This window comes from Rhizobium leucaenae USDA 9039 (assembly GCF_000426285.1).
Taxonomy (GTDB): domain Bacteria; phylum Pseudomonadota; class Alphaproteobacteria; order Rhizobiales; family Rhizobiaceae; genus Rhizobium; species Rhizobium leucaenae.
The window spans coordinates 1-115343 of sequence record NZ_AUFB01000015.1 but is presented as its reverse complement, the minus strand read 5'-3'; the positions used below and the strand labels follow the sequence as shown (position 1 = coordinate 115343).

The 115343-nt window shown below is 59.7% G+C and carries 103 protein-coding genes, 1 tRNA gene and 3 pseudogenes; 44 read left to right on the top strand and 63 right to left on the bottom strand.

The genetic code is table 11. The features are described 5' to 3' along the window. Nucleotides 1–65: 65 nt before the first annotated feature. From K290_RS0121750 to trxA, 6 genes are all read left to right on the top strand, one after another. On the top strand, nucleotides 66–2654 hold the full coding sequence (locus K290_RS0121750; protein ID WP_028753825.1) for a sensor histidine kinase: 2589 nt from the start codon (nucleotides 66–68) through the stop codon (nucleotides 2652–2654). Further along, nucleotides 2651–4162, top strand: a complete 1512-nt coding sequence (gene tsaE, locus K290_RS0121745; RefSeq protein ID WP_028753824.1) for a tRNA (adenosine(37)-N6)-threonylcarbamoyltransferase complex ATPase subunit type 1 TsaE — start codon at nucleotides 2651–2653, stop codon at nucleotides 4160–4162. The genes K290_RS0121750 and tsaE overlap by 4 nt, the downstream gene beginning before the upstream one ends. A 76-nt stretch (nucleotides 4163–4238) precedes the next feature. Next, the gene (locus tag K290_RS0121740) at nucleotides 4239–4970 is read left to right on the top strand and encodes a nucleotidyltransferase family protein (protein ID WP_028753823.1); all 732 of its coding nucleotides are present in this window, start codon (nucleotides 4239–4241) and stop codon (nucleotides 4968–4970) included. 3 nt (nucleotides 4971–4973) lie between these two features. Continuing rightward, complete coding sequence (addB, locus tag K290_RS0121735) at nucleotides 4974–8162, top strand: double-strand break repair protein AddB (RefSeq protein WP_028753822.1); 3189 nt, start codon at nucleotides 4974–4976, stop codon at nucleotides 8160–8162. Beyond that, the gene (gene addA / locus K290_RS0121730) at nucleotides 8155–11721 is read left to right on the top strand and encodes a double-strand break repair helicase AddA (RefSeq protein WP_028753821.1); all 3567 of its coding nucleotides are present in this window, start codon (nucleotides 8155–8157) and stop codon (nucleotides 11719–11721) included. The genes addB and addA overlap by 8 nt, the downstream gene beginning before the upstream one ends. A gap of 75 nt (nucleotides 11722–11796) precedes the next feature. Continuing rightward, nucleotides 11797–12117, top strand: coding sequence for a thioredoxin (trxA, locus tag K290_RS0121725; RefSeq protein ID WP_028753820.1), 321 nt, complete (start codon nucleotides 11797–11799; stop codon nucleotides 12115–12117). Between the two features lie 63 nt (nucleotides 12118–12180). Here the strand turns inward: trxA and K290_RS0121720 are convergent, their stop codons facing one another. From K290_RS0121720 to K290_RS0121695, 6 genes are all read right to left on the bottom strand, one after another. Next, nucleotides 12181–13509: a bifunctional folylpolyglutamate synthase/dihydrofolate synthase gene (locus K290_RS0121720; protein WP_037135975.1), complete on the bottom strand. Its 1329-nt coding sequence runs from the start codon at nucleotides 13507–13509 to the stop codon at nucleotides 12181–12183. Nucleotides 13510–13567: 58 nt separating this feature from the next. Continuing rightward, entirely contained in the window at nucleotides 13568–14479 is a 912-nt protein-coding gene (gene accD / locus K290_RS0121715; protein WP_028753818.1) for an acetyl-CoA carboxylase, carboxyltransferase subunit beta, read from the bottom strand. Between the two features lie 90 nt (nucleotides 14480–14569). Further along, nucleotides 14570–15409, bottom strand: coding sequence for a tryptophan synthase subunit alpha (gene trpA / locus K290_RS0121710; protein WP_028753817.1), 840 nt, complete (start codon nucleotides 15407–15409; stop codon nucleotides 14570–14572). 10 nt (nucleotides 15410–15419) lie between these two features. Then, nucleotides 15420–16634 (bottom strand): tryptophan synthase subunit beta, encoded by a 1215-nt coding sequence (gene trpB, locus K290_RS0121705; protein WP_028753816.1) that lies wholly within the window; start codon nucleotides 16632–16634, stop codon nucleotides 15420–15422. Further along, nucleotides 16631–17305, bottom strand: coding sequence for a phosphoribosylanthranilate isomerase (locus K290_RS0121700; RefSeq protein WP_028753815.1), 675 nt, complete (start codon nucleotides 17303–17305; stop codon nucleotides 16631–16633). The genes trpB and K290_RS0121700 overlap by 4 nt, the downstream gene beginning before the upstream one ends. Before the next feature lie 195 nt (nucleotides 17306–17500). After that, nucleotides 17501–18316 (bottom strand): oxidoreductase, encoded by an 816-nt coding sequence (locus K290_RS0121695; RefSeq protein WP_028753814.1) that lies wholly within the window; start codon nucleotides 18314–18316, stop codon nucleotides 17501–17503. Nucleotides 18317–18405: 89 nt separating this feature from the next. Here K290_RS0121695 and K290_RS0121690 point away from each other — a divergent pair, with 89 nt between their 5' ends. Then, a complete protein-coding gene (locus K290_RS0121690) occupies nucleotides 18406–18837 on the top strand; it encodes a winged helix-turn-helix transcriptional regulator (protein WP_028753813.1) in 432 nt (143 codons plus the stop codon). 52 nt (nucleotides 18838–18889) lie between these two features. Here K290_RS0121690 and K290_RS0121685 read toward each other — a convergent pair whose 3' ends face one another. The 6 genes from K290_RS0121685 to K290_RS0121660 all read right to left on the bottom strand — a co-directional run bounded on the left by K290_RS0121685 (nucleotide 18890) and on the right by K290_RS0121660 (nucleotide 25220). After that, nucleotides 18890–19651 (bottom strand): M48 family metallopeptidase, encoded by a 762-nt coding sequence (locus K290_RS0121685; RefSeq protein WP_028753812.1) that lies wholly within the window; start codon nucleotides 19649–19651, stop codon nucleotides 18890–18892. Between the two features lie 89 nt (nucleotides 19652–19740). After that, a complete protein-coding gene (locus K290_RS0121680; RefSeq protein WP_028753811.1) occupies nucleotides 19741–20181 on the bottom strand; it encodes a DUF2852 domain-containing protein in 441 nt (146 codons plus the stop codon). Nucleotides 20182–20339: 158 nt separating this feature from the next. Then, nucleotides 20340–21614 carry a polyhydroxyalkanoate depolymerase gene (gene phaZ / locus K290_RS0121675; RefSeq protein ID WP_028753810.1) on the bottom strand — a complete coding sequence of 425 codons (1275 nt, stop codon included), beginning with the start codon at nucleotides 21612–21614 and terminating at the stop codon, nucleotides 20340–20342. 209 nt (nucleotides 21615–21823) lie between these two features. Then, complete coding sequence (locus K290_RS0121670) at nucleotides 21824–22666, bottom strand: fumarylacetoacetate hydrolase family protein (protein ID WP_028753809.1); 843 nt, start codon at nucleotides 22664–22666, stop codon at nucleotides 21824–21826. Between the two features lie 104 nt (nucleotides 22667–22770). After that, nucleotides 22771–24204, bottom strand: coding sequence for a pyridoxal phosphate-dependent decarboxylase family protein (locus K290_RS0121665; RefSeq protein WP_028753808.1), 1434 nt, complete (start codon nucleotides 24202–24204; stop codon nucleotides 22771–22773). A gap of 62 nt (nucleotides 24205–24266) precedes the next feature. Beyond that, the gene (locus K290_RS0121660) at nucleotides 24267–25220 is read right to left on the bottom strand and encodes a glutathione S-transferase family protein (RefSeq protein ID WP_028753807.1); all 954 of its coding nucleotides are present in this window, start codon (nucleotides 25218–25220) and stop codon (nucleotides 24267–24269) included. 154 nt (nucleotides 25221–25374) lie between these two features. Here K290_RS0121660 and K290_RS0121655 point away from each other — a divergent pair, with 154 nt between their 5' ends. After that, a complete protein-coding gene (locus K290_RS0121655; protein WP_028753806.1) occupies nucleotides 25375–25674 on the top strand; it encodes a DUF2218 domain-containing protein in 300 nt (99 codons plus the stop codon). An 81-nt stretch (nucleotides 25675–25755) separates the two neighbouring features. Beyond that, nucleotides 25756–26355: a nitroreductase family protein gene (locus K290_RS0121650; protein WP_028753805.1), complete on the top strand. Its 600-nt coding sequence runs from the start codon at nucleotides 25756–25758 to the stop codon at nucleotides 26353–26355. Between the two features lie 67 nt (nucleotides 26356–26422). On the opposite strand, the gene gyrB is transcribed toward K290_RS0121650, so the two are convergent. From gyrB to K290_RS0121625, 5 genes are all read right to left on the bottom strand, one after another. Then, complete coding sequence (gyrB, locus tag K290_RS0121645) at nucleotides 26423–28858, bottom strand: DNA topoisomerase (ATP-hydrolyzing) subunit B (RefSeq protein WP_028753804.1); 2436 nt, start codon at nucleotides 28856–28858, stop codon at nucleotides 26423–26425. 149 nt (nucleotides 28859–29007) lie between these two features. Next, a complete protein-coding gene (locus tag K290_RS0121640) occupies nucleotides 29008–29373 on the bottom strand; it encodes a helix-turn-helix domain-containing protein (RefSeq protein WP_028753803.1) in 366 nt (121 codons plus the stop codon). Next, entirely contained in the window at nucleotides 29370–29939 is a 570-nt protein-coding gene (locus K290_RS0121635) for a Smr/MutS family protein (protein ID WP_028753802.1), read from the bottom strand. Before K290_RS0121635 ends, K290_RS0121640 begins: the two co-directional genes overlap by 4 nt. Continuing rightward, nucleotides 29939–31057 (bottom strand): murein transglycosylase A, encoded by a 1119-nt coding sequence (gene mltA / locus K290_RS0121630; RefSeq protein ID WP_028753801.1) that lies wholly within the window; start codon nucleotides 31055–31057, stop codon nucleotides 29939–29941. Before mltA ends, K290_RS0121635 begins: the two co-directional genes overlap by 1 nt. Continuing rightward, nucleotides 31054–31755 (bottom strand): Tim44/TimA family putative adaptor protein, encoded by a 702-nt coding sequence (locus K290_RS0121625; protein WP_028753800.1) that lies wholly within the window; start codon nucleotides 31753–31755, stop codon nucleotides 31054–31056. The genes mltA and K290_RS0121625 overlap by 4 nt, the downstream gene beginning before the upstream one ends. Before the next feature lie 145 nt (nucleotides 31756–31900). Here K290_RS0121625 and K290_RS0121620 point away from each other — a divergent pair, with 145 nt between their 5' ends. Together K290_RS0121620 and secB are read left to right on the top strand one after the other, a co-directional pair. Then, entirely contained in the window at nucleotides 31901–32431 is a 531-nt protein-coding gene (locus tag K290_RS0121620) for an FxsA family protein (RefSeq protein WP_028753799.1), read from the top strand. Nucleotides 32432–32524: 93 nt separating this feature from the next. After that, nucleotides 32525–33007: a protein-export chaperone SecB gene (secB, locus tag K290_RS0121615; RefSeq protein ID WP_028753798.1), complete on the top strand. Its 483-nt coding sequence runs from the start codon at nucleotides 32525–32527 to the stop codon at nucleotides 33005–33007. A 96-nt stretch (nucleotides 33008–33103) separates the two neighbouring features. Here the strand turns inward: secB and dnaQ are convergent, their stop codons facing one another. The 5 genes from dnaQ to K290_RS0121590 are packed head-to-tail and all read right to left on the bottom strand — an operon-like array spanning nucleotide 33104 to nucleotide 36745. After that, entirely contained in the window at nucleotides 33104–33820 is a 717-nt protein-coding gene (gene dnaQ, locus K290_RS0121610) for a DNA polymerase III subunit epsilon (protein WP_028753797.1), read from the bottom strand. Nucleotide 33821: 1 nt separating this feature from the next. After that, nucleotides 33822–34439 carry a dephospho-CoA kinase gene (gene coaE, locus K290_RS0121605; RefSeq protein ID WP_028753796.1) on the bottom strand — a complete coding sequence of 206 codons (618 nt, stop codon included), beginning with the start codon at nucleotides 34437–34439 and terminating at the stop codon, nucleotides 33822–33824. Beyond that, the gene (locus tag K290_RS0121600) at nucleotides 34439–35296 is read right to left on the bottom strand and encodes a shikimate dehydrogenase (RefSeq protein WP_028753795.1); all 858 of its coding nucleotides are present in this window, start codon (nucleotides 35294–35296) and stop codon (nucleotides 34439–34441) included. The genes coaE and K290_RS0121600 overlap by 1 nt, the downstream gene beginning before the upstream one ends. Further along, nucleotides 35289–35888 carry a Maf-like protein gene (locus K290_RS0121595; protein ID WP_028753794.1) on the bottom strand — a complete coding sequence of 200 codons (600 nt, stop codon included), beginning with the start codon at nucleotides 35886–35888 and terminating at the stop codon, nucleotides 35289–35291. The genes K290_RS0121600 and K290_RS0121595 overlap by 8 nt, the downstream gene beginning before the upstream one ends. Nucleotides 35889–35923: 35 nt before the next feature. Further along, entirely contained in the window at nucleotides 35924–36745 is an 822-nt protein-coding gene (locus K290_RS0121590) for a pyruvate, water dikinase regulatory protein (RefSeq protein ID WP_028753793.1), read from the bottom strand. Nucleotides 36746–37145: 400 nt separating this feature from the next. Between K290_RS0121590 and hemE the strand changes: the two genes are divergently transcribed. From hemE to K290_RS0121550, 8 genes are all read left to right on the top strand, one after another. Then, on the top strand, nucleotides 37146–38180 hold the full coding sequence (hemE, locus tag K290_RS0121585; protein WP_028753792.1) for a uroporphyrinogen decarboxylase: 1035 nt from the start codon (nucleotides 37146–37148) through the stop codon (nucleotides 38178–38180). A gap of 4 nt (nucleotides 38181–38184) precedes the next feature. Beyond that, nucleotides 38185–38739, top strand: a complete 555-nt coding sequence (gene hemJ / locus K290_RS0121580; protein ID WP_028753791.1) for a protoporphyrinogen oxidase HemJ — start codon at nucleotides 38185–38187, stop codon at nucleotides 38737–38739. Nucleotides 38740–38939: 200 nt separating this feature from the next. Beyond that, nucleotides 38940–40205 (top strand): transcription termination factor Rho, encoded by a 1266-nt coding sequence (gene rho / locus K290_RS0121575; protein WP_028753790.1) that lies wholly within the window; start codon nucleotides 38940–38942, stop codon nucleotides 40203–40205. Nucleotides 40206–40421: 216 nt separating this feature from the next. Further along, entirely contained in the window at nucleotides 40422–41741 is a 1320-nt protein-coding gene (gene mnmE / locus K290_RS0121570; protein ID WP_028753789.1) for a tRNA uridine-5-carboxymethylaminomethyl(34) synthesis GTPase MnmE, read from the top strand. Between the two features lie 106 nt (nucleotides 41742–41847). Continuing rightward, nucleotides 41848–43728: a tRNA uridine-5-carboxymethylaminomethyl(34) synthesis enzyme MnmG gene (gene mnmG, locus K290_RS0121565; RefSeq protein WP_028753788.1), complete on the top strand. Its 1881-nt coding sequence runs from the start codon at nucleotides 41848–41850 to the stop codon at nucleotides 43726–43728. 25 nt (nucleotides 43729–43753) lie between these two features. Further along, the gene (rsmG, locus tag K290_RS0121560) at nucleotides 43754–44371 is read left to right on the top strand and encodes a 16S rRNA (guanine(527)-N(7))-methyltransferase RsmG (protein ID WP_028753787.1); all 618 of its coding nucleotides are present in this window, start codon (nucleotides 43754–43756) and stop codon (nucleotides 44369–44371) included. A 19-nt stretch (nucleotides 44372–44390) separates the two neighbouring features. After that, nucleotides 44391–45188, top strand: a complete 798-nt coding sequence (locus K290_RS0121555) for a ParA family protein (RefSeq protein WP_028753786.1) — start codon at nucleotides 44391–44393, stop codon at nucleotides 45186–45188. Nucleotides 45189–45218: 30 nt separating this feature from the next. Continuing rightward, nucleotides 45219–46103 carry a ParB/RepB/Spo0J family partition protein gene (locus K290_RS0121550; RefSeq protein WP_028753785.1) on the top strand — a complete coding sequence of 295 codons (885 nt, stop codon included), beginning with the start codon at nucleotides 45219–45221 and terminating at the stop codon, nucleotides 46101–46103. A gap of 119 nt (nucleotides 46104–46222) precedes the next feature. On the opposite strand, the gene holA is transcribed toward K290_RS0121550, so the two are convergent. From holA to leuS, 3 genes are read right to left on the bottom strand one after another with little or no spacing between them, the layout of a single operon-like run. Continuing rightward, complete coding sequence (holA, locus tag K290_RS0121545; protein ID WP_028753784.1) at nucleotides 46223–47260, bottom strand: DNA polymerase III subunit delta; 1038 nt, start codon at nucleotides 47258–47260, stop codon at nucleotides 46223–46225. Nucleotides 47261–47274: 14 nt separating this feature from the next. Continuing rightward, nucleotides 47275–47796, bottom strand: a complete 522-nt coding sequence (gene lptE, locus K290_RS0121540) for an LPS assembly lipoprotein LptE (protein ID WP_028753783.1) — start codon at nucleotides 47794–47796, stop codon at nucleotides 47275–47277. Then, nucleotides 47786–50416 (bottom strand): leucine--tRNA ligase, encoded by a 2631-nt coding sequence (gene leuS, locus K290_RS0121535; protein WP_028753782.1) that lies wholly within the window; start codon nucleotides 50414–50416, stop codon nucleotides 47786–47788. Before leuS ends, lptE begins: the two co-directional genes overlap by 11 nt. 200 nt (nucleotides 50417–50616) lie before the next feature. Between leuS and K290_RS0121530 the strand changes: the two genes are divergently transcribed. Continuing rightward, complete coding sequence (locus K290_RS0121530; RefSeq protein WP_028753781.1) at nucleotides 50617–51276, top strand: YggS family pyridoxal phosphate-dependent enzyme; 660 nt, start codon at nucleotides 50617–50619, stop codon at nucleotides 51274–51276. Between the two features lie 619 nt (nucleotides 51277–51895). On the opposite strand, the gene K290_RS0121520 is transcribed toward K290_RS0121530, so the two are convergent. Further along, nucleotides 51896–52603 carry a DUF1013 domain-containing protein gene (locus tag K290_RS0121520; RefSeq protein ID WP_028753780.1) on the bottom strand — a complete coding sequence of 236 codons (708 nt, stop codon included), beginning with the start codon at nucleotides 52601–52603 and terminating at the stop codon, nucleotides 51896–51898. A gap of 222 nt (nucleotides 52604–52825) precedes the next feature. Between K290_RS0121520 and acs the strand changes: the two genes are divergently transcribed. After that, complete coding sequence (gene acs, locus K290_RS0121515; protein WP_028753779.1) at nucleotides 52826–54784, top strand: acetate--CoA ligase; 1959 nt, start codon at nucleotides 52826–52828, stop codon at nucleotides 54782–54784. Between the two features lie 66 nt (nucleotides 54785–54850). Here acs and K290_RS0121510 read toward each other — a convergent pair whose 3' ends face one another. Continuing rightward, nucleotides 54851–55858 carry an alpha/beta hydrolase family protein gene (locus tag K290_RS0121510; RefSeq protein WP_028753778.1) on the bottom strand — a complete coding sequence of 336 codons (1008 nt, stop codon included), beginning with the start codon at nucleotides 55856–55858 and terminating at the stop codon, nucleotides 54851–54853. Between the two features lie 72 nt (nucleotides 55859–55930). Continuing rightward, on the bottom strand, nucleotides 55931–56149 hold the full coding sequence (locus K290_RS0121505; RefSeq protein ID WP_028753777.1) for a DUF1674 domain-containing protein: 219 nt from the start codon (nucleotides 56147–56149) through the stop codon (nucleotides 55931–55933). 108 nt (nucleotides 56150–56257) lie between these two features. Between K290_RS0121505 and htpX the strand changes: the two genes are divergently transcribed. The 4 genes from htpX to purH all read left to right on the top strand — a co-directional run bounded on the left by htpX (nucleotide 56258) and on the right by purH (nucleotide 62242). Then, entirely contained in the window at nucleotides 56258–57244 is a 987-nt protein-coding gene (gene htpX / locus K290_RS0121500) for a zinc metalloprotease HtpX (RefSeq protein WP_028753776.1), read from the top strand. After that, complete coding sequence (locus K290_RS0121495) at nucleotides 57235–58635, top strand: RsmB/NOP family class I SAM-dependent RNA methyltransferase (protein ID WP_028753775.1); 1401 nt, start codon at nucleotides 57235–57237, stop codon at nucleotides 58633–58635. The genes htpX and K290_RS0121495 overlap by 10 nt, the downstream gene beginning before the upstream one ends. A 254-nt stretch (nucleotides 58636–58889) precedes the next feature. Further along, nucleotides 58890–60536, top strand: a complete 1647-nt coding sequence (locus K290_RS0121490; protein ID WP_028753774.1) for a heparinase II/III family protein — start codon at nucleotides 58890–58892, stop codon at nucleotides 60534–60536. Nucleotides 60537–60625: 89 nt separating this feature from the next. Next, nucleotides 60626–62242 (top strand): bifunctional phosphoribosylaminoimidazolecarboxamide formyltransferase/IMP cyclohydrolase, encoded by a 1617-nt coding sequence (gene purH, locus K290_RS0121485; protein WP_028753773.1) that lies wholly within the window; start codon nucleotides 60626–60628, stop codon nucleotides 62240–62242. A gap of 203 nt (nucleotides 62243–62445) precedes the next feature. On the opposite strand, the gene K290_RS0121480 is transcribed toward purH, so the two are convergent. Both K290_RS0121480 and K290_RS0121475 read right to left on the bottom strand, forming a co-directional pair. After that, nucleotides 62446–63834, bottom strand: coding sequence for an MFS transporter (locus K290_RS0121480; RefSeq protein WP_051264175.1), 1389 nt, complete (start codon nucleotides 63832–63834; stop codon nucleotides 62446–62448). 146 nt (nucleotides 63835–63980) lie between these two features. After that, nucleotides 63981–68771 carry an NAD-glutamate dehydrogenase gene (locus tag K290_RS0121475; RefSeq protein WP_028753771.1) on the bottom strand — a complete coding sequence of 1597 codons (4791 nt, stop codon included), beginning with the start codon at nucleotides 68769–68771 and terminating at the stop codon, nucleotides 63981–63983. Nucleotides 68772–69065: 294 nt separating this feature from the next. Here K290_RS0121475 and pdxY point away from each other — a divergent pair, with 294 nt between their 5' ends. Both pdxY and K290_RS0121465 read left to right on the top strand, forming a co-directional pair. Next, complete coding sequence (pdxY, locus tag K290_RS0121470; RefSeq protein ID WP_028753770.1) at nucleotides 69066–69941, top strand: pyridoxal kinase PdxY; 876 nt, start codon at nucleotides 69066–69068, stop codon at nucleotides 69939–69941. Between the two features lie 73 nt (nucleotides 69942–70014). Then, nucleotides 70015–70656, top strand: a complete 642-nt coding sequence (locus K290_RS0121465; protein ID WP_028753769.1) for a carbonic anhydrase — start codon at nucleotides 70015–70017, stop codon at nucleotides 70654–70656. Between the two features lie 70 nt (nucleotides 70657–70726). On the opposite strand, the gene K290_RS0121460 is transcribed toward K290_RS0121465, so the two are convergent. The 11 genes and pseudogenes from K290_RS0121460 to K290_RS0121405 all read right to left on the bottom strand — a co-directional run bounded on the left by K290_RS0121460 (nucleotide 70727) and on the right by K290_RS0121405 (nucleotide 80948). After that, a complete protein-coding gene (locus tag K290_RS0121460) occupies nucleotides 70727–71548 on the bottom strand; it encodes a lytic murein transglycosylase (RefSeq protein ID WP_028753768.1) in 822 nt (273 codons plus the stop codon). Between the two features lie 287 nt (nucleotides 71549–71835). Further along, nucleotides 71836–72870: an aspartate-semialdehyde dehydrogenase gene (locus K290_RS0121455; protein WP_028753767.1), complete on the bottom strand. Its 1035-nt coding sequence runs from the start codon at nucleotides 72868–72870 to the stop codon at nucleotides 71836–71838. 327 nt (nucleotides 72871–73197) lie between these two features. Then, on the bottom strand, nucleotides 73198–73707 hold the full coding sequence (locus tag K290_RS0121445) for a Dps family protein (protein WP_028753766.1): 510 nt from the start codon (nucleotides 73705–73707) through the stop codon (nucleotides 73198–73200). Nucleotides 73708–74001: 294 nt separating this feature from the next. After that, nucleotides 74002–74751 (bottom strand): glucose 1-dehydrogenase, encoded by a 750-nt coding sequence (locus K290_RS0121440; protein ID WP_028753765.1) that lies wholly within the window; start codon nucleotides 74749–74751, stop codon nucleotides 74002–74004. Between the two features lie 158 nt (nucleotides 74752–74909). Next, entirely contained in the window at nucleotides 74910–75203 is a 294-nt protein-coding gene (locus K290_RS0121435; protein WP_028753764.1) for a winged helix-turn-helix domain-containing protein, read from the bottom strand. A gap of 310 nt (nucleotides 75204–75513) precedes the next feature. Beyond that, nucleotides 75514–76257, bottom strand: coding sequence for a lipid A 1-phosphatase LpxE (gene lpxE / locus K290_RS0121430; protein WP_028753763.1), 744 nt, complete (start codon nucleotides 76255–76257; stop codon nucleotides 75514–75516). Between the two features lie 98 nt (nucleotides 76258–76355). After that, nucleotides 76356–77135, bottom strand: coding sequence for a phosphatase PAP2 family protein (locus tag K290_RS0121425; RefSeq protein WP_028753762.1), 780 nt, complete (start codon nucleotides 77133–77135; stop codon nucleotides 76356–76358). A gap of 209 nt (nucleotides 77136–77344) precedes the next feature. After that, the gene (gene leuB, locus K290_RS0121420) at nucleotides 77345–78457 is read right to left on the bottom strand and encodes a 3-isopropylmalate dehydrogenase (RefSeq protein ID WP_028753761.1); all 1113 of its coding nucleotides are present in this window, start codon (nucleotides 78455–78457) and stop codon (nucleotides 77345–77347) included. 458 nt (nucleotides 78458–78915) lie between these two features. Continuing rightward, a pseudogene (locus K290_RS34755) lies at nucleotides 78916–79734 on the bottom strand (sugar phosphate isomerase/epimerase family protein). A 185-nt stretch (nucleotides 79735–79919) separates the two neighbouring features. Further along, nucleotides 79920–80528, bottom strand: coding sequence for a 3-isopropylmalate dehydratase small subunit (leuD, locus tag K290_RS0121410; RefSeq protein ID WP_028753760.1), 609 nt, complete (start codon nucleotides 80526–80528; stop codon nucleotides 79920–79922). 189 nt (nucleotides 80529–80717) lie between these two features. Next, the gene (locus tag K290_RS0121405) at nucleotides 80718–80948 is read right to left on the bottom strand and encodes a hypothetical protein (RefSeq protein ID WP_028753759.1); all 231 of its coding nucleotides are present in this window, start codon (nucleotides 80946–80948) and stop codon (nucleotides 80718–80720) included. Nucleotides 80949–81074: 126 nt separating this feature from the next. On the opposite strand from K290_RS0121405, the gene K290_RS0121400 reads away from it, so the two are divergent. Further along, a complete protein-coding gene (locus tag K290_RS0121400) occupies nucleotides 81075–82007 on the top strand; it encodes an HpcH/HpaI aldolase/citrate lyase family protein (RefSeq protein ID WP_028753758.1) in 933 nt (310 codons plus the stop codon). Nucleotides 82008–82035: 28 nt separating this feature from the next. Further along, complete coding sequence (locus K290_RS0121395; protein WP_028753757.1) at nucleotides 82036–82242, top strand: DUF1737 domain-containing protein; 207 nt, start codon at nucleotides 82036–82038, stop codon at nucleotides 82240–82242. Nucleotides 82243–82260: 18 nt separating this feature from the next. Here the strand turns inward: K290_RS0121395 and K290_RS0121390 are convergent, their stop codons facing one another. Next, nucleotides 82261–82698 carry a metallopeptidase family protein gene (locus K290_RS0121390; protein WP_028753756.1) on the bottom strand — a complete coding sequence of 146 codons (438 nt, stop codon included), beginning with the start codon at nucleotides 82696–82698 and terminating at the stop codon, nucleotides 82261–82263. A gap of 163 nt (nucleotides 82699–82861) precedes the next feature. Here K290_RS0121390 and K290_RS38440 point away from each other — a divergent pair, with 163 nt between their 5' ends. The 3 genes from K290_RS38440 to K290_RS0121375 are packed head-to-tail and all read left to right on the top strand — an operon-like array spanning nucleotide 82862 to nucleotide 88771. After that, nucleotides 82862–83830: an ImuA family protein gene (locus tag K290_RS38440; protein ID WP_028753755.1), complete on the top strand. Its 969-nt coding sequence runs from the start codon at nucleotides 82862–82864 to the stop codon at nucleotides 83828–83830. A 40-nt stretch (nucleotides 83831–83870) separates the two neighbouring features. Next, complete coding sequence (locus K290_RS0121380; RefSeq protein WP_028753754.1) at nucleotides 83871–85298, top strand: Y-family DNA polymerase; 1428 nt, start codon at nucleotides 83871–83873, stop codon at nucleotides 85296–85298. Beyond that, nucleotides 85295–88771 (top strand): error-prone DNA polymerase, encoded by a 3477-nt coding sequence (locus K290_RS0121375; protein WP_028753753.1) that lies wholly within the window; start codon nucleotides 85295–85297, stop codon nucleotides 88769–88771. Before K290_RS0121380 ends, K290_RS0121375 begins: the two co-directional genes overlap by 4 nt. Nucleotides 88772–88789: 18 nt before the next feature. Here the strand turns inward: K290_RS0121375 and K290_RS38435 are convergent, their stop codons facing one another. Then, the gene (locus K290_RS38435; RefSeq protein WP_245276612.1) at nucleotides 88790–89065 is read right to left on the bottom strand and encodes a hypothetical protein; all 276 of its coding nucleotides are present in this window, start codon (nucleotides 89063–89065) and stop codon (nucleotides 88790–88792) included. On the opposite strand from K290_RS38435, the gene K290_RS36435 reads away from it, so the two are divergent. Together K290_RS36435 and bfr are read left to right on the top strand one after the other, a co-directional pair. After that, a complete protein-coding gene (locus K290_RS36435; protein WP_245276610.1) occupies nucleotides 88952–89224 on the top strand; it encodes a (2Fe-2S)-binding protein in 273 nt (90 codons plus the stop codon). The two genes, K290_RS38435 and K290_RS36435, sit on opposite strands and share 114 nt — an antisense overlap. After that, the gene (gene bfr / locus K290_RS0121365; protein WP_028753752.1) at nucleotides 89190–89675 is read left to right on the top strand and encodes a bacterioferritin; all 486 of its coding nucleotides are present in this window, start codon (nucleotides 89190–89192) and stop codon (nucleotides 89673–89675) included. The genes K290_RS36435 and bfr overlap by 35 nt, the downstream gene beginning before the upstream one ends. 207 nt (nucleotides 89676–89882) lie before the next feature. On the opposite strand, the gene K290_RS0121360 is transcribed toward bfr, so the two are convergent. The 6 genes from K290_RS0121360 to rsfS form a co-directional block, all read right to left on the bottom strand. Beyond that, nucleotides 89883–90422, bottom strand: a complete 540-nt coding sequence (locus tag K290_RS0121360) for an RNA pyrophosphohydrolase (RefSeq protein WP_028753751.1) — start codon at nucleotides 90420–90422, stop codon at nucleotides 89883–89885. A gap of 16 nt (nucleotides 90423–90438) precedes the next feature. Then, complete coding sequence (locus K290_RS0121355; RefSeq protein WP_028753750.1) at nucleotides 90439–91629, bottom strand: divergent polysaccharide deacetylase family protein; 1191 nt, start codon at nucleotides 91627–91629, stop codon at nucleotides 90439–90441. Nucleotides 91630–91823: 194 nt separating this feature from the next. Then, on the bottom strand, nucleotides 91824–93152 hold the full coding sequence (locus K290_RS0121350) for a S41 family peptidase (protein WP_028753749.1): 1329 nt from the start codon (nucleotides 93150–93152) through the stop codon (nucleotides 91824–91826). Further along, complete coding sequence (locus K290_RS0121345; RefSeq protein WP_028753748.1) at nucleotides 93142–94623, bottom strand: murein hydrolase activator EnvC family protein; 1482 nt, start codon at nucleotides 94621–94623, stop codon at nucleotides 93142–93144. The genes K290_RS0121350 and K290_RS0121345 overlap by 11 nt, the downstream gene beginning before the upstream one ends. Nucleotides 94624–94804: 181 nt before the next feature. Beyond that, entirely contained in the window at nucleotides 94805–95287 is a 483-nt protein-coding gene (rlmH, locus tag K290_RS0121340) for a 23S rRNA (pseudouridine(1915)-N(3))-methyltransferase RlmH (RefSeq protein ID WP_028753747.1), read from the bottom strand. A 115-nt stretch (nucleotides 95288–95402) separates the two neighbouring features. Continuing rightward, entirely contained in the window at nucleotides 95403–95849 is a 447-nt protein-coding gene (rsfS, locus tag K290_RS0121335; protein ID WP_028753746.1) for a ribosome silencing factor, read from the bottom strand. A 278-nt stretch (nucleotides 95850–96127) separates the two neighbouring features. On the opposite strand from rsfS, the gene K290_RS0121330 reads away from it, so the two are divergent. After that, nucleotides 96128–96520: a winged helix-turn-helix domain-containing protein gene (locus tag K290_RS0121330; protein ID WP_028753745.1), complete on the top strand. Its 393-nt coding sequence runs from the start codon at nucleotides 96128–96130 to the stop codon at nucleotides 96518–96520. A 6-nt stretch (nucleotides 96521–96526) separates the two neighbouring features. On the opposite strand, the gene modC is transcribed toward K290_RS0121330, so the two are convergent. From modC to obgE, 8 genes are all read right to left on the bottom strand, one after another. After that, entirely contained in the window at nucleotides 96527–97600 is a 1074-nt protein-coding gene (modC, locus tag K290_RS0121325; RefSeq protein WP_028753744.1) for a molybdenum ABC transporter ATP-binding protein, read from the bottom strand. Beyond that, nucleotides 97597–98298, bottom strand: coding sequence for a molybdate ABC transporter permease subunit (gene modB, locus K290_RS0121320; protein ID WP_028753743.1), 702 nt, complete (start codon nucleotides 98296–98298; stop codon nucleotides 97597–97599). The genes modC and modB overlap by 4 nt, the downstream gene beginning before the upstream one ends. Before the next feature lie 87 nt (nucleotides 98299–98385). Next, entirely contained in the window at nucleotides 98386–99183 is a 798-nt protein-coding gene (gene modA, locus K290_RS0121315; RefSeq protein ID WP_028753742.1) for a molybdate ABC transporter substrate-binding protein, read from the bottom strand. Between the two features lie 395 nt (nucleotides 99184–99578). After that, nucleotides 99579–99710, bottom strand: a complete 132-nt coding sequence (locus K290_RS38760) for a hypothetical protein (protein ID WP_280750079.1) — start codon at nucleotides 99708–99710, stop codon at nucleotides 99579–99581. A gap of 45 nt (nucleotides 99711–99755) precedes the next feature. Next, a complete protein-coding gene (locus K290_RS0121305; RefSeq protein WP_245276608.1) occupies nucleotides 99756–100337 on the bottom strand; it encodes a nicotinate-nucleotide adenylyltransferase in 582 nt (193 codons plus the stop codon). A gap of 37 nt (nucleotides 100338–100374) precedes the next feature. Continuing rightward, nucleotides 100375–101658 (bottom strand): glutamate-5-semialdehyde dehydrogenase, encoded by a 1284-nt coding sequence (locus K290_RS0121300; RefSeq protein ID WP_028753740.1) that lies wholly within the window; start codon nucleotides 101656–101658, stop codon nucleotides 100375–100377. Beyond that, nucleotides 101651–102820: a glutamate 5-kinase gene (proB, locus tag K290_RS0121295; RefSeq protein ID WP_028753739.1), complete on the bottom strand. Its 1170-nt coding sequence runs from the start codon at nucleotides 102818–102820 to the stop codon at nucleotides 101651–101653. The genes K290_RS0121300 and proB overlap by 8 nt, the downstream gene beginning before the upstream one ends. Next, a complete protein-coding gene (gene obgE / locus K290_RS0121290; RefSeq protein ID WP_028753738.1) occupies nucleotides 102817–103908 on the bottom strand; it encodes a GTPase ObgE in 1092 nt (363 codons plus the stop codon). The genes proB and obgE overlap by 4 nt, the downstream gene beginning before the upstream one ends. Nucleotides 103909–104088: 180 nt before the next feature. On the opposite strand from obgE, the gene K290_RS0121285 reads away from it, so the two are divergent. Beyond that, a complete protein-coding gene (locus K290_RS0121285; RefSeq protein WP_028753737.1) occupies nucleotides 104089–104940 on the top strand; it encodes an endonuclease/exonuclease/phosphatase family protein in 852 nt (283 codons plus the stop codon). A gap of 147 nt (nucleotides 104941–105087) precedes the next feature. Here K290_RS0121285 and K290_RS0121280 read toward each other — a convergent pair whose 3' ends face one another. The 4 genes from K290_RS0121280 to rplU all read right to left on the bottom strand — a co-directional run bounded on the left by K290_RS0121280 (nucleotide 105088) and on the right by rplU (nucleotide 107056). Beyond that, a complete protein-coding gene (locus tag K290_RS0121280) occupies nucleotides 105088–105675 on the bottom strand; it encodes a GNAT family N-acetyltransferase (RefSeq protein ID WP_028753736.1) in 588 nt (195 codons plus the stop codon). After that, nucleotides 105672–106307 carry a GNAT family N-acetyltransferase gene (locus tag K290_RS0121275; RefSeq protein ID WP_028753735.1) on the bottom strand — a complete coding sequence of 212 codons (636 nt, stop codon included), beginning with the start codon at nucleotides 106305–106307 and terminating at the stop codon, nucleotides 105672–105674. The genes K290_RS0121280 and K290_RS0121275 overlap by 4 nt, the downstream gene beginning before the upstream one ends. Nucleotides 106308–106436: 129 nt before the next feature. Next, complete coding sequence (gene rpmA / locus K290_RS0121270; RefSeq protein WP_028753734.1) at nucleotides 106437–106706, bottom strand: 50S ribosomal protein L27; 270 nt, start codon at nucleotides 106704–106706, stop codon at nucleotides 106437–106439. 32 nt (nucleotides 106707–106738) lie between these two features. Continuing rightward, a complete protein-coding gene (gene rplU, locus K290_RS0121265) occupies nucleotides 106739–107056 on the bottom strand; it encodes a 50S ribosomal protein L21 (protein ID WP_028753733.1) in 318 nt (105 codons plus the stop codon). Between the two features lie 308 nt (nucleotides 107057–107364). On the opposite strand from rplU, the gene K290_RS0121260 reads away from it, so the two are divergent. From K290_RS0121260 to K290_RS34745, 3 genes are all read left to right on the top strand, one after another. Beyond that, nucleotides 107365–107454 (top strand) — tRNA-Ser (locus tag K290_RS0121260). Between the two features lie 222 nt (nucleotides 107455–107676). Further along, nucleotides 107677–108333 (top strand): hypothetical protein, encoded by a 657-nt coding sequence (locus tag K290_RS0121255; protein ID WP_028753732.1) that lies wholly within the window; start codon nucleotides 107677–107679, stop codon nucleotides 108331–108333. 285 nt (nucleotides 108334–108618) lie between these two features. Beyond that, nucleotides 108619–110280: a DUF6119 family protein gene (locus K290_RS34745; protein WP_051264174.1), complete on the top strand. Its 1662-nt coding sequence runs from the start codon at nucleotides 108619–108621 to the stop codon at nucleotides 110278–110280. Between the two features lie 451 nt (nucleotides 110281–110731). Here the strand turns inward: K290_RS34745 and K290_RS37425 are convergent, their stop codons facing one another. Then, nucleotides 110732–110905 (bottom strand): hypothetical protein, encoded by a 174-nt coding sequence (locus K290_RS37425; RefSeq protein ID WP_154668649.1) that lies wholly within the window; start codon nucleotides 110903–110905, stop codon nucleotides 110732–110734. A gap of 140 nt (nucleotides 110906–111045) precedes the next feature. Between K290_RS37425 and K290_RS0121240 the strand changes: the two genes are divergently transcribed. The 5 genes and pseudogenes from K290_RS0121240 to K290_RS38430 form a co-directional block, all read left to right on the top strand. Next, complete coding sequence (locus K290_RS0121240; RefSeq protein ID WP_028753730.1) at nucleotides 111046–112038, top strand: site-specific integrase; 993 nt, start codon at nucleotides 111046–111048, stop codon at nucleotides 112036–112038. 709 nt (nucleotides 112039–112747) lie between these two features. Beyond that, nucleotides 112748–113331, top strand: a pseudogene (locus K290_RS36430) (IS5 family transposase). Nucleotides 113332–113668: 337 nt separating this feature from the next. Further along, on the top strand, nucleotides 113669–114268 hold the full coding sequence (locus tag K290_RS0121225; protein WP_028753728.1) for a hypothetical protein: 600 nt from the start codon (nucleotides 113669–113671) through the stop codon (nucleotides 114266–114268). A 51-nt stretch (nucleotides 114269–114319) separates the two neighbouring features. Beyond that, complete coding sequence (locus K290_RS0121220; RefSeq protein WP_028753727.1) at nucleotides 114320–114724, top strand: hypothetical protein; 405 nt, start codon at nucleotides 114320–114322, stop codon at nucleotides 114722–114724. A 109-nt stretch (nucleotides 114725–114833) separates the two neighbouring features. Beyond that, nucleotides 114834–115025: pseudogene (locus K290_RS38430) on the top strand (tyrosine-type recombinase/integrase); the annotation flags it as partial. A 48-nt stretch (nucleotides 115026–115073) separates the two neighbouring features. On the opposite strand, the gene K290_RS34735 reads toward K290_RS38430, so the two are convergent. After that, on the bottom strand, nucleotides 115074–115343 hold a 270-nt coding region (locus tag K290_RS34735; protein WP_037135949.1), incomplete at its 5' end, for a transposase domain-containing protein.

Here is a 115343-nt window from a genome sequence, read left to right as displayed (position 1 = left end):
GATGTCGTCCGAAAACCGCTTACACTTTTCGGCATCATGCTCTGAAGGACGGAGACAGACCGCTTATGTCTGAAGGGAAAGACAGCCTGCCCGAGCCAGCGATACCCCCAGCGGCGATCGCGCGGCGGCGGCAGGGCGGCGCATGTATGCTTTTACCGCAAGCGAAGCGGCGGACGGATGCAGGCCGGTTGGCCTCATTGGCCCGCGTGCTGCGTTTCAGCGTTTTCGGCGGCATCGTCAGCGGCCTGGCGGGTCCCGTTCTGGCGCAGACGAGCGCTGGCACGCCGGCAGCAGTCCGCCTCTTCACCTCCTCTGAAATGGTTGTCTTTTCGGTCATCATCGGCGTGATTTCCGCGGCGCTTCTGTCGACCGTATGGATGGTCCGCCAACGCGGCAACATGGAAAATGAAAGCCGCGAGATCCGCACGGCGCTGTCGGACGCCAACCAGCGCATTTCGCAGTATCAGGCACTGATCGCCGACAAGAACCGGCGCATCGTCATCTGGGACGGCCAGAACGCGCGGCCGGAGCTGCTTGGCCAACTTCCTGTCGAGACCGGCGCGCCGCAGGACAACGAATTCCTCGCTTTCGGCCGCTGGCTGAAATCCTGGTCGGCCGGCGAGCTGGAAAAGGCGATCGACAAGCTGCGCGGCAGTGGCCAGAGCTTTGATATGGTGGTCGAGACGAACCGCGAGGAGATATTGGAGGCACAGGGGCGCATCTCCGGCGGCCGCGCCTTCGTCCGCTTCATCGCGCTCAACAATCTGCGCGCCGAACTGGCCGAGCTGAAGATTGAGCGCGACCGGCTGATGACCTCGATCTCCGCTTTCCAGAATCTGCTCGATGCCATCGACCTGCCCGTCTGGCGGCGCGATACCGACGGCAAGCTGACCTGGGTCAACCAAGCCTATGGCGAGGCGGTCGAGGCCGTATCGCCGGATGAGGCCATCCGCGAAGGCCGGGAATTCCTGACGACCGTGGCGCGCGAGCGCATCCGCGCCTCCACCACGCCGGAATCGCCCTTCCACGACAAGATTTCCACCGTCGTACACGGCAACCGTACCTTCTTCGATGTTATCGACGTCAAATCATCGGACGGTTCGGCAGGCATCGCCATCGACGTTTCGGAAGCCGAGGCGGTTCGCGCCGAGTTGGCGCGCACGTTGAAGAGCCATGCCGAGACGCTCGATCATCTGGCGACACCGGTCGCGATTTTCGACGGCGACCGGCGGCTGCAATTCTACAATCAGGCCTTCGTCCAGCTCTGGGAGCTCGACATCGCCTTCCTCGAGAAGAAGCCTGACAACAGCGAGCTGTTGGATCGGCTGCGCGGCGCCAAGAAGCTGCCGGAACAACTGAACTGGAAGACCTGGAAAGACGGGGTCCTCTCGGTCTATCGCGCGCTCGACACGCAATCCGATCTCTGGCACCTGCCGAACGGTCAGACCCTCAGGGTTTTCGCGACCGCTCATCCGCAAGGCGGCGCCACATGGGTGTTCGAGAACCTGACCGAGCAGGTCGATCTCGAAACGCGCTACAACACGCTGGTCAAGGTGCAGGGCGAGACCATCGACCATCTCTCCGAAGGCGTCGCCGTCTTTGGCCCCGATGGCCGCATCCGCCTCTCCAATCCGGCATTCCGCATTTTGTGGAACATCACCGAGGCCCAGGCGAAGCCCGGCACGCATATCCAGGCGCTCGCCGAGGCTTTCGCGCCTTCCTACGACCGGCCGGATGGCTGGAAGCGGTTTGCGGAGCAGATTACCAGCTTCGACGACGAGCGCCCGTCGTCGCAAGGCACGCTGGAGCTTTATTCCAACCTCGTACTCGACTATGCGGTCATTCCGCTGCCGAACGCGCAGACCATGCTGACCTTCGTCAACAAGACCGACAGTGTGCGGGCCGAGCGGGCGCTCACCGAGAAGAACGAGGCGCTGCTGAAGGCCGACGAGCTGAAGAACGATTTCGTCCAGCATGTTTCCTACGAGCTGCGCTCGCCGCTGACCAACATCATCGGCTTTACCGATCTTTTGAAGACGCCGGGCATCGGGCCGCTGAACGACCGGCAGGCGGAATATATCGATCATATCTCCACCTCCTCTTCTGTGCTGCTGACGCTGGTCAACGACATTCTCGATCTTGCGACCGTCGATGCCGGCATCATGCGGCTGAACTATTCCGAGATCGGATTGGACGACCTGCTCGACGAAGTGTCGATGCAGATCGCCGATCGGCTGCAGGAAAGCGGCGTGACGCTGGAAATCACCGTGCCTGCCCACCTCGGTTCCGTCGTGGCGGATCAGCAGCGGCTGAAGCAGATATTGCTCAAGCTTCTGACCAATGCTGCCAATTTCGCGCCGGAAGGCTCGACGATTGAGCTCAGATGCGCGCGCGAAGGCACGGATTTCGTCTTCTCGGTCGCCGATAAAGGTCCGGGCATTCCGGAAGAGATCATGCGCACGGTGTTCAACCGCTTTGCCTCCAGCGGCAAGGGCGGCAAGCGTAGCGGCGCCGGCCTCGGTCTCTCCATCGTCGAAAGCTTCGTCAGCCTGCATGACGGCCAGGTCTCGATCGAAAGCCAGCCGGGCAAGGGAACCACGGTCACCTGCCGGATTCCCTCCGCCGAATTGCCGCACTCCGTCGCAGCAGAATGACAGCAGCGAACACCAGCATCTCCCTTTTCCTTGCAGACGACGCAGCCACCACTCGCCTGGGCGAAGATCTGGCACTGGCGCTCAAGGCCGGCGACTGCTTGGCGTTGTCAGGCGATCTCGGCGCCGGCAAATCGTCACTTGCCCGCGCCCTCCTGCGCGCCATGGCCGACGATGCCGAGCTGGATGTGCCGAGCCCGACCTTCACGCTCGTCCAAACCTACGAGCTGCGCATCCCGGTTTCGCATTTCGATCTCTATCGCTTGGGCGATCCAAGCGAACTCGACGAGCTCGGCTTCGACGAGGCGCTGCAGACCGGCGTCTGCCTGGTCGAATGGCCTGAGATGGCCGGAGGCGAACTGCCGAGAGAGCGCATTGATCTCAAGCTCGAACATGAAGGCGAAGGCCGGCGCGCGACGATCACGGCGCCTGCCAAGCAATTCGCCCGCATACAGCGCGTACTGGCGATTCGCGCTTTCCTCGATGCGCATGGCTATGCCGGCGCGAAGCGCCGTTTCCTGACGGGCGATGCTTCGCTGCGCGCCTATGAATCCATCCATCCGTCAGGCGGCGGCAAGCGCGTGATCCTGATGGATTGGCCGCGGCTTCCCGAAGGACCGGCGGTGCTTGACGGAAAGCCCTATCCGAAGGTCGCGCATCTCGCCTGGGACGCCTATCCTTTCGTGGCAATCGCCAATGTGCTGCGCGAAAACGGCTTTGCAGCGCCCGAAATCTTCGCGGCCGACTACGATCAGGGCATTCTCTTGATCGAAGATCTCGGCACCGATGGCGTGCTCGACGCAGCAGGCAAGCCGATTGCCGATCGCTATCGGGCAAGCGTCGCCTGCCTGGCGCATCTGCATAGCCTTGATATCCCGCAGGATATCCCCGTCACGCCGGATCACGTCCATCATATTCCGGATTTCGACCGGACAGCCATGGCGATGGAAGCGCGGCTGCTCCTCGACTGGCATCTGCCCTGGAAACGCGGTGCGCCGGCGACCGATGAGGAGCGGGCGGACTATCTGGCGATCTGGAACGGCCTGATCGACGAGCTGGACGATGCGGAAAAGAACCTGCTGCTGCGCGATTTCCACTCGCCGAACATCATCTGGCGGGCCAAAGAAAAGGGCATCCAGCGAATCGGCCTCATCGATTTCCAGGATGCGATGATCGGGCCGACGGCTTATGACCTCGCCTCCATCGTCCAGGACGCGCGCGTTACCGTCGAGCGCGATCTGCAGGATCAATTGATGGCGGATTACCTATCATTCCGGCGTGTCGAGGGCGGTTTCGACGAAGCCAAGTTTCTGAAGAGCTGGGCGATTATGTCGGCGCAGCGCAATTGCAAGCTCGCCGGCCTCTGGGTGCGGCTGCTGCAGCGCGATGGCAAGCCCGGCTATATGAAGCATATGCCGCGCACCCTTGCCTATCTCGCCATTGCTTTCGAACACGAAACGCTCGCCCCGTTGCGTGAATGGTGTGCAAGAACTGGAATAGGCGGCGTTTAGCTGCCCAAGAGCGGCGACGGTTTTCCTGCAATGTGCTAAACAAGGAAAGCCGAGCGAATCACAAATTCGAGACAAAATGACCATCAGACAAGCCATGGTATTGGCCGCGGGCCTCGGAACCCGCATGCGACCGATCACCAACACCATCCCCAAGCCGCTGGTAAAGATCGCCGGTAAACCGATGATCGATTATGCGCTGGACGCGCTGGCCGAAGCCGGCGTCGAGCAAGCGGTGGTCAATGTTCATCACCACGCCGATCAGATGGAAGCGCATCTCCGGACCTATCGCGGATTGGAAATTCTGATCTCGGACGAGCGGGACGCGCTGATGAATAATGGCGGCGGCCTCGTCAAAGGCCTTACGCTGTTGGGCCGAGATCCGGTTTTCATCATGAATGCCGACCTGTTCTGGATCGGCGAGAAGCCTGGCCATCCGACAAATCTCGAGCGATTGGCCGGATTTTATGACGAGCAGCGCATGGATATGGCCATGCTGTGCGTCGAGCTGGAAAGAACCACGGGCCATAACGGCAAGAACGACTTCAGCATGGCTGATGACGGTCGCCTCACACGCTATCGCGACGCCCAGCACAACGGCGTCGTCTATGCCGGTGCCTTCGTCATGAATCCCTCGCTTCTTGATGATGCGCCTGATAATGCCTTCAACATTAATATCTATTTCGACAAGGGAATCGCCAAAGGGCGGCTTTACGGCACGATGCTTGAAGGCCATTGGCTGACTGTCGGCACGCCGGAGGCGATCGGCGAGGCGGAGGAAACGATCCGGACCTTCCGGGCGTTTGCGTGACGGATGACGGGCGGGCACCGGCAACGCATTCTGACGATCCCGGCAGGCCTGCCTTTTCTGAAGACCCTTGCCGGCGCGCTTTGCGACGGCCGGCTGACGGACCACTTTCGCCACGATCCCAGCGATCCGCTGTCGCTTGCCAAGGTCACCATCTTCCTGCCGACAAGACGCGCGGCGCGCGTGCTCCGTTCGGAATTCGTCGATCTGTTGGGCGGCCGCTCGGCGATCCTGCCGGTGATCCGCCCGCTCGGCGAGACGGACGATGATAGCGGCTATTTCGAAGAGACCTTGCCCGTCACCGCCGACCTGGCGCAGCCGCTTGCCAATACAGCGCGGCTCTTGGAACTGGCGCGGCTGATCCTTGCCTGGCGCAACAGGCTACCGCAGATCGTTCGCGACATTCATTCGGATTCGCCGCTCGTCGCCCCCGCAAGCCCGGCAGATGCCATCTGGCTGGCGCGCAATCTGGCCGAACTCATCGATTCCATCGAGACCGAGGATCGCGACTGGGCTGAGCTTGCCAATCTCAGTGCCGAGGACCATGCGCTCTGGTGGCAATTGACCACCGAATTCCTGCAGATCGCCAGCACCTTCTGGCCGGCGCGGCTGGAAGAACTCGGCAGATCTTCCGCAGCCCGCAACCGCAATGCCATTCTGCGCGCCGAAGCCAAGCGGCTTGCCACGATGCAGCATAGCGGGCCGATCATCATCGCCGGCTCGACCGGCTCCGTGCCTGCGACGGCCGAACTGATTGCCGCCGTCGCTTCGCTGCCGCAGGGGGTCATCGTGCTGCCTGGGCTCGATCTCACGATGCCGGAAGAGGACTGGCGACTCGTGGCTCCGGAGACGGGCATCAGTGGAACGGTCGATCCAACAACACGCAGCCATTCCCAATATGGCCTGTCGCTGCTGCTGAAGCGGCTGCGCGTGGAGCGAAGCGATGTGCAAACCGTTGCCGAAGCGCCGGAAAGCATGCAAATGCGCGCCGAGGTCCTGTCGCACGCGCTGGCGCCGGCGAAAGCGACCAGCGGCTGGGGCGCATGGCAAAAGACACTGGCACCGGACGCTGTTGCACGAGCCTTCGCCGAGGTCGCCCTGATCGAGGCAACGAACGAGCGTGAGGAGGCGACGGCGATCGCCATCGCCTTGCGGCTCGCGCTGGATAAGCCGGGGCGCAACGGCGGCGAAAGCCAAGCGGCGCTGATCACGACCGACCGTAACCTCGCGCGGCGCGTGACGGGGGAGCTCGCCCGCTTCGGCATCACCGCCGACGATTCGGCCGGCACACCCCTTGCCGCCACGCCCCAAGGAACGCTGCTGCAATTGCTGCTGGAGGCGACGCTTCGCCCTGGTGACCCCGTTGCCATCGTGTCGCTCATGAAGCACCCCCTCGCCCGTTTCGGCCTTGGGCCGGATGCGTTGCAGCTTGGCGTCGATGCGCTGGAAATCCTCGCCTTGAGGGGCGGCATCGCTGAGGTCGATATCGGCGCGCTGGAATCCCTACTCGACCGACAGCTCACCGAACAGGCGATGGACCGTCATCCGCCGCAGTGGCGCAAATCCCTGTCCCCGGAAGCCGTGGAGCATGCGCACGCGCTGGCCCGCAAGATCACAGCGGCATGCGAGCCGCTGACCTCGGCGCTGTCACCATCAACCGCCGGACTTCCTACCCTTTCCGAATGGGCCGACCGGACGGGGGGCGCCCTTGAAGCCGTTGCCGCCGATGAGCGCGGCAATCTGGCCGCGCTCTGGTCGGGCGAGGCCGGAGATACGCTCGCGAGCCTGCTGAAGGAGGTCATGGGCACCGACGGCCAGCTCGAAGCGAATGGGCCGCAGTGGATCGATATCATGGCTGCGCTCTCTGCCGGACAGGCGGTCAAGCCTCGGGCATTGAGCCACCCCCGCCTGTTTATCTTCGGCACGCTGGAAGCACGCCTGCAAAGCGTCGATACACTGATCCTCGGCGGGCTCAATGAAGGCTCCTGGCCGGGCCAGACCGCCAACAATCCCTTCATCTCCCGTACGATGAAGACCGAGATCGGCCTGGAACCGCCGGAGCGCCGCATCGGCCAGCTCGCCCACGATTTCGAGATGGCGAACGGGACGCGCGACCTGATCTATTCGCGCGCATTGCGACAGGGCTCGACCCCGACAGTGGCATCACGATGGCTGCAGCGTCTGATGGCACTGGGCGGCAAGACGTTTGCGGCAGAATTAAAAGCGCGCGGCGATCAATACCGCCATTGGGCCGGGATGATCGACGAAGGCGAAAACCAGGCCCCGGCGGCAAGGCCCTCTCCGAAACCGCCGGCCGAGCTGCAGCCGAAAAGCTATTCCTTCAGCGAGGTCGGCCGCCTTCGCCGCGATCCCTATGCGATCTATGCCCGACGTGTCCTGCGGCTCGATCCGATCGCTCCCTTCAACCGCGACCCGGGTCCGGCCGAGCGCGGCACGCTCTATCATAAGATCATCGATCGCTTCATCCGTGAAGGTCATATCGCGGGAACACCGGATGCATCGCTGGCTATGGATCGCATCGTCGCCGAGCTTTTCGACGCCGAACAATTGCCTGTTCATATCGACAGCGTCTGGCGACCACGTTTCCGCGAAGTGGCGCGTGCCTTCCTCGCCTGGGAAGCGGAGCGACGGCCGGAGATCCGCACGACGGTAACGGAAGTGCCGGCCGGCGTCGAGATCGAGCCGATCGGCATCCGCCTGACCGGCGTTGCCGACCGCATCGATTTCAAAGGCAGCAAAGCCGCTGATATCATCGACTACAAGACCGGCTACAATCCCTCGCCGGCGCAGGCCCGCGCGCTGCTCGATCCGCAATTGGCGCTGGAAGCCTATGCACTGAAGGCCGGTGCTTTCCGCACTGTCGGCCCGCTCGTTCCGGAAAACCTGCTCTATGTCCGGCTGAGGCCCGGCGATCGCTTCAAGGTCGATCAGGTCAACAATGAACTGTCCGGCCGCAGCGGCAAGACGGAAACAAAGTCGGCTATGGATCTGGCTGAAGAGTCGATGGACCAGCTCGTCAAATTCGTCGCCCTGCTGCAATCCGGCGAAAAGGGCTTCTCGTCACGGCTGATCCCTGCCCAGCAATTCGAATATGGCGGCGATTACGACCATCTCGCTCGCGTCTCCGAATGGTCGACGGCGGAGACCGAGCAGGAGGGAGGCGGCGATGAGTGAGCTTTCCAACGGCGAGCTGGCCGCCCTGCCTGACAGCGACGATCCCGGCGTCTGGATCGGCTGGACGACGGTGCAGCAATCCATTGCCTCCGATCCGGAACGATCCGCCTGGGTCTCGGCCAATGCCGGTTCCGGCAAGACGCATGTACTGACGCAGCGCGTCATCCGCCTGCTGCTTGCCGGCGCGCGGCCGTCGGCCATTCTCTGCCTCACTTATACTAAGGCCGCCGCCTCCGAAATGTCGAACCGCGTTTTCGATCGGCTCGCCGCCTGGGCAACATTGCCGGACGAGGAGCTGAAGGCGCGGATCGCCGAGATCGAAGGTGCGGAGCCGGGCCTCTTGAAACTTGCCGAGGCACGCCGCCTCTTTGCCAAGGCGCTGGAGACGCCGGGCGGGCTGAAGATCCAGACGATCCACGCCTTCTGCGAGGCGCTGCTGCATCAATTTCCGCTGGAAGCCAATGTCGCCGGCCATTTCTCGGTTCTCGACGATCGCGCCGCAGCGACCCTGCTGGATGACGCCCGTCGGTCGCTGCTGACGGCAACGCCGCAACATCCGAATGCCGAACTTGCCGAGGCCTTCGCCTATGTGCTCGATCTCGGCGACGAATCTGGCTTGGAGACACTGCTCAGCGAGATCGTCGCCAACCGCAACCCTATCCGCCGCTTCACGGCGGAAGCTGAACGCAACGGCGGCATCGAAGCTGCTCTACTCGTCCACCTCGGTCTTTCTCCCGATGACACGGAAGCGGGTATCGCGGAGCAATATTGGCCGCTGCCCGGTCTTTGCGGTTCGATGCTGGAGCTTTATCTGACCCTTGCCGATCTCAAGGGCGGAGCAAAGGCACTGGATATCGCCTACGGGCTGCGCGTTGCCAAACGCGAAACCAACCCGATCATCCGCGCGGAAATCCTCGAGAAGGTCATGCTGACCGGCAAGGGCGAGCCGAAGTCGGACAATCAGTTTCTCGTCAAGGCGATGCTGGCGGATGCTCCTGCGCTGGCCGACGCCGTTGCCGCCGCCCGCGCGCATGTCGTCACGTGTCGCGACCGGCTGAAGCTGATGCGAATGTATCGCGCCACACGCGCGGCGCTCACACTCGCCGACCGGCTGAACCGCGACTACGAAGACTTGAAGAAGCGGCGCAGCCAACTCGATTTCGAAGACCTGATCACCCGTACCGCCGATCTTCTGATCAAGAAGGATGTCGGCCCCTGGATCCACTACAAGTTGGACCAGGGCATAGACCATATCCTCGTCGATGAAGCGCAGGACACCAGTCCTATCCAATGGAGTGTCATCCAATCGCTGGCGGAGGATTTCTTCTCTGGCGAAAGCGCGCGCCCGACCCTCCGGACCATCTTTGCGGTCGGCGACGAAAAACAGTCGATCTATTCCTTCCAGGGAGCGCGGCCAGAGCGCTTCTCCGAGGAAAGCGATCGGACGCGGCGGCGCGTGGATAACAGCGGCCAGCAGTTTTCGTCGATCCGCCTGCCGCTCTCCTTCCGTTCGACCGCCGATGTGCTGGCGGCCGTCGATCATGTCTTCACGGCGCCCGAAAACGCCCGCGGCCTCAGCGCCGCCGCCGAGCCGGTCGTGCACCGCTCCAGCCGCATCGGTCATCCGGGCGCCGTCGATCTCTGGGAGATGATTGCGCCGGAGCCGCTGGCGAAGCAAGAGGACTGGACGGCACCCTTCGATTCGACGCCGGAAAGCGCGCCGGCGGCGATCCTGGCGCGGCGCATGGCACAGACGATCGGCAACATCATTGGCCGCGAGACGATCATCGAGAAGGGAAAGGCCCGCTTCATCGAGGCCGGCGATATCCTGGTGCTGGTGCGCAAGCGCGACAGCTTCGTCAATGCGCTGACCCGGGCCTTAAAGCGGCGCAACAATATCCCCGTCGCCGGTGCCGACCGCTTGGTACTGACCAGCCACATCGCCATCCAGGACCTTTTGGCGCTTGGCCGTTTCCTGCTGCTGCCGGAAGACGATCTTTCGCTGGCGGCACTTTTGAAAAGCCCGCTGTTCGATCTTAGTGAAAACGATGTTTTCGCGGTCGCAGCCTATCGCGGCGATGATGAAAGCGTCTGGAGCCATCTGCAGAGGTTCGCCGATGACGGCAATGAGCGCTTCCGCCATGCGGTCGACCGGCTGAAAACCTTCCTTGCGCTCTCTAAATGTCTGTCCGTGCATGACTTCTACGCGCGCGTTCTCGGCAGCTTCGGCGGTCGGCGGCAGTTCCTGGCGCGGCTCGGCACGGAGGTCAGCGACATCCTCGATGAGTTCCTGACCTTCACGCTGGACCACGAAACCTCCGGCCTGCCGGGCCTGCAATCCTTCATCTCGACGCTGGAGCTGGAAGCGCCGACCGTGAAGCGTGAACAGGACAAGGGCCGCAACGAGGTGCGGATCATGACAGTGCATGCTTCCAAGGGCTTGGAAGCGCCGATCGTTTTCCTCGTCGATGGCGGCGGCAAAGCCTTTACCCATACGCATTTGCCCAAGCTGCGGCTGATCGAGACCGGTAAAGGCGAAATTCCGCTGCCGGTCTGGGTGCCGGTCAGCGCGCTCGCCAATTCGCTGACACAGGCCGGCGTAGCGCGGCTGCAATCCCTCGCGGAAGAGGAATATCGCCGCCTGCTCTATGTCGGCATGACACGCGCCGCCGACCGGCTGATCGTCTGCGGCTATCGCGGCATTCGCGAAAACGCCGATACATGGCATGCCATGATTTGCAGGACACTGCGCCAGGATGGCGAGCGCTGCACCCCGGTCACTTTCTCCGGACCGGACGGCCAATGGCAGGGTCTGAGCTGGCGCGTTACCCAGGTCGAACGCAGATTCGAGCATACGGAACAGGTGGAAGCGGCCGTGGACCGAGGAGCGCTACCGGCGGGACTGAGCCGGCCGCTGCCGCCGCAGCGAAACCTGCCCCGGCCGCTCAGCCCGTCCGGCGCCGGCACTATTATCGACGACGAGGCCGACAATCTGCTTGTCGCCTCGCCGCTGTTCACCGAGAAGACCAAATCGGATCGCTCGCTGGAAAAGGGCCGCTTCATCCACCGCATGCTGCAGACATTGCCGGAGATCGCGCCGGCAGATCGCGCCGATGCCGCGCGGCGCTATGCCGAACGAGCCGCACGCTTCTGGCCGCAGGCCGAGCGCGAAGCGCTGATCGGATCGGTGATGGCGCTGTTGTCGCACACAGACCTGCAGGGGGTTTTCAGCGCCCATGCCCAAGCGGAAGTCTCGATCATGGGTACGCTGACGCTCGGCGATCAAAACTATGCCGTCTCCGGCCGTATCGACCGGCTGACCGTGCTCGACGACCGCGTGGTCGTCCTAGACTACAAGACGAATCGCGTGCCGCCGCGTGTCGCGGAAGAGATTCCCTTCGCCCACCGCGCACAGCTTGCCATCTATCGCGAGATCCTTTCGCCGCTTTATCCCGGCAAACGCATCGATTGCGTGCTCGTCTATACCGAGAACGCCTCGATCCACACGCTCTCCCAAGAAGCACTCGCATTGGCGCTTGCGGAGCTCAAAACAAAGTGAAATACCAAATATTGAAATTTGGGCACCGCACCATCACATATCTAGCAACCCGCAAATCCTGGTAAGGAGCAGCCTATGGCTACCGTGAAAGTCGATACCTCCAACTTCGCTGCCGAAGTCCTGCAGTCCGCAGAGCCTGTCGTCGTTGATTTCTGGGCCGAATGGTGCGGTCCGTGCAAGATGATTGCGCCTGCTCTCGAAGAGCTCGCTGTGCAGTTCGAAGGCAAGGTGAAGGTCGCCAAGCTCAACATCGATGAAAACCCGGAACTGGCTGCCCAGTTCGGCGTTCGCTCGATCCCGACGCTTGCCATGTTCAAGGCCGGCGAAGTTGCCGACATCAAGGTTGGCGCCGCTCCCAAGACCGCTCTGCAGAGCTGGATTTCCAGTGCCGCTTGATTGGTATCGACTGAATTGACTAAAAAGCCCGGTTCGACCGGGCTTTTTATTGGTTGGATTTTGTCACGTCGGCGGCGTGCCGTTATCGGCAAGGACATCGCCGACAAGATAAAGCGAGCCGCCGATCAGAATGCGCGGCGCCGGTAAATCCGGCACGGCCAGCTCTTTGATCGCGTCCAGCGCCTGGCCGACGGCGGACATCGGCTCGGCCACCAAGCCAGCGTCGTAGGCCGCGCCCGCCAGAACCACCGGATCGATCATCGAATCGCTGCCGCGGATCGGCACGCAATAGACCTTTTCCGCGAGGCCGGCGAACGCCTTGAAATAGCCGACGGGATCCTTGGTATTGATCATGCCGGTGATCAGGAACAGCGGCCGCGGCTGCCGCTCCTCGAAATTGGCCATGGCTTCGGCAATCACCTCTCCGGCGCCGGGATTGTGGCCGCCATCAACCCAGATTTCCGCGCCTTCAGGCGCGTGCGGCAACAAATTGCCCTCCGTCAGCCGCTGCAGGCGACCCGCCCATTCGACCGACGTCATCGCCTTTTCCATCATCGCCTCGGTCACGACAAAGCCGGCGGCCTTGACGGCGCGGATGGCGGCGGCGGCATTGGCATATTGATGCCGGCCCGGCAGGCGCGGCAGCGGCAGGTCGGCGAGGCCGAACTCGTCCTGATAGACCAGCCGGCCATACTCCTCATGGGCGGAAAAATCCTGGCCGAAAACCGCGGTTGGGCAGCGCAGCCGCTCGGCCGTCGATATCAGCACGTCCAATGCGGCATCATATTCCTGATGGCCGATGACGACCGGACGACCGGGTTTCATGATCCCCGCCTTCTCGGCGGCGATCAGCTCGACGCGGTCGCCAAGGTAGGGCTGGTGATCGAGCGAGATCGGCATGATCACCGAGACGGCCGGATCGGAAATGACGTTGGTGGCATCGAAACGGCCACCGAGGCCGACTTCGATAATCGCGACATCAGCCGGATGCTCGGCAAACAGCATGAAAGTGGCTGCGGTCAGGATTTCGAAGACCGTGATCTTCTGACCGTCATTGGCGTCGGCAATCCTGCGAAGCACATCGGCGAAGACTGCATCATCGACGAGCTTGCCGCGGCCGCCCTTGACGCCGATGCGATAACGCTCGTGCCAATTGACGAGATGCGGCGAGGTATGGACATGCACGCTCAGGCCGCCGGCCTCCAGAAGCGCACGGCAAAAGGCCGTCACCGAACCCTTGCCGTTGGTGCCGGCGACATGGATCACCGGCGGCAACTTCTTTTGCGGATTGCTGAGGATGTCGAGCAGCCGGGTGATTCTGTCCAGCGAGAGATCGAAGCCTTTGGGATGCAGTCCCATCAGCTTATCGATTTCGCGTGCCGCCTCGCTCATTGCGGATTGATCCATAGCCGTCATCCCGCACCCCCGCCTTTCGGCCTTCCGTTCTAAATCAGGCCCTCGCCACCATCGGCAGCGCCGCGCCGTTCATGTCCTTGGCAGACACGTCATTCGCCGGCTTCTTGGTCAGTATCCTCAGCAGCGTCGCCAGGGTGTCGGGGATGTCATGGCGCTTGACGACCATGTCGACCATACCGTGCTCAAGCAAATATTCCGAGGTCTGGAAACCTTCCGGCAGCTTTTCGCGGATCGTCTGTTCGATGACGCGCTTGCCGGCAAAGCAGATTTCCGCGCCCGGTTCCGCAAGATGGACATCGCCGAGCATGGCGTAGGACGCCGTGACGCCGCCGGTCGTCGGATTGGTCAGCACGACGATATAGGGCTGGCCAGCTTCCTTCAGCATGTCGACGGCGACCGTCGTGCGCGGCAACTGCATCAGCGACAGAATGCCTTCCTGCATGCGCGCCCCGCCCGATGCCGGGAACATCACCAGCGGGCACTTTTCGGCAATGGCGCGTTCGAACGCCTTGACGATCGCCTCGCCGGCGGCGATGCCGAGCGAACCGCCCATGAAATTGAATTCATGCACGACAGCGACGAGCTTCAGACCCTGAACCCTGCCGACACCAGCGAGAATCGTGTCTTCCTGCTCGGTCTTGACGCGACTGTCCTTCAGGCGGTCGGTATATTTCTTGGAATCGCGGAACTTCAGCGGATCCTGCGCGACCTTCGGCTGCGCCAGCGCTTCATATTCGCCATTGTCGAAGAGATCGGCAAGGCGAGCCTTGGCGGGCATCTTCATATGGAAACCGGAAGCGGGAATGACCCACTTATTGTCTTCCAGATCCTTGTGGAAGACCATCTCGCCGGTCTCCGGGCACTTGATCCAGAGATTTTCCGGCACTTCGCGGCGGCCCAGCATGGAATTGATCCGCGGGCGGACGTAATTCGTGATCCAGTTCAATTCGAAAACTCCTGATCGACTGAATTAACCGATATGGACAGGCCGTTTCTTCAACCTACTCCGGTCGAAGCTTCCGCCTATGTGGGAAAACTATTCGGCAGCAACAAGGCGCGCCGAACGCGTTCCCGTCGAGAGACCGCGCACCAGCGTCGCGACGGCCTGGATGGTGTCGGCGGTTGCCTTGCCGTCCTTGGTCAGGCTGGTGGCGATCTGGTTGACGATGGCCGTACCCACGACGACGCCATCGGCGGAGGCGCCGATCAGCTTGGCATGCTCGGCCGTCTTGACGCCGAAACCGACGCAGACCGGCAGGTCCGTATGCTGCTTGATGCGCTTGACGGCGCCGGAGACCAGTGACGGGTTCGGCAGCGCCGAACCGGTGATACCGTTCATCGACACATAATAGACAAAGCCGGAGGTGTTGTTGAGAACGGTCGGCAGGCGCTTGTCGTCGGTGGTCGGTGTCGCGAGCCGAATGAAATTGATGCCTTTGCGGATCGCCGGGATGCAGAGTTCATCATCCATTTCCGGTGGCAGATCGACGACGATAAGGCCGTCGATCCCAGCGGCAATTGCGTCGTCGAGAAACTTCTCGACGCCATAGATATAGATCGGATTGTAGTAGCCCATCATCACGATCGGCGTTTCGCTATCCGTCTTGCGGAAATCGGCGGCGAGCTGCAGCGTCTTCTTCAGCGTCTGTCCGGCCTTCAGGGCGCGCTGGCCGGCAAGCTGGATCGCCGGGCCGTCGGCCATCGGATCGGAAAAGGGCATGCCGAGTTCGATGACGTCGGCGCCGGCTTCCGGCAGTGCCTTCATGATGCCGAGCGAGGTCTCGTAATCGGGATCGCCACCCATGAAATAGGTGACGAGTGCCGGGCGGCCCTCAGCCTTCAGAGCGGCAAAGCGTTTGTCCATACGTGCGGTCATGGCGTCTAACTCACATTCCCAGAATCTTGCCGACGGTGAAGATGTCCTTGTCGCCGCGGCCGGAGAGGTTCATCAGGATGATCTCGTCCTTGCCCATTTTCGGCGCGCGCTTGATGACTTCGGCGAGCGCGTGGCTCGGTTCCAGCGCCGGGATGATGCCTTCGAGGCGGGTCAGCGTCTGGAAGGCTTCCAGCGCCTCATGGTCCATGATCGGCACATATTCGACGCGGCCGATATCGTTCAGCCACGAATGTTCCGGGCCGATGCCGGGATAGTCGAGGCCGGCCGAAATCGAATGGCCTTCCTTGATCTGGCCGTCGCCATCCTGCAGCAGATAGGTGCGGTTGCCATGCAGCACGCCGGGCGAACCGGCGGTGATGGAGGCGCAATGCTCGTCACCCTCAAGGCCCTTGCCGCCGGCTTCGACGCCGACGATCTTGACATCCTCATCATCGAGGAAGGGATGGAAGATGCCGATGGCATTCGAACCGCCGCCAACGGCAGCGATGACGAGATCCGGCAGGCGGCCTTCAGCCTCGAGCATCTGCTGCTTGGCTTCCGTGCCGATCACCGACTGGAAGTCGCGGACCATTTCCGGATAGGGATGCGGGCCGGCGGCCGTGCCGATCAGGTAATAGGTGTCATCGACATTGGTGACCCAATCGCGAAGGGCCTCATTCATGGCGTCCTTCAGTGTGCCGCTGCCGGCGGTGACCGGAACCACCTCGGCGCCGAGAAGCTTCATGCGGAAAACGTTCGGCGCCTGGCGCTCGACGTCGGTCGCGCCCATGTAGACGACGCAGGGAAAGCCAAAGCGGGCAGCGACGGTTGCGGATGCCACACCATGTTGGCCGGCGCCGGTCTCGGCGATGATGCGGGTCTTGCCCATGCGCTTGGCAAGCAGGATCTGGCCGATGCAATTGTTGATCTTGTGAGAGCCGGTATGGTTCAGCTCTTCGCGCTTGAAATAGATCTTCGCGCCGCCAAGCTCGGCCGTCAGGCGCTCAGCGAAATAAAGCGGGCTGGGGCGGCCGATATAATGGGTGCCGAGCGATTTCAGCTCCGCCTGGAAGGCTGGATCGTTCTTCGCCTTGTTCCATTCCTCCTGGAGATCCAGGATCAGCGGCATCAGCGTTTCGGCGACGAAACGGCCACCGTAAATGCCGAAACGGCCATCCTCATCAGGGCCGGCGCGGAAGGAATTAAGCTTTGGCGTCTGGTTCACTCTCTACTCCCTGCTGCCGGTTCCGGCAGGCATGCTTCTGCAAAAGCGTCGAAAAACTGGTCGATCTTGCTGAGATCCTTCACGCCCGGCGCACTTTCGAGGGCGGAGGAAAGATCGATGCCCGTGGCCTTGGTGGAGGCAAGCGCCTCAGCGACATTGTCCTTGTTGACGCCGCCGGACAGCATGTAGTCCACCCGATCGTCGAGCCAGCTCATCAGGCTCCAATCGAAGGACACGCCGTTTCCGCCCGGCAGTTCCGAACCGGCGGGCGGCTTGGCATCGAACAGGAAGCGGTCGGCGATGCCGATGTAGGATTCCACCCGCTTCAGATCGTCGGCAGTGCGCACCGCCATGGCCTTCATGACGGGCACATTATAGACCGCTTTGATGGTCAGCACACGCTCCGGGCTTTCATTGCCGTGAAGCTGCAGCAGATCCGGGCGTACCAGCGAGATAATCTCATCCAAATCGTCATTGCTGGGATTGACCGTCACGGCGACGATCTTTGCCTTGCCGCGCGCGCGTTCCGCCAACTGGCCGGCAACGTCCGGCTCGACATAGCGCGGGCTCTTTTCAAAGAAGATGAAGCCGATATGGGTGGCGCCGCGCTCAAGAGCGCGATCTACGGCTTCCGGCGTCTTCAGGCCACAAATTTTGATATCGGGGTTCATGGCAGCGGAGTGACATGAAATTGCAAAAGAGTCGAGCCTAAACGCGACGATCCGGGGAATTTTGCGCTGCTCGGCGGCAGCCGGCTGGGGAGACTTTTGGCTTGAGCGCACATGACGGTCTTCCCCAAAACAACGGCTCACATTTTACTCTATCGCGATTACGACGTGCCTTGGCGCGACCGGCGACGGAGGCTATCAGTCGGGGAGCCTGCTAAACTTGCGAAGATTCTTGTCGACGAAAGACTCCGGCAGGAAGCGGCGTATGAAACGGACTTGCCCCGCTGCCTTTCCAGCAGTGTAGCGTCTCTTCGGCGATGCGGCGTTGGCGGCTTTGACCACCATATCAGCGACCACCTCCGGCGCATCCCCCGTCCCAATTATCTCGCGCATCAGTTTCTCTGCATTGGTGCGAGCGGTATCGTATAGCGGAAGCGGATGATCCGGTCGCGTCAGGTTCTCCTCGAAGGACGTGCGGGTGACGCCGGGCTCCACAAGCACGACGCGGATACCCTGCGTGCGGACCTCGTGGTCAAGGGATTCGGAATAACCCTCAATGGCGTGCTTGGTCGATGCGTAGAGCGCATTGTAGGGAGCGGGGATCAGCCCCAGAATGGAACTCATATTGATGATCCTGCCCTTTCGCTGACGTCGCATCACTGGAAGTATTGCATTCGTCATGCGCAGGACGCCGAACAGGTTCACGTCGAACAGAGCTTTTCCTTGCGCAACGGAGGATTCCTCCGCCGCGCCAAGCAGTCCGATACCGGCATTGTTGACGAGAAGATCGATCCGTCCGGCGCGAGCCAATATCTCATCGATCGTCCTTTGCACCGATTCATCATCGGTGACGTCGCAGACCAGCATCGCAACGCCGTCCGGAGTATCCGGCGTAGGCTTGCGGCTGGTTCCAAACACCTGGTATCCCGCGCGCCGCAACGCTTGCGCAGTCACCAAACCGATACCTGAGGAAGCGCCGGTGACCAGGGCGACGCCGCGTTCTGTGTTGCTCATCGATTTCCGCCTTCATTTTGTCATGGAACATCAATGAACATTCTGTTACTATCAAAATAATAGTAAGTCACTATCAAAAAGATATCGACATGAAGAATCTTTCGAACCAGCCATGTCTGATCGCCCGCAGCCTTGCATTGGTGGGCGACGCGTGGACCATGCTGATCATGCGCGATGCCCATGCGGGCCTCACTCGCTTCGACGAGTTCCGTAAGAGCCTGGGTATCGCGCCGACGATGCTGACCAGTCGCCTGTCCGCGCTTACGGAAGATGGCCTGCTGGAGAAGCGGCGCTATTCGGAACGACCTCCGCGCGACGAGTATGTGCTGACCGCCGCAGGCCAGGACTTCCTGCCGGTCCTGTTTGCGATTGGAGCATGGGGACGCAAGCATCGCGCCGGCGGTGATGTGACACGGTTCTTTGACGCTGAGGCTGGTACCGAAATCGACCCCGTCACCATCGACCGCGCGACCGGCGCCCCGATCGGAACACGTCCCATCCGCATTGCCATGCCTGAATGAACCTCAGCGCGGCAGAGGGCCTGGGCGGCTTACGTCAACCCTAGCGGTCCGCTCAATCGAAGTCGATCGCATGCAACTGGCTGCCGTGACGCTTCAGCCAGGCCTTGGCTTCATCCATGTCGGGGCAGAGCTTGCGGCAGAGTGCCCAGAAGCGCGGGCCGTGGTTCATCTCGCGTAGGTGCGCGACCTCGTGGGCGGCGAGATAGTCGATGACGAGAGGCGGTGCCATAACGATGCGCCAGGAGAAGCTCAGATTTCCCCCCGAGGAGCAGGAACCCCAGCGGCTGCGGGTATCCTTCATGCTGATGGAGGAGACCGTTGCGCGGATTGCTTTGGTATGCACCGCCACCAGCCTTTCCAGATCGGTGCGCGCCTCCTTCTTGAGGAAGGTCGCGACGCGCCGGCCGGCATGTTCCGGTAGGCCGCTGACGCGCAGAATCGGCACGCCGTCAGCGATGACCGCCTCGGTCAGGCCGCGCAGGCTGCCGGTGTGCTCGATCCGATGGCGAATGCCGCGCAAGAGGATCTCGCTGCCGCTTTGAAGATTTTCCTGGGTGGAGAATTTTGCAAGCTTGGTCAGCAGCCAGCCCTGATGCCGGTCGAGGAAGGCGTTGACCTCGCGGGCGGCGAGGCCGCGTGGAATGGTCATCTTCAGCGCCCGTCCGCCGGGCTCTATCCTGAGCGTAATCCGTGTCGCCCGCTCGTGCTGGCGGATCGTCAGAGGCATCAGCCGGCCGGCCACGTCCAACGTGCGCGTTTCCGGCGCGGGCGGCTTGGGAACAGGTCGGCGGGATCTGGACGAAAGCGGAAACATGAAAAGCAGTTTTATACGATTCGCGCGGGTTTCTGGCAAAGAAAAACCGGCATCGCCGGATGCCGGTTCTGACTGGAAAGCTGTTGCAATTACGGCGTCTTAAATTCGGAAGCCGGGCCGCTATCATCATTGCGCTTGACGTTGTTACGGTCGCGCATGAAACGGTCGAACTCTTCCTGATCCTTGGCGCGGCGCAGTTCGCGGACATAGGTATCGAACTCGGCGCGCATTTCATCGAGCTTGCGGCGCTCCTCTTCGAGGCGCTCCAGCTCTGCCCGGCGCCAATCGTCGAAGGCGACATTGCCGGTAGAGAAATGCTGGCGATAACGGCCCCGGTGGCGGCCGCAGCCGGCAAACATGCCGTCGGCCTTCTGGTTTACATCCCGTTTGAAATCTCTCAGGCGTTCGCCGAAGAGAATATAGGCAAGCATGGCGAGACCCAGGGGCCAGAAGACCACGAAGCCAAGTATCATCAGGGCAATGGTAGCCGGAGTCCAATCCGGGCGAAGCAATGCTGACTGGTGGTTCATCGTGAGGTATCCTCGCAGTAACGCGGCCCGGCCACATGCCGAACCGCTGGAATCGAGATGGTAACCTCTTCGTGAGCCTTCAATGGCTTTTGCCCGGAAAATCGAACAAGCCTTTGAATCCGGCTCGATAATTCAACAAAAGCTAATTCTTTGCAATTTCAGGCGGATTTGCCGCCCTTGATAACGCGTTTGACGACCGGCTTTCCGGTGCGGCCATGTTCTCGGGTGAAAGCGACGATGCGCGGCGCGATTTCGCGCCGGAAACGCGAGCCGTTGAAGACGCCGTAGTGGCCGACATCCGGCTGCAGATAGTGCATCCGCATATCGTCAGGGATATTGGTGCAGATCGTCTGCGCCGCCTTGGTCTGCCCGACGCCGGAGATATCGTCGTTTTCACCTTCGACGGTCAGCAGGGCAACATTGCGGATCGCTGTCGGATCGACACGTTGGCCGCGATGCCTTAGCTCGCCCTTCGGCAGGGCGTGCTTGATGAACACCTGATCGACGGTCTGCAGATAGAATTCCGCCGTCAGATCCATGACCGCCAGATATTCGTCGTAGAAATCACGGTGCTTCTCCGGTTCGCCGTCATTCTTGACGAGGTGCATGAAGAAGTCCTTGTGCGCGATCATGTGCCGATCGAGGTTCATCGACATGAAGCCGGAGAGCTGCAGGAAGCCGGGATAGACAGGGCGCATGAAGCCGGGCTGCGGCCAGGGCACGTTCATGACGACATTGTCGGCGAACCATTCGAGCGGCCTGTGCTTGGCGAGCTGGTTCACGGCCGTCGGGTTGATGCGGGTGTCGATCGGGCCGCCCATCAGCGTCATCGACGAGGGCGACAGCGGATCGCCGGCCGCTTCCATCACCGCGGCTGCGGCCAGGACCGGCACGGAGGGCTGACAGACGGCGATGACATGGGTGTCCGGCCCGAGATGATGCAGCATCTCGATGACGTAATCGATGTAGTCTTCCAGATCGAAGGTGCCTTCGGTCATCGGCACCATGCGGGCATCGATCCAGTCGGTGATGTAGATATCCGCGCTCGGCAGGAGGGCTTCCACGGTGCCGCGCAGCAGCGTCGCATAGTGGCCCGACATCGGCGCGACGATCAGGATGCGCGGATCGCTGCCATGGCCGGCGGGCAGGCTGCGCTCTAAATGGATCAGATTGCAGAAGGGCTTGTTCCAGACGATCTTTTCGTGGACCGAAACCGACTTCCCGCCGATCGAGGTTTCATGCAGACCGAATTCGGGCTTGCCATAGCGCCGGGTGGTGCGCTCGAAAACTTCGAGACTGGCCGTCACCGTGCGGCCGAGCATCGTATGGGAGAGCGGATTAAGCGGATTGCCATAGGCCAGGCGCATCATATCGGCGGCGGCGCGAAAGGGTGCGAGGGCAGCATGATTAAGTTCATAGAGTTGATAAAACATAAAATCATTACCTTTCGAGGTGATCAGACGAAGAACGCTCCCCCAGCGCGACCCTCATCTATAAAAAACTCTTTTATAGAGACTAGCAGTTTTTATTGCAGGGCAACATTACCCATTCGGATTCTTACCCATGTAAAAATGCCGGAGAATTGCTTCTCCGGCATCAATAATGGTCTCAAAACGTTAAAGTTCCTGATCGTGCACGTTCATCAAGCATCGGCGAGGAAGGTTTGGCGCTGCGTGCCGAGGCCTTCCATGCCGAGTTCGACGATGTCGCCTGGCTTCAGATATTGCGGCGGCTTCATGCCCATGCCGACGCCCGGAGGCGTGCCGGTGGAGATGACGTCGCCCGGATGCAGCGACATGAACTGGCTGAGATAGGAGACGAGGTAGGCAACGCCATAGACCATGGTCTTGGTCGAGCCGTTCTGCATCATCTTGCCGTTGACCTTCAGCCACATGCCGAGATTCTGCGGATCGGCGACTTCGTCCTTGGTGACGAGCCAGGGGCCGATCGGGCCGAAGGTGTCGCAGGACTTGCCCTTGGTCCACTGTCCCGAACGCTCGGTCTGGAAGGCGCGTTCGGAGACATCATGGGAGACGCAGTAACCGGCGACATAGTCGAGTGCATCGGCCTCGCTGACATATTTCGCCGTCTTGCCGATGACGACGCCGAGTTCGACTTCCCAATCGGTCTTTTCCGAGCCGCGCGGGATCAGCACGTTGTCATTCGGGCCGACGATGGCGGAGGTGGCCTTCATGAAGATGATCGGCTCCGGCGGCACGGTAGCGCCGGTTTCGGCGGCATGGTCGGAGAAGTTCAGGCCGATGCAGATGAACTTGCCGGTGCCGGCGACGCAGGCGCCGATACGGCCTTCGGGCAGTTCCGGCAGGCTCTTCGGATCGAGAGCGGCGATCTTCGCCAGGCCGGCCGGCGAAATCGCCTCGCCACCGATATCGGCGACATGAGCGGAGAGATCGCGGATCTTGCCGTCGCTATCCAGAAGCGCCGGCTTTTCCTTGCCGGCATCGCCAACACGCAACAATTTCATAGGTCTTCCTTCCCTGCATCTTCAAAAACGAGATTGGTTTCACCACATATGAACGAATTATTCACCAGTGTCACCCATCGATTTGGGTGCGCCGCCATGGCTCTTTATAAAGCAGCGCCATAACTCTGGGGCAGCGATCTGGCGATTTCGACGATGACGTCAAAGGCCGTATCGATATCCTCGGCTGTCGCCTCAAACTGACCTGCCTGGAAACGAATGAGCAATCGACCCTCGACGCGGGTCTGCGTCAGGTAGATGCGGCCGTCATTGTTGATCGCCGCGATCAGCCGCTGCGTATGCTCTTCCTGATCCACGCCGACGGGCGCTTTGTGGTCGAAGGAGAAGAGCGACAGGAATGGCTGGGTGACGATCTCGAAATCGGGTTCGGCAGCCAGGCGCTTAGCCAGATTCTGCGACCAGGAGACATGGTTTCGGATCATCGTGCGCAAGCCCTCGAGGCCGTGATAGCGCAAGAGGAACCAGAGTTTCAGCGCGCGAAAACGGCGGCCCAGCGGCACGGACCATTCCGAATAATTGATGATGCCGTCATGACCATGCGTGCGCAGATATTCAGGTTGGATCGCGAGCGTGCGGACCAGCGCCTCTGGTTCGCGAACGAACTGGACCGAGCAGTCGAACTGAGCGCCAAGCCATTTATGCGGGTTGAAGACCACGGAATCTGCCTGTTCGACACCCTGCCACAACGTCCGAAATTCCGGGCAGATCATCGCCGAACCGGCCCAGGCGGCGTCGACATGCACATAAAGCCCTTGAGCGTGTGCAACTTCGACGACCGCTGCGATATCGTCGCAGCCACCGATGCTGGTGCCACCGACACAGGGAATGACGCCAGCCGGCAGCAGGCCTGCTGCCCGATCGCGCTCGATCGCAGCCGCCAATGCCTGCGTGTCCATCGCGCTGTTCGGGCCGCCGGAGGGAACGCGGACCAGGTTCTCCGATCCCACGCCGGATATCCAGATGGCGCGATCAATCGACGTGTGGACCTGATCGGTGCAGTAGATCCGCACCGCCTTGTTCGCCGCAAGGCCTTGGCTGTTGCCCCGCCAGCCGAGCGCCCTTTCGCGCATGACCAGCACCGCCGCCAGCGTTGCGGTGGAGGCGGAATCCTGAACGACGCCGGTAAAGCTGTCGGGAAGACCAAGGGCCTGACGCAGCCAGTCGACCACTTTGGTTTCCAACTCGGTGGCAGATGGCGAAGTCTGCCACAGCATGCATTGGGCTGCGATCGCGCTGACGAGATATTCGGCGATGACCGATACCGGGGCGGCATTGGCGGGGAAATAGGCGAAGAAGCGCGGATGCTGCCAATGCGTCATGCCGGGAACGAGGATATCCTCAAAATCCTCGAAGATATCCTCCATCGGCTCGCCGGATTCGGGCGGAGAATCGGCGATATGGGCCGCGATTTCGCCCGGCGCCGTTTGCGCCCGCACCGGCCGGTCGCGAAGCGACGCGCGATAGTCCGCACCCCAACCTGCGGCCTTCTCTGACCAGCGCCGAAACTCCTCCCAATCCATGCCCGCCTCCTCACTCGTCAATCAGGGCAGACCTTAGACCGGTTTTCCGAGACGGTCGAGTGTCAGAAAAGTTCGTCGAGCGCCGGGCCTGCCGGCACAATTCCAGTCGGATTGAGTGCCGCGATGGAATAATAACCACGCTTGATATGGTCGAAGCTGACGGTCTCGGCGACGCCCGGCCAGTCGAGCATGCGACGGCAAAAGGCCTGGAGATTGGCGTAGTCCGAGAGGCGGCGAAGATTGCATTTGAACAAGCCGTGATAGGCAAGATCGAAGCGGACGAGCGTGACGAAGAGCCTGATATCGCTTTCGGTCGGATGATCGGCAAAGAGGAAATCCTTGCCTTCGAGATCACCTTCAACCCGGTCGAGGCAATCGAACAGGTCGCGGAAGGCTTCTTCATAGGCGATCTGTGTCGTCGCGAAGCCGGTTCGATAGACGCCATTGTTGAGGACTGGATAGATGCGGGCATTGAAAGCATCGATGTCTTCGCGCCGGCCGGCCGGATAAAGATCGATCGCATGGCTGGCGAGATCGCCGAAACCATCATTCAACATGCGCAGGATATCGGCGGACTCATTGTTGACGATCGTGCCCTTCCGCTTGTCCCAAAGCACCGGCACGGTGGCCCGACCGGAAAAGGCCGGATCAGCCTTCGTATAGATTTCATGCATGTAGCGGGTCCCATTGACTGGATCGTCGGTAGCGCCGGGATAAGTTCCGAAGCGCCAGCCTTGCTTGCTCAAGGCCGGCTCGACCACCGACACGGAAATGACGTCTTCCAAGCCCTTCAGTTTGCGTCCGATGAGCGTGCGCGAGGCCCAGGGGCAGATGAGCGCGACATAGAGATGATAACGACCGGCTTCAGCGGCAAAACCACCCTCGCCCGTCGGGCCCGGCCGTCCGTCCAGCGTCACCCAATTGCGGAAGCTTGAGGTCTGGCGAACGAAGCCGCCCTTTTCATCCTTGGCCTGGACCGGCTGCCAGTCTTCCATCCATCTTCCGTTCACCAGCACGGTTTTGTCTCCAATTCGCGCGCGTTCTGTCGCCGGGGATCATAGCGAAATTGGATTTCACCGAAATAACGCAATATTGAAACAGACTGTCTACCGGGCAGAGCCGGATACGACTATAAACTTGCCTGACAAATTCCAGTTATCGGAGCTCCCTATGCCTACGTCCGTTTCTTCCGTGAAAACCGAGCATGCCAGCCGCTACCTGCAGCAGCTTTGCAAACACTGGAGCCACCGTTTCACCGTCGAATTCAATGAAACCGCAGGCAAAGTGCCGTTCAGCCCCGAAACCTTCGTAGAGTTCGCGGCCGATGCCTCGGCTTTGCGGATGACGCTGTACGTCGAAAATCCGCAGGACCTCGAACGCATGCAGAATGTGGTCGCCGATCACCTCAAGCGATTTGCCTTCCGCGAAGAGCTTGACGTGGTCTGGACTGCGGATGCGAGCCGGGTATAGGTTCGCGTCGTATCCTCCAAGGCCAGTCGCCTTTCCGCTCCCAACGGTCCGCGACTGCCTTCCTCAGATGGAAAGAATCGTATGACGTCCAGCAATTTCCGCGAATCGCAATATCCGATCGACAAGCTCTTTCTCGACCGTTGGTCGCCGCGTGCCTATTCCAACGAAACCATGCCCGAGGCCGATCTCCTCACCATTCTGGAAGCTGCCCATTGGGCGCCGTCCGCCTCCAATATGCAGCCCTGGCGCTTCGTCTACGCGCTGCGCGGCTCGGAGAGCTGGGAGAAATTCCTCGATCTGCTGATCGAGTTCAACCAGGGCTGGGCGAAATCCGCTGCCGCCCTGCTTTTCGTCATTTCGCGCACCCATAACGGCGAGCTCGGCTCTGCCGAGCAGAAGCCCAACTACAGCCACTCCTTCGACACCGGTACAGCATGGGGCTTCTTGGCGCTGCAGGCGCACCTAGCCGGCTACGCAGCTCACGGCATGGGCGGTTTCCATGTCGAGAAATCCTATGAAGTTCTCGGTATTCCCCAAGGCTTCCGCGTCGAGGCGGCCGTTGCGATCGGCAGGATCGGCAACAAGGACCAGCTTCCGGAGAAGCTGAGGGAGCGTGAAGTTCCGAACCACCGCAAGCCGCTTTCCGAAGTCGCCTTTAACGGTACCTTTATCGCCAAGTAATTGATCTCGAAATACAAAGGCCCGCCTGAAGCATCGGGCGGGCCTTTTTTGTTTCTGAAATTGGCGATCAGATATCGAGGTTGGCGACGCTCAGCGCGTTGTCCTGGATGAACTCGCGCCGGGGCTCGACCTCGTCGCCCATGAGCCGGGCAAACAAACCGTCGGCATCGGTTGCATCGGCGACTTTGACCTGCAGCAGCGAACGGACGTTCGGATCGAGTGTCGTTTCCCAAAGCTGCTCGGCATTCATCTCGCCGAGACCCTTGTAGCGCTGCATGGTGAGACCCTTGCGGCCGCTGGCGAAGATGGTTTCCAGCAGCATGCGCGGGCCGGAAATCTCGGTTTCGCCGTCGCGGCGAACGAGCTTCGGCGGCAGGTCATAGACCTCCTTGAGACGCGAGGCGAGCTGATCGATGAGACGCGCGTCCTGCGAGCCGATCAGCGCCATGTCGAGAACGACGACTTCCTTGACGCCCCGCACCATGCGCTCGAAACGCAAACCGCCCTCGCTGGTGAGGCCACCATTCCAACCGCGTTCGGTTTCCTCGGCAATGATGTCGAGCCGCTTGGCAACGTCATTCACCAGGCTTTCGGCCCGCGCCGGATTGCTGACGAGCTCGGCATTCAGAGCGCCGGCAATCGCCGCCTGTTCGACGACGGCGCGGTTATAGCGCGAATGCAGATTGTCGAGCAGCGTGCGCAGACGGAGTGCATCGGAAATGACCTCCCGCAGATCCTGGCCGGCGCGGACTTCACCCGTGCCGAGACGCAGGCTGGCATCATCGAGACCCTGGCCGATCAGATATTCTTCCAGCGCCTTTTCATCTTTCACATATTGCACCGATTTGCCACGCGTCACCTTATAGAGCGGCGGCTGGGCGATATAGAGATGACCGCGCTCGATGAGATCGGGCATCTGCCGGAAGAAGAAGGTGAGCAGCAGCGTGCGAATGTGGGCGCCGTCGACATCGGCGTCCGTCATGATGATGATCTTATGATAGCGCAGCTTGTCGGCGTTGAACTCGTCCTTGCCGATGCCGGTTCCGAGTGCGGTGATCAGCGTGCCGATTTCCTGACTCGACAGCATCTTGTCGAAACGGGCACGCTCGACGTTGAGGATTTTGCCGCGCAGCGGCAGGATCGCCTGGTTTTCGCGCGAACGGCCCTGCTTGGCCGAACCGCCTGCCGAATCACCCTCCACCAGGAAGACTTCGGACTTGGCCGGATCGCGCTCGGAGCAGTCGGCAAGCTTGCCGGGCAAGGAAGCAATGTCGAGAGCGCCCTTGCGCCGGGTCAGTTCGCGCGCCTTGCGAGCGGCTTCGCGGGCAGCGGCCGCTTCGACGACCTTGCCGACCAGTACCTTCGCCTCGGCCGGATGTTCTTCAAGCCAAGTGCTCAATGCTTCGTTGACAAGGCTTTCGACCACCGGCCGCACTTCCGACGACACCAGCTTGTCCTTGGTCTGCGATGAGAACTTCGGGTCCGGAACCTTTACCGAAAGCACTGCTGTCAGTCCTTCGCGGCAATCGTCACCCGTCAGCGTCACCTTTTCCTTCTTGGTGATGCCGGAGGTGTCGGCATAGGAGGTGATCTGGCGCGTCAGTGCGCCACGGAAGCCCGCCATATGCGTGCCGCCATCGCGCTGCGGGATGTTATTGGTGAAGCAGAGCACGTTTTCGTGGTAGCTGTCGTTCCACCACATCGCCACTTCGACGGTGATGCCATCCTTTTCGCCGCGGATGGAGACCGGCTTTTCGACCAGCGGCTTCTTGGCGCGATCGAGATAGGCGACGAAAGCCTCGAGGCCGCCATCGTAGATCATTTCTTCCTGCTTGACGTCGGAGTGACGCTTGTCGCTGAGGAGAATCCGGACCCCCGAATTCAGGAACGCCAGCTCGCGCAGGCGATGCTCCAGCGTGGCATAGTCGAATTCCGTCATCGTGAAGGTCTGCGAGCTTGGCATGAAGCTGACTTCCGTGCCCGTCTCGTTGCCGGCGTCGCCGGTCTCCCTGAGCGGCGCATCGGCGACGCCGTGGGTGAAGCTCATTTCATGGATCCTGCCCTGGCGGCGGATCTTCAGTTTCAGCCAGACGGACAAAGCGTTGACGACCGAAACACCGACGCCATGCAGGCCGCCGGAGACCTTATAGGAATTCTGGTCGAACTTACCGCCGGCATGAAGCTGGGTCATGATGACTTCGGCTGCGGAAACGCCTTCGCCGGTATGGATATCCGTCGGAATGCCGCGGCCGTTGTCGGTGACCGTCACCGAACCATCGGGATTGAGCGTCACCGTGACGATGTCGGCATGGCCGGCCAGCGCCTCGTCGATGGCGTTGTCGACGACCTCATAAACCATGTGATGCAGGCCCGAGCCATCATCCGTGTCGCCGATATACATGCCGGGACGCTTGCGCACGGCATCAAGGCCCTTCAGAACCTTAATGGAATCTGCGCCATACTCGGCATTACCGCCGTTTTCGGTTACGGATATGTCGGTCATTTATTGAAGTCTTTCCAGTGTTTTAGAGAACACCACCAATCACTGCCGAATCAGCGGTTTTTCTTTCCCTGAATATAGGATGTTTCGCCCCGAACTTCCAAATGGAAGGCCCCTCATATCAGGCATAAAGCAGGGGATTACGGCGGTTTTCAGCCGCTTTTACCGGCATTTTCGAGAACCTTAGACAGCTCCCTGATCGTTGCCGCATCGAGACCGCGAATCCGGCCCGCCAACCGATTGACAAAGGCCGTATATTCGGGCGCCAGGCCTGAGGTATCGACGACGACGCGCGGGTCGGAAAAGCGCGCCAGCAGGAACAATTCCTCGGCCTCGTCCCAGATGATGTTGAAATATCCAGCGATACGCTGCAGCAGGTCGAACGTCGGGGTACCGCGCTTTCCATGTTCTAAGGCGGATAAATAAGCCGGAGTCACATTCAAGGCCGCGGCCATTTCCTTCTGCGAAACACCCTTACGAGCCCTCAGTTTTCTGACAGCTTCGCCGAAGGGGGTCACAGCCTCTCTCCCTTCAGCCGCGACAGGCGGATATAGAGGGCGCCGTCGCCGCCATGATGCTGCGCCGCCGTCTCATAGGACGATATCAGAAAGCGGAATTCCGGCTTGGAAAACCACATCGGCACGGCGCGTTTCAAGGCGCCTTCGCTGCCCATCGAACTGCCCTTGCCGGTAATGACGAGCACATGGCGAAGGCCGCGCTGATGCGCCCGCAGCAGAAAATCCAGCAGCATGGCGTGCGCCTCGCTCTGGATCAGCCCGTGGAGGTCGATCCGCGCTTCGAGCGCCAGCCGGCCCTTGGCGATCTTGCGCTTGACCGGGCGTTCCAGCGGATGATGTGTGCCGGAGGGTTGTTTGGCGGGTGCCGGCGGAGTTTGCGGGTCGACAACCGCCTTCGCGACGCGTGCAGTTTCCACCGCCTGTGCCTCCGCCGCCAGAACCTCGTCGAAAGCCTCGATATCAGCGAGCCGTTCCGGCATCGGACGGGTGCTTTTCGCCACCTTGCCCCAGAGGATGCGTTCGTCCGTGCTGAGCTTTCGTTCCTTGGTCTGTCGTTCTGAAGCCATCAGCCGAACCTCTGAGCTGCCGCCTTCGGAACCAATATATAAAAATCCGCATCGTTGCGCACGGTACCGGCAAGCTCTCCGGCATCGTAGCCGGAACCGGTAAAGATATCCCCACGCGCCGGGCCGACGATCGCCGAGCCGGTATCGAGTGCCAGCATCAGCCGCCCGAAAGCCTTGCCGCTGTCGAGATGCGTCAGGCTTTCCGACTGGATGAAGAAAGGAAAGCCGAAGGTATGGATCAGCCGATCGACCGCCAAGGAGCGGCCGGCGACCAGCGGCACCTTCGCCGCTGCGATCGGACCAAGTGCGGCGTCGCTGACATCGGCCTCGCGGAAGAAGATGTAGGACCTGTTGTGCCAGAGGACCTCGTCGACCTCCTGCGGATGGGCATAGAGCCAATCACGGATCGTCTGCATCGAAATCGTCGCCCGGTCGAGCAAACCGCGCTCTATCAGCAGACGACCGACGGCCGAGAAGGGATGGCCGGCCTTGGCGGCATAGGTGATGCGGCCCATCCGCCCATCCGGATAACGCAGCCTAGCCGCTCCCTGCACATGGACGAAGAAGACATCGACCTTGGATTTCGCCCAGGCGATCTCCAGGCCCCTGCCCTCCAGGTATCCACGATCGATTTCGCCGCGGTCGGGGTAAGCGGAGATGATCCCATCCTTAAGGCGACCAAACATATAGGATGGATCGAGATTCGCAGGCCGGTTGGTGTCGTCGAGATCGATTAGATCGTCTGGCCGGCGATAGAAGGGGTAACGATAGCTCTCGTCCGGCGTTGCGGAGACAGCAATCTCCGGCTCGTAGAAAGCGGTGACGAAGCCTCTGGCACCATCACCGCGACGAATGAAGAACGGCTGGCAGCGTTCTTCGAAGAAGGCGCGGGCTTCGGCCGCGTCCTTGGGCTCATAATCTTTGGCCTCGTCGAGCAGGGTCAGGAGATCGTTTGCGGTCAACCCGGCTGCGCCGGTGCGGTAGGGCTTCACATCTCTGATATGGGCTCGACAGTCCTTCATGGCGCGAAAAAGGCTGGAAGGATCGTCATCCTTCCAGCCCTTCAGATCGGCGAAGGTTGCCGGCTCAAGCCTGAAATCCTGCGATGGGGTCGTCATTGTTCGGATTCGGTCGCCACGAGTTTCCAGTTCGGATCACGCGAACGGCTGTCGCGGGCAAAGGTCCAGAGATCACTGATCTCGGCGACGGCTTCGGCATCGCCGTCGATCAGCGTGCCGGCCTTGTCATAGGTCGCCGAAATCATCTGGCCGACGATGCGCATCGTCACGAAGGCTTCAGTGCCCTTCATCTCGGCGCTGAGGATATCGGCCTTGTCGATGCCGACAAAAGTGGATTTCACCTTTTCGCCCTTGGTTTCGCGCTCGGTAATGGCGGCATCGAAACCTTCATAGACCTCGCGCGACAACAGTCCCTTCAGCGCCTTGCGATCGCCATCGGCAAAGGCCATGACGATCATCTCATAGGCCATGCGGGCGCCGTTGACGAATTCCTTCGGATTGAAGCTGGGATCGGCCTTGCTCAGTTCGCGCAGCGAATCGTTGAGCGGCGTACCGGCGGCCGCGAAGGCGTCGATGGCAGCAAAACGGTCCTCGTCCTCGGCTGTATCGCGGCGCGGCAGGGTCACCACCTTGCCGGCATCCGGTACGGTCGGCCCCGTAGCCGAATCGGGAGAACCAAAGAGATCGCGCGGCGGCTTCTCATTCCCTGTACGGCGGCCAAGGACGCTCCGGAGCTGAAAGAAGATCAGCACCGCCGCCACCAGGAAAAAGATCGTCACAAAGTCGTTTGCACCCATCTCGTATCGGAACCGCCGTTAAAATTAAGAGTTTCAATCCCCATATAGTCCGCATCGATCTATCATTCAAATAGCGGACCGGTATCTTTATTACGCGCGATAGACTAACGCTAAGCGTATAAGCCCGCTTCCAGGACACGTTAACATGCGCCTATCCCTCGTTCCTATCCTCGTCTTTCTGATGCCGCTCGCGGAAATCGCCGGCTTCGTCATCGTCGGTAAGATGGTCGGCGTCTGGGCGACGTTGGGGCTGGTGATCCTTAGCGCCCTCTTAGGCGCTGCTCTCCTTAGAATCCAGGGCATCGGCATCCTGCAGCGCATCTCTGCCGAGAGCCGCAACGGCGGCGATCCGGGACGCGAGATGGTGCATGGCGCCATGATTGTCGTTGCGGCATTCCTGCTGATGCTACCCGGCTTCATCTCTGATATTATCGGTTTGCTGCTCTTCATTCCGGCGATCCGTGAGCTCGCCTGGAAGGTCCTGCGGAAACGCATCGTCGTTCTCGGCAGTTCGCGTGCCTTCAGACGCGGAGCCGCACAAGGTCCGGGCTCAGGTCCCGCTTCGCAAACGCGGCCGCGCGGACCTGGGAATGTCGTCGATCTGGACGAAACCGATTTTCATCGCGAACCCAATCGCAACTCGCCCTGGTCTGATAAAAAACGCCTGGAAGAGTAGGCAAAACGGTCAAGGACGGGCAAAGCCTCAAGGGTTGTAAGCCCTTATTCGAAATGCTAGATGGCGACACCCATTGACGTCAGAGGAAACCCCATGGCCAACGAGAACAGCGGTAACGGCGCAGCCAGCCCGAGCCTTTCCATCCTTGCTCAATACACCAAGGATCTTTCCTTCGAAAATCCTGGTGCTCCGCGCTCGCTGCAGGCCCGGGAAAATGCCCCCGATATCAACATCAATGTCAACGTCAACGCCAATCCGCTGTCGGAATCGGATTTCGACGTCGTGCTGACGCTGAATGCCGAAGCCAAGGACGGCGAGCGGGTTCTCTTCCACACCGAGCTGATTTATGGCGGCGTCTTCCGCATCACCGGTTTCCCGCAGGAACACATGCTGCCGCTGCTCTTCATCGAGTGCCCGCGCCTGCTCTTCCCCTTCGCCCGTCAGATCATCGCCGACGTCACCCGCAATGGCGGCTTCCCGCCGCTGATGATTGACCCGATCGATTTCGCGCAGATGTTCACCCAGCGCGTTGCCGAAGAACAGGCCCGCGCCCAGGTCGAAGCGGTTCCGAACTAAGCCTTCGATTTATTCCATGGATGGAAATAGAAGTGCCCGGATTTCGATCCGGGCATTTTCTTTTGGGCGCTTAGAACGGGCGCTTAAAATATGTCTTTAATTCGCGGCGCGGTATTTCGACCAGATGCCTTTTTCGCCAAGTTTGGCGATCAGCGCGGCGTGATCTTCCAGCTCGGCGTCGCTCAATCTGCTTGCCAGCGGCTTTGGTCGCACCAAGATATCCGCAGCGATTTCTTGGATATCGTCGACCTGGCGGGACCGTGCAGATGAACCGTTGATGCTGCCGAGACCCAGGGCCGTCTGTCGGCCGCCGATCATCTCGATATAGACTTCGGCGAGCAATTCGGAGTCGAGAAGCGCGCCGTGTTTGGTGCGGTGAGAATTGTCGATGCCATAGCGCCGGCAGAGTGCGTCCAGGGAGTTCGGCCCCATCGGATGTTTGCGCCGGGCCATGGCCAGCGTATCGATCACCGTATCCGGCAGGATCGGCGGGCGGCCGAGCCGCGCGAATTCGGCATTGACGAAGCCCATGTCGAAGGTCGCATTGTGGGCGATCCACTTCGCTTCACCGAAAAAGGCGAGGATTTCATCGGCGACGTCTGCAAAGGACGGCTTGTCCTTCAGGAATTCGTCGGTGATGCCATGCACGGCAAGCGCATCCGGATGAACCTTCCGGTCGCCAGGATTGATATAGATATGGATGGTCTTGCCAGTCGGAAAGTGATTGAAGAGCTCGATACCGCCGATTTCGATGACACGGTCGGCTCTGTTGTCGAGGCCGGTCGTTTCCGTATCGAAAATGATTTCGCGCATATCAGGGCTCTCCGCCTGTCGGTCCGTTGGCTGCCGCTTGCCGCCGCAGATCGGCTATGATCTCTTTTATCTGCTCCCGCGCCGCATCGATGCTGCCGCCGGTGTCGATGATATAATCTGCCCGTGCCCGCTTCTCCGCATCCGGCGTCTGGCGTGAGAGAATCATGTTGAATTTTTCCTCAGTCATGCCTGGCCTGGCAAGCACTCTTTCCCTTTGAATCTGTGGATCGCAACTGACGACGACGATCTTGTCCACTCTTTCATCGGCACCAGTCTCGAATAGCAAGGGGATGTCGAGCACGATGATATCCGCGCCCGCGGCAGTCTGCTTGTCCAAGAACTCCCGTTCGCGCCGCTGCACCAGCGGATGAACGATGGCCTCCAGTCGTTTGAATCCGGAGGGATCGGAGGCAAGTTGGCGGCCAAGTTCCTGGCGGTCGACAGCGCCGTCCCGCGTCGTTCCCGGAAAAGCGGCTTCGACCAAGGGCACGGCTTCCCCACCATAGAGATCATGCACCACTGCGTCGGCATCATTCACCGGGATGCCCGCTTCGGCAAAAAGTTTTCCGGAGGTCGATTTTCCCATGCCGATCGATCCGGTGAGGCCGACGCGGATCATCAATGTTTTTCCATATCGGCGATGATCAGCGCCCGCAGCGCTTCATCCACCACCGGACGCTTGCCGAACCATTTTTCAAATCCCGGCACAGCCTGATGCAGCAACATGCCAAGACCGTCGACGATGGCTAAGCCCTGTTCTTCTGCCTGGGTCAGCAAAGGCGTTTTCAGTGGCACATAGACTATGTCGGTGACAACGGCATTTTCAGCTAGCGGCGAAAAATCGATTTGCGGCGCCGCCTCGCCATCCATGCCAAGCGAGGTCGTATTGACCAGGAGACCGGCACCCCGCATCACCTCAGAGAGCGCCGCCATTGGATGGGCATGGACACGCTCGCCGAACCGATCTGCCAGTTCCCGCGCGCGAGCGACAGTGCGGTTGACGACGTGAATTTCCCCGATGCCGCGATTGCGCACCGCTTGAATGACGGCGCGGCTGGCGCCGCCCGCACCCAGAATCACCACGCGGTCGGTACGATCCCAACCGGGATGGCGCTCATCCAGATTGGCTGTGAAACCGCGCCCGTCGGTGTTGGTCGCATGCAGCGAGCCATCCTGAAGCCAGAGCGTGTTGGAAGCACCGAGCTCCTTGGACAATTCATCCGGCCGGTCCGCCAGTCTGAACGCCGTCTCCTTGTGCGGGATCGTCACATTGCCGCCGATGAAACCACTTGTCCCGTCTTTCAAAGAGGCAATGAAGGCCGGAAAATCATCGGGCGAAACCTCGTGGGCACGATAATTTCCTGCAAGATCAAGTGTGCGCAGCCAATGGCCATGGATCAATGGTGAACGGGAATGCTTGATCGGATAGCCCGTAACGAAGGCGTTGGGGCCGAATGTTTCACGTGAATCACCCATCGATCACTCCCAGTTCGCGAAGCTGCTGAAGGAGTGGCAGCATCGGCAAGCCGACGATGGTAAAATAATCGCCGTCGATATTCGAGAAAAGCTGTATCCCCTCGGCTTCGAGCTGATAGGCGCCAACACTCGACAGCGCCTTATCGCCGACACGGGTTAGATGACGATGGATAAAATCAGACGAGAGATCGCGCATGGTCAATTCGGCGTGGGACACGTGTTCCCAGATGACGTCGCCATTGCGGGCTAGCGCGATAGCACTGTTCAGACGGTGGGTCTTGCCGGACAGCGTTCGCAGATGGTTTTCGGCGTCCGCCATCGTCTTCGGTTTATGGAAGACTTCATCACCGAGCGACATCGTTTGATCCGAACCGATGACGAGCGAGCCGGGGAAACGATCGCTCACCTCCTTCGCCTTGGCCTTGGCTAGCACCAATGCCACGGCATCCGGGCTGGCTCCATCTTTCTCCAGCGGCGCTTCGATCGCGCGTTCGTCGATGTCAGCCGCAACCGTCTCGAAATGCAGGCCGGCATTTTGCATCAGCATCCGCCGGAACGGGCTGGAAGAAGCAAGGATGAGCGGCACTGTCATATCGAACGAACCTCGGAAATCTTGATGCTCAGCGCTTAGCGCAGCTTCGGGCGCAGGGCAACAATGGCGGCGGCAGTCTCTTCGATCGAGCGGCGGGTGACGTCAATGACCGGCCAATTGTGCCGGGCGCAGAGCGAGCGGGCATATTTCAGCTCCTCCGAGATGGTCGCACGATCGATATAGTCACCGCGATCGAAACCGGCCGTCGCGCCGAGAATGCGATTTTCGCGGACCTGCGATATTCGGTCGGTGGTCGCCACCAATCCGACGATCAGCGGTTTGGTCGCCCGGATCAAGCTCTCGGGCAAGGGCACGCCATGGACGATCGGGATATTGGCGGTCTTGATGCCCCTGTTGGCAAGATAGATGCTGGTCGGCGTCTTCGATGTCCGGCTGATGCCGACGATGACGACATCGGCATCATTATAGTCATCCTGCATCTGCCCATCGTCGTGATCCATGGTGAAGTTCAGCGCTTCGATACGGGCGAAATAGTCGGCATTCATCACATGCTGGGCACCGACCCGGCGACGCGACACCGCGCCGAGATAGGCCTGGAAGACATTCATGACCGGTTCGAGAACGTTGACGCAGGGCACGCCCATCTCACGGCAACGTTCGTCGATGAAATCGGCAAGCTCGCGGTCGACGATCGTATAAAGGACGATTCCGGGACTATGGTCGATCGCTTCCAGAACCGGCAGGAGCTGCTTGCGGTTCCTGATCAGCGGATAGACATGTTCGATCGGCTGGCTGGTGTGGAATTGCACCGAGGCAGCGCGGCCAGCGGAAATCAGAGTCTCGCCCGTTGAGTCAGAAATCAGATGCAGATGAAAGAAGCTCGTCCGGTTTTCCACGCTACTTTCCATCGCCTGTTGATATCTCGGGAGAGAAGAGAGGTACGGGAACCGACCGGTCCCGGGCAAGTGGAAAACCGCCTGCTTTTCCACATTTCGAATTTTGCCGAAGGCGTGTCGCCGGGATTGTGGGCGATGTGGATAAATTGTGCCTTTTAGAAAGGCTTCCCAATTTATCCCCAGGCCGGCCTAAAATGAAATGGAAGCTAAGCTTTTCAAAAGATTGATTCAAATCTGCTCTTTTCCACATTTCCCGAGCTCGATCCATTCTCTTTGCCGGATTTTGGCGGATGCGCGACATTTTGGATCGGCCGTGGATGGATTTTAATCCTTGATAGTCACCGACTCTAAGAAATAGAAACCTTAGATATATGTTTCGTTTTTAAATGGGATGACGTCCTTGAGCGATAAACGCCGGAAGATAATGAGGGTGCTGAGCGGAGAAACCGTGACCCCTCCCCCTCTCTGGCTGATGCGACAGGCCGGTCGCTATCTTCCTGAGTATCGGGAGACACGGGCAAAGGCCGGGGGCTTTCTCGATCTCTGTTACAATCCCGAGCATGCCGTCGAAGTGACGCTGCAGCCGATCCGGCGATATGGCTTTGATGCTGCCATCCTGTTTTCCGATATCCTCGTGATCCCCGATGCGCTGAAGCGCAACGTTCGTTATACGGAAGGGCATGGACCGGAGATGGATCCCATCGATGAAGCCGGCATTCAGGCGCTGAAGGGCGACGGCGTGGTGGATTATCTGGCTCCTGTCATGGAAACCGTACGGCGTCTGCGCAGTGAGCTGCCTGAGGAAACGACGCTGCTCGGATTTTGTGGGGCACCCTGGACGGTTGCGACCTATATGATCGCCGGGCACGGCACCCCCGACCAGGCCCCTGCCCGGCTTTTCGCCTATCGGCATCCAAAGGTATTCGAGCATCTGTTGATGCTGCTTGCCGAGATTTCCGCCGATTATCTGGTGGCTCAGATAGACGCCGGCGCGGATGCCGTGCAGATCTTCGATTCGTGGGCGGGCGTGCTCGGGGAAAAGGAGTTCGAGGCTTTCGCCGTCAAGCCGGTTGCGAGAATCATCGCTTCCGTCAAGGCACGGAGGCCGCAGGCAAAGATCATCGCCTTTGCCAAGGGCGCGGGATATCTGCTGAAGACATACCGCCAGAAGACAGGCGGTGATGCGATCGGCCTTGATTGGTCCGTGCCCCTTGCTTTTGCCAAGGAGCTGCAGCAGGAAGGACCGGTGCAGGGCAATCTCGATCCGATGCGTGTCGTCGCCGGCGGCAAGGCTCTCAGGGATGGAATTGACGATATCCTCCAGCATCTCGGCCATGGTCCGCTGATCTTCAATCTTGGCCACGGCATTACCCCGCAGGCCGATCCATCGTATGTCGCCGCTTTAGTCGAGCATGTGCGTGCATGGAAGGGGTGACTGGATGAACGAGCCATTGGGGGAAAAGCAGATAGATCCTCGCCCAGGCGCCTATGCCAGCCGGCGCGCCTATTTCATGATCCTGCTATTCGCAGCTCTGGCGATCGGCCTGTTTGCCTGGCATCCGGACAATCTCTACCTCTGGATCAAGGCTTTCCACATCATCGCGGTGATCTCGTGGATGGCCGGCCTCTTCTACATGCCGCGGCTTTTCATTTATCACACCGATGCCGCGCCCGGCTCCCAGCAATCCGAGACCTTCAAGGTAATGGAGCGGCGGCTTTTGCGGGTGATCATGATGCCGGCCATGATGCTAACCTGGATCTTTGGGCTCTATCTCGCCTGGTCCGTCTATGATTTCCGCGGCGGATGGCTCCATGCCAAGATCGGTCTTGTCGTGCTGCTGACGGGCGTCCATATGTTCTTCAGCCGCGCCGTTCGAGCCTTTGCGCGCGATGAGAACCGGCATTCAGCCCGCTATTGGCGGTTCATGAACGAAGCGCCGACGGTATTGATGATCCTGATCGTCATTCTCGTGGTGGTGAAGCCGTTTGCCTGAAATAAGAAGCAGAACTCAGCATTGACGTTAAATTTTTTTCATTTTGTCAGCCCCCCTTGCGGGGCACAAAGTGAATCGCTATTTTCCCGCCATCTCTTCTTCGTGGCATGTATCAGTTCTGTCGCCCGCGAACACCCTCATCGCGGTTCTGAATACGACCAACATTGCCTTTCCCCTTCTAAAACAGAGTAAATCCCTTCATGGCTGAAATGAAGCTTCAAGAACTTAAGAACAAATCCCCGACCGATCTGCTGGCCTTTGCCGAATCGCTCGAGGTCGAAAATGCCAGCACGATGCGCAAACAGGAATTGATGTTTGCCATTCTGAAGGTGCTTGCCAGCCAGGATGTGGAAATTATCGGCGAAGGCGTTGTCGAGGTCCTGCAGGACGGATTTGGTTTCCTGCGTTCCGCCAATGCCAATTATCTGCCGGGTCCGGACGATATCTATATCTCCCCGTCGCAGATTCGCCGCTTCTCGCTGAAGACGGGCGATACGGTCGAGGGACCAATCCGTGGACCGAAGGAAGGCGAGCGCTATTTCGCGCTGCTCAAGGTCAACACCATCAATTTCGACGATCCGGAAAAGATCCGTCACAAGGTGCATTTCGACAATCTGACGCCGCTTTACCCGAATGAGCGTTTCCGGATGGAGCTCGACGTCCCGACGTCGAAGGACCTGTCGCCGCGCGTCATCGATCTCGTGGCGCCGCTCGGCAAGGGCCAGCGCGGTCTGATCGTTGCGCCGCCGCGCACCGGTAAGACGGTGCTGCTGCAGAACATTGCCCATTCGATCACCGCCAATCACCCGGACTGCTATCTGATCGTTCTGCTGATCGACGAACGTCCGGAAGAAGTGACGGATATGCAGCGTTCCGTGCGCGGCGAAGTCATTTCTTCCACCTTCGATGAACCGGCCGTTCGCCACGTGCAGGTCGCCGAGATGGTCATCGAAAAGGCAAAGCGCCTTGTGGAGCACGGTCGTGACGTCGTTATTCTGCTCGATTCGATCACGCGCCTTGGCCGCGCTTACAACACTGTCGTTCCCTCCTCTGGTAAGGTCCTGACCGGCGGTGTCGACGCCAACGCCTTGCAGCGCCCGAAGCGCTTCTTCGGTGCCGCACGTAACATCGAAGAAGGTGGTTCGCTGACGATCATCGCGACTGCGCTGATTGATACCGGCAGCCGTATGGACGAAGTGATCTTCGAAGAGTTCAAGGGCACCGGCAACTCGGAAATCGTGCTCGACCGCAAGGTTGCCGATAAGCGCATCTTCCCGGCAATGGATATTCTGAAGTCCGGCACCCGTAAGGAAGACCTGCTTGTGCCGCGTCAGGATCTTCAGAAGATCTTCGTTCTTCGCCGTATCCTCGCACCGATGGGGACGACCGACGCGATCGAATTCCTCATTGATAAGCTGAAGCAGACGAAGAACAATCCGGACTTCTTCGAATCGATGAATACGTAATCCTTAGCCGGATTCATTGTCGATCTGGCGTTAGGAAATCAAAAGAAACCCGTCGGGTCGCTTTATGCGGCCCGATTTTGTTTGTAATCCTGACACTCAAAAAGCATCGTGGACAGATGCAGCGGTTTTGCGGTCGCGACATGCGAGAGGCGAATCAAAGCGACGGGACGCGGCTTAGTCAAGCACGGCCAAATCGATTCGGATGCGGATCAATCTATGCAGAATTTAAACGACACTATTTTTGCCCTATCGAGCGGCGGTCTCCCCGCTGGTGTCGGAGTTGTGCGCATTAGTGGGCCAGAGGCTTTGGTCGTGACCAAGGCACTGGTTGGGAGCTTGCCCGAATGCCGGCAAGCGGCGCTCAAAACGATTCGGACTCGAAACGGTATTATTATTGATCGGGGACTCGTTCTTGTTTTCCCCGCGCCCGCTTCTTTTACCGGGGAAGATTGCGCGGAGCTTCACGTTCACGGAGGCAAAGCTGTTGTTGCCGCGCTTCTCAAAGAACTTTCGGAGTTCCAGGGATGCCGATTAGCCGAGCATGGCGAGTTTTCGCGCCGCGCCCTTGAGAATGGCAAGATGGATCTTGTCGAGGTCGAAGGTCTGGCGGATCTTATTGCTGCCGAAACGGAAATGCAGCGGCGGTTGGCCGTGGAACACACGGCGGGCGGTCTTTCGAACCTATATGAAGGATGGGCAGACCGGTTAACACGCGCCCGTGCTCTGGTCGAAGCGGAGCTGGATTTTGCCGACGAAGAGGATGTTCCAGGGTCGGTCTCTGATCTGGTCTGGGCGGACATGGCGAAACTGCAATCCGAATTGTCGGCGCATCTTGCCGGCGCCGATTTCGGCGAGATTGTCAGGGACGGGCTAAAGGTCGTCATTGCCGGCGCGCCGAATGCCGGCAAGTCGAGCTTGATGAACGCATTGGCCCGACGCGAGGTGGCCATCGTCACGGATATTGCCGGCACGACGCGCGACGTTTTGCACGTCGATCTCAACATCGAGGGATATGCGGTTAAGCTGTATGATACTGCCGGCCTGCGAGATACCGATGAAGTCATTGAACGCGAGGGGATCAAGCGAGCGCTGAAAACGGCCGCGGAAGCAGACATCATCCTATCGCTTGCTGAAATCGGTATCGCTCCCCAAACCGATTTTGCCGAGTTTACGGGGAAAGTCTTTCGCGTGGGCACCAAAGCAGACATTCATCCGATGGACACCGGGAACTACGATCTCTGCATTTCCGCGGCGACCGGTGCGGGTCTGACGGATTTGCATCAGTTATTGGTTAGTGATTTACAAACGCGATCCGCGGCGCTGTCACTGGCGCTGCCAAGCCGTTTAAGGCATCGGACGCTGCTGATGGATAGTCTTCAAACATTGAGTCAGGCGGTAAATTCTAACTCTGCGGGGCTAGATATCCGGGCTGAATTTCTGCGGCAGGCTGCGCATAGTTTGGGTCGGATCACGGGAAAGGTTGATGTCGAGGATCTCCTCGATGTTATCTTCTCAGAATTCTGTATCGGCAAATGATTCACGTGAAACACGGCGCGGAGACGCCGCTAGGAACGTTTCACGTGAAACCTTCTTGACTCCTGAATTTGGTGTGCCAACAGACGGCAATACCGAGGTTTTGACAATGCTCGACAAAAAATATGACGTTATAGTCGTGGGTGGCGGACATGCGGGCAGCGAAGCTGCGGCTGCGGCTGCGCGTTTGGGTGCGCATACAGCCTTGGTCACCCATAAGCGCGATACGATTGGCGTGATGTCCTGTAATCCGGCGATCGGCGGCCTTGGCAAGGGTCATCTGGTTCGGGAGATTGACGCGCTCGACGGGTTGATGGGGCGTGTTGCCGATGCGGCAGGCATTCAGTTCCGTATGCTCAATCGCAAGAAAGGTCCGGCCGTGCGTGGCCCCCGCACTCAGGCCGATCGCAAGCTCTATCGCCGCGCCATGCAGGCCGAGATCAGCGCAATCGAAAACCTCGATGTGATCGAGGGCGATGCCTTTGATTTAGCGATCGAGAATGATCGCGTTTCAGCCGTGGTGCTGAAGGACGGTCGTGTTCTCCGATGCGGTGCTGTGGTTCTGACGACCGGCACCTTCCTCCGTGGCTTGATCCATATTGGTGACAAAAAGATTCCGGCGGGACGTGTCGGTGAAGAACCCTCGATAGGTCTGTCCGCGACGCTGCAACGCTACGGGCTGGCGCTTAGCCGCCTGAAAACCGGTACGCCGGCGCGCCTCGATGGCGCGACGATTGATTGGGATGCTGTCGGGCGCCAAGGCGCCGATGATGAGCGGGTGCCGTTTTCCTTTATGACGGATACGATCGTCAATCCGCAGATCGAGTGTGGCGTGACGCGCACAACGCCGGCAACGCACAAGATCATTGCTGACAATCTCATGCGCTCGGCGATGTATTCTGGCCAGATTGAAGGTGTCGGGCCGCGCTACTGTCCGTCGATTGAGGATAAAATCGTCAAATTCGGCGAGCGCGACGGCCATCAGATTTTTCTGGAGCCCGAAGGTCTGGATGATACGACTATTTATCCAAATGGTATATCGACCTCTCTTCCCGAAGAGGTGCAGGATGCCTTTATTCGAACCATTCCGGGCCTGGAACGAGTTCGTGTTCTCCAATGCGGTTACGCCATTGAATACGACCATGTCGATCCACGCGAGTTGAAGTCCTCACTCGAAGTGATGAAGATCCCCGGCTTGTTTCTGGCCGGACAGATCAATGGCACGACCGGCTACGAGGAGGCCGGGGCGCAGGGTCTGATTGCGGGCTTAAACGCCGCCCGTTTGGCCTCCGGCGGCGAGGCCATACAACTCAGCCGAACAGAATCATATATCGGTGTGATGATAGACGATCTCACGTCGCGTGGCGTGGCCGAGCCCTATCGCATGTTTACATCTCGCGCCGAATATCGTTTGTCGCTGCGCGCGGACAATGCCGACGTTCGGCTGACACCTCGCGGCATGTCTATTGGCTGCGTCGGCGTGAATCGCGCTCGGCGGTTTAATGGATATATGGAGAAGCTGGAGCGGGTGCGAACACAATTGAAGGGTTTGAGCATCACGCCGACAGAAGCGGCAAAAGCAGGGCTATATCTGAATAAAGATGGCCAGCGCCGATCGGCCTATGAGCTCTTGTCTCATCCGGGACAGTCCGTCGAGGCGCTGTCTGCTCTGTGGCCGGAGTTGCGCTCGATCGAGGGACGTGTTGTTGAAGCTGTGGAGATCGAGGCTGCCTACGCGGTCTATATGGACCGCCAGACGTCCGACATTGTGCAGGTGCGACGCGAGGAGGAACGCGTAATTCCTGTCGATTTCGATTTCTCCACTTTGTCCGGCCTTTCAAATGAGCTGAAGCAAAAGTTGACGGCAGCACGGCCGAAGAATATTGCGCAGGCGTCGCGGATCGACGGAATGACGCCGGCGGCAATATCGCTGTTGCTGGCGCATTTACGGAAGCAGAACAGTACGGAAGAGCAGAAGCTCGTTTCCTGAAATTGCAAGGTGTGAGAGTCCTGCCATGGAATTGAACGGTGTGCGTGTTTCACGTGAAACACAGGGACGGCTGCAGCACTTTGCGGAGCTCTTTCAGAAGTGGGCTAAGGCCATCAATCTGGTTGCGCCGTCAACGATCGGTGACTTGTGGCAGCGTCATATTGCCGACAGTGCCCAGATTTTTCAGCTTCAGCCTAAACCCGCGCATTGGGTCGACCTCGGAAGCGGCGGGGGATTTCCCGGCGTCATCACCGCGATTCTTCTGACGGAACAGGCGGATGGCCACGTCGATCTGGTGGAGAGCAACCAGAAAAAGGCTGCCTTTCTGCGGGTGTGTCTAAGGGAATGTGGAGCTCGCGGCACCGTCCACGCTGTGCGCATCGAGGAAGCGCCAAAACTCGTTCCAAATTGCGATTTGATTTCGGCACGCGCGCTCGCGGAACTGGACGTCCTTCTTGAGTACGCAGCGCCCTGGGCGGAACGCAATGAAAATATGCGTTTGTTGCTGCATAAAGGCCGGGATTACGAGCGCGAAGTCGAGAAAGCCCGTGGCCGGTGGGAATTCGATCTGGTAAAACACGACAGTGTTGTAGAGCGAGATTCTGTTATTTTGGAGTTAAATCGCCCTCGACGTCGAACTTAACCATAATGGATATGCGGCAATGATCGGCGAGCGAAACCGGATTATTACTATCGCAAATCAAAAGGGCGGTGTTGGTAAGACAACCACTGCGATCAACTTGGCCACGGCGCTGGCCGCTATCGGTGAACGCGTCCTGATCGTCGATCTCGATCCTCAAGGCAACGCCAGCACCGGCTTGGGGATCGAACGGCGGGATCGAAAGCTATCGTCCTATGACCTTCTGGTTGGGACCCATACGATCCTCGATACGGTTCAGGAGACGGCTGTTCCCAATCTCTACATCGTTCCTTCGACGATGGATCTGCTTGGTATTGAGATGGAAATTGCCCAGCAGTCCGACCGGGTTTTTCGGCTGCGTCGCGCCCTCAATGGCGCGGGCGCCACTGCTTTTTCCTACATCCTGGTCGATTGCCCGCCGTCGTTCAATCTATTGACCATGAATGCCATGGCGGCCGCCCATTCGGTTCTGGTGCCGCTGCAGTGCGAATTCTTCGCGCTGGAAGGTCTTAGCCAATTGCTGGAAACGGTCGACCAGGTGCGTCGCACCGTTAATCCTCTGCTCGATATTCAGGGGATTGTCTTAACCATGTTTGATTCCCGCAACAATCTTGCGCAACAGGTCGTCAACGATGTGCGGACGCATTTAGGCGAGAAGGTCTACCACACGTTGATCCCGCGCAATGTTCGCGTGTCCGAAGCGCCCTCTTACGGCAAGCCCGCGATCCTTTACGATCTGAAATGCGCCGGCAGCCAAGCCTATCTGCAACTCGCTTCCGAAGTGATCCAGCGGGAGCGGCAGCGCAAAGCGGCTGCTTGATTCACTATTTGTTCTGGAGTGAGTATTGCGATGAATGATGATCTTTCGAAACGGCGCCTTGGTCGCGGCTTGGCAGCTCTCATCGGGGAGATGGACCAGCCGACGCCGGTGGATGCCGGAAGGGCAAGCGTCAATCCGGATCGACTGGTGCCGATCGAATTCATCAGTCGCAATCCGAAGAACCCCCGTCGCTATTTCGACGAAACCGAGCTGCACGATCTCGCCAGCTCTATCCGGCAGCACGGCATCGTTCAGCCGGTGGTCGTGCGCACGGTCTCGGTCGATCGCTATGAAATTATAGCCGGCGAAAGGCGTTGGCGGGCGGCGCAACTGGCCGGCCTAATCGAAATTCCGGTTATTGTGCGCGATGTCGATGATAAAACCGCTCTGGAAATCGCCATTGTCGAAAATGTTCAGCGCGCCGATCTCAATCCCCTGGAAGAAGCGCTGGGCTACGAGCAATTGATTGCCGAGCACGGCTATACGCAAAATGACCTTGGCGAGATCATCGGCAAAAGCCGCAGTCATGTCGCCAATTCCCTGCGCCTGCTGAAGCTACCGGAGCCGGTTCGCGACATGCTCGCCGGCGGCAGCCTTTCGGCCGGCCATGCGCGCGCGTTGGTTTCGACCTCCGATCCGGCGGCACTTGCCCGCACCATCGTTTCCAAGGGCATGTCGGTGCGTGACGCCGAGCGGCTGGCCCAGAACGATATCAAGGCGCAAAACGATCCTCGTCCTGCAAGCGCCCGCAAGAATGAGAAGGATTCCGATACGCTGGCGTTGGAAAGAACACTATCTGACACGCTGGGGCTAGATGTTGCGATTAACCATCGCGGCAGCGGCGGCCAGGTGAAAATTTCCTACAAGACGCTGGAGCAGCTCGAAGAGATTTGCCGCTTGCTGGAGCGGCGTTGAGCTGCTTCGCGTGAGCTAGAGCGCCGTGCGTTCATTTGAACGCACAAAGGTCGCGCTACTCTCTTGAATCTAGAGCATCTTATCCGCTTGCAGGTGATGCCGCCTGAAAGCGGGATGCTCTAGCCCTTGCGGGCCGATTGCAGCGTGGTCGCCAGCAACGTCTGTGTGGCGATCGTGTCTTCGAGGCTGGCGCGTTGCCGCGTTTGAAGAATGGCGGCCTGTAATCGGTTCATTTCCCGCGCGATTGCCGGGGCGGTCCAGCTCTTGAGCGCCTGCTCGATGATCGGTTTTCGCCGGAAGTGCAGATGCCGACCGAGAGTCTGCATGACCTGTGCCGGCGGCACGCGCTTTTCGTCCATTTCCGTGCGCATGACGTCCAGCAACTGAAATTGCCGCAGGCAACCCTGCAAGACGAGAAACATCGGCGTCTTGGAGGAAGCGATCTTTTGCATGGCATGCAGAAACGCCTCGGAATCGCCCTTGAGAATAGCGTCCACTGCGTCGTCCGCTGAAATGGCGCTGGCATCGCCTATAATATCGGTGACGTGATCCTCTTCGATCGTCCCCTGCCCGCGGCAATAAAGCGCCAGTTTGCGGACCTCGTTGCGCGAAGCGATACGATCGCCGCCGAGAAACTCCAATAGGACCTGCCGCGCCGCCGGCGTGATGCGCAGATTTTCATTGGCCAGTTCAGTGTCGATCAGGCTATTCAGCGCGCGAATGTCGTCGGTATAGCAAGGAATAGTTGCGACAGCTTTGGAGCTCTCAGCTACTTTACGAAGGCCTGAGCCTTTTTTCAGATCGCCTGCCTCGATGATGACAAAACTTGAATCCGGCGGGTTGTCGGCAATGATCTGCAGCGAATCGACAAGAGACTTTTCGTTGGCGGCACCGCGGATCCACACCAGCTTTTCACCGCCGAACAGGCCGATGGCATTGACTTCGTCGAGCAAGCGGCCCGCATCGCTCTGAAGGTCGCTCACGTCGAGTTTGATCAGGGAAAAAGGGTCGTTCAGATCGACGCCGGTCTTGCCGGCAATCTGCCCTGCCCGCTCGGATACGAGGCCACGATCAGGACCGTAGATGACAAAGAGGCGGTAATTGCGCGCGGCGTTCTGAAGAAAACCGTCAAACTCGTGAGATTTGATTTCCGCCATGCCGCGCGCTCATATCAGCGGCTGAGCGCGGCAGCGATGTCGGCTCCCACCAATTCGGCGACTTCGCGTGCCGCGCGGTCTTCCGAGTCGCGAATGGCCCGCGCCTTGGCGAATTCCTGGGTCGGAAAATCCACCAGCGAGGTGACAGAGCGGCTGCCGGATTTCAAAACCTTGCCATCGCTGGCATCCTTCAGCGTGAAGGATGCCGTCACCGTGGTACGGCCGGCGGCTGACGTATCGGAGGACGGAAGGTAGAGAACGCCGCCGGTACCGGAGCTGACGCTCAGGTCGACCGTATATTTCGGAGTCTTGGTCTCGCCGGCGCCGCGGCCGGCGATGAAGATCAATTGATTGCGGACCTGCTGGCCGACGCGCGTGCCGGCGTCGGAAAAAGCGACGTCAGCGAGCTTTTGGGTCACGCCGGTGCTTTCCGCATAAAGCGGCCGGACCTGGCAGGAGGCCAAAAGACCGGCAACAGCAACCAGAGACGCAACGCCTGCAGCGCGAGCGAGCTTGAAAAAATTATCAGACGACAATGTTCACGATCCTCTGTGGAACGACGATGATCTTCTTTGGCGCCTGACCATTCAATGCGCTTCCGACGGCATCCAGGGCGAGTACAGCCTCTTGCACGGCATTCTGATCTGCATCGCGCGCAATTGTCAATTCGGCGCGCTTCTTGCCGTTGATCTGCACCGGATAGACAATGTCATTCTCGATGACGAGCACTTCGTCACAGCTCGGCCAGGCGCTCGTAGCGACCAGATGCGTGTTGCCGAGCGCTGCCGAACATTCCTCGGCCAGATGCGGCGTGATCGGCGCGACCAGGGCGATGAGGATCTCGACCGCCTCACGGACCGCGGAACGGTAGCCGGCGTCCGTGTCGCCAGCGGCAACCTTGGCAAGCGGCGCAGCCAGTGCGTTGACGAATTCGTAGATGCGCGCGACGGCCTTGTTGAAGGCGAGCTTATCGTAATCGCCCTGCACCGCCTTTAGCGTGCGGTGTGCGACCTGTGAAATCGCCAGCGCTTCACCTTCCTTGGCCGGAGCCGAATCAACGGCTTTCAAAGCCTCTGCCGCTTCCGACACCAGGCGCCACATGCGTTGCGTGAAACGATGCGCGCCTTCGACGCCTGCTTCCGACCAGATCACGTCACGATCGGGCGGCGAATCGGACAGCACGAAAAAACGGGCCGTATCAGCGCCGTAGGAGGCGATAATATCGTCGGGATCGACGACGTTCTTCTTCGACTTCGACATCTTTTCGATGGCGCCGATGGCAATCTCTTCGCCGGTCGACAGCAATGTCGCGCGCCGTTGACCGTCGGTTTCCTCGATGCGGATGTCAGCCGGCGATACCCATTCGCGCGTCAGGCCATGGCCGCGGCTATAGGTCTCATGAACCACCATGCCCTGCGTGAACAAGCCCTTGAAGGGTTCCTTCGCCTCGACATGGCCTGTCTCGCGCATGGCGCGGGTAAAGAAGCGGGAATAGAGCAGATGCAGGATCGCATGCTCGATGCCGCCGATATATTGATCGACGGGTAGCCAGCGATCGGCTGCGGCCTTGTCGGTCGGTTCGTTTTCCCATGGTGCGGTAAATCGCGTGTAATACCAGCTCGAATCGACGAAGGTATCCATGGTGTCGGTTTCGCGGCGGGCATCCTTGCCGCAATGCGGGCAGGCGACATGCCGCCATGTCGGATGGCGGTCGAGCGGGTTGCCGGGCTGATCGAAAGTGACGTCATCCGGCAGCTTGACCGGCAGATCCTGCTTCGGCACCGCCAGCACGCCGCAATCCTCGCAGTGAATCACGGGGATCGGGCAGCCCCAATAGCGCTGGCGGGAAATGCCCCAGTCGCGCAGGCGGAAATTCACCTTGCGTTCGGCCTGCGGCGCATTGCCGAGGCTTGTCGCCGACAACTTCGTCGCGACCGTCTCAAAAGCGTCTTCGATGCTCATGCCGTCGAGAAAGCGGGAGTTGATCATGACGCCGTCGCCATCATAGGCGACATCGCCAATGCTGAAGCTGGCTGCGTCACCATCCCTCGGCATGACGACGGGCACGACCGGCAGGCCATATTTGCGGGCGAAATCCAGGTCGCGCTGGTCACCGGAGGGGCAGCCGAAGATGGCGCCGGTGCCATAGTCCATCAGCACGAAATTGGCGATATAGACCGGCAGCTCCCAGGACGGGTCGAGCGGATGGCGGACGCGGATACCCGTATCCATGCCCTTCTTCTCGGCGGTCTCAAGTGCTGCAAGCGAGGTGCCGGCGCGGCGGCATTCTTCGCAGAAAGCATCGATAGCCGGATTCACTGCCGCGGCTTCCCTCGCCAGCGGGTGGTCGGCCGAAATCGCCAGGAAGGAGGCGCCGAAAAGCGTATCCGGACGAGTCGTATAGACGGTGATCTCACGGTCGGAATTCGGCGAGGTTTCCGGTACGATCTCCCAGCGGATCGTCAGGCCTTCGGAACGGCCGATCCAGTTCTTCTGCATCAGCCGTACTTTTTCCGGCCAATGGTCAAGCGTATCCAGCGCGTCCAGCAGTTCCTGGCTGAATTCGGTGATCTTGAAGAACCATTGCGTCAGTTCGCGCTGTTCGACCAACGCGCCGGAGCGCCAGCCGCGGCCGTCGATGACCTGCTCGTTGGCAAGCACGGTGTTGTCGACCGGGTCCCAATTGACCTTGGACTTCTTGCGGTAGACCAGGTCCCTCTCCATCATGTCGATGAAGAGCATCTGCTGGCGATGGTAATAATCGACATCGCAGGTAGCGAATTCGCGGCTCCAGTCCAGCGACAGGCCCATGGCCTTCAACTGAGCCTTCATCGACGCGATGTTCTGGTAGGTCCATTCCTTCGGATGCACCTTGTTGTCGCGGGCGGCGTTTTCCGCCGGCATGCCGAAGGCGTCCCAGCCCATGGGATGCAGGACGTTGTAGCCACGGGCGCGCTTGTAGCGGGCGACGACGTCGCCCATGGCGTAGTTGCGCACGTGGCCCATGTGGATGCGGCCCGACGGATAGGGGAACATCTCGAGGACGTAATATTTCTCGCGCGGATCGGCGTTGTCGGTGAGGAAGACCTTATCCTCGTTCCATTTCTGCTGCCAGCGAGGCTCGGCATCGCGCGGATTATAACGTTCGGTAGCCATCTGATCTTGTATTCCGGAAAATCATGGGGAGTTGGCCGTGACCTTCATCACGAAACCAACCAAGCGTCAAGTTTAGTGGGTGTGGCAAGTGCCTTATCTTGCAAAGCAAAGCCGGATTCCGTGGCATCGGCCCTTGGCAAAGGCCGACTGCCTCATTACTGCAAAGTGTCAGGAACAGTCGCAAATATCGAGGCGAAAAGATGGAACTTCAAGAGCGATTGAACGCGGTTCGTGCCCATATCGCGGCAGCGGAGCGTCAAGCGGGCCGGCCGGCGGGTGCTGCGCAGCTCGTCGCCGTTTCCAAGACGTTCGATGCTGAAGCAATCCGTCCTGCGATTTTGGCCGGCCAGCGGGTGTTTGGCGAAAATCGCGTGCAGGAGAGCCAGGGCAAGTGGCCTGAATTGAAGGCTGAAACACCGGGCATCGAGCTTCATCTGATCGGGCCGCTACAATCGAACAAGGCGGCTGATGCGGTGGCGTTGTTCGATGTCATCGAAACGGTCGACCGCGAAAAGATCGCCCGCTCCCTGGCCGACGAGATGAAACGTCAGGGCAAGGTGCTGAGGCTTTATGTGCAGGTGAATACCGGACTGGAGCCGCAAAAGGCCGGGATTGCGCCTGACGATACGATCGCCTTCGTCGATTTCTGCCGGAAGGAGCTTGGACTTTCCATCGAGGGTCTGATGTGCATTCCGCCAGCGGATGAGAATCCGGGGCCGCATTTCGCGCTGCTCGCCAAGCTCGCAGCCAAGGCTGGCGTTGAAAATCTCTCCATGGGCATGTCGAGCGACTATGAGATTGCCGTGGCATTCGGTGCCACCAGCGTTCGCGTTGGGTCGGCGATTTTCGGGGCGCGGTAGATCCGCTGTTAAAGCCAAAAAAGTCGGTATGCGGTTCCGCTATCGTGCCGCCGCCGTTCGTGCCCGGGATCCCAATCCAAAGCCAATCATGTTTCCTATCGTTACGCCGACGAAGGAGGCGGCCGCAATCTGTGCTATCTGTTCCCAGGAGGTGATGAAGGCATAGGCGAGAAATGCACCCGCTATGAACAGGTGTAGCCCGAAGAAGAACAGCATGGCCAATAGATAAACTGACAATGTGAAAATGATGCCGGTGACGGTAACCTTGTCGATTCGACAAGCGAGCTGATGACGATACCAGCTATAACAAAGATAGCCGGCAGTATGATGTGCTCGAATACGGCGAATTTTCCAAAACGCCCTTGCAGGACCCTCCGTCTTGTCAGCAATGCGGCCACCATGGCGGTCAGCAAACCGGACGCGTAGTTGTAGTATCCGATGGCCAAGATCGACATTGCAGGTTCATCTCGCGTGATTGTGCAGCGAGAGCATATACAATGCCTCATAGGTTGTCCTCGCTGCATAAGGACGCAGCAAGATGGATCAGAAGCATTGCCATAGTCCGATATGAAAAACCCCGGCTCTCACCGGGGCTTCGAATCATAGGATCGATCGTCTCTTAGTAGCGGTCGTCGTCGTCATCGTCCGGCGTGGTGGACTTCAGCGACTTCAGCTTGGCGAAGACGGCGTCGGCGTCGATTTCCTTTTCCTTCTCGTCGTCGCGGTCATAGCTGAAGCCGAGCTTCTCGGTTTCCTGGGCCGGCTGCAGCGTTGCGCCGAGTTCGGCGGCGGTCGGCAGCGGACGGCCCTTGGAGGCCTTTTCGACTTCCATGTCGAGGTCGATCTGGCTGCAGAGGCCGAGGGTCACCGGATCCATCGGCGTGAGGTTCGTCGAGTTCCAGTGCGTACGGTCGCGAATCTGTTCGATGGTGGACTTGGTGGTGCCGACGAGTCGGGAAATCTGTGCGTCCTTCAGTTCCGGATGATTGCGCACCAGCCAGAGAATGGCGTTCGGACGATCCTGGCGCTTGGAAACCGGCGTATAGCGCGGGCCGCGGCGCTTGGATTCCGGCACGCGAACCTTCGGTTCGGAAATCTTCAGCTTGTGGTTCGGATTGGCTTCGGCGCGGGCGATTTCGTCGCGGGAGAGCTGGCCGGTGGCAATCGGGTCGAGGCCCTTGATGCCCTGGGCGGCTTCGCCATCGGCAATGGCCTTGACTTCGAGCGGATGCAGCTTGCAGAACTGTGCAATCTGGTCGAACGACAAGGCCGTATTGTCGACAAGCCAGATGGCTGTTGCCTTCGGCATGAGCAATTGTTGAGCCATGGATATAGTCCTTCTGTCAGTCCGCGCCGGTGTCGCGGTCCGGGGTGTAACACCACATTGTCCGGGAAATATGGCCCTATATAACCGCAGCGTTGCGGAATTGCAATTCTTTGCCGATGAAATGCGCTTTGTCTAATTGCTGTCGTAACTTGAGCTGCTATTGATTGCTTGGAATGAGCACCCGTGATCTCGACGGAGGGTGCCAAGGTTGAGGAGGAAATCATGTCGGAAAAGATTCATCCGGTCACAAAGCCGGTTAAAGCACACGCTTTGATCGATGCGGCGAAATATCAGAAATGGTACAAGCAGAGCGTCGAGGATCCCGACAAGTTCTGGGGCAAACATGGCCAGCGGATCGACTGGTTCAAGCCTTATACCAAGGTCAAGAACACGTCTTTCACCGGCAAAGTCTCGATCAAATGGTTCGAAGACGGGCTGACCAACGTCTCTTACAATTGCATCGACCGTCATCTGAAGAAGCACGGCGACAATGTCGCCTTCATCTGGGAAGGCGACAATCCCTATATCGACAAGAAGATCACCTATAACGAGCTCTACGAGCATGTCTGCCGGCTTGCAAATGTCTTGAAGAAGCACGGCGTCAAAAAGGGCGATCGCGTCACCATCTACATGCCGATGATCCCCGAGGCGGCCTATGCGATGCTCGCCTGCGCCCGCATCGGCGCGGTGCATTCCGTGGTCTTTGGCGGTTTCTCGCCGGAAGCGCTGGCCGGCCGCATCATCGATTGCCAGTCGACCTTCGTCATCACCTGCGACGAGGGCCTGCGCGGCGGCAAGCCGGTTGCGCTCAAGGACAATACCGACACCGCGATCCACATTGCGGCAAAGCAGTATGTCAATGTCGAGAAGGTTCTGGTCGTGCGCCGCACCGGTGGCAAGACAGGCTGGGCGCCTGGCCGCGACCTCTGGTACCACGAGGAAACTGCCAAGGTAAAGGCGGATTGCCCGCCGGTGAAGATGAAGGCGGAGGATCCGCTGTTCATCCTCTACACCTCCGGCTCGACCGGCAAGCCGAAGGGCGTGCTGCATACGACGGGCGGCTATCTCGTCTATGCGGCGATGACGCATGAATATACGTTCGATTATCATCCCGGCGATATTTATTGGTGCACGGCCGACGTCGGCTGGGTGACCGGCCATTCCTATATCGTCTACGGCCCGCTGGCGAACGGCGCCACCTCGCTGATGTTCGAGGGCGTGCCGAATTTCCCGGATCAGGGCCGCTTCTGGGAGGTCATCGACAAGCACAAGGTCAATATCTTCTATACGGCGCCGACGGCGATCCGCTCGCTGATGGGTGCCGGCGATCACTTCGTCAAGCGCTCGTCTCGCTCCAGCCTGCGACTGCTCGGCACGGTCGGCGAACCGATCAATCCGGAAGCCTGGGAATGGTACTATAATGTCGTCGGCGACGGCCGATGCCCGATCGTCGATACCTGGTGGCAGACGGAAACCGGGGGCCACATGATTACGCCATTGCCGGGCGCCACGGATCTGAAGCCGGGTTCGGCAACCCTGCCCTTCTTCGGCGTCCAGCCGCAATTGGTGGACAATGAAGGCAATCTGCTGGAAGGGGCGGCCGACGGCAATCTGGTCATCGCCGATAGTTGGCCCGGCCAGATGCGCACGGTCTATGGCGATCACGAACGCTTCATCCAGACATACTTCTCGACCTATAAAGGCAAGTATTTCACCGGCGACGGCTGCCGACGCGATGAGGACGGCTACTATTGGATCACCGGCCGCGTCGATGACGTGCTGAACGTTTCCGGACACCGCCTGGGTACGGCCGAAGTGGAATCGGCGCTCGTTTCGCACCACCATGTCTCTGAAGCCGCGGTTGTCGGCTATCCGCATTCCATCAAGGGTCAGGGCATCTATTGCTACGTCACGCTGATGGCTGGCCATGAAGGGTCGGATGCATTGCGGCAGGAACTGGTGAAACACGTTCGCGCCGAGATCGGCCCGATCGCCTCGCCCGACAAGATCCAGTTCGCCCCCGGCCTGCCGAAAACCCGCTCCGGCAAGATCATGCGCCGCATCCTGCGCAAGATCGCCGAAGATGATTTCGGCGCGCTCGGCGATACGTCGACACTGGCCGATCCGGCTGTTGTCGATGATCTGATCGCCAATCGGCAGAACAAGGCGGATGCGGCTTGATCACGATTATCTCGCCCTCAGGGCGAGATAGCGATTTCTTAGGACTAGGCGAGCGCTATCCCTCGCCTAGTCCTCGCTTCGTCTGGAAGGATTGAAAAAAGCGACTGCTGTGCGGGCGACCCTATCGTGTACCGTCTTTCGCTCAAGGCCGGCGGCATCTCGGAAGATTTCCGGCTCCGCTTTCATGCCTTGAGGCGTGGGTTCCGGCAAAAAGGTGTAATGGCCCACTCCCCCTTCCATAATATCCATCGAACTCGACCGCATTTTATTGTGGAGCCAAGAACAGCATTCGGCGGCGGGCGCGATTATGTCCGCGTCGCCTCCGATGATGTGAACGGGTATCTTTATCTCCTGAAGGCTTTCCTCGGCAAAGCCCAGGACCGAACGACCCGGCGCAATCGCCAAGGCAGCTTCGAATCTATCATCCTGGAAGCTGTTCCTTCGCCGGCTCCATGATTCCAGAAAAATTCTGTTCTGAAGCAGTGAAGGAATATGGTCGGCCAGATCAGGAAATTCTCTCGGACCTCGTACGGGGCTCTTCCGGGGATTATCCGGCTCGAACTGCGAATAGGCTATACGCGCACCTGAGACCAGCATGGCGGTATGGGCGCCGGCGGAGAAGCCGGCAACATAGGCACGGTTCTCGAATGTCCCTCCTAAAGCCTCTTTCCAATCGCTGGCGTCGAGCAAGGCGCTGAGGTCGCTTGCTCGCTCCCAAAGACACAGGAAACCTTCTGGTCTATAGGGCTCGCTGCCCGTATGACCGTGATGGTTGACGCCCAGAGCCACAAAGCCCAATTGCGCCAAATAATGGCCGAGCCATTCCAATCCGGCAACGACACCACCCGAGCCATGAGACAAGAGCACCACAGTTTGCGGATCAGGGGATGGTTTGATCGCCGCGTCAAGCGCAGTGGCCTGGTGTTTAAACCACGAAGGCGCGGAAGAGGGAATCTCAATTGCCCCATCGACGGCGGGATACCAGGCGGACCAAGCGAGCGGGCGGGGACCGTTGCCATTCCAGTTCGTGCGGTTCGCATCGAAAAATAGACCCTGACGGAAGCCTACGGGCATTGATTTCCTTTGCGGCGGCACCTGATTATTGGCGTGAAGACGGCCCTGCCGAACGGCTCTTAAAGCCCGCTTTCAAAAATCGATCGCGCGCCCGTTGATTTCCCAGTCGCCGAATCGCGAAGGCTCGGCGCCGCCGCGGCCGCCGGTTTCAGGGGGAAGATCGGGTTGCGCTTGGGCTTTGCGGCGCTCCTCGGCTTCCGCGAGCGCTCGTTGGGCGGCTGGCGAGAGCGGTTTGCGAGGCGCCGTGTGGGCGTCGACGTCGTTTTTATTATCGTTATCTGCAGTCTGCATGGCGTGATGCGGCCTGGAAATGTTGAAATAGGCATGTGAATAGCCAAATCATAGTGCGTCCGGCCACAAAGAGAAAGGTTCGGACTGACGATGTGATGGAGACATCAAATGAACCTTATGCGCACAGCCATGCTGCTTGCCTTCATGACTGCCCTGTTCATGGGCGTCGGCTATTTGATCGGCGGCCAAGCCGGCATGATGATCGCGCTTGTCGCCGCTGCGGGCATGAATTTCTTTTCCTACTGGAATTCCGATCGTATGGTGCTCTCCACCTATAACGCCCAGGAGGTGGACGAGCGCAGCGCACCGGAATTCTATCGCATCATCCGCGACCTTGCGCGTACTGCAGGCCTGCCGATGCCGAAGGTCTATCTCTATGACAGCCCGCAACCGAACGCCTTTGCCACCGGCCGCAACCCTGAAAATGCCGCTGTGGCCGCCTCGACCGGCCTGCTCAACGCCCTGACACCGGAGGAAGTCGCCGGCGTCATGGCGCATGAGCTGGCGCATGTGCAGAACCGGGATACGCTGACGATGACGATCACGGCGACGCTGGCCGGCGCCATTTCGATGCTCGGCAATTTCGCCTTCTTCTTCGGCGGGCGCCGCGACAACAACAATCCCCTTGGCGTGATCGGCGTGCTGGTGGCGATGATCGTTGCGCCGCTGGCCGCCATGCTGGTGCAAATGGCAATCAGCCGCACGCGCGAATATTCGGCCGACCGCCGCGGTGCGGAAATCTGCGGCAATCCTCTTTGGCTCGCCTCGGCGCTCGGCAAGATCGCCCGTGGAGCGGAGCATATCCCCAATGAAGAGGCCGAGGGCCATCCGGCGACGGCGCATATGTTCATCATCAATCCGCTCTCCGGTGCACGCATGGACAATCTGTTCTCCACGCATCCGGACACGGAAAACCGTATCGCCGCGCTCCACGAGATGGCCCGCTACGGCGGTGGCGGCGGGCCTGCCGCCGGCATGCCCTCCGGCTTTGGCTCGACGGGACCGATCCTGACTGCTAATCCGGTGCGCAAATCGCGCTCCGTACCAAATACGGGCCGCGGTGGTTCGCAACCGCCGAAGGGACCCTGGTCTTGAATTCCAACAATAAGAAGCCTTTCAACAAAGACAGAAGACCATCCGGCAATCGCCCGCCACGTGATTCGGCTCCCGTCAAGCCGGGATTTGCGGCGCGCGCCGCCGCGACGAAGATTCTCGCGGCGGTGATCGACCGCAGGACGCCGCTTGATGGCATGCTGGATGCCGAAGGCGGCAATCCCGCCTATAGAGCGCTTGGCGAGAGCGATCGGGCGCTGGTGCGTGCCATTCTGAATTCGGCACTACGGCATTTGCCGCGTATCGAGGCGGCGATCGCTTCGCTGCTGGATTCGCCACTGCCGGAAGGCGCGCGTGCCCTGCACCATGTATTGGTGGTCGGGGCTGCACAGATGCTCTATCTCGACGTGCCGGATCATTCCGCTGTCGATATCGCCGTCGAGCAGGCCAACCAGGATCCGCGCAATCGCCGCTTTGCCAAGCTGGTCAACGCCATTCTCAGGCGAATCGGGCGAGAAAAGCAGGAGATCCTAAGCCGGGTTTCCGATGTGCCCGCCATGCCGGCCTGGTTCCTGGCGCGTCTCGAAGCTGCCTATGGCGCTGATGCGGCGTCGAGGATTTCGGACACGCAACTGGAGCCGGCAGCGATCGACGTCACGGTGAAATCCGATGCCGAAGGCTGGGCGAAACACTTGAACGGCGTCGTTTTGCCGACGGGCGGCGTGCGGCTTGCCGCCTTCGAAGGCTCCATTCCTTCGCTCGATGGATTTTCGGACGGCGAATGGTGGGTTCAGGATGCTGCCGCCAGTATTCCGGCAAAACTGTTCGGTTCGGTCGCCGGCCGCGCCGTGGTGGATCTCTGCGCGGCGCCGGGCGGCAAGACTGCGCAGCTCATCCTCGCTGGCGGCAAGGTGACCGCGCTCGACCAATCCGCCAATCGCCTCAAGCGGCTTTCCGCCAATCTGGCACGGCTTGGGCTGGAGGCGGAAACCATCGTCGCCGACATGGCCAAGTTTCAGCCCGACGACCTCTTCGATGCGGCTCTTCTCGATGCTCCCTGCTCGTCGACGGGTACGACGCGCCGTCATCCCGATGTGCTTTGGACCAAGGGGCCCGAAGATATCGCCAAGCTTGCCGGCCTGCAGGAGCGCCTGCTTCGTCATGCTTTGACCCTGGTCAAGCCCGGCGGGTTGGTGGTCTTCTCCAACTGTTCGCTCGATCCCGAAGAGGGCGAGGATCTCGTCGCCCGCGTTCTGGCCGAGACGGACATGGCCGAGCGCGTGCCGATCAAACCCGAGGATTGGCCTGGTCTCGAACCCGCGATCTCGCCTCTCGGCGCTTTCCGCACCACACCCGACATGTTGCCGCTTGGCGACGGCTTTGCTTCCGGACTGGACGGGTTTTTCGCCGTGGTGCTTCGCCGCTCGCGATAGCGCCGAGGCTAAAGCGCATCGCGATCGCTAGGATTCGCTTCTTGCGCTTTAGGCTTTTGATTTTGCGCATGTCGTTATCGCAAAACCGCTGCACACTTTTGCGCGGCATGCTTTGGAGCGCTTACGCTCGAACTGACCAAAAGGACGGTACAATGTCCTTATTTGGCATATTCCTAACCTCTTCTTAACCACAGAGATAGAGAGTAAGCATAAGCAAATATGCAGTTTTCCGGCAGGGTTCGGTGAGTTTACACATGCGGGAAGCATGGCGGCGAATGTCGCGCCGCGCGGCGTTGACGCGATTGCGTCTCACCCGCCACACGATGCGTGTGCCGGAACGGTTGATCGTGGCTCCGACGGACCTGCGCAGCATCGATCCGTTTTTCGTCGAAGAGCTTTTGAACGGCCGCATCCTGTTGGCCGGCCGGGTGCTGGAAACCGAGGGGAAATCTCCCTTCGCTTTGGAGCTGCCGTCGCAGGCCTTCGCCGCCCGCCTGCATAGCTTCCGTTGGCTGCGGCATTTGCGAGCGGAAAAAAGCGAGCAGGCCTCCGCCTTGGCGCGCTCCATCCTCAACGACTGGATGGCTGTTCACGGTCGTCGGCTGCAGGGCATATCCTGGGGACCCGATATCGCCGCCCAGCGGCTGATTGCCTGGCTGTCGCATTCGCCCGTCGTCCTGCAAGGCACGGATGGCGGCTTTTATCGCCGTTTCATGCGCATGCTGGTCTTCCATGTCCGCTATCTCCGCCGCGTGGCGGCAACGACGCGGGATGGCGAGACGCGGTTCCGGGTGCGGATCGCGCTCGCCATGTCCTCGGTCGCCATGCCCAACGGCGCCTCGACGCTGAAGCGTGCCGGCCAGGCGCTCGACCGCGAAATTGACCGGCAGATTCTTCCCGATGGCGGACATATCTCCCGAAATCCGCGCGTGGCGCTGGAGCTGCTGCTCGATTTGTTGCCGCTTCGCCAGACCTACGTCAATTTGGGTCATGACGCGCCGGCGCGGCTGATCCCCGGCATCGACCGCATGTATCCTGCCCTGCGCTTCTTCCGGCATCAGGATGGCGACTTGGCGCTGTTCAATGGTGCGACGTCGACGCTTGCCAATGAGTTGATGTCCGTGCTGCGTTACGACGAAACCGCCGGCCAGGTGTTCAAGGCGCTGCCGCATACCAAATACCACCGGCTGGCCGCCGGACAGGCCGTGGTCATCATCGATACCGGGGCGCCGGTTTCCGCGGATCTTAGCCGCACGGCGCATGCGGGCTGTCTGTCCTTCGAAATGTCTTCCGGCAAATCCCGCTTCATCGTCAATTCCGGCTCGCCGAATTTTGCTGGTGACCGCTACGTTCAGGCGGCGCGCGCCACCGCGGCGCACTCGACCGTGACGCTCGACGATACGTCGTCGAGCTTGTTTTCCAAGTCCAAATCGCTCGGGCCCGTGATGGTCAGCGGCGTGAAGAAGGTGATCGTCGAGCGCGCCGAGACGGAAGATGGCCGTGATTATGTCCGGGCCGTGCATGACGGTTATCTCTCGACCTTCGGCTATGCCCATGAGCGCGAGCTGAGCCTGAACGCCAGCGGCACCATTCTTGCCGGCCGCGACCGCTTTTTCGTACCCGAGGGTAAGAAATCGCTGCTGAAGAGCGATGCCCTCGCCTCTGCCCGCTTTCATGTTCATCCTTCCGTCAGCCTGCTGCAGACCGAGACCGACGCGGCGCTGTTGATTGCGCCTGACGGCGAGACCTGGGTATTCTCCTCGCCGGGCAACGAGGTGCTGGTGGCTGAGGATATCTTTTTTGCCGACGCTTCCGGCATGCGCTCCTCCGACCAGCTCGAGATCGTTTTCCCGATCGCCGAAAAGCCGGAAATCCGCTGGTTTTTATCCCATCGGCCATAGGCTAAGTGCTTAAGCTGTGTTAACGGGGCGGGCATATTGTCCCGCGCCGTTCTTGCCGGACATCTCCTCACGCTAGACTGGAGAAAGCCATGGCCGTCGTTTCCAAAAAAATCCCAGCCCCCGACAAAGTGAAGGTAAAGACCGCGCTTCTGTCCGTCTCGGACAAGACCGGTATCGTCGAGCTTGCCCGGGCACTCAGCGAAAAGGGCGTGCGCCTGCTGTCGACCGGCGGCACGCACAAGACCATCGCGGCTGCCGGCCTTGCCGTGACCGACGTGTCGGAAGTGACGAATTTTCCGGAGATCATGGACGGCCGCGTCAAGACGCTGCATCCGAAGGTGCATGGCGGTCTGCTCGCCATTCGCGATGATGCCGAGCACCAGGCGGCAATGAAGGAACACGGGATCGAAGGCATCGACCTCGCCGTCATCAACCTCTATCCCTTCGAAGATGTCCGCAAGGCCGGCGGCGATTATCCGACGACCGTCGAGAATATCGACATCGGCGGCCCGGCAATGATCCGCGCATCGGCGAAGAACCACGCCTATGTGACGATCCTCACCGATCCGGCCGATTATCCGGAGCTGCTGGAGCAGCTTTCGGCCGATGCCGGCCAGACGGCCTACGCCTTCCGTCAGCGCATGGCCGCCAAGGCTTTCGCCCGCACCGCTGCCTATGACGCGATGATCTCCAACTGGTTTGCCGAAGCTCTCGATATCGCCACGCCGCGTCACCGTGTCCTCGGTGGTGTATTGCGCGAGGAGATGCGTTACGGCGAAAACCCGCATCAGAAGGCGGCATTCTACGTCACCGGCGAGGACCGCCCGGGCGTTTCCACCGCGACACTCATCCAGGGCAAACAGCTTTCCTACAACAACATCAACGACACCGATGCGGCCTATGAACTCGTCGCCGAGTTCCTGCCGGAAAACGGTCCGGCCTGCGCGATCATCAAGCATGCCAACCCCTGCGGCGTTGCCACCGGTCCGAGCCTCGTCGAGGCCTACAAGCGGGCACTTGCCTGCGATTCCGTCTCGGCCTTCGGCGGCATTATCGCCCTGAACAGCCTGCTCGATGCGGAAACGGCAGAGGAGATCGTCAAGCTCTTCACCGAGGTCATCATCGCGCCAGAGGTCAGCGAGGAAGCCAAGGCAATCATCGCCCGCAAGCCGAATCTCCGCCTGCTTTCGGTCGGCGCCCTGCCCGATCCGCGGGCATCCGGCCTGACGGCCAAGACCGTCTCCGGCGGTTTGCTCGTCCAGAACCGCGACAATGCGCTGGTCGAAGATATGGAGCTTAAGGTCGTCACCAAGCGGGCGCCGACGGCACAGGAGCTGGAAGACATGAAGTTTGCCTTCCGTGTCGCCAAGCATGTGAAATCGAATGCCGTTGTTTATGCCAAGGATGGTCAGACAGCGGGTATCGGCGCCGGCCAGATGAGCCGCGTCGATTCGGCCCGTATCGCCGCCCTCAAGGCCGAGGAAGCCGCCAAGGCCATGGGGCTTGCCGAACCGCTGACGCGCGGCTCTGCTGTCGCTTCCGAAGCCTTCCTACCATTTGCTGACGGTCTGCTGTCGGCGATTGCTGCAGGTGCGACGGCCGTCATTCAGCCAGGCGGTTCGATGCGGGACCAGGAAGTCATCGATGCCGCCGACGAGCACGGTGTTGCGATGGTCTTCACGGGCGTACGTCATTTCCGTCATTGATGACTTTACCCTCGCCCCGTCGGGGAGAGGGTCGCGCGGAGCGCGGGGTGATGAGGGGGCGTTACCGGGCAGTTATATATTGTTCGCAACGACATAGACTGGCTCCGAATATGCCGCGAGACCCCCTCATCCGCCCTTCGGGTACCTTCTCCCCGCCGGGGAGAAGGGGAGGAGCATATCCCTACTTGGATAGAGAGATATCCCTACTTCGCCTTGTCGGCTGGATAGGGTGTCGGAAGCAAGAGCAGCAGCCCGCCGGCGAGGAAGATGATCAGCGTCGCCATGCCGAGGCGCGTTGAGCCGCTCCAATAGGTCACCAGAGAGAAAAACAGCGTCGCCATGAAGCTGGTTGCGCGGCCGGAGAGCGCGTAGATGCCGAAATAGCGGCCCGCCTCATGAAAGCTGACGCTGCGGGCAAGATAGGAGCGCGATGAGGCCTGCACGGGGCCGAAGGCGATGCCGATCAATAGGCCGTAGCCGATATAGGCTTTTTCCGCTGCGGTGCCGAACAGACCGCCGGAGCTGACCGTCGAGAGCGGCACGATGCCAAAGAGCGTGAAGCCCGGGCCTGTCGAGATGATGCCGAGGGTTGCGATGAGCAATAATGTCAGGCTGATGAGGACGGTCGTTTTCGAGCCCAGCCATCGGTCGACATAGCTAGCGGCAAAGCAGCCAAAAATCGCGATGACATTGAGGATGATGCCGTAGATGCCGATCTCGATTGTTGTCCAATGGAACATGCCGGCAGCAAAGGCGCCGCCGAGAAACAGCAGGCCGTTGACGCCATCCTGATAGATCATGCGGGCAATGAGGAAGAGGCTGATGCCGCGCCGGCGCTTCAATTCACCCAAGGTCGTCGAGAGCTCGCGCAGCCCCGAACGCACTGCTGCGTAAAGCGGCAGGCCGCGCGGGGCGTCTGGTGTGAATAAAAACATCGGCAGGATAAAGATGAAATACCACACAGCAGAGATTGGCCCGGTGATGCGCGCATCCTCGCCGAGCCTCGCGTCGAGACCGAAGAGCGGTCTCAGGCCGAAAATAGTCTTGCCGGTTTGCGGATCGCCGGCCAGCAGTGCCACGACGGTGATCAATACGATCATGCCGCCGAGATAGCCCAGCCCCCAGGCAGCGTTTGACAGCTTGCCGACATCGTCCTTTCCGACCAGCCGCGGCATCATGGAATCGTTGAAAACGATTGAGAACTCGGCCGCGATCGAGGCGAGTATCATGAAGATGACGGGATAGATCACCGGCGAGCCGGGTGCGGCTCCCCAAAGGCAGAGGAGGCTTACGATCTTGATGACGGCGAAGAAGGCAATCCAGGGCTTGCGAGCGCCGGATTGATCGGCAATCGAGCCGAGTACCGGTGACAACACGGCGATGATCACCGAAGAGATCGTTCCCATGTTGGCCCAATCTATCTGCGCAGAGTCGGGATCCGCAGTCAGCCGCGCGACGAAATAGGGGCCGAAGATGAAGGTGGTGACGACGGTGAAGAACGGCTGTGCCGCCCAGTCGAAGAACATCCACCCCCAGATGCCCCGCGCCGGCACTTTTGCAGGCGCGTCGTCCCTTATGTCTGTGGCCACCAAATTCCTGCCCCTAATTCCCAGCGCGGCTAGAGGGTCAGCGTTTCTTGGAATCGCTTTCTCGCTCTATCGCTTTGTTTATATGCAAATTCCAGGAAAACCGCTTCGCAGTTTTCCTGGAATGGCTCTATCGATCGGGGCGGACTGTCTCATCTCGCCCGATCATGCGCAAGGTCGGTCAGGAGGCCGGCGGCGACGGTGATCCGGGCAAGATTCGGATCGCCGCTTTCGCTGAGGCCCGCAAGCTCTTCGGCAATGCGGTTGATGCGGATGCGGTCTTCGGCGTGCCAGGCGAGGATCGGCTGCTTGTCCTTGGGATGATTGCTGAGCGCCGAGATGACGATGTCGCGGCGGGCGCCGGCGATCTGATCGAGGCTGCGGGCCAGCGCCAGGCTTTCATAGTGATCGCCGGTGATGATCCGGCTGCCGGCGAGCAGCAGGCGGCCGACGCGGAAGGTCTGCGACACCGTGAAATAGCTTTCTGCGGCGCGGTTGAGCGTATCGCCCGTGCGCTCGGCGATCTGCATGATCTCCGGCACGAGGACGAGCGCGTAGATCGTTGCGATCTCGGAAGCGAGCTTTTCCGGAAGGTCGGCGGTCTGATAATCCGCCTGCCGGGCCGCGATCTCGGCTGCGAAATCTGCCGGGATTTGGGCGACGAAGACCGGCCGTAGTCTCTTGAGTGCTGCCTGAAGCCGGCTAACGGTTTCCTCGATATCGCCTTTGGCCGCTCCGGTTTTCAGCAACAAGCGGGTCAGCACCGTATAGACTTCGGTGATTTCGCCATAGACGCGGTTCTGCGTCTGGCCGGAAACTTTCCCATCCAGCGCATCCGTCTCGTTCCACAACCTGTCGAGATCGAAGCCGTCGCGGGCGAGCACGGCAGCCTTGACCACCTCGGCGGCAGATGCGGCCGTTGCATCCATCATGCTGACGGCAAAGCCCGGTCCGCCGCGGTTGATCGCTTCGTTTGCCAATGCCGTCGCGATGATTTCGCGGCGCAGACGATGGCCGGCGATATCGGCGGCGTGCGAGCGCTGCATCTTCGCCGGGAAATATCGGCTGAGCGTCGCGGCAAAATAAGGGTCGTCCGGCAGATCGCTCGCCGCTAGGGCATCGAACAGGACGATCTTGGCATAGGAGAGCAGGACACCGATCTCGGCGCGGCTGAGCGGCCGGCCATTCGCATAGCGCTCAGCAAAGGTCTGGTCGTCCGGCAGCGTCTCGACCTTGCGGTTGAGCTGCTTTGCGCCTTCGAGAACGCTCATGAAGCGGCTGAGCTCCAGACCGTTGCCGGTGCCCTTGCGTTCCGTCAGCGAGATCGCCAGCGACTGCAGATAGTTGTTGCGTAGCACCAGCGCCGCCACTTCGTCGGTCATGGAGGCCAGCAGCGTATCGCGTTTGGCGCGGCTCAGACGGCCATCAAACATGGCGGAGGCCAGCGCAATCTTGATATTGACCTCGACGTCCGAGGTGTTGACGCCAGCGGAATTGTCGATCGCGTCGGAATTGCAGCGTCCGCCCTGGAGGCCGTAGGCGATGCGCCCCTTCTGGGTAACGCCGAGATTGGCGCCCTCGCCGATCACCCTGGCGCGAACCTCTTCCGCGGTAATGCGGATCGGATCGTTGGCGCGATCGCCGACTTCCGAATCCGTTTCGGCCGGCGCCTTCACATAGGTGCCGATACCGCCGAACCAAAGCAGGTCCACCGGGCTCTTCAGGATCGCCGTCATGATCTCGAAGGGTGTCGCCACCGTCTTGTCGATGCCGATCGCGGCAGCGGCCTCATGCGTCAGCGTCGCCGATTTTGCCGAACGCGAGATGATCATCGCGCCCTTCGATAGGACGCTCTTGTCGAAATCCTGCCAGCTCGAGCGGGCGAGATTGAAGAGCCGCTGCCGCTCTGCGAGCGTCTTTTTCATATCCGGATCGGGATCGATGAAGATGTCGCGATGATCGAAGGCGGCAAGCAGGCGGATTTTCGGTGACAGCAGCATGCCGTTGCCGAAGACGTCGCCGGACATGTCGCCGACGCCGGCGACGGTGAAGGGCGTCCTTTGGATATCGATATCCATCTCACGGAAATGCCGCTTGACGGTCTCCCAGGCGCCGCGCGCGGTGATGCCCATCTTCTTGTGGTCGTAGCCGGCCGAGCCGCCCGAGGCAAAGGCGTCGTCGAGCCAGAAACCGGCTTCCTGCGCCAGGGCATTGGCAGTGTCGGAAAAAGTAGCCGTCCCCTTGTCGGCGGCGACGACGAAATAGGGGTCGTCTCCGTCCGGACGCACCGTATCCGGCGGCGGGACGATGTCGTTGCCCGAGATATTGTCGGTTATCGACAGCAGGGTGCGGATATAGGTTTTGTAAGCCTCGCGGCCGGCGTTGAAGATTTCGTCGCGGCTGCCGCCGACCGGAAGCTTCTTCGGATAAAAGCCGCCCTTGGCGCCGACGGGCACGATAACGGCATTCTTGACCTGCTGCGCCTTCACGAGACCCAGAACCTCGGTGCGGTAGTCTTCGGCGCGATCCGACCAGCGCAGGCCGCCGCGCGCGACCTTGCCGAAGCGCAGGTGCACGCCTTCCACCTCGACGCCATAGACGAAGATTTCGCGGAAAGGCCGCGGTTCCGGCAGGCCGTCCAAGAGTTTCGGATCGAGCTTGAAGGCAAGCATGGCCTTTGGCGTGCCGTCCGGGTTTTTCTGGAAATAGTTGGTGCGCAGCGTCGCGTCGACGGCGTTGACGTAGCGGCGGAGAATGCGGTCGTCGTCGAGACTTGGAACGTCGGCAAGTTCCGTCTCGATCGTCGCATGCAATTCGCTGAGTTTCTTCGTACGGTTCTTCTCGCTGAGCCTGGGGTCGAGCGTGTCGTGGAAGAGGCGGAAGATCGCGCTTGCGATGCGCGGATATTTGTCCAGCGTCGCGGCAATATAATCCTGCGAATAGGCGATACCGGCCTGACGGAGATAACGGGCATAGGCGCGCAGGACGTTGGTTTCGCGGGCGGAAAGGCCGGCCGAGACGATCAGCCGATTGAAGCCGTCATTGTCGATGGTACCCCCGAAGGCTGCGAGGAAGGCTTCCTCCAGGGCCGCACCGTGCCGGGCGAGATCGATCGTCATGCCGCCGCGGGCTTCAAGCTCCATATCATGAAGAACGACATGGCCATTCGCGCCGTCCTTGGCGGTGACGTATATGTCGAAGGTCCGTTCGCTGAGGACGTTGAAACCTAGGTTTTCGAGCAGCGGCACGCGGCGCGACAGCGCCAGATTGCCTTCGCCGTGGAAGATCTTCAAAGAGAGGATATCGCCCGCTTCGTCCTTGCGGACGTAGAAGGCGATGCGGATCTGTCCAGCGCCGACCGTGGCGGTGATATCGGGCAAATCGGCAACGGCATCCTCCGGCGAGAACGCCTCCTGGAATGCCTGGCTGACGGAGATATGCGGCGCCTTAGGACCGGCCAGCATTTCGAAGCGATCGTCCCAGCGGGCGGTAATAGCGCGAATTGCCGCTTCCAGTTTGGCCTGCGGAATGTGTGTGGTCTTGCCGCCGCTGCGGCCGATGATGAAATGCACGCGCGCCACGCCACCTTCCGGGAAGGCCGGATAGTAGGCGGAGACACGGCCGTCATAGACGGTCTTCAGGTAATTGCCGATCTTCTCGCGGACAACGGAATCATATTCTTCGCGCGGAACGTAGACGATGATCGAGACGAAGCGGTCGAAATGGTCGATACGTGGCAGTACGCGGACGCGGGGCCGATCGGCGAGGTCGTTGATCTGCTCGGCAAAGCTTGCGAGCAGCGTCGTGTCGATCTGGAAGAGATCGTCGCGCGGATAGGATTCCAGCGTATTGTCCAGCATGCGCCCGGAATGACTGGCCGGGTCGAAGCCGAAATGATCCTTGACCTTCTGCACCTTGGAACGCAGCAGCGGCACCTCGGCGGCGGCGCTGGTATAGGCGGTGGAGGTATAGAGGCCGACGATGCGCAGTTCGCCGGTGACCTTGCCGTCCGCATCGAAACGCTTGACGCCGACATAGTCCATATAGGCACGACGATGAACGACCGACTTCACATTGGCCTTGGTGACGATCAGGAAATCCGGCCCGTCGAGGAAGGCGAGGATTTCAGGCGTGGTGGTGACGGCGTCCTTTCCTTGACGCAGGACGAGAACGTCGGGATTGGAGAGGATGCCGAGGCCAGCGCCACGGTCGCGCTCCACCTTGGCGTTGGCGCCCTTGCCGGAATAGACATATTCGCGCATGCCAAGGAAGGTGAAATTGCCGTCACGCAGCCAGGCGAGGAAGGCCAGCGCCTCATCACGGTCCGTCTTGCGGCGACCTGTGGCCTCATAGGTGGAAAGCTCGGCTATCACCGTATCAAGCCGCGTCAGCATTGGCTTCCAGTCGGAAACGGTCAGATGCGTCTGATCGAGCACGGTCTGCACGCGCTTGATCAGCTCCGCCGCCTGCGTTGCAGTCAGCGGAGACAGATGCAGTTGAATATGGCTGACGCGATCGGCGGGGTTGCTCGGATGGTCAGCGGAATAGAGCGTCGGCTGCTTGCCGTCTTCGATGACAAGGATCGGATGCACTGCCATGTAAAGGTCGCGGTAGCTGCTCGTCACCTCGCCCATGGCCGATTCGTAGAGAAACGGCATGTTATGGTCGGTTATCGACAGGATCGATACGGGCGCGCCTTCGGGGTCGATATTGGCCACCTGTTCAATGGTGACACGGGGAGAAGTGCCGCTCCAGGCCGCCAGTTCGCCCGCCGCATGCACGGCGGCAAGGGCGAGCATTTCCGGGCTGTAGCGCTCCATATCGTCATTGCTCGCCCGGCCGAACAGGATTTCAGGATCGAGATGCGCCTCGCCGGTCGCGGCGGCGATCTTACGCGCCGCTTCGATCTGTTTTTCCCGTTTCGGATTGGTCCTGGATGCCATGAAATTCCTCCCCTATTCAGAATTTTGGTGACCTTATCAGAAGGTTTATCGAAAAAACTGGCAAAATGAATGCGGATTTGATCGCTTTTCGACCGTTTTGGTTTCAAATTTTGAAGAATCTTGCTGCTTTGCGTGATCTCGATGCAAACCGCGTGAAAATCGGCGCAGAATTAGGGATATTGCGTCGTCAACAAAGGTTTTCATGACTCTGTGAAGCGTGATTGACAGAGTAACGGTAAAAGGCTCATCAACCGCGTCATCGAGGCCGGAAGATCGGAACTGGAAGCAAGCATCATGTCGGACACTTCGGCGGGCGCCGTTATCGTCATCTCCAGCCATGTCGTCAGAGGCTCCGTCGGCAATCGCGCTGCTGTCTTCGCGCTGGAAACCTTGGGTCACCCCGTGTGGGCGCTGCCGACCATCGTTTTGCCCTGGCATCCCGGCCATGGCCGATCGACGCGGCTGACCTTCGCCGAGGCGGATTTCGACCATGCGATCGACGATCTCATCGCCGCGCCCTGGCTGGCGGAAGTGAAGGCGGTGCTATCGGGTTATTTCGGCAATGCCCCACAGGCACGCTCCGTCGCGCGGCTAATCACGGCACTGCGGGAGAAGCACCCCGATCTCTTCTATGCCTGCGATCCCGTCATCGGCGATTCAGGGGGGCTCTATGTACCCGAAGCAACCGCCGAAGCGATCCGCGATCACCTCATCCCGCTCGCATCGTTGGCGACGCCGAACCGCCACGAGCTTGCCTGGCTCGCGGGCGCGCCGCTGGAGGACAATAACGCCGTCATGGATGCTGCCCTGGCGCTGGGGCCATCCCGCATGCTTGTGACATCGGCCGTGCCGATGATGACCGGCGGCACCGGCAATCTCTATCTCAGCGGCCGCAACGCGCTGTTTGCCGAACATCGCAGCATCGACAATGCGCCGAACGGACTTGGCGACCTGCTCTCGGCCGTCTTTCTGTCGCGGCTGCTGTCAGGGATGGACGAAGAGCGGGCTTTGCAATTGACAACGGCTAGCGTCTACGAGGTGCTGGCGCGAGCGGTCAAGCGCGGCAGCGACGAATTGACGCTTGCCGCCGATGCTTCCAGCCTGTCGACGCCGATGGCAATGGTGCAGATGCGGCGCCTGCTGCATCCGGCGCAGCGACGGAAGAAATAGCGGATCGGCAATGTCGAGAGGTTTTTGCAGCGCAATAGTTGCCATCGGCCGCAGCGCGCGGTAATTCAATATGATGCTGAGCTTTCCTACTTCCCTTCTGAACGGCTATCGCAACTTCATGAGCGGGCGTTATGTCGATGAGCGCGAGCGCTATCGCAGCCTGGCGGAGGAAGGGCAGAAGCCTTCAACCCTGGTGATTGCCTGTTCCGACAGCCGTTCGGCCCCGGAAACCATTTTCGACGCTGGTCCCGGAGAACTTTTCGTTATCCGCAACGTCGCCAATTTGGTCCCGCCTCACGAGCCTGACGGCCATTTTCACTCGACGTCCGCTGCTCTGGAATTCGCGGTGCAGTCACTGAAGGTCACGGATATCGTCGTTATGGGGCATGGCCGCTGTGGCGGCATTCGCGCGGCGCTGGACCCGAATGCCGAGCCGCTGTCGCCGGGCAATTTCATCGGCCGCTGGATGAGCCTCGTAAAGCCGGCCGCCGAGCAGATCCAGAGCAACGACGTCATGACGCCGGCCGAGCGGCAGACGGCGCTGGAGCGCATCTCTATCCGCAATTCCCTCGACAATCTGCGCAGCTTTCCCGATATCAAAGTACGGGAAAAGGAAGGGAAATTGCACCTGCACGGCGCGTGGTTCGATATCTCGACCGGTGAGCTTTGGGTCATGGACCCGGAGACGCGCGATTTTATCCGGCCGGAAATCTGAAACGGCGATAGAAAAAACGAAAAGGCGCTCCGCCATCCGGCCGAGCGCCTTTATTGATTTGTCGCCGTGATTATTGGCCGTCGATCTGCTTGCCGATATAGGCAATTGCCTGCTGGTAGACGGCTGCATCGTTCCAGCCCCCGATCGCCGCGAAATTCGGCTCGCCAGGCTGATACCCGAGACCCGGCTGCCAGCCATGGCCCTTCAGGAAGTTTGCGGTCGAGGCCAGCGCGTCGGCGCGGGAGCCGACCAGATCGACCCTGCCGTCGCCATCGCCGTCGACACCGAAATTGACGACGTTCTTCGGCATGAATTGTGTCTGGCCGATTTCGCCATGGGCTGCGCCGCGGGCGGTGGGGCTCAGATAGCCTTCGCCGACGAGCTTGAGGGCAGCATAGAGCTGATCGGTGAAATAATCGGAGCGGCGGCAGTCATAAGCGAGCGTCGACACGGCCGAAAGCGTATGCTGGTCGCCCATGAAGCCGCCGAAACCGGTTTCCATGCCCCAAATGGCAATGATCGGGCCGGCGGGCACGCCATAACGCTTCTCGATCCTCGAGAACAGTGCGGCGTTGGCCTGCTTCATGCTTCTGCCGCGGGTAATGATTGCCTGGCCGCCACGCTTCCTCATGAAGTCTTCGAAGGAGAGCTTGAAGCTCTTCTGGCCGCGATCGGCGCGGATGGTGGGTTGATTGTAGTGCACATTGGCAAAGGCTCGGTCGAGAACAGAGGCGCTGACGCCCTGGGCCTGCGCTTCCTGCTTGAATTCCTGCACCCAATTATCAAAACCAGCCGACGAGTTGCCGCAAGCTGCAGCATTGGCGGCAAACGGCGTCACCAACAGCAACCCGCCTGCTACGAGAGCTGCCATTCCAGACTTTGTCATGCGCATTCAGAGTCCCCGAATTCTTACCGCGCGAGACGCGGTAACGGTTTTTGATGGCGCATATGCCTTCGATTTTCCAGGCCTATGCGCGGTCGTACTGTGACCGGACCATGCCAGTATCCGGCAATTCTGTCATTATCACGGTTCCGCGATCAATATTTTCGCTTCACGTGAAACATTGTACCTAACGGATCTTGTAAAAGCCCCGTCTTTCGATCCGAAATGACGAGGCTTTTCTTTGAATCCTGCTTAGCCCGCAAAGGTTGAAAAACCGTAAATGGTTTATAAACCGTTTATGCCGCCTGCTTGCGCGGCTTGACTAGGCCACGGTTGATCAGGAGTTCGGCAATCTGGATGGCGTTCAGTGCGGCGCCCTTGCGCAGATTGTCGGAGACGACCCAGATGTTGAGACCGTTTTCGACCGTGGCATCCTCGCGAATGCGCGAAATGTAGGTCGCGTCCTCGCCGGCGGACTCGTAAGGCGTGATGTAGCCGCCGTTTTCGCGCTTGTCGATGACAAGGCAGCCCGGTGCTTCGCGCAGGATATCGCGAGCCTGGTCGGCAGTGATCTCATTTTCGAACTCGATATTGACCGATTCCGAATGGCCGATGAAGACCGGCACGCGCACGGCGGTGCAGGTGACCTTGATCTTCGGATCGAGCATCTTCTTGGTTTCGGCCAGCACCTTCCATTCTTCCTTGGTGTAGCCGTCTTCCATGAAAACATCGATGTGCGGGATGACGTTGAAGGCGATGCGCTTGGTGAACTTCTTCGATTCGATCGGATCGGCAACGAAGACGGCGCGGGTCTGGTTGAACAGTTCGTCCATGCCGTCCTTGCCGGCACCGGAAACGGACTGGTAGGTGGAGATGACGACACGCTTGATCTTGGCAAAGTCATGCAGCGGCTTCAGCGCAACGACGAGCTGTGCGGTCGAGCAATTCGGGTTGGCGATGATGTTGCGCTTGGTGAACTGCGTGACGGCATCGGGGTTCACTTCCGGCACGATCAACGGCACGTCGGCATCATAGCGCCAGGCGGAGGAGTTATCGAGGACCACGCAGCCCTGGGCGCCGATCTTCGGCGAGAACTTCTTGGAGATATCGCCGCCGGCCGACATCAGGCAGATGTCGGTGTCGGAAAAATCGTAGTTCTCCAGGTTCGAAACCTTCAATGTCCGGTCGCCGAAGGAAACTTCGGTGCCCTGCGAGCGGGCCGATGCCAGCGCTACGACCTCGTCAGCCGGAAAACCGCGTTCGGACAGGATATTGAGCATTTCGCGGCCGACATTCCCGGTCGCGCCCGCTACTGCAACTTTGAAACCCATTTCTCAAGCTCTCTTTCTCTTCTCTCCTCTTCGGCGAGGGGGGAACCACGGCCATGACGACCGGTTCCTGTCCCCGGCCGGGCCGGGGAGAGAGCGGCAGGCCAGAGACGTCAGACGGTTTTCGTCGTCGTTTTGGCCTTGGTTTTGGAAGAAACCGGAAAACGGAACTCCTGCCCGGCAAATTCTGCCAGGTGACCGAAACTATCGATCTGTTCGAAGCGAACCATGAAGGTCTTCCTTTTCCGCCGCCGGTTCTACGGAGTTTTCCACAGGAGTCAAGGATTTTGCGTCCCCACCGCGGCGGGAACGCGGAATCGATTTAAGCCTTCAACGATTGCTGTTGCGCGTGGATTCGAACAGGAACCAGGTGCGGCGTTCCGTCTCGTCCAGCCAGACTTCAAGCAGGCTGGCGGTGGAGACATCACCATATTCATCGCAGACATCATGGGCAGCGCGGATTTCGGCGGAAAGCCTGAGATTGTCGTCGGCCAGTTCGGCGAGCATGTCCTGAGCGTCGACATATTCGGCATCATTATCGGGGATGCGCTGCAGCTTGGCGATGTGGCCTATGGAACGCAGCGTGGTGCCGCCGATCTTTCTGGCGCGTTCGGCCATCGGGTCCGTCATGGCGAAGATCTGCTCGCCCTGCTCATCCAGCAACAGGTGGTAATCGCGAAAATGCGGCCCGCTCATATGCCAATGGAAATTCTTGGTCTTGAGATAAAGGGAAAAGACGTCGGCCAGCAGCGAATTCAGTGCTGCGGAAATATCGCGTGTCGCTTCTTCGCTGAGATTGGTGCGCGTGCCCAGTTTCGATTTGGTATTGGCGTTATTCATGATGACGTGCTCCGTTTCGTTGGTCGCAACAGCGATCTCAGAGACTTTCACAGGAATTTATGGCGTTCGCTCGCCAGGGATCGCATTGCAGACAAGATCTGTCTTGAAAATTTTCGCGGTCAAGATGTCGTTGCAGCAAAAGCGGCTGCGGGATCTACGGAAAAACCCGAACGGCAATGATAGTATGAAGACGGAGGCGGTTTGGCAATTGTTGCCGAGGTGCCAAGCGGATCGGACCACGGCATAGGGACGCCGCTTCCCTCGTCGAGAGGAAAGCGGCTCTGGGATAGACGGTTACTTCAAACCGCCGCCGGCATAGAGGGTTTCACCCGTCAGCCAACCGGAATCATTCGAGGCGAGGAAAACCGCGATCGGCGCGATGTCTCCCGGCTGGCCGAGGCGGCCAAGCGGCGTCTGTGAGACCATATGCTTTTCTAAATCGCTGCCGATGAGACCCGCTGCAATCACGCCTTCGGTCTCGACGCCGCCGGGCGAGATGGTGTTGACGCGGATATTGCGCGGACCGAGCTCCTTGGCGAGGATTTGGGTGATCGAGGTGACGGCGGCCTTGGTCGCCGTATAGACTGCGGTGGCCGGCAGGTTCATGGTGACGGCGGTCGAGGCGATGTTGATGACATTGCCGCCTTCGGGGCCGAAATGCTTCATTGCTTCCTGTGTCGTCAGCAGCGTGCCGAGAACGTTGATGTTGAATTCGCGATGGAATTCCTCTTCAGTGATCTCTTCCAGCGCCTGAAATTGATAGACGCCGGCATTGTTGACGAGGATGTCGAGGCCGCCGAAGGCCTCCTTGGTTTCGGCAAAAAGCCGCTTCACGTCGACAGCTTTTGAGACATCGCCGTGCGCCGCTATCGCCTTGCCGCCCTTGGCGGTGATCTCGGCCACGACCTTGTCGGCGCCTTCGCGGCTTGATGCATAATTGACCACGACGGCCGCACCCGCCTCGGCCAATGCCTTGGCGATGCCTGCGCCGATACCCTTCGATGCTCCGGTCACGATTGCGACCTTGCCTGCCAGCTTGCTCATGTCATCTCCTGTCGAGAAGGTTGTTAGATAATTTTATAACTATCGAATTATTGGCGCAGACGAAGCCGCGTTCGGCGACCCTCATCCCGTCCCTTTGATATTTAGATAATCATCTAACCGATACAAGAGCAGCGGGCGGATGCGCAAAGAAAAGAATTTCAGATGTTGGCAAGTTCCGCCATGTAGGCATTCAGGACATCACGCCGAAGCAAGAGGTTTGCAAACTTGCCTTCCCGCACGATCTCGATGAGACCGGCGTTTTCGAGTTCCTTGATGTGGTGGGATATCGTCGCGGCGCTAACGGCGTGACATTGCGTCAACACGCTGCAAGGCATGGGTTCGGCGCGACCGCCGATTTCCTTCAGAATCTGCACGCGGCGCGGCTCGGCAAGCGCCCTGGAAATCAATCCGAGTTGCCTTTCGCTCAGTCGCGTCTGTCCTGCATCGGTCATCGTCTTCGCCACACTCAAACGGGATCGTCTCCCGCAAATTCGCCGCTTCAGATATATGAATGCGGGGGATGCTTGGCAACCGTTCTAGGTGTAGCGATGGATGGGACCAAGGTAGTTCACGAATGATTTTTCGAGAGCTGCGGGGACCGTGGTTCGAGGCTTTGCTGCCTTCGCTGACGTTCTGACACCAAAGCACCTCACCATGAGGGCGGAGCGATAACACGGCCAGCCCAAGGAGAGCCCTCACCCTGAGGAGCGGAACCCGAAGGGTGGAGCCTCGAAGGGCGAGGGCGGATGAGGGAAACGATCCCTACTTCCACTTCAGCAGCGGCAATCTTGGCATCGGCCAACCAGTCTCCCCGATGCGGAAGAGCATGCCATAGCGAGAATAGACGATCGCCACCATAAAGGAAAACCAGCCACCAAGGGCGAGCCCGGCGATGACGTCGCTCGGATAGTGGGCGCCGATCATTACCCGCGTCGTCGCCAGCCAGAGGGCACAGGCGATGAAGATGTAGCGATAGCGCGGGAAGAGGAAGGCAAGCGCTGCAAAGAAGGCGCCGATGGTGGTCGCATGGCCGGACGGGAAGCTTTCGAAGGCAGCATGGCCGTTGAAGGGTGAGAAACCGAAAGGACCCCAATCCTCGAAATGCATGGGGCGGGCTCGGCCGATGGCGCGCTTCAGGAGATTGGCGATGATACCCGAAAGCGCAATGGTCGTCAGCAGATAGCCGCCGATCTGACAGATGCGCAGGGCCTGGCAGCGGCAGCGTGACGACTGCAGCAGTCGGCTGCCGGCCCAGCCTTCGAAGAACAGGAAGGCGCTGACCATGATGATCCAGCCGGATTCACCGAAATTGGTGAGCAGCTTGCCGAAGAAATGAATAGGGGGCGCGATGTTCTTGATGGTCGCGCCGACCGGCCAATCGAACAGAAGGGCTGCGAGCAATACGATGTTGGCGGTCAGAAACAGGCATATTTTCCAATGCGAAGGAGCAAAACCGCTCTTATTTCGCCGCCATCGCCTATCCAGAGACCTCAAGATCTCCTGCAGCATATCCACCGCCTGTCGCCGCTACTCCACCCCTGTCTACGATCACGCGTAGCAGGCTCCTGCTACAGTTTTTTAACAGATTTAAGACGGTCGGCAACTCAGCGAAGCCCACGGTTCAACCGCGGCCGCGGCCAAGCGTCTTGGCCCGTCGAGAAGACCAGGCCGAACCGGGAAAAGAGGACCGCAACGGCGAAAGCAATCCAGGCACCGAGCGCCAGGCCGGCAGCGACATCGCTTGGATAATGGACGCCGATGATGATGCGCGAAGCCCCAAGCCAGATGCCGATGCCGATGAACAGCAGCCGGAACCGTGGGAAAAGCAAAGCGAGCGCCCCAAAGAGCGCACCCACGTTGGCCGAATGCGCCGAGGGAAAGCTTTCAAACAGGAAGTCGCCGTGAAACGGCGCGAAGCCGACGATGCCGTATTGGTCATAAAGAAGGGGCCGGGCGCGGCCGATCGCGTATTTCAGAAGATTCACGATGAAGCTGGTCGTGAGCACGGAGAGGCCGACATAGGCGACCATCCGAATGAGAAGGGCGGCCCGGTAACGGCCATATGTCGGCGAACGTCGTGCGACGAAAAGGCCGACGGCAAACACGACGGCGATAATGGCGAGGATCCAAGCCAGCCTGCCGATATCGGTGACGGCCCCTGCGACTTCGATCAATCGCGGCGAGAGGTTTTTCGCAGCCTGTCCAAGCGGTGTGTCGAACACGAGAAAGGCGAGAATGACGATATTGATGGTGGTCAGCGTATAGCCGAGCCAAGGAAGGTGGCGGTGGCGGCTGCGGCGGATGTCATAGCGCCGTGCCAGCCTCTGCCAAGGTCGTGATTGCCTCTGGATTATGCCCTGCGACGATGTCGTTTCCGTGCTCATGCAGCGGGAAATAGGAGTCCGTCGCGGCAAGTTCAACAAAAAGACCTCGCTCTGCAAGCTGAGAGCGAGGGCCTTTGATGTTTCACGTGAAATACTAGAGCATCCCGCTTTCAGGTGGGATCGCCAGAAAGCGGATAAGGTGCTCTAGATTCAAAAGAGTAGAGCGACCTTTGCGCGTTCAGATGAACGCGCAGCGCTTTAGGCAGCGATTATGCCGACAGGGCCTTGAATTCGGCAAGAATGGCGTCGCCCATTTCGGCTGTGCCGACCTGGCGGCTGCCGGAAGACATGATGTCGCCGGTGCGGATGCCGCTGTCGAGCACGTTGGCGATCGCCTTTTCCAGCGCATCGGCTTCGGACACCAGGCCGAAGGAATAGCGCAGGCACATGGCGAAGGAAGCGATCATCGCGATCGGGTTGGCAATGCCCTTGCCGGCGATATCCGGCGCCGAGCCGTGCACGGGTTCGTAGAGCGCCTTGCGCTTGCCGGTCTTGGCATCGGGTGCGCCGAGCGAAGCCGATGGCAGCATGCCGAGCGAGCCGGTCAGCATGGCGGCAACGTCGGAGAGCATGTCGCCGAAGAGATTGTCGGTGACGATGACGTCGAACTGCTTCGGCTGACGAACGAGCTGCATGCCGCCGGCATCGGCAAGCATGTGCTCAAGCTGCACGTCGGCATATTTTTCCTTGTGCGTCGCGGTGACGACCTGGTTCCAGAGCACGCCCGACTTCATGACGTTGCGCTTTTCCATCGAGCAGACGCGGTTGTTGCGCGTGCGTGCCAATTCGAAGGCGACGCCGGCAATGCGCTCGATCTCGTAGGTATCGTAGACCTGGGTGTCGATGCCGCGCTTCTGGCCGTTGCCGAGGTCGATGATCTCCTTCGGCTCGCCGAAATAGACGCCGCCGGTGAGCTCACGGATGATGAGGATATCGAGGCCGTCGACCAGCTCCGGCTTCAGCGAGGAAGCCGCTGCCAGCGCCGGGTAGCAGATGGCGGGGCGCAGGTTTGCGAAAAGCTTGAGATCCTTGCGCAGGCGCAGCAGGCCGGCTTCCGGGCGCACTTCGTAGGGAACGTCGTCCCACTTCGGGCCGCCAACGGCGCCGAAGAGCACGGCATCGGCCGCCAGCGCCTTCTGCATGTCCTCTTCGGAGATGGCGACGCCATGCGCATCATAGGCGCTGCCGCCGACAAGGCCTTCATCCGTGACGAAGCTGGCATTCTTCGCCTCGTTCATATAGGCGATGATCTTGCGGACTTCGCCCATGGCCTCGGGGCCGATGCCGTCGCCCGGCAGGAGGAAGAGATTGCGCACTGTCATGGGAAAAAGCCTCCGCAAAAGAAATAGGTTGCGGGTTCTTAGACCTGCAAATGCGGCTTTTCAAGCGAGGAAGGAGCGGAAACGGTACGGTTTGGGGCTTTTGAGAGCAACCACCCGCCCTCGTAGTTCGAGACGGCCCTTCGGGCCTCCTCACCATGAGGGCTGATCTTTTACGCATAGCCAAAGGCCGCTCCGGCGTGGATCTACGCGAAAATAACCGGGATTTATGGGGCCGACCCTCGTGGTTCGAGGCTGCGCCCTTTGGGCTTCGCACCTCACCATGAGGGCGGAGGGAGTGCGCGCCATCACGGCGCACATTCCGATCCCTTGGTAAGCCCACCCTTCGACAAGCTCAGGATTGAGGATGGTGGAACTATAAGCCAGACGAGAGGATGAGCCCTCATGGTGAGGAGGCCCAAAGGGCCGTCTCGAACCACGAGGGCGGGTAATTGGTCCGCTTACTCAGCCAATCCAACCGAAGCGAGATAGGCTGCCGATGCCGGGATCTTGGACTTGTCCTTGATCTCGATGATCAGGCGCGGGTTGCTGTTAAGCTTGGCAAGGGCGGCGAAGACGGCGCGCCAGTGGATATTGCCTTCTCCGAGGCTCCAGTGGCGATCGGCATAGCCGTCTGCATCCTGCAGATGGACATGCTGCAGGCGGTTGCCGGCGGCGTGGACGTAATAGTCGACCGGCGGTGCGCCGGTGTAGCCATGGGCGTAATGGGCATGGCCGGTGTCGATCGACACGGCGACGGCGGGCGAATTGAAGCTGTCGGCGAGACCGACGCGGATATGGGGATCCTTGTCCTCGATATTCTCGATGACCATGGTCAGGCCGATGTCTTCGGCGCGCTTGACGGCATCCTTGAGCGTCGAGTGCGTATATTCGATGATCTTTTCGCGTTCGCCCTTGTTGTTGTCGAGGTTGTTGTAGGACCAGGACGTATAGGGGCTATGGATGACCATCTGCGTGGCGCCGATATTGGCGCAGACGTCCAGGGCCTGCATCAGGCGCTTTGAAACGACGGCACGGATATCCGGATCCTGCGAGGCGATGATGAAGTCTCAGAACGGGCCATGGATGCCGAGGCGGCCCTGATGGCCGTCGAGCAGTTTGCGGGCGCGCTCGGCGAGCGGAGCCCAGTCGCCATTCAAGACTTCGGCTTCGACGAAGTTCTGCAGTTCGAGATCGCGCGGCTTTTCAAGCAGCCACTCACGATGAGTTTCGACGTCCGCAAGCGTCATGGCGGCGCCGACAATAGGAAGGGAAGTCATGGAATGCTCCGATCGGGAGGAGAAAATGGAGGGCGGGAGCGGTCTGAAAGCTCCGCAGAGGTTATATATCCCCCTTTTTGTCGGGCATATTACAGGCAGCACGGTCATCTGCCCGCAATGGCATGAAAAGAAAAAGCCGGGCTTTTCAGCCCGGCTTCGACACGCAAATGTGATGATGAATTCGATCAGGCAGCCCAGGGGCGGGATGCGGCGTTCGTCTTTTCGAAGCTGTCGATCGCCTTGGCCTTTTCCAGCGTCAGGCCGATATCGTCGAGGCCGTTCAGCAGGCAATGGCGCTTGAATTCGTCGAGATCGAACTTGATCGAGCCGCCGTCCGGGCCAGTGATCTCGAGGTTTTCCAGATCGATCGTCAGGATGGCGTTGGAGCCGCGCGAGGCGTCGTCCATCAGCTTGTCGAGCTCTTCCTGGCTGACCTTGATCGGCAGGATGCCGTTCTTGAAGCAGTTGTTGTAGAAGATGTCGGCGAAGCTGGTCGAAATGACGCAGCGAATGCCGAAGTCGAGCAGCGCCCACGGGGCATGTTCGCGCGAGGAACCGCAGCCGAAATTGTCGCCGGCGACCAGGATCTTGGCATTCTGATAGGCCGGCTTGTTCAGCACGAAATCCTGGTTCGGCGAGCCATCCTCATTGTAGCGGGCCTCGGCGAACAATCCCGTGCCAAGACCGGTGCGCTTGATGGTCTTCAGATAATCCTTCGGGATGATCATGTCGGTATCGACATTGACGACCGGGAGGGGTGCTGCGACACCGGTCAACTTCACGAACTTGTCCATGGGGTCCTGCCTTCAATTTTCGTCTATGAACGAATTATCCTGCCAATAGAGCAAATCCCGACGAAAATGAAGGGGAATCTTGGAAATGCTCTGAAACCGGGCGCTTCGGCCGCAGTTCCGCCATTCAGGAATTGCGCATGGATGAGCGCATTGGAGAGCGGCGAGGCGCCGCCCTGCCCTGATCTTGGCTTAGAGATCGATGATCGTACCGCGGCCGTCGTTCCAAACGCGCATTTCGCGCCGAGTGTTCGCCTTAGCGCGCACTGGAGCAGGCTTCATCCGCAACGAAATCGCGCGGCCCACCATAAGCACGGTGAGAATGCCGCCGACAGCGAGCGTGAGTGAAACGGTAAACAGCGCCAGGGCTGCAAACACGGTAATGCCGGCAAGCGCGATGAACAAGGAACGGATATTCTGCATGGTCGAGACCTCTCTACTCCCAGCAATGTGGTCCTCTCTCTTTCTCTCTGCAAGAGGAGCATGGCTTTTTGTTGTCTTGCCCGTTGTTGTCTTGCTTGGCGGCGGAAAGCGCGGCAAAACTGCAGCATGAGCCGTCCCGCCCCTCCCCGTTCCGTCCGTCTGCGCCGCTCGGTGCTGAGTGTCCCTGCGATCAACCGCCGTGCACTTCAGAAGATAGCCGATCTCGATTGCGACGCGGTCATCTTCGATCTCGAGGATTCCGTCGCGCCTGAAAAAAAGGCGGAAGCGCGCGAGAATTTGCGCGCCTTTTTCTCCAGCCTACCAACTAGCAAAGAAGAGGCCGGTAAGGAGCGTATCATACGCATCAATACGCTGTCCTCCGGCTTCGGTGCCGAAGATTTGGAGCTGGTGCTGGCGCTCGAGCCCGATGCGGTTCTTCTGCCGAAGGTCGATGAGCCGCAGGATGTGACTGGCGTCAGCGACAGGTTTGCCGAAGCGGAGGCGCCGGAGAACCTGCGCATCTGGGCGATGATCGAAACGCCGCGCGGCGTCCTGAATGCCGCGGCCATTGCCGAGGCCGGCCGTACGCCGGGAAGCCGGCTTGATTGTTTAACCGTCGGCCTCAACGATCTGCGCAAGGAAACCGGTGTGTTGCCGCAGCCGGGCCGCGCCTATCTCGTGCCCTGGCTCATGCAGGTGATCCTGGCCGTCAGCGCCTACGGGCTCGACGCCATCGACAGCGTTTTCAACGATTTCAAGGATGTGGAAGCCTTCGACGCCGAATGTATGGAGGGCCGCGCCATGGGCTTTGCCGGCAAGATGCTGATCCATCCGAACCAGATCGAAGCCGCCAACCGGCATTTGGGGCCGCACGAGGCCGCTCTTGCGGAGGCGGAAGCCATCATCGCCGCTTTCGCCGACCCGGCGGCGGCCGGCCTCAATGTCGTGAACCTCGGCGGCCGCATGGTGGAGCGGCTGCATCTTGTCGAGGCGGAAAGACTGGTCCATAAAGCGCGCCTGATTTCAGAACGCCTTCGTCCTTCGACAAGCTCAGGATGAGGGGCGGTATGTTACGAAAGACGATTTGATGAAACTTTATCGCTTCCTCACCGGTCCCGACGACGCTTCCTTCTGTCACAAGGTGACCGCAGCGCTCAACAAGGATTGGGAACTCTCGGGCGCCCCGACCTATGCCTTCAATGCTGCGACCGGCCTGATGCAGTGCGGCCAGGCAGTCGTCAAGGAAGTCGAAGGCAAGGATTACGATCCGGACATGAAGCTTTCGGAGCAGTAAGCGTAACAGGATCGCTCCTTAGCGATCCGTCGCTTCCTCGGCGCTCGCCTCGATGCGCTCCATGTCCTCGTCGCTGAGGCCAAAGTGGTGGCCGATCTCGTGGATCAGGACATGAGTGATGATGTCGCCGAGGGTTTCGTCGTTTTCCGCCCAATAATCGATGATCGGCCGGCGATAGAGGCGGATCTTGTTCGGCATTTCCCCGGTCTGGGCGGTGAAACGCTCCGATATGCCGCGGCCTTCGAAAAGGCCGAGCAGGTCGAAGGGCGTTTCCAGGGCCATGTCCTCGAACACGTCGTCGTCGGGGAAGTCCTCGATGAGGATGATGAGATTGCCGGTGAGCGAACGGAATTCGTCCGGCAGGTGGCTGTAAGCCTCCATGGCCAGGGATTCGAATGTGCTGATTGAGGGGGCATGGCGGTCCCGCCAATCCTCGCTCTGGTCAATGCGGGCCATGAATGCTTCCTTCCTTAGCTGGTCATATAGAGCCTTTGTTTCGGTTTTTCGAGAGTGGAATCAGGCAGAGGAATATTTTCTCATAAAATGGTGTTGACTCTTCTTCCCACCTCTGGAATCCATAAGAACATAACAGGAACATAATGGATCTGGAGCTAACGTCATGGCTGAGGCTGCCGTGGCGCGGGAGACGCTTTTTGCCCTGCGTGAAACCATTGCCCGACTGGAAGGCAGGCCGATACCGGCGCTGGCAGCAGCGGCGCATGAGGCACGGGTGGCGGAGCCGGCGGCCGGTTCGGCCGATGCCATTCAGCCGCTTGCGACAGGCGTTGCCGATCTCGACGAGGCGATGCAGGGCGGCGTGCCGCTCGATGCGCTGACGGAGATCCGTTCGCTCGCCTTGCGTGATGCCGGAGCGGCTAGCGGTTTCACCCTTGCTCTTGCTGCACGGCTCAGGGTTCTCGCTGCGCGGCCTGGGGGGCAAGCCGCCGGCAAAACCGCGGCCGTACTGCCGGTTTTATGGATCGGCGATACGGTCGCGGGGATGGAGGCGGGCCTGCCCTATGCGATCGGGCTTCGGGATTTTGGATTGGAGCCTGCCGGCTTTCTGCAGGCGTCACCGCGCAAGCTGGAAGAGGCGCTATGGCTGGGGGAGACGGCGCTCGCCAGTGCGGCCTTTTCGGTCGTCATTCTGGAGGTGCGTGGTAATCCCGCCCGCTTCGGGTTGACCGAGAGCCGGCGGCTGGCGCTGCGGGCCAAGGCAGCGGGGCGGCCCTTGTTTCTGTTGCGTCAAGCGGGCGAGGAGGAGGCGAGCAGCGCTCTCTTCCGTCTCGCCGTCGAACCCGCGCCGGCCCTGGCGCGGCCCCTGCCGGATGGATCGCTGCTTGGCGGCAGCATCGGTCATCCGGCCTTTCGTCTCACCCTGGAAAAAAGCCGCAACCCGGCGCCCTTTTCCATAACCCTGGAGTGGAATGCCCATGACCGCCAGTTTGCCCCTGTCCTCGACGCTCAGCACCCTGCCTTTCCCGGCGAATACGCAGCGCATTCTGGCGCTGACCTTTCCGCACCTGCCGACCGACCGGATCGCGCGCAAGCGATGGGGTCTGTCCTGGCGTTTGGCCGGTCGGCTTGAGGCGCCGCCGCTCGCCTGTGCCGGCAAGCTGAACAATGCCATGCGGCTCACTGCGCTCAATGAAAGAGCCGAGACGATCGGCCTGAAGCTTGCGCAGGGCGTTGCCGAGGCGAAGGCGATCTGTCCCGCCCTTGACGTCGTCGAAGAGGATCCGGGCGCGGACCGCAAATTGCTGGAGGCGATCGCCGATTGGTGCGATCGCTATACGCCGCTGGTGGCGATCGACGGCAAGGACGGGCTCTTCCTCGATATTACCGGCTGCGCCCATCTCTTCGGCGGCGAAGAGGCGCTGCTCGAGGATATTCTGATACGGATTTCCCGGCTTGGCCTCGATGTCCGCGGCGCCATTTCCTCCGCGCCGGGCCTGTCCTGGGCGGTCGCCCGCTTCGACGACAGCCGCGTCGTTCCCCCCGCGGCCATGGAGGAGGCGCTGGCGCCGCTGCCGGTCGCCGCGCTCAGGCTCGGCGATGAAACCGCCGCCGCATTGCAGAAGCTGGGACTGAAGGAGGTGGGCGATCTCCTGGCCGCACCGCGGGCGCCGCTGACCCGCCGCTTTGGCGCGCAACTGCTTTTGCGGCTTGATCAGGCCATCGGCCTGAATGAGGAGCCGATCTCGCCGCGTCGGCCGGTCGCGCAGTTGTCAGCCGAGCGGCGGCTTGCCGAACCGGTGCAGGCGGAGGCCGATATCCTGCAACTGGCTCGCCAGCTTGCCGAAACGCTGAAGCCGGGACTGGAAGGAAGGGGCGTCGGAGGCCGCTCCTTCGAACTGCTGTTGTTCAGGGTGGATGGGGCGGTCTTCCGCATTGCCGCCGGCGCATCGCAGCCGCTGCGGGAGCCGAGCCGGATCGCCAACCTGTTCACGGAGCGCTTCACTGCCATTCATGACGATCTCGATGTCGGCTACGGCTTCGAGATCGTTCGTCTCAATGTGCTGCAGCATGCGCCTTTCGACGCGGCTCAGGACGATTTTGTCGGAGAAGGCCGCCAGGACGGGTCGCTCGCTGCTTTTGTCGACCGGGTAGCCGCGCGGCTGGGGCCGGATTGCCTGCGGGGCTTCGAGTTGCAGGAAAGCCATATTCCCGAGCGGGCCGTGCGACCGATCCCGGCCATGGGGCTTCTCGCTTCCCGGCGGCGGATGGGTAAGGAAGATGCCGGGTTTGGCTTCTTCCGCGGCGAGCGGCCGCTGCGGCTGTTTCGCATGCCGGAGCCGATCGAAACCGTTGCCGCCGAAGTACCCGATGGCCCTCCCCGGCAGTTCCGCTGGCGGCGTGTCATGCATCGGGTCAGCCGGGCCGAAGGGCCGGAACGGCTTTCGGCAGAATGGTGGGTCGAGGAAAAGGAAGAGCCTGCCCGCGATTATTTTCAAGTGGAGGATGAAGAGGGCCACCGTTTCTGGCTGTTCCGCAAAGGTCTCTACGGTCGAGGCGGAACGGGACCGGATTGGTATATGCATGGGGTCTTCGCATGAACGCGCGCCGGAGCTTTCACGAACCTATACCCTTCTTCGAGATCGGGGTGAGAACGAATTTCTCCTTTCTCGAAGGCGCCTCGCATCCGGAAGAGATGGTGGCGCAAGCCGCTATCCTGAAACTTTCGGGGTTTGGAATTGCCGACCGCAATTCGGTTGCAGGCGTCGTCAAGGCGCATGCGCATACCAAAGTTCTCCAGGCGAAATATGAAGAAGTCATCAAGAAAAATCTTGCGCTTCGAACTCAGGGGGCGCCCGAAAAACCGTTCCTGAAGCCGGTTCCCTTCCAGCCTGGCGCTCGCCTGGTGTTTTCGGACGGTACGCCCGATATTCTTGCCTATCCGCAGAACCGCAAGGGTTGGGCGCATCTCTGCCGGCTGTTGAGCGCCGGTAATCTGCGCGGCGAGAAAGGCGTCTGTATCCTCAATGAAAGCGATCTCGTGGAATGGGGCGACGAGATGATGCTGGCCCTTGTTCCCGATCCTGATAGCGTCGAGACGCCGGAGGGGCAGGAAAAGCTGGAACAGTGCCTGAAGCGGCTATGGATGCGCTTCGGCAGGAAGTTCCATATGGTCTTGTCGCCGGCCTATGATGGTAGAGACCGGCTGGTCTTTGCTACGCTCTCCATCATCGCATTGCGCAACGGTGTGCGGCTGATTGCCAGCAACCAGCCGCTCTATCATGCGACCGAACGCAAGCCGCTTGCCGATATCGTCGTTTCGATCCGCGAGCATGTGCCGATCGCCGAGGCCGGCTTCAAGCTGGCGGCCAATGCCGAGCGCTATATGAAGGACGCTGCCGAGATGGCGCGCCTTTTCAAGGATTATCCGAAGGCGATCGCCAATACACAGAAGTTTTTTAGCCGGCTGTCTTTTTCCCTGGATGAGCTGAAGCACAATTATCCCGACGAAAGCATTGATGGCGAGACCGTTGCGGAGACGCTGAAGCGACTGACGTGGAAGGGGGCCAGATGGCGCTTTCCTGAAGAGATTCCCGAAAAGGTCTCGATGCAGATCGAGCATGAGCTCAAGCTCATTCACGAGCGGCAATATGAGCCTTATTTCCTGACGGTGCACCGCATCATGGAGTTTGCTCGTAAGGAGAATATCCTGTGTCAGGGACGGGGATCGGCCGCCAATTCGACGGTCTGCTATTGTCTCCGAATTACCGAGGTCAATCCGGAAATAACAAGCTTGCTCTTCGAGCGCTTCATCTCGACGGAGCGCGAGGAACCGCCTGATATCGACGTCGATTTCGAGCATGAGAAGCGTGAAGAGGTCATCCAGTTTATCTACAAGCATTACAAAAAGGAGCATGCCGGATTGACGGCGGCGGTCACCAGCTATCGGGCGCGCTCGGCCGGTCGCGAAGTTGCCAAGGCTTTTGGCTTGTCGGAGGATGTGCAGTCTGCCCTTGCGAGCGGCGTCTGGGGCTGGTCGACGGAGGAGCTGTCCGAGCGCGAGGCGAAGATTGCCGGTCTCGATCTCAAGGACAAGACGACACGGAACGTCCTTTCCTACGCCTCGACGCTGATGGGTTTTCCGCGGCATCTGACGCAGCATGTGGGCGGTTTCGTCATCACCCGGGATCGATTGGATGAGGTGGTGCCGATCATGCACACGGCGATGGACGATCGCTACATGATTGAGTGGAACAAGGACGATCTCGACAATCTCAACATATTGAAGATCGACGTGCTTGCGCTCGGCATGCTGACCTGTCTCGCCAAGGCTTTCGACCTGTTGCTGCTGCATTACGATGTGAAGAAGCAGCTCGCCGATCTTGGCAGCGGCGAGTATCCCGACCGTATACCGGTCTATGACATGATCTGCCGCGCCGACACGGTCGGCGTCTTCCAGATCGAAAGCCGGGCACAGATGAGCATGCTGCCGCGCCTTAAGCCCCGCAGATTCTACGATCTGGTTATCGAGGTGGCGATCGTCCGGCCCGGTCCCATCCAGGGCAATATGGTTCACCCTTATCTCAAGCGGCGGGATGACAAACTTCATAATCGACCGATCGAATACCATCGTCCGGAATTGAAGGCAGTTTTGGAAAGGACGCTAGGAGTTCCCCTGTTTCAAGAACAGGCGATGCAGATTGCCATTACTGCGGCTGGATTTTCGGCGGCCAAGGCCGATCGGCTGCGCCGGTCCATGGCGACGTTCAAGCGGACGGGAAAGGTCGATGAATTCAAGAAGGACCTGGTTTCGGGCATGGTCGCGAACGGCTACCCTCAAGACTTTGCCGAACGCTGCTTCAGCCAGATTGAAGGCTTCGGCGAATATGGTTTTCCCGAAAGCCACGCGGCTTCCTTCGCGCTTCTCGTTTACGCCTCTTCCTGGCTCAAGACCTATTATCCCGATGTCTTTTGTGCGGCGATCCTGAATTCCCAGCCCATGGGCTTCTATGCGCCGGCACAGCTCGTGCGCGATGCGCGCGAGCATGGCGTCGAGATGCGGCCTGTGGATGTCAATCATTCTAACTGGGATTGCCTACTGGAGAAGGCGCGTTTCGATCGGGACGCCGTCGAGCCGCGTCATGCATCGATGCGCGAACTCATCAAGTCGCAATGTGCCGTCCGCCTCGGTTTCCGGCAGGTCAAAGGCCTTTCCGAGGATGAGATGGTGCAGCTCGTCGAGCGCCGCGGCAATGGCTACAGTTCCGTGCGCGATCTTTGGCTGCGCTCCGGCCTTGCCAAGGCGCAGATCGAGCGTCTGGCGGATGCGGATGCGTTCGGCTCCATCGGGCTCAGCCGACGAGAGGCGCTATGGGCGGTGCGGGCGCTCGATGCCGGCAGTGCGGCCGAAAAGCTTCCCCTCTTCGATCTTGCCGACCGCAGGGATCTGCAAGTCGAGCCTGCGGTTTTGTTGCCGGAAATGATGCCCGGCGAGCAGGTGATCGAGGATTATCGCTATCTTTCGCTATCGCTGAAGGCGCATCCGATGTCCTTCCTGCGTGCGGATTTCTCTAAAATGGGCATCGTGCAGAACCGCGATTTGCCCAATGTGGCAAATGGCCGGATAGTGACGATTGCCGGGCTGGTGCTGGTGCGGCAGCGGCCGGGCTCGGCGAAGGGCGTGATCTTCATGACGCTGGAGGACGAGACCGGTGTTTCGAATGCGATCGTCTGGCCGAAGATGTTCGACAAATACCGCGCCATCGTCATGGGCGCCCGGCTGGTCAAGATTCGCGGCCGCCTGCAGAGCGAAAGCGGCGTCATCCATGTGGTGGTCGACTATATCGAGGATATGACCTCGGCGCTGGGAATCCTGCAGCGCGAAGCCAGGCGGTTTGGGGTCAGCGATCGGGCGGATGAGGCCCTGCGTCCGACCATGGATCACCGGCAAAAGAAGAGGCTTGCCGAGGCAAGTCGGCCGATGCCGGAGCAGGCTGCCGAGACAGCGGCAGATGGCCGCAGCACTGTCGCCGCGACGGCAAGCGTCATGCCGCGAGGCCGTAACTTCCATTGAGGCGCAGTACGTTAGGTCTCACGTCGAAATGACCCTATCCGCCTCGCCCGATGAAAAATGAATCGATTTTTCTTGACAAAGATCGTCTTCTTTCGCAGATAACAAGACAGCAGATGTCATGTTTGACGGGCTGAGCGAAGAATGCTGGTTTGCAGTTGTAATTACATCACCGACAAGGAAATCCGCGAGGTCATCACCGAACTCCTCGATCAGGATTGTTGGCAGCTCATCGTTCCCGCCAAGGTCTACCACGCCATGTCGAAGCGCGGCCGCTGCTGCGGCTGTTTCCCGAATGTCGTCGACATCATTATACAGACGACCGAGGACTATCATGCCCGCCGCCACTCGACTGAGGCGGAAATATTTGATTTCATGTCCCGCCTGAAAAAATTTCATGAAGACAACAGGAGAGCGGACATTGAAAGGCGACAAAAAAGTCATCGAGCGGCTTAACGAGGCCCTATTTCTCGAACTCGGTGCAGTCAATCAATATTGGGTTCATTACCGGCTTCTGGAAGATTGGGGCTATACCAAGCTTGCCAAGAAGGAGCGCGCCGAATCCATCGAAGAGATGCACCACGCCGATCGCCTTGTCGCCCGGATCATCTTCCTTGAGGGACATCCGAACCTGCAGACGTTGGCGCCGCTGCGCATCGGTCAGAATGTCAAGGAAGTGCTGGAGGCCGATCTCGCCGGCGAATATGACGCCCGCACCGCCTACAAGAAGTCGCGCGACATTTGTCATGATGCCGGCGACTATGTCTCGATGAAGCTGTTCGAAGAATTGCTGGCAGACGAGGAAGGTCATATCGACTTCCTGGAAACACAGATCGACCTGCTCGAAAAGATCGGCGAAGCGAAATACGGCCAACTCAACGCCGATTCCGCTGATTCTGCTGAATAATTCGCCTAAAGCTCGTCGCGACCTTTCAGATTCGCTCCCACGCTTTAGCTCGTGTTTTTGCATGTCGTTTTCGCAAAACCGCCGCACACTTTTGCGCGACATGCATTAGAATTGCAAAAAAACAAAGAGATAGAGCGGTTCTGAATGCCGTGAAAAGCTGAACCGCTCTATTGATTCCGGCCGCATTTTCACGCGGCCGGGACGCCCTCAATCTTCCGCCTCCAGACCCGCCAAATGTTCGAATTCGGCGACGACCTGTTCGTAGACGGAGCGTTTGAAGGCGACGATCAGGCCAGGAAGATTGGCCATCGGCTTCCAATCCCAGGCCTCGAATTCCGGCTCATGGCCGCCCGGCGGCGGATTGATGGCGATTTCGCTCTCGTCGCCGTCGAAGCGGAAAGCAAACCAGCGCTGGGTCTGGCCGCGGAATTTTCCCCTGAGGCCGATGCCGATCAACTGCGGCGGCAGATCGTAATTGATCCAGTCCTTCGCTTCGGCGAGCAGCGTCACGCTCTTCATGCCGGTCTCTTCGTAGAGCTCGCGATAGGCTGCCTCCAGCGGGTCTTCGCCCTCGTCGATGCCGCCCTGCGGCATCTGCCAGAGCTGCGGCGAGCCGTCATATTCGGAGTTGCCGTCCGGAATGCGTTTGCCGGCCCAGACCAGCCCTTCGCGGTTGAGCACCATGATGCCGACGCAGGGGCGATAGGGCAGGTCTTCAGCTCTGACGGGGAAGTGGCTCTTGCTCATGGTTGTTCTCTAAGCCTCAGGGATGTTTCGGGTCGTCGGCGAGGGCCGAGACGGCGACGATCTCGATGCCGCGCATGGCTGCCTCCTCGCTCCATTTGCTGATGGCGTCGACGCTCTCGTCGAAAGCCGACGCAACGCCGATTGCCGAGCCATTGCGCCGGGCGATGCGCTCCAGCTCGTCAAGTTTCTTCAAAATCGCATCCTGCTGCAATTCTCCATCGAGCTGCATATCCGCAAAGGCATGCGGCACCTCCAGCGTCTTGGCGACGGTACCGGATTTCGACTGCGCCGAGGAGCCGTCATCGAGAAACAGCAGACCGCGCTTGCCGATATCGCGCATGACAGGCTCCATGGCGTCGGCATTCGACAGGAACCGTCCGCCGAGATAGTTCATCACGCCGGTGTAATTGGTGATTTCGGCCATGGCCTTGTGCAGGTCCTCGATATTCTTGGCCGCGGGCTGCGAGGTCAGAAGCGTATCCGGTCCGGGATTATTGCTGGGATAATCGAAGGGCTCGAAGGGCACCTGGATCAGGATCTCGTGGCCGCCACGCCGCGCCTCCTGCATCCAGCGCTGCAGACTGTTGCCGCTGGCGGCAAAGGCGAGCGTGATCTCCTCGGGCAGTTTCTCGATGGCGCGCTGGGTGCCGGTTTGGCTGAGACCGAGACCGCTGACGACGATGGCGACGCGCGTGCCGCGGGCGCCGGACCAGGGCCGCGCATATTGATCCATCGGCCTCAATCCGCTCGGCGCGATGATAGGCAGCTTGCCGAAAGGCGAATCCTCCAGCAGGGCATTGTTCGGCGTTGCCGCCATGCGCGGGTCCTGGCCGACCTGATTGGCATTGATCAGTACCGGGCCGTCGCCGTCGCGCGTATTCGGGCTGAACATGGTCACGACGGAGCCGTCGCTGGTGACGATGCGATGCGTATCGGCGCCGGATTGCGGATCGACCTGCGTCAGGCCCGTCGTTTGATTGGCCATGGCCGGCTTGTCACTGGCAGGCGCTGGTGATGATGAGGCCTTCTCTGCGGTTTCGACCGGAGGGGTTTTCTGCAGATTGTCACGCAGCAGCGCCGAATAAAGGGAAAAACTGGCGATCGCAATCAGGCATAAGCCGCCGAGGATGCGCCCGAAGGGCGGACGCCGCCGTTTGCGGCCAGAGCCGCGGTTCTGGCCCAGCGGTGCATGCAAATCCGTTCCCAAAGTCCGTATCCACCCCAAACGGGAAACTGTCTGCCCCAGAGCATTCCGCTTTCCTGTCGCCATTAAAGCAGCGTGATGCTCCAAATTCAAAACGCCCAAGCGTGATTCAAAATGGATTTTGGAGCGAGATGAGATAAGTCACCTCGCCCCTGATATGAAAGCGCCGGGTCTGTTTCCAGCCCGGCGCCGTTTCCTTACTTGGCGGAAACCGCCTTTTCCGGGTTCGGCGGGAAGGCCGGATCGGTCTTGGCGCCGCGCAACAGGTCGAGCGCATAGTTGAGCTGGACGTCGTCCTTCGGATCCGGCGGCACATAGGCGGCCGAGCCGGAGCCCTGGTCGGTTTCGCTCTGGCCCTTGATGTGGCCCGGCAGGCTGGATTCGCCTTCGGTCACCAGCTTGCCCTTCAAGTCATCCGGCAGCGGCTCGTCGACCTTGACGTCAGGCGTGATGCCGGTGCCCTGGATCGAACGGCCCGACGGCGTGTAATAGAGCGCCGTCGTCAGACGCAGCGCGCCGTTGCCATCGCCAAGCGGGATGATCGTCTGTACGGAGCCCTTGCCGAAGGACTGGGTGCCGAGAACGGTGGCGCGGCGCAGATCCTGCAGGGCGCCGGCAACAATTTCCGATGCCGATGCCGAACCGCCGTTGATGAGCACGATGATCGGCTTGCCGTCGGTCAGATCGCCCGGGCCGGCGTTGAAGCGGCGGGTTTCGTCCGGATTACGGCCGCGGGTCGAGACGACTTCGCCGCGCTCCAGCACATCATCGGCAACGTTGATCGCCTGGTCGAGCAGACCGCCCGGATTGAGGCGCAGGTCGAGGACATAGCCCTTCAGCTTGTCGGCCGGGATATCCTTCTTGATCTTGGCGATCGCGGCTTCCAGGTCCGGCGTGGTCTTTTCGGTGAAGGAGATGATGCGGAGATAACCAACATCGCCGCCTTCTTCGCGCGACTTGACGGCGGCAACGGCGATAACGTCACGGATAATGGTGAGTTCGATCGGCTTATCGGCGCCCTTGCGCAACAGCGTCAGCTTGATCGGCGTCTTGACGGCGCCGCGCATCTTCTCGACGGCGTCTTCCAGCTTCAGGCCGCGGACCGACTGGCCGTCGATGGCGGTGATATAGTCGCCGGCGAGAACACCGGCCTTGGCGGCGGGCGTGTCGTCGATCGGGGTGATGACCTTGACCAGGTCGTTGTCCATGGTCACTTCAATGCCGAGACCGCCGAATTCACCCTTGGTCTGGGTGCGCATGTCGTCGGCGTCCTTGGCGTTCATATAGCTCGAATGCGGATCCAGCGAGGACAGCATGCCGTTGATGGCGGCTTCGATGAGCTTGTCTTCCTGGGGCGGCGTTACGTACTGCGCGCGCACACGTTCAAAGACATCGCCGAAAATCGACAATTCCTTGTACGTGGAAGCGCCTGCGGCTTCCGCCGGCGCTACCGCCGTGTAGATAACGCTCATCGCGGTCGCACCCATCAATGCGCCAACGAGAACAAGAGAAGCCCTACGTATCATTGCGTGCCTTTCCAGTGTCTTTGGAGGTCCACCAAGGCCGAGAATCGACCGGCTTCCCATCTTTTCGAAATTCAATGTAGAGCGTTGGCCGATCCGTTTCCAGCGCCAATGCAGTCGCGCTCGCGACTCTTTTTAGGCCCATCGTAGCGAGCGGCTCGCCAGCGAAGACAAATTTGCCGAGACGCGTCTTGATCGCGTCCATTCCCGACAGGACCATATGATAGCCGTCGCCGGTATCAAGAATAACCATCTGGCCATAGCTGCGAAACGCGCCGGCGTAAACGACCGTGCCGTCGGCGGGAGCGGTGACGAGCGCGTCGGCGCCGGTTGCAACGGTCATACCCATCGCCGTATGTCCCGTACCGTCATCGTCGCCGAACTGGCGGAGAATATCACCCGCCACAGGCAGCTCCAATTTCTGTTTGAGGTCGGAAAACGGATATGCGGGCGTAATGCGGTTTTTATCGGGCACGCCGTTTTCGGCCAATGCCCTTGCCTGCTCGCGCTGCTGATCGGTCATCTGCTCGCGGCGGGCCTCTTCCGCCCGGGCTGCGGCAGCGGCGTCGCGCACCGAACCGATCTGGCTTTCCAGCGACGCGACGAGTCCCTCGAGACTGGTCGCCTGTCCCGCCAATTCTTCGGAACGCTTGCGCTCGGCATCCAGTTCGGCGGCGTTCTCATGGCTGTGCTTGTCGTTTTCGGCAATCAGCATATCCATGCGCCGTTCCTCCTCCAGACTATTGGTCATGGTGGCGGTGAGGTCGGCTTTTTCCGCCGCAGTGGAGGCATGCAGCTTGGTGAGATCGTTAAGGTCGGCGATGAGCTTATCCGTCTCCTTGCGCATGCCAGGAACGACGGCGCCGAGCAGGATGGCGCTGCGCACGGAAGCAAGCGCATCGTCCGGCGTTACCAGCAGCGCCGGCGGCGGGTTGCGGCCCATGCGTTCCAGCGCGCCCAGAACTTCGGCCAGCAGCGCCCGGCGCTCGTGCAAGGATTTGCGGATCTTGTCTTCCTTGACCGCGAGATCGGTCAGCGTCTTCTCGCTCTGCTGAATCTTGCGGTCCATATCCCTGCGGCGGGCGGCGCTGTCGATCAGCGCCTGGCGTAGGCTGGCGGTGCTCTTGTCGAGCGAGGCGATGCTGTCTTCCAGCGCTTTCGTCTTGTCGGAGGAAAGGCTGATCGTCTTTGACAATTCCTGCAACTCGGCGCGGGTTTGATCGCGCTTCCGGGCAAGGTCGGCGGCAGGATCAGGCGCTTGTTCCGGCTGCTGCGCCGTTGGTGCGGTCGATGTGACGACGGACTGACCGTCCTTGGTCTGCGCGGGGGGCTGCGCGGGTGAGGTGCCGCCATCTTCCTGAGCCTGAGCCATGTCCCGGAACTGAAACGGACTTTCCAGATAGACACCGACGCCAAGGCACACTGCCAGGGAGGGCAGCAGCAAGCGGAAAAGTGTGGGCGGGGTTTTTCTCATCCAGTCGTTTGGGCTCAGCCCCTTTGAAATCGCGTGAAATTAAACCGATTTGCCGCGATTATCCAGGAAGCATCATCAATTTTGCGGCGGGAATCAAAACACGCCTGTGTGAGCGATCCGTTAACGCAAAATACCGGAAAGCCCAACTGTTTTCGAGCGTTTCGCTTCCTGGCAATAGACTTCAAACCCGATGGTAGGGGTGCCCGGACAGGATCGTGACGGCGCGGTAGAGTTGTTCGGCGATGAGAATGCGCACAAGCTGGTGCGGCCAGGTCATCTTGCCGAGGCAGATGGTGGCATCGGCCTTGTCGTAAAGCGAGGGGTCGAGACCGTCGGCACCGCCAATGGCAATTGTGAGATCGCGCTTGCCCTGATCCCGGAATGTGCCGAGCAAAGCAGCAAAGGCTTCACTGTCCAGCGCCTTGCCGCGCTCGTCGAGCAGAACGAGAACGCCGCCGTCCGGATGCGCTTTGTGCAACAGGACCGCTTCTTCGCGCTTGCGCGTCTCGCCGTTGGATGCGCGGCTTTCGGCAACTTCGGTCATGCGTGTCAGTTCGAGGCCGATTGCCGGACCAGCCTTGGCGAAACGGTCGAGATAGCGGGCCGCAAGATCCTTTTCAGGGCCGGTTTTCAACCGTCCCACCGCAAAAAGACCTATCCGCATTCCCGCTCCCAAGCATACCCGCCATTATGGCGGCACAGATATAGATCGTTGCCGGACAAACATGTCCGGCGATTCGATACTAATAACCGGGACCGGGAATCATGCCCGGAACAGGTTAGTGCAGCGTGCCTTCCTCAAGATCGGGCGCAGCCCACATCTTTTCGATGTTGTAGAACTCGCGGATCTCGGGGCGGAACACGTGAATGATGATGTCACCCGTGTCGATCAGCACCCAGTCGCCGCCTTCCAGGCCTTCGACGCGGGCGGTGCCCAGGCCTTCGTCCTTGAGGTCGGTGATCAGATGGTCGGCAATCGCCAGGACATGCCGGTTCGAGCGTCCGGAGACGACGACCATGTAGTCTCCAAGCGCGGACTTGCCAGCAATGTTGATGGTGACGATATTTTCGGCCTTGGAGTCCTCGAGGCTTACGAGGACGGCTTGCAGGGCGCGGGCAGCGGCATCAACGCCACGTTCCGGGCTCTTCGGGACAACGACAGGCGTTCTTCCCTTGGCGTGTACTGTTGTCAGTGCTTTTCCTTCCTTCAGTAACAGAACATGCACTTCGGTGATCTGAGTCGATCACATCTTAAAGATAGGCACCAAAGCGTTAAGGTTTCAAGACGCTGCCTGTCATCTATTGGACGTAAAGACAAGCTTTTGTGGTAATTCCCGTCTCTTTCGCACCATATATGGGCGAATTGTTCGCGTGGCTCCCTCAGAGAGCATCAGGTTACGCTAGGTGATGTAAAACCCTGCCCCGCCGCCACCTTCCCCGCCTCCCATGTACAGGCGAGCCCGGGGCGCGTATAGACAAGAGCAGACCGAAACGTTCCGACGCCATGACCAAAGTTCTGCAACAGCCCCTGAAACCCATCCTCCGCATCAATTTCCCGGGGCAGGACCGGCTTGGACGCGGCAAGATGGAACTCCTTGAGCATATTCGCGAAACCGGTTCGATCTCGGCCGCCGGCCGAGCCATGGACATGTCCTATCGCCGCGCCTGGCTGCTGATCAGCGAGTTGAACCATATGTTCCAGGAACCGGTCGTCGAATCCCAGCGCGGCGGTCAGAACGGCGGCGGCGCGGCATTGACGCCCTTCGGGGAGGAATTGCTCCGGCGGTTCCGCGGCATGGAGGACTCTGTCCGGGCAGCCATTGCCAGCGACCTCGAATGGCTTGAGGCCAATCGCAACCCGGGCGACGCGGTTGCAGAACCGCAGGCGGAGTCGTGATCGGTCCTAGGATTCGAGCGCTACGGTCTTTATGACCGCATGAATCGGTAGTCCGATCCGCAGACCCAGCCGTTCAGACGAAAACTGCGTAATGCGGGCAAGCACGCCTTCGCCGTCGCAATCCACCTTGACTTCCACAGTACCGTCGGCCGCCGTGTCGATGGCAGCCACCCGGCCTTCGAGAATATTGAGGGCGCTCAGACCCTCGGGCCGCGCCGTCGCCAGCATGACGTCGCGGGCGGGGATGTGGACGCGGACGGTTTTGCCAACTCCCGCCACTTCGCCGGGGACAAAGAGCTTGGCCGCTTTCAGCGCTACGATGGTCAGGTGGTGCTGACGGTCTATATGTGCCACATGGCCCTCGAGCAGAACGCCGGCTTCGCGGCGGTCGATCGGCTGCGGGCCGGAAAGCTGGCTGAAGATCTCGACCGCCGGTCCCGTTGCCTCCACCTTGCCGTCGCGCATCACGACGACACGGTTGGCCAGGCGCGCCACCTCGGCGATGGAATGGCTGACATAAATGATCGGCACTTTCGTCTCGTCACGGAGCCGTTCGAGATAAGGCAGGATCTCGGCTTTGCGCGCCTCGTCGAGCGCGGCCAGAGGTTCGTCCATCAGCAGCAGCCGCGGTGACGATAGTAAGGCGCGGCCGATGGCGACGCGCTGTTTCTCGCCGCCGGAAAGTTTTGCGGGCTTTCGATCGAGAAGCGCTTCGATGCCGAGGAGATCGACAACCCCATCAAAGCTTTCGCCATGGCTGTTTTTCGGCGCGAACCAGCGGCCGTAGTTCAGGTTCTGCCGCACGGAAAGATGCGGAAAGAGCCGTGCCTCTTGGAAGACATAGCCGAAACGGCGGCGGTGGCGCGGAACGAAAAGCTGAGCGTTGGTGTCCGCGAGTACCATGCCATCGAGGCTGACGTGGCCATAATCGGGCTGGATCAGGCCGGCGATGATGCGGATGATTGACGTCTTGCCGGAGCCGGAGCGGCCGAACAGGGCGGTGACGCCGCCATCCGACGTGAAGGCTGCGTCGAGTACGAAAGCGCCCAATCGGTGGCGGATGTCGACGGTCAGCGTCATTCCCAGTCCACCCTCTTGCCGGCGAGATAGGCGAGGAATTCGGAGGCGAGCAACGCCACCATGGAAATGACGATCGCGACGATCGTCAATCGCAGCGCACCGGCATCGCCGCCGGGCACTTGCGTAAAGGTATAGATCGCCGACGACAGGGTCTGTGTTTCGCCGGGAATGTTGGAGACGAAGGTAATGGTGGCGCCGAACTCGCCCATCGCCTTCGCGAAGGACAGGATCATGCCGGCGATGATGCCCGGTAGGATCAGCGGCAAGGTCACGGTGAGGAATATCCAGAGCGGACTGGCCCCGAGCGTTCCGGCGGCCTCTTCAAGCTTGCGATCGACCGCTTCGATCGACAGGCGGATGCTTCTGACCATCAGCGGAAATCCCATCACGCCGCAGGCAAGGGCGGCGCCGGTCCAGCGGAAAGAGAAGACGATACCGAGATATTGGTCGAGCAGGGCGCCGATCGGGCCTTTGCGGCCGAAGAGGATGAGGAGGATAAAGCCGGTGACGACGGGCGGCAGGATCAGCGGCAGGTGGACGATGCCGTTGACGATCGATTTGCCCCAGAATTTACCGCGCGCGAGCAACATCGCGGCGGCAATGCCGAAGGGCAGGCTCACCAGCATGGCGACGGTCGAGACGCGCAGGCTCAGCTCGATCGCCGTCCATTCGTCGCTGCTCAAACCTAATGCGTCCAAGTCCGACCTCGTAAAGACATGTCAGGCCCGCCATTAGTCGGCGAGCCCGCAAAGATGCGCTTCTTGCCTACGGTCGAGCGATGACGCTCAACGCTTCAAAACCGTGAAGCCTTCATGCTCGAAGAACGGAACAGCCTTAGCCGATTTCAGATAATCGACATAGGCTTGTGTGTCGGGATTGGTGCTGTTGGCCGTGATCGCGATCGGATAGATGATCGGCGGATGGCTGTCTTCCGGAAAGGTACCGACGACGGTGACGGCTGGATCGGCGGAAACGTCGGTCTGGTAGACGATGCCGTAGGGCGCTTCGCCGCGTGAAACCAGCGCGAGCGCCGCGCGCACGCTTTCAGCACCGGCAACCTTCTTCTCGACGGAAGACCAGACGCCAAGTTTTTCCAGCGCCGCCTTGCCGTATTTGCCTGCCGGCACCGATTCCGGTTGCCCGATCGCCAGGCGTCCGTCGCCGAGAAGGTCGGCAAGGTCCATGCCCTGCTTGATCTCGACGGGTTTGGCCTTGTCCTTGGCGGAAACGAGAACGATCTTGTTGCCGAGCAGGTTGACGCGGCTGCCGTCCTTGATCAGCTTTTTCTTGGCGACATAGTCCATCCAGTCGGTATCGGCGGAGATGAAGACATCGGCCGGCGCGCCGTTTTCGAGCTGCTTGGCCAGCGGCCCGCTTGCCGCATAGGAGACGGTGACCTGCTTGCCGGTTTCCTTAGTGAAGGCGGCGTCGATGTTATCCAGCGCGTTTTTCATGCTCGCAGCGGCAAAAACGGTGATTTTATCGGCGGCAAAGGCCGGCGCAGGAATGGCGGATATGCCAAGCCAGGCGGCGGAAAGGGCGGCGGTTGCAAGTTTGATCCATTGGCGGCGGCTCGAGGCCATCATGCTTCTCCCAAAAGGTGTCGTCATATTGCGAGAGATATAACGGCCAAAGAAGCTTGGCTAGGGATATATTTGGGAAACATAGCGTCATTGAGGGACGTAACTCTACGAATTTTATAGGGATTTGCCTTTGGGGCGCATATTGCGATGCTCTGTTGCCGCGGAAATGCATGGCTCGATTCGCTCAAGGCGCTGGCGAACGCTCACGCCGTAAGACGTAACGTTAAGAATCGTGCAATTTCACGGAAATTTTCAGGCGTGCTGTTCTTAAAGCTGCCCAGGGTCTCGCTCAGATCATGTAAAAGAAGCGTTTTTTAGGCAGATCGTTTGCATAGCTATGATGAAAACACATTGCTGCATTGCGCTATCAGCGTTTTATCATTTGGTCAAATCTGCTAAAACATGATCATCGAAACGGCGATCTCCTCCTCCCAATGCCTTTCGATATGGATCGGCAACTCTCCTCCTCCCAGTTGCTGATCAGGATTGAAGCCCGACGGATCTCCTCCCCCGTCGGGCTTTTTCATTTTTGGAGGTTTTTCCGGAAAATCAGGCGCGATATCGCAAATCACTCATTGCGCGGCGCGCAAGGCCGTCGAACTTAGTGTCGAGCGCCGGCCATGAATGAAGGTCCAGGCGGGTGCCGGCTTTTTCCACAAGACCCGGGCGTCGTCTTCATCGACGCGCGCATAGTGAAACGTCTTCGCCATCTTTGCAGATAAATAGGATAGCGTCGATCCCGGCCGGTCGATGACGGCGATCGGAAAGGCGCGGGCGATCTCCTGCCATTTCTGCCAGCGGTGAAACGTATTGAGACTGTCAGCGCCCATGATCCAGATGAAATGAACGTGGGTATTGCGCGCCTTGACGTAGGCGAGCGTATTGGCCGTGTAGCTCATGCCGAGCGTCTGTTCGAAAGCCGTCACCTTGATGCGCGGATCATGGGTGATCGCCTCGCTGAGCGCGATGCGTTCAGCAAGCGGCGCGAGATGATTGCGACTCTTCAGCGGATTGCCAGGCGTCACCATCCACCAGAGTTGGTCGAGGCCAAGCCGGCGGAGTGCTATTTCGGCGACTAGCGCATGGCCCTGATGCGGCGGATTGAAGGAGCCGCCGAAAAGACCGACTACCATGCCGCGCTCGGCATGGGGCATGCGCAGATAGCGGTAATCGATCTCTTCTTTATGCACGTCAGGCCCGTATCTGTCCGGTGCCGCGCACGCGATATTTGAAGGAGGTGAGCTGCTCGACGCCCACTGGTCCGCGCGCGTGCATCTTGCCGGTGGCGATGCCGATCTCCGCGCCCATGCCGAATTCGCCGCCATCGGCAAATTGCGTCGAGGCATTGTGCAGCAGGATCGCCGAATCGATCTCGGTGAAGAAGCGCTCGACGACCGCGGGATCCTCGGCAATCACGGCTTCGGTGTGGTTCGACGAATATTTACCGATATGGGCGATGGCGCCGGAAATGCCGTCGACCAGCGCGACCGAGATGATCGCGGCCAGATATTCCGTCGACCAGTCCTCCTCCGTTGCCGCCTTCACGCTGGGCGCGAGCTTGAGCACATCGCCGGAACCGCGGATTTCGCAGCCTGCCGCAGCAAGCCCGTCAAGCAGCGGTTTCAGATGGGTGGAAGCGACCTTCGAATCGACCAGCAGCGTTTCGGCCGCGCCGCAGATGCCCGTGCGGCGCATCTTGGCGTTGATGACAATGGATTTCGCCATTTCCAGATCGGCCGAGGCATCGATATAGATGTGGCAGAGGCCTTCCAGATGCGCGAAGACCGGCACGCGCGCCTCGGTCTGGACGCGAGCAACTAGGCTCTTGCCGCCGCGCGGCACGATAACGTCGATATTGCCTTCGAGGCCGCGCAGCATGGCGCCGACGGCGGCGCGGTCGCTGACCGGGACGAGCTGGATGGCATGTTCCGGCAAGCCAGCTACCTTCAGCCCCTCGACCAGACATTCATGGATCGCCTGGGACGACCGGCGCGAATCGCTGCCGCAGCGCAGGATTACTGCATTGCCAGCCTTCAGGCACAGCGCACCGGCATCGGCGGTGACGTTCGGTCGGCTTTCGAAGATGACGCCGATGACGCCGAGCGGCGTGCGAACGCGCTCGATCTTCAGGCCGTTCGGACGATCCCAGGCGGCGATGACTTCGCCCACCGGATCGGCCAGGGCGGCGATGGCGCGAATGCCTTCGGCCATCTCGGCGACCCGCTTGTCGTTCAGGGTCAGGCGGTCGACGAAGGAGGCGAGCATATCCGTGCCCTCGACGTCTTTCAGGTCCTTGGCGTTTTCGGCAAGAATATGATCCTTGCGAGCCAGAATGGCATCCGCCATGGCTTCCAAGGCCTTGTTCTTGCTCTCGGTCGAAGCGAAGGCCAGAGGTCGCGACGCAGCCCGGGCCTTGCGGCCGATATCGTTCATCAAAGTGTCGATGTCGGGGCTTTGTGCGACGGTATCAAGCATGGGCTTCATCCTTCTTCAATTTCTCGGCCTTCGTCTTGACGGACGCGGTCATGACGAGGTCGTCGCGATGCACCATGGCGGCGCGGCCGGGATAACCGAGGATCGCCTCGATCTCCGTCGATTTGCGGCCGGTGATCTGGCGAGCCTCCTCGGCATCGTAACTGACAAGGCCACGGGCGATTTCCCGGCCCGAAGGACCAATGACGGCAACGGTGTCGCCGCGGCCGAAATGGCCGATGATGCTGCGCACGCCGGCGGGCAACAGGCTCTTGCCGGCGCCGAGCGCTGTAACGGCGCCCTCGTCGACATGCAGCTCACCGGCCGGCTGCAACTGTCCGGCAATCCAGGTCTTGCGGGCGGTGACGGGCGTGCCCGACGGCGCAAACCAGGAGGAGCGTGCGCCATTTGCAATGACGTTCAACGGCCGATCTGTCTTTCCCGAGGCGATGATCATGGCGCAGCCGGCGCCGGTCGCGATCTTGCCGGCATCGATTTTGGTGCGCATGCCGCCGCGCGACAGTTCGGATGCCGCACCGCCGGCCATGGCTTCGATATCCGGCGTGATCTCGGCGATCGTTTCGAGGAATTTTGCCTGCGGGTCGAGATGCGGAGGGGCGGTGTAGAGCCCGTCGATGTCAGACAGTAGGATCAGCAGGTCGGCACCGGTCATGGTGGCGACGCGGGCGGCGAGGCGATCATTGTCACCATAGCGGATTTCGCTGGTGGCGACCGTGTCGTTTTCGTTGATGATCGGCACGGCCCCGATCTTCAGGAGCTGATTGATGGTGGCGCGTGCATTGAGATAGCGGCGGCGCTCTTCGGTATCGCCGAGCGTCAGCAGGATCTGGCCGGCGACGATATCGTCATGCGACAGGCTTTCCGACCAGGCGCGCGCCAGTGAAATCTGACCGACGGCGGCGGCCGCCTGACTTTCTTCCAGCTTCAGCGCGCCGGAGGGCAGATCGAGTACCGAACGCCCGAGCGCAATGGCGCCGGAGGAGACGACGAGGACATCGACGCCCTTGGCCTTCAGCCCGGCAATATCGGCGCACATGCCGTCAAGCCAGGCCTTCTTCAGGCCTGCCTTGCGGTCGACGAGAAGGGCGGAGCCGATCTTGATGACGATGCGGCGGTAGCGGTCGAGCGGCTTACGGGCAGTCATCCCTGCTGCTCCCCGTCGTCGCTGTCGTCATCGGAGACCAGCATGTCGCGGTGGCGCAGCTTCGGTGCCTTCGCCGGCTTCTCTTCTTGAGTGCCTGCGTTTGCTTCGACAATCACGTCGCGCAGCGCGCGCAGCACCTCGGTCATGCCGCTGCCGGTGATGGCGGAAATACGAAATGGCGTCTTACCGCAGGCGCGCGCCAGTTCGCGTGTCTTCTTCTTCAGCGTTTCGTCGTCAAGCACATCGATCTGCGACAGCGCGACGATCTCCGGCTTGTCGGTGATGTCGTTGCCATAGGCTTCCAGCTCGTGCTTGACGGTCTTGTAGGCCTTGCCGACCTTCTCTTCCTGGGCGGAGACCAGATGCAGCAGCACGCGGGTGCGCTCGACATGGCCGAGGAAACGGTCGCCGATGCCCACACCTTCATGCGCGCCTTCGATCAGGCCGGGAATGTCGGCCAGGATGAATTCCTGGCCATCGATGGTGGCGACGCCGAGATTGGGATGCAGTGTCGTGAATGGATAGTTGGCGATCTTCGGCCGGGCGCGGCTGACCGCGGCGAGAAAGGTCGACTTGCCCGCATTCGGCAGGCCGACGAGGCCGGCATCGGCGATCAGCTTCAACCGCAGCCAAATGGTTTTTTCTTCGCCCGGCAGGCCGGGATTGGCCCAATCGGGCGCCTGATTGACCGAGGATTTGAAGTAGGCGTTGCCGAAGCCGCCATTGCCGCCGGCTGCCAGACGAAAGCGCTGGCCCTCCTGCGTCAGGTCGCAGATCAGGGTTTCCTCGTCTTCTTCGAAGATCTGCGTGCCGACCGGGACCTTCAGCGTCACATCGGCCCCCTTCGCGCCGGCGCGGTTCTTGCCCATGCCGTGCATGCCGATCGTGGCCTTGAAATGCTGCTGATAGCGGAAATCGATCAGCGTATTCAGGCCGTTGACGGCCTCGACCCAGACATCGCCGCCGCGGCCGCCATCGCCGCCGTCAGGACCGCCGAACTCGATGAATTTCTCACGCCGGAAGGAAACGCTGCCCGCGCCGCCATCACCAGACCGAATATAGACCTTTGCTTCGTCGAGAAATTTCATTTTACTTCCGTCACTCGGTATTGGCGCATAACCCCTTACAGCGAATGGAGTCAGGAAAGCCTATGCGCTCTTTTCAATTGTTACCGCGTCCTCCGCATGTCCGCCAGGACAGGCGGCGCGGTCATTTGCCCGTCATGTCGCCTTCGATATAGGCCGTTCAGCCGGAGGTCAAAGATTATCGTGAAGTTGGTGAGCTATAACATCCAGTACGGCTTCGGCCTCGACGGCAGATATGATCTCGAACGTATCGTCGCAAACCTTGCGGGCGCCGATATTATCGCCTTGCAGGAGGTAACCCGCGGCTTCGCCCGCAACGGCGGCATCGACATGGTCGCGGCGATCGAAGCGTCGTTGCCCGGCTATTACTCTATCTATGGGGTAGGGATGGACCTGCTGCCGCTCGGCGCCGGTCCACGCGATCTTCGCTTCCAATTCGGTAACATGGTGCTGTCGCGTTGGCCGATTGTTGCGACGCGTACGCTGCTTCTGCCGCGCAGCCGCACGCTTTCCAAACTCAATCTGCAGCGCGCTGCCGTCGAAGCGGTGATCCACGCGCCCGGCGGCGCCATCCGGGTCTATTCCTTGCAGCTCGACCACGTCTCTCCGGACGAGCGCATCCGCCAGATCCACTATCTTCGGGATCATGCGATCAACTTTGCGCGCGACGGCGGTTCGCTGACCGGCGCGATGGAGATAGACCTTCCCGATCCGCCGCTGCCGGAGGATTTTGTCCTGATGGGCGATTTCAACATGGTGCCGGAATCGCCGGAATATTGCGCGCTGGCCGGCCTGAAGGACGCTTTCTATGGACGTACGCCGCGCTTCGACACACCGACCGACGCGCTCGATGCAGCCGGCTGGCTGAAGCCGGAAGCCTATAGCTGGATGGATCCAAACGATCGTAGCAAGCGCATGCATCTCGACTACTGCTTCATCAGTTGCGGGCTGAGTGATCGTCTGCGATCGGCCCATGTGGATATCGATGCGGAAGCGTCCGATCATTTTCCTGTGTGGATCGAGATCAATGGATAGAGGTGTCATCGCCGGACAGCGCCGGCGATGACTGGTCTTTAAAGCGCATCGCGATCTTTCAGATTCGCTGCTTGCGCTTTAGGTCTTTGATTTTGCGCGTGTCGCCATCGCAAACCGCTGCGCACTTTTGCGCGACATGCTTAGGCCTCACGCCGCCTGCGAGAGCCGCAGCGCGCCCGGCTTCAACACGGTTTCGATATGCGGAACCATGGTGTTGCGGGCGAAGCTGTAGACCTCCGCGCAGCCGATGATGTCGAAGCCGAGCTTTTGCTGCAGCTTCAACGACGCCGGATTGTCGGCGAAGACGCCGGAGAACACGGCGACTTCGGGCATGCGACGGGCGAAGCGCTCGAGCGCGGCCGCGACAGCCTCGCTCATGATGCCGCGCCGCCAGTAATAGCGGTTCAGCCAGTAGCCGAGATGCCAGCGGCCATGCCTGACATCGATACCGACGCAGCCGATATGGACGTCGTCCCGCTCAGTGATGGCCAGCATCCAGTCGCTCTCGAAGCCGGCGGTGCGCGGAATTAGCCAATCCAGCGCATCCTGTCGGTCGTAAGGCACCGGCACGCGGGCCAGCATGCGGGTGACGGCGAAATCCGACAGGGATTCCGTCATCGCGTCGGCGTCGCCGAGCCGGTGCGGGCGCAGGGTCAACCGTTCGGTCCGGATGATCGGCGTCGGCCCGGGCGCCAGGGGCCTGACGTCACGGCGGGGCAGGATGGCGGCGTTCATCTCAGACCTCCCCAGCTTCTGAGTGACATCCAGGTCTTGCGGTCGAGCCGGTACCATTCGACCGATACCGTGCTGCCGAGCGCCAGCGATGCGGCAAGGCCGGATCCCTGGAACTGGAAGCCGCACTTCTGTACGACCCGCCTGGAGGCGACGTTCATCACCCGGCAACGGGCATCGATCTGGGCGACGTTTTCGCGCGTCCGGAAGACCATGTCGATCAGGGCATGGGCTGCTTCCGTCGTGTAGCCCTGGTTCCAATAGCGCTCGCCCAGCCAATAGCCGATCTCGACGGTGCACGGATCGGCCGTCGGCTCGACGCCACAGCAACCGAGAAAGGCGCCGTTGTCGGCTTTGGTGATCGCATAGACGCACTTGCCGATCTCGCCAAGCTTCGTGCGTCGCACGAAATCGGCGGCATCATTGGTCGTATACGGGTGCGGCATACGCGATACCATTGTGGCGACGTTGGCGTTGTTGGCGAGATGGGCAAGGGCGTCGATGTCTTCTTCGTGGGGCGCGCGCATGACGAGCCTTTCCGATAACAAGACAGGGCAATCGGTCCTTAACCGCTCCGGCCTCAGCCGTTCTTCGGGAGACCTCGATTGGTCTTCCCTTAACAATTCGCCTTGCATGGTTCAGTCCTCCTTGGTTGAGGGTAAAGAAAAAGGGGAGATGGCGCCCCATCTCCCCTTTTTTCTTGACTGAACCTGTTGCGGTCAGCCGGGTCGATGAGACGCCGGCTGTTTTAGAGCGCTACCGGCTTATTCCGCTGCTTCCGCTTTCGGCATTACAGAGACGTACACGCGGCCATTGGCCTTCGTACGGTAGTTCACGTTGCCCGCCGTAAGCGCAAAAATCGTGTGATCCTTGCCGAGGCCAACGTTGGAACCCGGATGCCACTGCGTGCCGCGCTGACGCACGATAATGTTGCCTGCGAGGACGGCTTCGCCGCCGAACTTCTTCACGCCAAGGCGCTTGGATTCAGAATCGCGACCGTTGCGCGAGGAACCGCCAGCTTTTTTGTGTGCCATTGGAGTTCTCCTTTAAACCTTGATCCCGTTACTTACTTGGCAGCCACGATGTCCGTGATACGGACGACCGTGTGATGCTGGCGGTGGCCGCGCGAACGCTTCGAGTTCTGACGACGGCGCTTCTTGAAGGCGATGACCTTCTTGCCGCGGTTATGCTCGACCACTTCGGCCTTGACGGAAGCGCCCTTGACGAAGGGAGCACCAATCGCAGCGTCGGCGCCTTCGCCGATAACGAGGACTTCGGTGAATTCTACGGTGTCGCCGGCGGTGACTTCCAGCTTCTCGATGGTCAGCACGTCGTTTGCTGCCACACGGTACTGCTTACCGCCGGTCTTGATGACTGCGAACATTTTTTATCCTTTCATGTTCGTTCCGGCTCTCTCGCCACAAAGGCAAGCGGCCGTCTTTTTATCAGTCTAAGTTTAGCAGGGATTTCAAAGGTTTGCGGCCTCGAAAAAGATCTGCCGGTGAAACCCCGCACAGAGCGAGGCGGCCAAGGGCACGGACTTATCCACACCTATTGCGTCGCACGGGATATATAAGGGCCTGTGATCTGTCAAGGCAAAAGGATGAAAACCTTGAATATTCACCCTTGCCATCCCATCCTTCTCTCGCTATGAGAACGCCCGCGCTGAGAAACGCGCCGACCAGCATAACCGGAGAGGTGGCAGAGTGGTCGAATGCACCGCACTCGAAATGCGGCATGCCTGCAAGGGCATCGTGGGTTCAAATCCCACCCTCTCCGCCATCCTATAGACCGTAGTTGCCTTACAGCTTTGCATTTTCTTAGGATTAATTGTCAGTAACCGGGCAATTCGTTGGTCACCTCTCCAGCAAGAGGGGCACAGTCGCGCCACGTCCCGGCTCGTTTAAGGCGCGCTTTACATAATTCGACACTCCCAGCAGACGAATTAATTCCCTATTTATTTTCATCCCATACGTGTTCTTTGAAAACGGAGTTCACCTTTGGATGTCAAGCGCTATTTATGAGTTTACCGCCGGCCAATATCAGTCCGCATTTCAGCTCGCGGCTGCGCTCAATTTCGGACTAAGCATATTCAGAGTGTTGCGGCAGCCTGCGCAGGAGAAGGTTATCGACCAAACCAGAGCCCTTCTTGAGCTTGCCAGAAACTCTTCGAATTTGGCCGCTTCGAAAATGCAGTTGATGGAGCAAGCCGCTAGAGACAAATGTCTCAGATCTGGAAAGAATCAGAACCCTGACGTAGAATTTCCTAAATACCTGGACCAGAACGATCACTCGAAAGCTACTGAGAAAATGGTAGAGCTTTCGGTGTTGGAGTTAGACGCTCAGCAGCTATCATCGGACATTAAATATAAAATAGGTAACTGGACAGAAACTGATGGTTTTATAGAAACTTCAGCTGTTGTATTTTTCTTTTTGTCTTTGTTTTGTCTTGGGTATTCAACCATATATGCCAATCAAAAAGTGGTTGATATCGCGGCGTTCGCTTCAGCATGCGCATTCTCTGCGTTTGCTATACTAAATTTTACTCCCGTGTTTTTGTCATTTTTCTTTGCTTTTGTAGCTCGTTGGCGTCTGTCGGCGATGAAGAAAGAACTCCAGAGCTGTGAACGCAAAATATTGCGCCTACAATTCACGCATTAGCGGCTGATCGCGTCTCGGTCAGCTTTTCATGACGCGTCATCGGCTGCGCGGACAAATTACGAGGTGCAGGGATAATCCTTGGCACCCCTTCGGGGGCATCCTACGTGTGATCTTCATTTTTCATTGGAGATTACATGGCGACGATTCGTCGGCTGGAGGGACGCCAGCAATGTTGGGTTTGTCGTCTTGCAGCTTTGAGTTTTTTAATGTTCGCTCAGATTTCGACGCAAAGTTGACGGTCTACTAAAATTGTTGGAAAATCCCCTTCTGGCGGGGGACTTATCAATGGCGGCAGTCACATTAAACGTGCGGCTCCTAAAGCTGGGCGTTCATATCGAAGATGCATTTAGAAATACTGCGGATACTGATGAAGTTGTGACCGAGACTCCTCCGGGGAGTAGGCTGTTCATCGCTTCTTCGCGAGGTCGACCCTCTTGGATGCCGCTCCTAACCGATCTCACCGCCCATGAACCTGATTTATGGACTGAGTCCTCCTCCGCCGTGCTCGCCGTGCCGGTGGAAGGACAAGCGGGAGTTCAACGGCTTTTCGTTTTGTGCTTCGGCGCAGGACATTTCCTCATCGATCCGGCGAAGATAGAGCGGAATTTCGGATTGAAGGTCGTCGTGAACAGGGTTTCCCGACGTAATCTTAGGAGTCTGGATAGCGCAACGCTCGACGCCACCGTGTTTCAACGACGAACTCAGGCTAGCAGAAATGCAGATCTCGCCGGGTTCGGTATAGATATTCAGCGTGACTTGTTGCGTGTTGCTGCCGGTTCTCCAACCGACCGTGCTTTCGCCAAATTTGTCGCTGGCCGAGATAGCCTGACAATTACATGCTCGATCCAGCCCGGAGGGCTCCAAGGCAAATTGGCACAATGTCTCCAAGCATTTGATGACAGTAATTACCGGCAGGATTACGAATGGATCGACAATGTTCAGATCGTGACCGATGCGGCGGAAATCGGATCGCTAGATGCATCGCTAGCTCAAGAAATTGCATCAATTCGCGCTGGAGAACAAAGCGACCTCCATATGTGTCCACCTGAGATTGTCGACTATGTTGAAGGCCAGGACGTCGCCTATTATGGAAAGGGTTTCTCCCGGGAGAAGAATTGGTATTCTCAATTAGATATTCTCGAATACGCCGCCGAGCTTAATGCCATTGCCTTCAATGAAGCGTTCGAAGTGATCAAAGCTGATCACTATGTCCATATGCATGAGGACGAAGAGACTCGATCAAAACCGAAATGGAAAGTCTATGATTGTTTTATTTATGAGTGTCAGCTCAATGAACAGGCCTACGTTCTCTATGCTGGAACGTGGTATCAGATAAGCCGGGTCTACAAGGATCGCGTTGAGGCCATTTTTCAATCCTTAGTCAGACCGTCCTTTCTTCGTCAGAGCTCCGCGAAAAACGAACAGGAACTTATTGGCGAGCTAAATCAACGCCCCGAATTGTTGATTATGGACAAGACCAAAGTGAATCCTCGCGGGGTGAATAATGGAAATCTCGAGGTATGTGACTTTTTCTCACTTCAGCGGCAGCTCATACATCTTAAGGACGGCCACTCATCGTCGTCGATCAGTCATCTATGGATGCAGGCAGTCACAAGCTGCGATGCCTTGATGTCAGATGCGACCTTCCGGAATGGCGTGCGACGCCAAGCCCGGCGACGGCAGGCTGAGGAACCAGTTAAAGTTGGCTTCGAGTCACTGCTGCCCCCCGGCCGACAAGGGCGCGTCGACACGACAGCATACACGGTGATTTACGGCATTCTTCGCCGCAGGAATCGCAGAAGTGGCGCGGTAGATATTCCATTTTTCAGCAAGGTGAGCCTTCAAGCGCCAGCTTCGCTATTGGCCAAATATGGATATGGAGTCGAAATGCATCTCATAGAGAAGTTGGATCCCCCTCAACCACAATTGGCCGATGCGGATGGCTAGAACGCAAGGGCATGGCAATCCGAATTGGACCCGTGACGAGACGATTCTCGCTCTGGACCTCTATCTAAAGCTCAATGGCGATGTCCCCTCACCGAAGTCTGAGGCAATCAGGGAGCTTTCTTCGCTGCTTCGATCGCTGCCCTACCATGCGGAAGCAGCGAAACAGCCGACATTTCGAAATCCCGATGGCGTCGGCTTCAAACTGATGAACATTCGCCAAGTCGCAACCGGAAAGGGGCTTGGTAATGTCTCAAATATGGACCGCCAGGTTTGGACCGAGTTCGGACATCGCCCGGACGAGGTGCATAGAATAGCGACCGCAATTAGAGTGGGGATAGCGGCGGCCAGTTCCGGGCAGTTACCGGATGTCGACCAGGAACTGCCAGAAGGTAGGCTCCTCACAGCCCTTCACCTTCGTCGAGAACGAAATCCGAAGGTGCGGAGCCTACTTTTAGATGCTCGACGACCCTCTGGGCTGCGGTGCGAAATCTGCGAGTTGTCCCGCCCGACTCTTGAGATATCGATGCAGGAGGCCATTTTCGAGGCGCACCATTTGGTCCCACTTGCCGAGGCCGGTGAGCGCAAGACCAGGCTTGCTGATCTTGCGCTGCTGTGCGCGTGCCATCGTCTTATTCATCGAGTGATGGTGTCGAAAACGAGATGGGTCGGCCTTGCCGAAGCCCGCGCTCTACTCGCGCCGGGATAATCCTTGGCACCCCTCCAGGGGCATCCTACGCGTGATCTTCAGTATCGATAGGAGATCACATGGCGACGATCCGGAAACTTAGAGGACGCTGGCAAGCACAGGTTCGCCGGCGCGGTATGAAGCCTCGCTGCAAGTCATTCGATAGCAAGCTCGAAGCCGAGAAGTGGGCGCGTGATCTGGAAACCCAGGTCGATCGCTACGGCACCGCGCCGGATACGAAGATCCTGGAGACAACAACGCTCGGACAACTCTTGGAGCGCTACCAGCGCGAGGTCTCACCGATGAAGCGCGGATCAGTCCAGGAGATTCAGCGGATCGACGTGCTCCGACGCCACGAGCTTGCCTACCGGACAATGGTAGGTCTGTCGCCGCAGGATATCTCATCATTTCGTGACGAACGCCTTCGATCCGTAGCTCCATCTACGACGGTGCGCGAGCTCGCGATCCTCAGTCACGTGATAGAGGTCGCGATCCGCGACTGGGGGCTACCTCTAAGCCGAAACGTCGTGAAGCTGGTTCGTCGTCCGGTCATCCGGAACGAACGCAAGCGTCGTCTGGAAGGTGATGAGGAGCAGCGCCTGCTTGATGGCTGTGCCGCTGGTAAGATCCTATTCTTCAAAATGCTGATCATCCTCGCGATCGAGACCGGGATGCGCCGCGGTGAGATCTTGGGGCTGCGATGGAGCGACATCTCGCACAACCGTCGCGTCATCACGTTGGCGATGACGAAGAACGGGTCCGGACGCGAGGTGCCGCTGTCTCAGCGTGCATTCGACGCCCTAAAGGAATGGAAGATATGCGCAGATGTCGATCAGCCTCGTGTCTTTCCGATGACCCCCGGTTCACTGGAGCAAGCGTGGTATCGTCTGCTCGTGCGCGCAAATGTCAAAGGGCTGCGCTTCCACGATCTCCGCCACGAAGGTGTCAGCCGGCTGTTCGAGAGGGGACTGAATGTGATCGAAGTCAGCAGCATTTCAGGACACAAGGAGCTGCGGATGCTCAGGAGATATACTCACCTCTCTGCCGACGATCTGGTCGCGAAGCTATCGTAGACTTATCTACCGGGTTCCGACACCGGTCTCCAACAATCAAAGACCTAGAAAAATCAAGCATCCTCGATGGGGATGCTTTGGGTGTCCACCAAGCTTTTCGGGTCGTATCCTCCCATATTCGCTCCAAGTTGTTGCGGGCTTCTGTGCAAGGCAAGTAACGTGGGGCACTAGTCGAGGACGAATGGAAGCGACAGTCCGGTCGGTTCGGCAACATGGTCGAATACTAGGGACAGACCTCCGAGCATCCGGACGAGAGCCGACGGTAAGGCCCTTCTAACAGTTTACGCCGCGTAATCGCTGCCACGGCAGGAGCGGGGAAGCTTTGCAGATCCGCGATTGTATGAGGGTGCATCCCGCGTTCGAGCGGACACATTCGAAATCATGTCAGACTATACCAGCCGGAGGCGACCGGATCGGCGCCGATGCTCGTTGCATGTAAGCGGATCGCCAAGTGCCTGGAGCCAGACTCCGTCGAGCGCGCCCGGAGCGTTGAAGGGGTTTGTAGCTTTCTCATGACCATTCGCAGCAAGATCGTCATCCTTGCCTGCGGCTGCTCTTTAGGGGCCGATTGAGAGCACGAGGCCGATCGATGATCAGGTAGACGTTGGAAGATATTAAGGAAGAGTGGCGTCGGACATTCAGTCATCTAGGCTCAGGACCTATTAATTTTGTTTGAGATGTGATTCACGGTTTCTGGAAGGAGACCGTGATGGGTGATTTGTTTTTGCTGAGCGAACGTCAGATGGCTCGGATCGAGCCGCATTTTCCTTTGGCCCATGGTATTCCACGCGTCGATGATCGCCGTGTTGGCAGCGGCATTGTCTACGTCATCAAGCATGGGCTGCAATGGAAGGATGCGCCAAAGGAATACGGGCCGCACAAAACGCTTTATAACCGCTTCATCCGTTGGAGCCGCCTTGGTGTGTTCGACCGCATCTTCGCGGCGCTGGCCGGTGAAGGGCCAAGGCCCGAGCGCATCATGATCGACGCCACACATCTGAAAGCGCATCGCACGGCCGCAAGCCTGCTCAAAAAGGGGATGTTCCCCGTTGTATCGGGCGAACCAAAGGCGGACTGAACTCCAAAAAGGGCATCGAACCCTGCATCCCGCCCAGCCGAAGCAGGAAGGCCCCGTATCCCTACGACAAGGGGCTATACATGAAACGGCACAAGATCGAGAATCTCTTCGCCAAACTTAAGGACTGGCGGCGCATCGCAACCCGCTACGACTGTTGCGCCCATACCTTCTTCTCAAGCATATGCATCGCAGCAGCCGTCATCTTCTGGCTTTGATTTAACGAGTCCTGAGCCTAGTCGAGGGCGAGCGAAGCGGCCTTATCACCGAACGAAAAGGTCGAGGGTCTGACGACGCGCCTGAAGGCTGTTGGCAACGAGCCGAGCATCGACGAGCTGCTGCGCCTCACGAGAGGAGAGGATTAAGCAAGTGCGTAAGCCAGAATGGTGATGGAGCGAGTTATTTGTCGCCACAGCAATCTGAGGTATTTCTAATTTTCCGTGGGAGTTGCGGACTGAGGGATGTCATGAAAGCTGCAGCAATCACAGGCGAAGTCTGGTTAATGTAGCCGGCGAAGCTTAGCTAATCGTCATCATCGGAAACTGGAGACGCGATATGTCTATCCTGCGACACGCAATGTATGCGGCTGCCGCATGCTCTATTTTTATTTCACTTCCTGCGGTTGCGGAAGATGCCTCCGAAGTTAAGCTTGTTCCAAATTTCATACACATTAGAGAAAGCGGAGGCTTCCTCGAAAAAACTCTACACGAGGGAAATACCGAGGAGTTCGCTGCATTCGTCACGGCTGTTTGCACAGTGGCCTATGATTGTATGGGATTTGATACGGCTGGGCTCGCTGCTATCGCCGCGTCGGAAAAGATTACGTCTGGAGGCGACTTCGCGACCTCGGGTCGCATTGATAAACACGGGGGCGAAGACTGGTATATCGCGTTCCCGCCTCCCCCCGGGTATACGACGTGCAGCGCGTCTTACGACCACAAAACAATCTCTCTGAACAAGGGCGACTCCGCGCAAGGGAAGGTCTTTCGCGGTTCGCATGGCGACTATATTAGCACCTACAGCGTCGTCCCCAAGCACCGACCCGAAGGTCACTGGGTCAACGTGGATTTTATCGTCAAATATGTAAAGGCTGGAACTGAGCAGAATCACAATTGCGCCGGTGACAACACCTGGGTCTGGCACGAAGGCAAATAGGTCCAATAATGCCGGATCCCATCAATCTGGCTAAAGCGAGGAGGCTATGCCATGGCAATTCAACCTAGCGCCGATGTGGGAAATAGCGCATCGAAAGCAACGGACGACTTGCGCGACTACCATAACCTGGTGAGAGCGGCGGTTGATAATTATGATGATCAGGCCACAAGATCGTTACGCTATCAGCAGTTTCATATAATTAACTCCGCTCTCCTTGTTATCTTTTCCAACTGGATGGCCAACGCTAAAAATCTTTCGCAGGGCGACAAGACGTGGCTCATCGATTGGTTCGGTCCAATACTGGCAAGGATTGCCACTGATAGAAATGACTGGAACATTGGCATCCAAGTAAATGTAAGCGATGTTGCGTCGCGAGGAATTTATCTGGAGGCAGACACCTGTTCGCAGATCCAGCAACAGACCGCGCTCGCAACTTTGGATGCACTGAAAAAATAGATTTCTGGCACCGCTGTTGCGCCTGAGGATTGATTCACGTCCTTTTCGGTAGGCCTATATGCATTTTGCGCCCGGTTTTCGAAAATCCGAGCGAACGCCGATGAACTTCTTCCCAATGGTGGCAGGTTCACTTGAGCAAGCTTTTTGTGCATGCAAATGTTTCCACAATCTCCGCCACGAGGCCGTCAGTCGCGTTTTCGAGCGCGGGCTGAACGTCATCGAGGTGAGCAGCATCTCAGGTCACAAAGAACTGCGGACATTGAAGCGATACACGGTAAGCGCGATTTTCGCCGCACGTTGACGCCAACGCGTTGATTGGCATCGGCTCAACGTTTGGAACCGTATTGTGTCAGGCGGCTTCGGTTCTGGCGAAGTTGAACGGCAGCAGGTCGACGATTTCGGCCGCTTCGCCCCGCTGCGGCAACTCTGTGAGCACGTGGCGCAGCCAAGCGAGCGGGTCGACGCCGCAGGCGCGGCAAGTCAGCATGAGACTGTAGATCACGGCGCTGGCCCTGGCTCCGTCAGCGGTATCGCTGAACAGCCACGATTTTCTTCCGGTGGCAAAAACTCTGATCTCGCGTTCCAGAATGTTGTTATCGATCGGCATCCTGCCGTCGCT

Bases quoted from the DNA above. Each gene is read 5' to 3' on its own strand.
- purH (WP_028753773.1), top strand. From the start codon at position 60,626: ATGGCCGTCGTTTCCAAAAAAATCCCAGCCCCCGACAAAGTGAAGGTA.
- K290_RS0121435 (WP_028753764.1), bottom strand. From the start codon at position 75,203: ATGACCGATGCAGGACAGACGCGACTGAGCGAAAGGCAACTCGGATTG.
- K290_RS0121635 (WP_028753802.1), bottom strand. From the start codon at position 29,939: ATGGCTTCAGAACGACAGACCAAGGAACGAAAGCTCAGCACGGACGAA.
- K290_RS0121530 (WP_028753781.1), top strand. From the start codon at position 50,617: ATGGAACTTCAAGAGCGATTGAACGCGGTTCGTGCCCATATCGCGGCA.
- K290_RS0121750 (WP_028753825.1), top strand. From the start codon at position 66: ATGTCTGAAGGGAAAGACAGCCTGCCCGAGCCAGCGATACCCCCAGCG.
- K290_RS0121625 (WP_028753800.1), bottom strand. From the start codon at position 31,755: ATGGGTGCAAACGACTTTGTGACGATCTTTTTCCTGGTGGCGGCGGTG.
- K290_RS0121455 (WP_028753767.1), bottom strand. From the start codon at position 72,870: ATGGGTTTCAAAGTTGCAGTAGCGGGCGCGACCGGGAATGTCGGCCGC.
- tsaE (WP_028753824.1), top strand. From the start codon at position 2,651: ATGACAGCAGCGAACACCAGCATCTCCCTTTTCCTTGCAGACGACGCA.
- K290_RS0121405 (WP_028753759.1), bottom strand. From the start codon at position 80,948: ATGCAGAATATCCGTTCCTTGTTCATCGCGCTTGCCGGCATTACCGTG.
- K290_RS0121330 (WP_028753745.1), top strand. From the start codon at position 96,128: ATGACCAAAGTTCTGCAACAGCCCCTGAAACCCATCCTCCGCATCAAT.
- hemJ (WP_028753791.1), top strand. From the start codon at position 38,185: ATGAACGAGCCATTGGGGGAAAAGCAGATAGATCCTCGCCCAGGCGCC.
- K290_RS0121395 (WP_028753757.1), top strand. From the start codon at position 82,036: ATGAAACTTTATCGCTTCCTCACCGGTCCCGACGACGCTTCCTTCTGT.
- holA (WP_028753784.1), bottom strand. From the start codon at position 47,260: ATGGCGGAAATCAAATCTCACGAGTTTGACGGTTTTCTTCAGAACGCC.
- obgE (WP_028753738.1), bottom strand. From the start codon at position 103,908: ATGAAATTTCTCGACGAAGCAAAGGTCTATATTCGGTCTGGTGATGGC.
- rplU (WP_028753733.1), bottom strand. From the start codon at position 107,056: ATGTTCGCAGTCATCAAGACCGGCGGTAAGCAGTACCGTGTGGCAGCA.
- K290_RS34745 (WP_051264174.1), top strand. From the start codon at position 108,619: ATGGCGGCAGTCACATTAAACGTGCGGCTCCTAAAGCTGGGCGTTCAT.
- rlmH (WP_028753747.1), bottom strand. From the start codon at position 95,287: ATGCGGATAGGTCTTTTTGCGGTGGGACGGTTGAAAACCGGCCCTGAA.
- acs (WP_028753779.1), top strand. From the start codon at position 52,826: ATGTCGGAAAAGATTCATCCGGTCACAAAGCCGGTTAAAGCACACGCT.
- K290_RS0121555 (WP_028753786.1), top strand. From the start codon at position 44,391: ATGATCGGCGAGCGAAACCGGATTATTACTATCGCAAATCAAAAGGGC.
- K290_RS0121345 (WP_028753748.1), bottom strand. From the start codon at position 94,623: ATGAGAAAAACCCCGCCCACACTTTTCCGCTTGCTGCTGCCCTCCCTG.
- phaZ (WP_028753810.1), bottom strand. From the start codon at position 21,614: ATGTTTTATCAACTCTATGAACTTAATCATGCTGCCCTCGCACCCTTT.
- proB (WP_028753739.1), bottom strand. From the start codon at position 102,820: ATGACTGCCCGTAAGCCGCTCGACCGCTACCGCCGCATCGTCATCAAG.
- K290_RS0121650 (WP_028753805.1), top strand. From the start codon at position 25,756: ATGACGTCCAGCAATTTCCGCGAATCGCAATATCCGATCGACAAGCTC.
- K290_RS0121475 (WP_028753771.1), bottom strand. From the start codon at position 68,771: ATGGCATCCAGGACCAATCCGAAACGGGAAAAACAGATCGAAGCGGCG.
- K290_RS0121505 (WP_028753777.1), bottom strand. From the start codon at position 56,149: ATGCAGACTGCAGATAACGATAATAAAAACGACGTCGACGCCCACACG.
- K290_RS0121520 (WP_028753780.1), bottom strand. From the start codon at position 52,603: ATGGCTCAACAATTGCTCATGCCGAAGGCAACAGCCATCTGGCTTGTC.
- K290_RS38440 (WP_028753755.1), top strand. From the start codon at position 82,862: ATGGCTGAGGCTGCCGTGGCGCGGGAGACGCTTTTTGCCCTGCGTGAA.
- K290_RS0121490 (WP_028753774.1), top strand. From the start codon at position 58,890: ATGCGGGAAGCATGGCGGCGAATGTCGCGCCGCGCGGCGTTGACGCGA.
- pdxY (WP_028753770.1), top strand. From the start codon at position 69,066: ATGTCGGACACTTCGGCGGGCGCCGTTATCGTCATCTCCAGCCATGTC.
- trxA (WP_028753820.1), top strand. From the start codon at position 11,797: ATGGCTACCGTGAAAGTCGATACCTCCAACTTCGCTGCCGAAGTCCTG.
- K290_RS38760 (WP_280750079.1), bottom strand. From the start codon at position 99,710: ATGAAAAAGCCCGACGGGGGAGGAGATCCGTCGGGCTTCAATCCTGAT.
- K290_RS0121620 (WP_028753799.1), top strand. From the start codon at position 31,901: ATGCGCCTATCCCTCGTTCCTATCCTCGTCTTTCTGATGCCGCTCGCG.
- K290_RS0121275 (WP_028753735.1), bottom strand. From the start codon at position 106,307: ATGCAAGGCGAATTGTTAAGGGAAGACCAATCGAGGTCTCCCGAAGAA.
- K290_RS0121685 (WP_028753812.1), bottom strand. From the start codon at position 19,651: ATGTTTCCGCTTTCGTCCAGATCCCGCCGACCTGTTCCCAAGCCGCCC.
- K290_RS0121390 (WP_028753756.1), bottom strand. From the start codon at position 82,698: ATGGCCCGCATTGACCAGAGCGAGGATTGGCGGGACCGCCATGCCCCC.
- K290_RS0121550 (WP_028753785.1), top strand. From the start codon at position 45,219: ATGAATGATGATCTTTCGAAACGGCGCCTTGGTCGCGGCTTGGCAGCT.
- K290_RS0121595 (WP_028753794.1), bottom strand. From the start codon at position 35,888: ATGACAGTGCCGCTCATCCTTGCTTCTTCCAGCCCGTTCCGGCGGATG.
- gyrB (WP_028753804.1), bottom strand. From the start codon at position 28,858: ATGACCGACATATCCGTAACCGAAAACGGCGGTAATGCCGAGTATGGC.
- K290_RS0121680 (WP_028753811.1), bottom strand. From the start codon at position 20,181: ATGAACCACCAGTCAGCATTGCTTCGCCCGGATTGGACTCCGGCTACC.
- mnmG (WP_028753788.1), top strand. From the start codon at position 41,848: ATGCTCGACAAAAAATATGACGTTATAGTCGTGGGTGGCGGACATGCG.
- addA (WP_028753821.1), top strand. From the start codon at position 8,155: ATGAGTGAGCTTTCCAACGGCGAGCTGGCCGCCCTGCCTGACAGCGAC.
- K290_RS0121425 (WP_028753762.1), bottom strand. From the start codon at position 77,135: ATGAGCACGGAAACGACATCGTCGCAGGGCATAATCCAGAGGCAATCA.
- K290_RS0121700 (WP_028753815.1), bottom strand. From the start codon at position 17,305: ATGAACCCCGATATCAAAATTTGTGGCCTGAAGACGCCGGAAGCCGTA.
- K290_RS0121240 (WP_028753730.1), top strand. From the start codon at position 111,046: ATGGCGACGATCCGGAAACTTAGAGGACGCTGGCAAGCACAGGTTCGC.
- K290_RS0121280 (WP_028753736.1), bottom strand. From the start codon at position 105,675: ATGAACGCCGCCATCCTGCCCCGCCGTGACGTCAGGCCCCTGGCGCCC.
- htpX (WP_028753776.1), top strand. From the start codon at position 56,258: ATGAACCTTATGCGCACAGCCATGCTGCTTGCCTTCATGACTGCCCTG.
- K290_RS37425 (WP_154668649.1), bottom strand. From the start codon at position 110,905: ATGGCACGCGCACAGCAGCGCAAGATCAGCAAGCCTGGTCTTGCGCTC.
- K290_RS0121665 (WP_028753808.1), bottom strand. From the start codon at position 24,204: ATGGATTGGGAGGAGTTTCGGCGCTGGTCAGAGAAGGCCGCAGGTTGG.
- rsmG (WP_028753787.1), top strand. From the start codon at position 43,754: ATGGAATTGAACGGTGTGCGTGTTTCACGTGAAACACAGGGACGGCTG.
- K290_RS0121690 (WP_028753813.1), top strand. From the start codon at position 18,406: ATGAAGAATCTTTCGAACCAGCCATGTCTGATCGCCCGCAGCCTTGCA.
- K290_RS0121380 (WP_028753754.1), top strand. From the start codon at position 83,871: ATGCGGCTCACTGCGCTCAATGAAAGAGCCGAGACGATCGGCCTGAAG.
- rpmA (WP_028753734.1), bottom strand. From the start codon at position 106,706: ATGGCACACAAAAAAGCTGGCGGTTCCTCGCGCAACGGTCGCGATTCT.
- K290_RS0121740 (WP_028753823.1), top strand. From the start codon at position 4,239: ATGACCATCAGACAAGCCATGGTATTGGCCGCGGGCCTCGGAACCCGC.
- K290_RS0121400 (WP_028753758.1), top strand. From the start codon at position 81,075: ATGAGCCGTCCCGCCCCTCCCCGTTCCGTCCGTCTGCGCCGCTCGGTG.
- K290_RS0121655 (WP_028753806.1), top strand. From the start codon at position 25,375: ATGCCTACGTCCGTTTCTTCCGTGAAAACCGAGCATGCCAGCCGCTAC.
- K290_RS0121600 (WP_028753795.1), bottom strand. From the start codon at position 35,296: ATGGGTGATTCACGTGAAACATTCGGCCCCAACGCCTTCGTTACGGGC.
- rho (WP_028753790.1), top strand. From the start codon at position 38,940: ATGGCTGAAATGAAGCTTCAAGAACTTAAGAACAAATCCCCGACCGAT.
- coaE (WP_028753796.1), bottom strand. From the start codon at position 34,439: ATGATCCGCGTCGGCCTCACCGGATCGATCGGCATGGGAAAATCGACC.
- K290_RS0121695 (WP_028753814.1), bottom strand. From the start codon at position 18,316: ATGAGCAACACAGAACGCGGCGTCGCCCTGGTCACCGGCGCTTCCTCA.
- leuS (WP_028753782.1), bottom strand. From the start codon at position 50,416: ATGGCTACCGAACGTTATAATCCGCGCGATGCCGAGCCTCGCTGGCAG.
- modC (WP_028753744.1), bottom strand. From the start codon at position 97,600: ATGACGCTGACCGTCGACATCCGCCACCGATTGGGCGCTTTCGTACTC.
- K290_RS0121300 (WP_028753740.1), bottom strand. From the start codon at position 101,658: ATGCTTGATACCGTCGCACAAAGCCCCGACATCGACACTTTGATGAAC.
- modA (WP_028753742.1), bottom strand. From the start codon at position 99,183: ATGGCCTCGAGCCGCCGCCAATGGATCAAACTTGCAACCGCCGCCCTT.
- K290_RS0121255 (WP_028753732.1), top strand. From the start codon at position 107,677: ATGTCAAGCGCTATTTATGAGTTTACCGCCGGCCAATATCAGTCCGCA.
- K290_RS0121375 (WP_028753753.1), top strand. From the start codon at position 85,295: ATGAACGCGCGCCGGAGCTTTCACGAACCTATACCCTTCTTCGAGATC.
- K290_RS0121305 (WP_245276608.1), bottom strand. From the start codon at position 100,337: ATGCCCCATGCCGAGCGCGGCATGGTAGTCGGTCTTTTCGGCGGCTCC.
- K290_RS0121220 (WP_028753727.1), top strand. From the start codon at position 114,320: ATGGCAATTCAACCTAGCGCCGATGTGGGAAATAGCGCATCGAAAGCA.
- K290_RS0121510 (WP_028753778.1), bottom strand. From the start codon at position 55,858: ATGCCCGTAGGCTTCCGTCAGGGTCTATTTTTCGATGCGAACCGCACG.
- K290_RS0121350 (WP_028753749.1), bottom strand. From the start codon at position 93,152: ATGATACGTAGGGCTTCTCTTGTTCTCGTTGGCGCATTGATGGGTGCG.
- secB (WP_028753798.1), top strand. From the start codon at position 32,525: ATGGCCAACGAGAACAGCGGTAACGGCGCAGCCAGCCCGAGCCTTTCC.
- leuD (WP_028753760.1), bottom strand. From the start codon at position 80,528: ATGGACAAGTTCGTGAAGTTGACCGGTGTCGCAGCACCCCTCCCGGTC.
- K290_RS0121460 (WP_028753768.1), bottom strand. From the start codon at position 71,548: ATGCGCATGACAAAGTCTGGAATGGCAGCTCTCGTAGCAGGCGGGTTG.
- mltA (WP_028753801.1), bottom strand. From the start codon at position 31,057: ATGACGACCCCATCGCAGGATTTCAGGCTTGAGCCGGCAACCTTCGCC.
- leuB (WP_028753761.1), bottom strand. From the start codon at position 78,457: ATGACAGTGCGCAATCTCTTCCTCCTGCCGGGCGACGGCATCGGCCCC.
- dnaQ (WP_028753797.1), bottom strand. From the start codon at position 33,820: ATGCGCGAAATCATTTTCGATACGGAAACGACCGGCCTCGACAACAGA.
- K290_RS0121440 (WP_028753765.1), bottom strand. From the start codon at position 74,751: ATGAGCAAGCTGGCAGGCAAGGTCGCAATCGTGACCGGAGCATCGAAG.
- mnmE (WP_028753789.1), top strand. From the start codon at position 40,422: ATGCAGAATTTAAACGACACTATTTTTGCCCTATCGAGCGGCGGTCTC.
- K290_RS0121360 (WP_028753751.1), bottom strand. From the start codon at position 90,422: ATGAGCAAGAGCCACTTCCCCGTCAGAGCTGAAGACCTGCCCTATCGC.
- trpA (WP_028753817.1), bottom strand. From the start codon at position 15,409: ATGACCGCACGTATGGACAAACGCTTTGCCGCTCTGAAGGCTGAGGGC.
- K290_RS0121670 (WP_028753809.1), bottom strand. From the start codon at position 22,666: ATGAAATTGTTGCGTGTTGGCGATGCCGGCAAGGAAAAGCCGGCGCTT.
- K290_RS0121465 (WP_028753769.1), top strand. From the start codon at position 70,015: ATGCTGAGCTTTCCTACTTCCCTTCTGAACGGCTATCGCAACTTCATG.
- K290_RS0121445 (WP_028753766.1), bottom strand. From the start codon at position 73,707: ATGAATAACGCCAATACCAAATCGAAACTGGGCACGCGCACCAATCTC.
- K290_RS0121225 (WP_028753728.1), top strand. From the start codon at position 113,669: ATGTCTATCCTGCGACACGCAATGTATGCGGCTGCCGCATGCTCTATT.
- addB (WP_028753822.1), top strand. From the start codon at position 4,974: ATGACGGGCGGGCACCGGCAACGCATTCTGACGATCCCGGCAGGCCTG.
- K290_RS0121720 (WP_037135975.1), bottom strand. From the start codon at position 13,509: ATGAGCGAGGCGGCACGCGAAATCGATAAGCTGATGGGACTGCATCCC.